The organism is Acidovorax sp. BLS4 (assembly GCF_032929295.1).
Taxonomy (GTDB): Bacteria; Pseudomonadota; Gammaproteobacteria; order Burkholderiales; family Burkholderiaceae_C; genus Paracidovorax.
On the sequence record NZ_CP136797.1, the window covers coordinates 1,062,201 to 1,177,543 of the forward strand.

At 68.0% G+C, this 115,343-nt stretch carries 92 protein-coding genes, 2 tRNA genes, 1 pseudogene and 1 riboswitch (2 of these 96 cut by a window edge); of the genes and pseudogenes, 38 read left to right on the plus strand and 57 right to left on the minus strand.

Translation table 11 applies throughout. From position 1 onward, the window contains the following. From mreC to mrdA, 3 genes are all read left to right on the plus strand, one after another. A protein-coding gene (gene mreC / locus R1Z03_RS04975; RefSeq protein ID WP_272565891.1) for a rod shape-determining protein MreC crosses the window boundary here: on the plus strand, positions 1–713 show its 3' portion. The gene continues 205 nt to the left of window position 1, outside the view; 713 of the gene's 918 nt are visible here — the last part of the coding sequence; its start codon lies off the left edge, out of view; it ends in the stop codon at positions 711–713. A gap of 64 nt (positions 714–777) precedes the next feature. After that, a complete protein-coding gene (mreD, locus tag R1Z03_RS04980) occupies positions 778–1,296 on the plus strand; it encodes a rod shape-determining protein MreD (protein WP_272565890.1) in 519 nt (172 codons plus the stop codon). A gap of 46 nt (positions 1,297–1,342) precedes the next feature. After that, positions 1,343–3,283: a penicillin-binding protein 2 gene (mrdA, locus tag R1Z03_RS04985; protein WP_317357376.1), complete on the plus strand. Its 1,941-nt coding sequence runs from the start codon at positions 1,343–1,345 to the stop codon at positions 3,281–3,283. Positions 3,284–3,298: 15 nt separating this feature from the next. Here mrdA and R1Z03_RS04990 read toward each other — a convergent pair whose 3' ends face one another. From R1Z03_RS04990 to R1Z03_RS05010, 5 genes are all read right to left on the minus strand, one after another. Beyond that, positions 3,299–4,213, minus strand: coding sequence for a DMT family transporter (locus tag R1Z03_RS04990; RefSeq protein WP_272565887.1), 915 nt, complete (start codon positions 4,211–4,213; stop codon positions 3,299–3,301). Between the two features lie 88 nt (positions 4,214–4,301). After that, positions 4,302–5,045: an amino acid ABC transporter ATP-binding protein gene (locus R1Z03_RS04995; protein WP_272565886.1), complete on the minus strand. Its 744-nt coding sequence runs from the start codon at positions 5,043–5,045 to the stop codon at positions 4,302–4,304. Further along, entirely contained in the window at positions 5,042–5,824 is a 783-nt protein-coding gene (locus R1Z03_RS05000; protein ID WP_317357379.1) for an amino acid ABC transporter permease, read from the minus strand. Before R1Z03_RS05000 ends, R1Z03_RS04995 begins: the two co-directional genes overlap by 4 nt. 33 nt (positions 5,825–5,857) lie before the next feature. Continuing rightward, positions 5,858–6,622: an ABC transporter substrate-binding protein gene (locus tag R1Z03_RS05005; RefSeq protein ID WP_272565884.1), complete on the minus strand. Its 765-nt coding sequence runs from the start codon at positions 6,620–6,622 to the stop codon at positions 5,858–5,860. A 202-nt stretch (positions 6,623–6,824) separates the two neighbouring features. Then, positions 6,825–7,583, minus strand: a complete 759-nt coding sequence (locus tag R1Z03_RS05010; protein WP_284394620.1) for a TSUP family transporter — start codon at positions 7,581–7,583, stop codon at positions 6,825–6,827. Between the two features lie 414 nt (positions 7,584–7,997). On the opposite strand from R1Z03_RS05010, the gene R1Z03_RS05015 reads away from it, so the two are divergent. Next, positions 7,998–8,936: a hypothetical protein gene (locus R1Z03_RS05015; RefSeq protein WP_317357383.1), complete on the plus strand. Its 939-nt coding sequence runs from the start codon at positions 7,998–8,000 to the stop codon at positions 8,934–8,936. A 20-nt stretch (positions 8,937–8,956) separates the two neighbouring features. Here the strand turns inward: R1Z03_RS05015 and R1Z03_RS05020 are convergent, their stop codons facing one another. Further along, the gene (locus R1Z03_RS05020; protein WP_317357386.1) at positions 8,957–10,669 is read right to left on the minus strand and encodes a GMC family oxidoreductase N-terminal domain-containing protein; all 1,713 of its coding nucleotides are present in this window, start codon (positions 10,667–10,669) and stop codon (positions 8,957–8,959) included. Positions 10,670–10,926: 257 nt separating this feature from the next. Here R1Z03_RS05020 and R1Z03_RS05025 point away from each other — a divergent pair, with 257 nt between their 5' ends. Genes R1Z03_RS05025 through R1Z03_RS05040 form a run of 4 tightly spaced genes read left to right on the plus strand, consistent with a single transcriptional unit; the run spans position 10,927 to position 14,588 of the window. Next, positions 10,927–12,057 (plus strand): ABC transporter permease, encoded by a 1,131-nt coding sequence (locus R1Z03_RS05025; protein ID WP_284410588.1) that lies wholly within the window; start codon positions 10,927–10,929, stop codon positions 12,055–12,057. Between the two features lie 4 nt (positions 12,058–12,061). After that, positions 12,062–12,919, plus strand: coding sequence for an ABC transporter ATP-binding protein (locus R1Z03_RS05030; RefSeq protein WP_272549709.1), 858 nt, complete (start codon positions 12,062–12,064; stop codon positions 12,917–12,919). Beyond that, positions 12,919–13,899, plus strand: coding sequence for an MlaD family protein (locus R1Z03_RS05035; protein WP_284407833.1), 981 nt, complete (start codon positions 12,919–12,921; stop codon positions 13,897–13,899). The genes R1Z03_RS05030 and R1Z03_RS05035 overlap by 1 nt, the downstream gene beginning before the upstream one ends. Positions 13,900–13,925: 26 nt before the next feature. Then, positions 13,926–14,588 (plus strand): ABC-type transport auxiliary lipoprotein family protein, encoded by a 663-nt coding sequence (locus R1Z03_RS05040; protein WP_317357391.1) that lies wholly within the window; start codon positions 13,926–13,928, stop codon positions 14,586–14,588. A gap of 51 nt (positions 14,589–14,639) precedes the next feature. Here the strand turns inward: R1Z03_RS05040 and R1Z03_RS05045 are convergent, their stop codons facing one another. The 3 genes from R1Z03_RS05045 to R1Z03_RS05055 form a co-directional block, all read right to left on the minus strand. Beyond that, positions 14,640–17,042 carry a TonB-dependent siderophore receptor gene (locus R1Z03_RS05045; protein ID WP_317357393.1) on the minus strand — a complete coding sequence of 801 codons (2,403 nt, stop codon included), beginning with the start codon at positions 17,040–17,042 and terminating at the stop codon, positions 14,640–14,642. 209 nt (positions 17,043–17,251) lie between these two features. Beyond that, the gene (locus tag R1Z03_RS05050) at positions 17,252–18,244 is read right to left on the minus strand and encodes a FecR domain-containing protein (RefSeq protein WP_317357395.1); all 993 of its coding nucleotides are present in this window, start codon (positions 18,242–18,244) and stop codon (positions 17,252–17,254) included. Beyond that, on the minus strand, positions 18,231–18,782 hold the full coding sequence (locus R1Z03_RS05055) for an RNA polymerase sigma factor (RefSeq protein WP_284427605.1): 552 nt from the start codon (positions 18,780–18,782) through the stop codon (positions 18,231–18,233). The genes R1Z03_RS05050 and R1Z03_RS05055 overlap by 14 nt, the downstream gene beginning before the upstream one ends. A 184-nt stretch (positions 18,783–18,966) precedes the next feature. Here R1Z03_RS05055 and R1Z03_RS05060 point away from each other — a divergent pair, with 184 nt between their 5' ends. The 3 genes from R1Z03_RS05060 to R1Z03_RS05070 all read left to right on the plus strand — a co-directional run bounded on the left by R1Z03_RS05060 (position 18,967) and on the right by R1Z03_RS05070 (position 20,697). Beyond that, a complete protein-coding gene (locus R1Z03_RS05060) occupies positions 18,967–19,590 on the plus strand; it encodes a phosphoadenosine phosphosulfate reductase family protein (protein ID WP_272565862.1) in 624 nt (207 codons plus the stop codon). A gap of 209 nt (positions 19,591–19,799) precedes the next feature. After that, the gene (locus R1Z03_RS05065; RefSeq protein ID WP_272565861.1) at positions 19,800–20,018 is read left to right on the plus strand and encodes a CsbD family protein; all 219 of its coding nucleotides are present in this window, start codon (positions 19,800–19,802) and stop codon (positions 20,016–20,018) included. 100 nt (positions 20,019–20,118) lie between these two features. Next, the gene (locus tag R1Z03_RS05070; RefSeq protein ID WP_317357400.1) at positions 20,119–20,697 is read left to right on the plus strand and encodes a hypothetical protein; all 579 of its coding nucleotides are present in this window, start codon (positions 20,119–20,121) and stop codon (positions 20,695–20,697) included. Positions 20,698–20,813: 116 nt separating this feature from the next. Here the strand turns inward: R1Z03_RS05070 and R1Z03_RS05075 are convergent, their stop codons facing one another. Then, the gene (locus tag R1Z03_RS05075; RefSeq protein WP_317357402.1) at positions 20,814–24,182 is read right to left on the minus strand and encodes a PAS domain S-box protein; all 3,369 of its coding nucleotides are present in this window, start codon (positions 24,180–24,182) and stop codon (positions 20,814–20,816) included. A 147-nt stretch (positions 24,183–24,329) separates the two neighbouring features. Between R1Z03_RS05075 and R1Z03_RS05080 the strand changes: the two genes are divergently transcribed. Next, positions 24,330–24,866: a hemerythrin domain-containing protein gene (locus R1Z03_RS05080; RefSeq protein WP_317357404.1), complete on the plus strand. Its 537-nt coding sequence runs from the start codon at positions 24,330–24,332 to the stop codon at positions 24,864–24,866. 23 nt (positions 24,867–24,889) lie between these two features. Here R1Z03_RS05080 and R1Z03_RS05085 read toward each other — a convergent pair whose 3' ends face one another. The 6 genes from R1Z03_RS05085 to R1Z03_RS05110 form a co-directional block, all read right to left on the minus strand. Continuing rightward, a complete protein-coding gene (locus R1Z03_RS05085) occupies positions 24,890–25,204 on the minus strand; it encodes a hypothetical protein (protein ID WP_317357406.1) in 315 nt (104 codons plus the stop codon). Further along, on the minus strand, positions 25,201–26,616 hold the full coding sequence (creD, locus tag R1Z03_RS05090; protein WP_317357409.1) for a cell envelope integrity protein CreD: 1,416 nt from the start codon (positions 26,614–26,616) through the stop codon (positions 25,201–25,203). The genes R1Z03_RS05085 and creD overlap by 4 nt, the downstream gene beginning before the upstream one ends. 124 nt (positions 26,617–26,740) lie before the next feature. Next, positions 26,741–28,204 carry a two-component system sensor histidine kinase CreC gene (gene creC, locus R1Z03_RS05095; protein ID WP_317357411.1) on the minus strand — a complete coding sequence of 488 codons (1,464 nt, stop codon included), beginning with the start codon at positions 28,202–28,204 and terminating at the stop codon, positions 26,741–26,743. Positions 28,205–28,254: 50 nt separating this feature from the next. Then, complete coding sequence (locus R1Z03_RS05100) at positions 28,255–28,956, minus strand: response regulator (protein WP_317357414.1); 702 nt, start codon at positions 28,954–28,956, stop codon at positions 28,255–28,257. A gap of 9 nt (positions 28,957–28,965) precedes the next feature. Beyond that, positions 28,966–29,601: a MarC family protein gene (locus R1Z03_RS05105; RefSeq protein ID WP_272565846.1), complete on the minus strand. Its 636-nt coding sequence runs from the start codon at positions 29,599–29,601 to the stop codon at positions 28,966–28,968. Continuing rightward, positions 29,601–30,347 (minus strand): SDR family oxidoreductase, encoded by a 747-nt coding sequence (locus R1Z03_RS05110; RefSeq protein WP_317357418.1) that lies wholly within the window; start codon positions 30,345–30,347, stop codon positions 29,601–29,603. Before R1Z03_RS05110 ends, R1Z03_RS05105 begins: the two co-directional genes overlap by 1 nt. Positions 30,348–30,504: 157 nt before the next feature. On the opposite strand from R1Z03_RS05110, the gene R1Z03_RS05115 reads away from it, so the two are divergent. The 5 genes from R1Z03_RS05115 to R1Z03_RS05135 all read left to right on the plus strand — a co-directional run bounded on the left by R1Z03_RS05115 (position 30,505) and on the right by R1Z03_RS05135 (position 34,490). Continuing rightward, on the plus strand, positions 30,505–31,194 hold the full coding sequence (locus tag R1Z03_RS05115; RefSeq protein ID WP_272565844.1) for a dienelactone hydrolase family protein: 690 nt from the start codon (positions 30,505–30,507) through the stop codon (positions 31,192–31,194). Positions 31,195–31,422: 228 nt separating this feature from the next. After that, complete coding sequence (locus R1Z03_RS05120) at positions 31,423–32,424, plus strand: acyl-CoA dehydrogenase (RefSeq protein ID WP_317357420.1); 1,002 nt, start codon at positions 31,423–31,425, stop codon at positions 32,422–32,424. Continuing rightward, positions 32,412–33,170, plus strand: a complete 759-nt coding sequence (locus R1Z03_RS05125; protein WP_272565842.1) for a PIG-L deacetylase family protein — start codon at positions 32,412–32,414, stop codon at positions 33,168–33,170. The genes R1Z03_RS05120 and R1Z03_RS05125 overlap by 13 nt, the downstream gene beginning before the upstream one ends. 1 nt (position 33,171) lies before the next feature. After that, positions 33,172–33,816: a methyltransferase domain-containing protein gene (locus R1Z03_RS05130; RefSeq protein WP_317357422.1), complete on the plus strand. Its 645-nt coding sequence runs from the start codon at positions 33,172–33,174 to the stop codon at positions 33,814–33,816. Further along, positions 33,813–34,490 carry a glycosyltransferase family A protein gene (locus tag R1Z03_RS05135; protein WP_317357424.1) on the plus strand — a complete coding sequence of 226 codons (678 nt, stop codon included), beginning with the start codon at positions 33,813–33,815 and terminating at the stop codon, positions 34,488–34,490. The genes R1Z03_RS05130 and R1Z03_RS05135 overlap by 4 nt, the downstream gene beginning before the upstream one ends. 141 nt (positions 34,491–34,631) lie before the next feature. Here the strand turns inward: R1Z03_RS05135 and R1Z03_RS05140 are convergent, their stop codons facing one another. The 10 genes from R1Z03_RS05140 to hemB all read right to left on the minus strand — a co-directional run bounded on the left by R1Z03_RS05140 (position 34,632) and on the right by hemB (position 46,678). Next, complete coding sequence (locus R1Z03_RS05140) at positions 34,632–36,272, minus strand: S-layer protein (RefSeq protein WP_317357425.1); 1,641 nt, start codon at positions 36,270–36,272, stop codon at positions 34,632–34,634. 173 nt (positions 36,273–36,445) lie between these two features. Continuing rightward, positions 36,446–38,014, minus strand: a complete 1,569-nt coding sequence (locus tag R1Z03_RS05145) for a DHA2 family efflux MFS transporter permease subunit (RefSeq protein ID WP_317357427.1) — start codon at positions 38,012–38,014, stop codon at positions 36,446–36,448. Between the two features lie 102 nt (positions 38,015–38,116). Beyond that, complete coding sequence (locus R1Z03_RS05150; protein WP_317357429.1) at positions 38,117–39,418, minus strand: efflux RND transporter periplasmic adaptor subunit; 1,302 nt, start codon at positions 39,416–39,418, stop codon at positions 38,117–38,119. 60 nt (positions 39,419–39,478) lie between these two features. Next, positions 39,479–41,071 (minus strand): efflux transporter outer membrane subunit, encoded by a 1,593-nt coding sequence (locus R1Z03_RS05155; RefSeq protein WP_317357431.1) that lies wholly within the window; start codon positions 41,069–41,071, stop codon positions 39,479–39,481. Positions 41,072–41,084: 13 nt separating this feature from the next. Further along, positions 41,085–41,615, minus strand: a complete 531-nt coding sequence (locus R1Z03_RS05160) for a MarR family winged helix-turn-helix transcriptional regulator (RefSeq protein WP_284430264.1) — start codon at positions 41,613–41,615, stop codon at positions 41,085–41,087. Positions 41,616–41,682: 67 nt separating this feature from the next. Continuing rightward, positions 41,683–42,486, minus strand: a complete 804-nt coding sequence (locus R1Z03_RS05165) for an ABC transporter permease (RefSeq protein WP_284430263.1) — start codon at positions 42,484–42,486, stop codon at positions 41,683–41,685. A 1-nt stretch (position 42,487) separates the two neighbouring features. After that, on the minus strand, positions 42,488–43,324 hold the full coding sequence (locus R1Z03_RS05170) for an ABC transporter permease (protein ID WP_317357436.1): 837 nt from the start codon (positions 43,322–43,324) through the stop codon (positions 42,488–42,490). Continuing rightward, positions 43,321–44,316: an ATP-binding cassette domain-containing protein gene (locus tag R1Z03_RS05175; RefSeq protein WP_317357438.1), complete on the minus strand. Its 996-nt coding sequence runs from the start codon at positions 44,314–44,316 to the stop codon at positions 43,321–43,323. The genes R1Z03_RS05170 and R1Z03_RS05175 overlap by 4 nt, the downstream gene beginning before the upstream one ends. Positions 44,317–44,422: 106 nt before the next feature. Next, a complete protein-coding gene (locus R1Z03_RS05180; protein WP_317357440.1) occupies positions 44,423–45,601 on the minus strand; it encodes a magnesium transporter CorA family protein in 1,179 nt (392 codons plus the stop codon). A gap of 69 nt (positions 45,602–45,670) precedes the next feature. Next, on the minus strand, positions 45,671–46,678 hold the full coding sequence (gene hemB / locus R1Z03_RS05185; protein ID WP_284394575.1) for a porphobilinogen synthase: 1,008 nt from the start codon (positions 46,676–46,678) through the stop codon (positions 45,671–45,673). 127 nt (positions 46,679–46,805) lie between these two features. On the opposite strand from hemB, the gene R1Z03_RS05190 reads away from it, so the two are divergent. The 9 genes and pseudogenes from R1Z03_RS05190 to R1Z03_RS05230 all read left to right on the plus strand — a co-directional run. Next, on the plus strand, positions 46,806–47,234 hold the full coding sequence (locus tag R1Z03_RS05190) for a CopD family protein (protein WP_317357443.1): 429 nt from the start codon (positions 46,806–46,808) through the stop codon (positions 47,232–47,234). A 23-nt stretch (positions 47,235–47,257) separates the two neighbouring features. After that, positions 47,258–48,394 (plus strand): VanZ family protein, encoded by a 1,137-nt coding sequence (locus R1Z03_RS05195; RefSeq protein WP_317357444.1) that lies wholly within the window; start codon positions 47,258–47,260, stop codon positions 48,392–48,394. Between the two features lie 9 nt (positions 48,395–48,403). Further along, positions 48,404–48,763 (plus strand): ferredoxin, encoded by a 360-nt coding sequence (locus R1Z03_RS05200; protein WP_284406699.1) that lies wholly within the window; start codon positions 48,404–48,406, stop codon positions 48,761–48,763. A gap of 87 nt (positions 48,764–48,850) precedes the next feature. Further along, positions 48,851–49,492, plus strand: a complete 642-nt coding sequence (locus tag R1Z03_RS05205) for an alpha/beta fold hydrolase (protein ID WP_317357447.1) — start codon at positions 48,851–48,853, stop codon at positions 49,490–49,492. A gap of 101 nt (positions 49,493–49,593) precedes the next feature. Then, the gene (locus R1Z03_RS05210) at positions 49,594–50,763 is read left to right on the plus strand and encodes a D-alanyl-D-alanine carboxypeptidase family protein (protein WP_317357449.1); all 1,170 of its coding nucleotides are present in this window, start codon (positions 49,594–49,596) and stop codon (positions 50,761–50,763) included. A 135-nt stretch (positions 50,764–50,898) separates the two neighbouring features. Further along, positions 50,899–51,276, plus strand: a complete 378-nt coding sequence (gene rpsL, locus R1Z03_RS05215) for a 30S ribosomal protein S12 (protein ID WP_010104110.1) — start codon at positions 50,899–50,901, stop codon at positions 51,274–51,276. A gap of 170 nt (positions 51,277–51,446) precedes the next feature. Then, positions 51,447–51,920, plus strand: a complete 474-nt coding sequence (gene rpsG / locus R1Z03_RS05220; protein ID WP_056668881.1) for a 30S ribosomal protein S7 — start codon at positions 51,447–51,449, stop codon at positions 51,918–51,920. Positions 51,921–52,071: 151 nt separating this feature from the next. Next, positions 52,072–54,174: an elongation factor G gene (gene fusA, locus R1Z03_RS05225; protein WP_272565827.1), complete on the plus strand. Its 2,103-nt coding sequence runs from the start codon at positions 52,072–52,074 to the stop codon at positions 54,172–54,174. 220 nt (positions 54,175–54,394) lie between these two features. After that, positions 54,395–54,466: pseudogene (locus tag R1Z03_RS05230) on the plus strand (elongation factor Tu); the annotation flags it as partial. Between the two features lie 74 nt (positions 54,467–54,540). On the opposite strand, the gene R1Z03_RS05235 reads toward R1Z03_RS05230, so the two are convergent. From R1Z03_RS05235 to R1Z03_RS05255, 5 genes are all read right to left on the minus strand, one after another. Then, the gene (locus R1Z03_RS05235; RefSeq protein WP_317357456.1) at positions 54,541–54,720 is read right to left on the minus strand and encodes a hypothetical protein; all 180 of its coding nucleotides are present in this window, start codon (positions 54,718–54,720) and stop codon (positions 54,541–54,543) included. A 283-nt stretch (positions 54,721–55,003) separates the two neighbouring features. After that, a complete protein-coding gene (locus R1Z03_RS05240; RefSeq protein ID WP_284428751.1) occupies positions 55,004–55,450 on the minus strand; it encodes a hypothetical protein in 447 nt (148 codons plus the stop codon). Positions 55,451–56,247: 797 nt separating this feature from the next. After that, the gene (locus R1Z03_RS05245) at positions 56,248–56,667 is read right to left on the minus strand and encodes an RNA-binding S4 domain-containing protein (protein WP_317357458.1); all 420 of its coding nucleotides are present in this window, start codon (positions 56,665–56,667) and stop codon (positions 56,248–56,250) included. Next, the gene (locus R1Z03_RS05250) at positions 56,664–58,124 is read right to left on the minus strand and encodes a sensor histidine kinase (RefSeq protein WP_317357460.1); all 1,461 of its coding nucleotides are present in this window, start codon (positions 58,122–58,124) and stop codon (positions 56,664–56,666) included. Before R1Z03_RS05250 ends, R1Z03_RS05245 begins: the two co-directional genes overlap by 4 nt. Continuing rightward, the gene (locus R1Z03_RS05255; RefSeq protein ID WP_272563980.1) at positions 58,121–58,804 is read right to left on the minus strand and encodes a response regulator transcription factor; all 684 of its coding nucleotides are present in this window, start codon (positions 58,802–58,804) and stop codon (positions 58,121–58,123) included. Before R1Z03_RS05255 ends, R1Z03_RS05250 begins: the two co-directional genes overlap by 4 nt. 130 nt (positions 58,805–58,934) lie before the next feature. Between R1Z03_RS05255 and R1Z03_RS05260 the strand changes: the two genes are divergently transcribed. From R1Z03_RS05260 to R1Z03_RS05270, 3 genes are all read left to right on the plus strand, one after another. Continuing rightward, positions 58,935–59,894: a tripartite tricarboxylate transporter substrate binding protein gene (locus R1Z03_RS05260; RefSeq protein ID WP_272563979.1), complete on the plus strand. Its 960-nt coding sequence runs from the start codon at positions 58,935–58,937 to the stop codon at positions 59,892–59,894. 134 nt (positions 59,895–60,028) lie between these two features. Continuing rightward, positions 60,029–60,595: a tripartite tricarboxylate transporter TctB family protein gene (locus tag R1Z03_RS05265; protein ID WP_317357465.1), complete on the plus strand. Its 567-nt coding sequence runs from the start codon at positions 60,029–60,031 to the stop codon at positions 60,593–60,595. Further along, the gene (locus tag R1Z03_RS05270; protein ID WP_284403549.1) at positions 60,595–62,106 is read left to right on the plus strand and encodes a tripartite tricarboxylate transporter permease; all 1,512 of its coding nucleotides are present in this window, start codon (positions 60,595–60,597) and stop codon (positions 62,104–62,106) included. Before R1Z03_RS05265 ends, R1Z03_RS05270 begins: the two co-directional genes overlap by 1 nt. Here the strand turns inward: R1Z03_RS05270 and R1Z03_RS05275 are convergent. The 3 genes from R1Z03_RS05275 to R1Z03_RS05285 all read right to left on the minus strand — a co-directional run bounded on the left by R1Z03_RS05275 (position 62,096) and on the right by R1Z03_RS05285 (position 65,871). Then, on the minus strand, positions 62,096–63,286 hold the full coding sequence (locus tag R1Z03_RS05275; RefSeq protein WP_372588236.1) for a PepSY-associated TM helix domain-containing protein: 1,191 nt from the start codon (positions 63,284–63,286) through the stop codon (positions 62,096–62,098). The genes R1Z03_RS05270 and R1Z03_RS05275 overlap by 11 nt on opposite strands. A 34-nt stretch (positions 63,287–63,320) precedes the next feature. After that, complete coding sequence (locus tag R1Z03_RS05280) at positions 63,321–65,531, minus strand: TonB-dependent receptor (RefSeq protein WP_317357468.1); 2,211 nt, start codon at positions 65,529–65,531, stop codon at positions 63,321–63,323. 118 nt (positions 65,532–65,649) lie between these two features. Beyond that, positions 65,650–65,871: a hypothetical protein gene (locus R1Z03_RS05285; RefSeq protein WP_284428745.1), complete on the minus strand. Its 222-nt coding sequence runs from the start codon at positions 65,869–65,871 to the stop codon at positions 65,650–65,652. A gap of 306 nt (positions 65,872–66,177) precedes the next feature. Between R1Z03_RS05285 and R1Z03_RS05290 the strand changes: the two genes are divergently transcribed. Continuing rightward, entirely contained in the window at positions 66,178–68,313 is a 2,136-nt protein-coding gene (locus tag R1Z03_RS05290) for a D-(-)-3-hydroxybutyrate oligomer hydrolase (RefSeq protein ID WP_317357470.1), read from the plus strand. A gap of 130 nt (positions 68,314–68,443) precedes the next feature. Here the strand turns inward: R1Z03_RS05290 and cysC are convergent, their stop codons facing one another. Continuing rightward, the gene (cysC, locus tag R1Z03_RS05295) at positions 68,444–69,016 is read right to left on the minus strand and encodes an adenylyl-sulfate kinase (protein WP_284428743.1); all 573 of its coding nucleotides are present in this window, start codon (positions 69,014–69,016) and stop codon (positions 68,444–68,446) included. A 26-nt stretch (positions 69,017–69,042) separates the two neighbouring features. Then, on the minus strand, positions 69,043–70,125 hold the full coding sequence (gene hemH / locus R1Z03_RS05300; protein ID WP_284409273.1) for a ferrochelatase: 1,083 nt from the start codon (positions 70,123–70,125) through the stop codon (positions 69,043–69,045). Between the two features lie 72 nt (positions 70,126–70,197). On the opposite strand from hemH, the gene R1Z03_RS05305 reads away from it, so the two are divergent. After that, the gene (locus R1Z03_RS05305) at positions 70,198–70,890 is read left to right on the plus strand and encodes an HAD-IA family hydrolase (protein WP_317357474.1); all 693 of its coding nucleotides are present in this window, start codon (positions 70,198–70,200) and stop codon (positions 70,888–70,890) included. A gap of 277 nt (positions 70,891–71,167) precedes the next feature. Here the strand turns inward: R1Z03_RS05305 and R1Z03_RS05310 are convergent, their stop codons facing one another. Beyond that, positions 71,168–72,112 (minus strand): hypothetical protein, encoded by a 945-nt coding sequence (locus tag R1Z03_RS05310; RefSeq protein WP_317357476.1) that lies wholly within the window; start codon positions 72,110–72,112, stop codon positions 71,168–71,170. A gap of 178 nt (positions 72,113–72,290) precedes the next feature. On the opposite strand from R1Z03_RS05310, the gene R1Z03_RS05315 reads away from it, so the two are divergent. After that, a complete protein-coding gene (locus R1Z03_RS05315; RefSeq protein WP_317357478.1) occupies positions 72,291–73,730 on the plus strand; it encodes a hypothetical protein in 1,440 nt (479 codons plus the stop codon). 5 nt (positions 73,731–73,735) lie between these two features. Here R1Z03_RS05315 and R1Z03_RS05320 read toward each other — a convergent pair whose 3' ends face one another. Further along, positions 73,736–74,545 (minus strand): alpha/beta hydrolase, encoded by an 810-nt coding sequence (locus tag R1Z03_RS05320; protein WP_317357480.1) that lies wholly within the window; start codon positions 74,543–74,545, stop codon positions 73,736–73,738. Beyond that, positions 74,545–75,855 (minus strand): O-acetylhomoserine aminocarboxypropyltransferase, encoded by a 1,311-nt coding sequence (locus R1Z03_RS05325; protein ID WP_317357482.1) that lies wholly within the window; start codon positions 75,853–75,855, stop codon positions 74,545–74,547. The genes R1Z03_RS05320 and R1Z03_RS05325 overlap by 1 nt, the downstream gene beginning before the upstream one ends. A 98-nt stretch (positions 75,856–75,953) precedes the next feature. Between R1Z03_RS05325 and R1Z03_RS05330 the strand changes: the two genes are divergently transcribed. Together R1Z03_RS05330 and aroC are read left to right on the plus strand one after the other, a co-directional pair. Next, positions 75,954–76,409 carry a CBS domain-containing protein gene (locus R1Z03_RS05330; RefSeq protein ID WP_272563967.1) on the plus strand — a complete coding sequence of 152 codons (456 nt, stop codon included), beginning with the start codon at positions 75,954–75,956 and terminating at the stop codon, positions 76,407–76,409. A 130-nt stretch (positions 76,410–76,539) separates the two neighbouring features. Further along, on the plus strand, positions 76,540–77,637 hold the full coding sequence (aroC, locus tag R1Z03_RS05335) for a chorismate synthase (RefSeq protein WP_317357484.1): 1,098 nt from the start codon (positions 76,540–76,542) through the stop codon (positions 77,635–77,637). 27 nt (positions 77,638–77,664) lie between these two features. On the opposite strand, the gene R1Z03_RS05340 is transcribed toward aroC, so the two are convergent. The 4 genes from R1Z03_RS05340 to R1Z03_RS05355 form a co-directional block, all read right to left on the minus strand. Then, complete coding sequence (locus tag R1Z03_RS05340) at positions 77,665–80,028, minus strand: hypothetical protein (RefSeq protein ID WP_317357486.1); 2,364 nt, start codon at positions 80,026–80,028, stop codon at positions 77,665–77,667. A gap of 212 nt (positions 80,029–80,240) precedes the next feature. Then, complete coding sequence (gene nrdR, locus R1Z03_RS05345) at positions 80,241–80,690, minus strand: transcriptional regulator NrdR (RefSeq protein WP_272563964.1); 450 nt, start codon at positions 80,688–80,690, stop codon at positions 80,241–80,243. Between the two features lie 122 nt (positions 80,691–80,812). Next, positions 80,813–82,057 carry a serine hydroxymethyltransferase gene (gene glyA / locus R1Z03_RS05350; RefSeq protein ID WP_284428734.1) on the minus strand — a complete coding sequence of 415 codons (1,245 nt, stop codon included), beginning with the start codon at positions 82,055–82,057 and terminating at the stop codon, positions 80,813–80,815. A gap of 34 nt (positions 82,058–82,091) precedes the next feature. Then, a riboswitch (ZMP/ZTP riboswitch) is annotated at positions 82,092–82,241 on the minus strand. Positions 82,242–82,311: 70 nt separating this feature from the next. Then, positions 82,312–83,181: a lytic transglycosylase domain-containing protein gene (locus R1Z03_RS05355; RefSeq protein ID WP_284401787.1), complete on the minus strand. Its 870-nt coding sequence runs from the start codon at positions 83,179–83,181 to the stop codon at positions 82,312–82,314. A 716-nt stretch (positions 83,182–83,897) separates the two neighbouring features. Here R1Z03_RS05355 and R1Z03_RS05360 point away from each other — a divergent pair. After that, positions 83,898–87,650: a DUF748 domain-containing protein gene (locus R1Z03_RS05360; RefSeq protein WP_317357493.1), complete on the plus strand. Its 3,753-nt coding sequence runs from the start codon at positions 83,898–83,900 to the stop codon at positions 87,648–87,650. A 263-nt stretch (positions 87,651–87,913) separates the two neighbouring features. Then, entirely contained in the window at positions 87,914–90,649 is a 2,736-nt protein-coding gene (locus tag R1Z03_RS05365) for a DUF349 domain-containing protein (protein WP_317357495.1), read from the plus strand. 222 nt (positions 90,650–90,871) lie between these two features. Here the strand turns inward: R1Z03_RS05365 and R1Z03_RS05370 are convergent. After that, a tRNA-Leu gene (locus R1Z03_RS05370) sits at positions 90,872–90,956 on the minus strand. A 165-nt stretch (positions 90,957–91,121) separates the two neighbouring features. Beyond that, positions 91,122–91,206: transfer RNA gene (locus R1Z03_RS05375), tRNA-Leu, on the minus strand. 19 nt (positions 91,207–91,225) lie between these two features. Between R1Z03_RS05375 and rnr the strand changes: the two genes are divergently transcribed. Further along, positions 91,226–93,523, plus strand: a complete 2,298-nt coding sequence (rnr, locus tag R1Z03_RS05380) for a ribonuclease R (RefSeq protein WP_317357497.1) — start codon at positions 91,226–91,228, stop codon at positions 93,521–93,523. A gap of 48 nt (positions 93,524–93,571) precedes the next feature. Then, entirely contained in the window at positions 93,572–94,327 is a 756-nt protein-coding gene (locus R1Z03_RS05385; RefSeq protein ID WP_317357499.1) for an SDR family oxidoreductase, read from the plus strand. A 50-nt stretch (positions 94,328–94,377) separates the two neighbouring features. Here R1Z03_RS05385 and R1Z03_RS05390 read toward each other — a convergent pair whose 3' ends face one another. The 12 genes from R1Z03_RS05390 to R1Z03_RS05445 all read right to left on the minus strand — a co-directional run. Continuing rightward, positions 94,378–94,596: a hypothetical protein gene (locus R1Z03_RS05390; protein WP_317357501.1), complete on the minus strand. Its 219-nt coding sequence runs from the start codon at positions 94,594–94,596 to the stop codon at positions 94,378–94,380. Positions 94,597–94,721: 125 nt separating this feature from the next. Continuing rightward, positions 94,722–96,173 (minus strand): glycogen synthase GlgA, encoded by a 1,452-nt coding sequence (gene glgA, locus R1Z03_RS05395; RefSeq protein ID WP_317357503.1) that lies wholly within the window; start codon positions 96,171–96,173, stop codon positions 94,722–94,724. Continuing rightward, positions 96,170–101,149, minus strand: a complete 4,980-nt coding sequence (locus R1Z03_RS05400) for a malto-oligosyltrehalose synthase (protein ID WP_317357505.1) — start codon at positions 101,147–101,149, stop codon at positions 96,170–96,172. Before R1Z03_RS05400 ends, glgA begins: the two co-directional genes overlap by 4 nt. Further along, complete coding sequence (treZ, locus tag R1Z03_RS05405) at positions 101,146–103,023, minus strand: malto-oligosyltrehalose trehalohydrolase (RefSeq protein ID WP_317357507.1); 1,878 nt, start codon at positions 103,021–103,023, stop codon at positions 101,146–101,148. The genes R1Z03_RS05400 and treZ overlap by 4 nt, the downstream gene beginning before the upstream one ends. Beyond that, complete coding sequence (gene glgX, locus R1Z03_RS05410) at positions 102,960–105,125, minus strand: glycogen debranching protein GlgX (RefSeq protein ID WP_317357509.1); 2,166 nt, start codon at positions 105,123–105,125, stop codon at positions 102,960–102,962. The genes treZ and glgX overlap by 64 nt, the downstream gene beginning before the upstream one ends. Beyond that, positions 105,122–106,426, minus strand: a complete 1,305-nt coding sequence (gene glgC / locus R1Z03_RS05415) for a glucose-1-phosphate adenylyltransferase (protein WP_284428724.1) — start codon at positions 106,424–106,426, stop codon at positions 105,122–105,124. The genes glgX and glgC overlap by 4 nt, the downstream gene beginning before the upstream one ends. A 539-nt stretch (positions 106,427–106,965) precedes the next feature. Further along, positions 106,966–107,499, minus strand: a complete 534-nt coding sequence (locus R1Z03_RS05420; RefSeq protein ID WP_317357513.1) for a MarR family transcriptional regulator — start codon at positions 107,497–107,499, stop codon at positions 106,966–106,968. 305 nt (positions 107,500–107,804) lie between these two features. After that, entirely contained in the window at positions 107,805–108,191 is a 387-nt protein-coding gene (locus tag R1Z03_RS05425; protein WP_317357516.1) for a response regulator, read from the minus strand. Positions 108,192–108,263: 72 nt separating this feature from the next. Next, on the minus strand, positions 108,264–110,486 hold the full coding sequence (locus R1Z03_RS05430; RefSeq protein WP_317357519.1) for an ATP-binding protein: 2,223 nt from the start codon (positions 110,484–110,486) through the stop codon (positions 108,264–108,266). Next, complete coding sequence (locus tag R1Z03_RS05435; protein WP_317357522.1) at positions 110,483–111,106, minus strand: biliverdin-producing heme oxygenase; 624 nt, start codon at positions 111,104–111,106, stop codon at positions 110,483–110,485. Before R1Z03_RS05435 ends, R1Z03_RS05430 begins: the two co-directional genes overlap by 4 nt. A gap of 257 nt (positions 111,107–111,363) precedes the next feature. After that, entirely contained in the window at positions 111,364–114,036 is a 2,673-nt protein-coding gene (locus R1Z03_RS05440) for an ATP-binding protein (RefSeq protein ID WP_317357525.1), read from the minus strand. 8 nt (positions 114,037–114,044) lie between these two features. Next, on the minus strand, positions 114,045–115,343 hold the 3' portion of the coding sequence (locus R1Z03_RS05445) for a response regulator (RefSeq protein WP_284429556.1). The gene runs 681 nt beyond the window's last position; only the last 1,299 of its 1,980 coding nucleotides appear in the window; its start codon lies beyond the right edge, outside the window; its stop codon occupies positions 114,045–114,047.

Sequence of the window (115,343 nt, forward strand, 5' to 3'; positions counted from 1 at the left end):
CCGCCAAGGGGGCGGGCTACTTCCAGTCGCTGCAGGTGGCCCAGGCCGATGCCGACACGGCCCGCCGCAACATGGCGCAGATGTCCGAGCGCGCCAACCAGGCCGAGCAGCTCTTGCAGGAGAACGCACGGCTGCGCAAGCTGCTGGAGTTGCGCGAGCGCCTGACGACGCCGTCGCAGGCCGCGCAGGTGATCTACGACGCCGCCGATCCCTACACCCGCCGCGTGATGATCGACCAGGGCCAGGTGGCGGGTGTCGAACTCGGCTCGCCGGTGATGGACGAGTCCGGCATGCTGGGCCAGGTCACCCGCGTGCACCCGTTCCTGAGCGAGGTGACGCTGCTCATCGACCGCGACCAGGCCATTCCCGTGATGAACCTGCGCACCGGCGCGCGCAGCGTGGCCTATGGCGATCCGGTCATCGCCCACGGCGGCGGGATGGAGCTGCGCTTCATGCCCGGCAATGCCGACGTGCAGGAAAACGACCTCCTCACCACCAGCGGCGTGGACGGCCTGTACCCGCCGGGGCTGCCCGTGGCGCGCGTGGTGCGCGTGGAGCGGCGCGCCGACTCGGCCTTCGCCCGCATCTACTGCGCGCCGCTGGCGCAGGTGAACGGCGCGCGCCACGTGCTGGTGCTCAAGCCGCTCACGGCCGACCTGCCGCAGCGCCCCGCGCCTGCGCCCGCCGCGCCGGTGCGCAAGGGGCGCCGATGATCCGCGCTGCCCTGCGCCCCCGCGGGCCTGCCGTGGCCGCCGCATCCCGCCCCGGGAGGTCCGCATGATCATGCCCCGCGGGCAGCAACTGCTGCTGCCGGTCCGCCCCCTGTTCATCGTCGGCAGCCTGCTGGTGGCGCTGGCGTTCAACATGCTGCCGCTCGGGCGCGTGGTGTGGACGCCCGACCTCGTGATGGTGCTGCTCGTGTTCTGGGGCGTGCACCAGCCCCAGCGCGTGGGCATGGGCGTGGCCTTTGCCATGGGGCTGTGCATGGACGTGTACCAGACCGCGCTGCTCGGCCAGCATGCCCTGGCCTATTGCGCCCTGATGTACGGCGCCCTGTACATGCACCGCCGCCTGCTGTGGTTCAGCGTGCCGTCGCAGGCGCTGCAGGTGTTTCCGCTGTTCATCGCGGCCCATGCGATCGAGTTGCTGATCCGCATCGTGTCGGGCGGCATCCTGCCCGGCTTCGAAGGCCTGGTGGCGCCGTGCCTGGAGGCCTTGCTGTGGCCGCTCGCCAGCTGGATACTGCTGGCGCCGCAGCGCCGTCCGCCCGACCGCGACGAGAACCGCCCGCTGTGAGCGCGAATCGCCGCCAGCCCCCTGATCTGACCGTTTCTTTGCCGACATGACCGAACTGCGCAACACCGAAGCCGATGCGTCGCGTTTCCGCACCCGCGTGTTCGTGGTGGCGCTGGTCGTGTTGATGGCGCTGTGCCTGGTGGTCGCGCGGCTGGTGTACCTGCAGGTGGTGCGCCACGACGACCTCGCCGAGCAGGCCGAGAGCAACCGCACGGCCGTGGTGCCCATCGTGCCCAACCGCGGCCTCATCCTGGACCGCAACGGCGTGGTGCTGGCCACCAACTATTCGGCCTACACGCTGGAGATCACGCCCTCCAAGGTCGAGTCGCTGGACGACACCATCGATGCCCTGGCCAAGGTGCTGGACATCCACCCGCGCGACCGGCGCCGGTTCAAGCGGCTCATGGACGAGTCGCGCAACTTCGAATCGCTGCCCATCCGCACGCGCCTGTCCGATGAGGAAGTGGCGCGCTTCACGGCGCAGCGCTACCGATTTCCCGGCGTGGACATCAAGGCCCGGCTGTTTCGCAACTACCCCATGGGCGAGGTGGCCAGCCACGCGATCGGCTACATCGGCCGCATCAACCAGCGCGAGAAGGAGCGCATCGACGACTCCGAAGACGCGGCCAACTACCGCGGCACCGACCACATCGGCAAGCTGGGCGTGGAGCAGGGCTTCGAGAGCACCCTGCACGGCCAGACCGGCGTGGAGCGCATGGAGACCTCCGCCGGCGGCCACGCCGTGCGCCGGCTGGCCAGCCACCCGGCCACGCCCGGCAACACGGTGATGCTGTCCATCGACATCAAGCTGCAGAAGATGATCGAGGACATGTTCGGCGAGCGGCGCGGCGCGCTGGTGGCCATCGACCCGCGCAACGGCGAGGTCGTGGCGCTGGTGAGCAAGCCCACGTTCGATCCGAACCTGTTCGTGGAGGGCATCGACAGCGAGAACTGGCAAGCGCTCAACGAGTCGATCGACAAGCCGCTGCTCAACCGCGCGCTGCGCGGCACCTACCCGCCGGGCTCCACCTACAAGCCCTTCATGGCGCTGGGAGCGCTGCAGCTGAACAAGCGCTCGCCCACGCAGGTGTACAACGACCCGGGCTTCTACACCTACGGCGGCCACACCTTCCGCAGCCACGAGGGCGGGCTGGGCGGCGTGGACATGCACCGCGCCATCCAGTTCTCCAGCAACACGTATTTCTATTCGCTGGCCGTGGACATGGGCGTGGACACCATCCACGACTTCATGAAGCCGCTCGGCTTCGGGCAGGCCACGGGCATCGACATCAACGGCGAGGTGCGCGGCGTGCTGCCCAGCACCGAGTGGAAGCGCAACACCTACCGGCGCCCCGAGATGCGCCGCTGGTACTCGGGCGAGACGGTGTCGCTGGGCATCGGGCAGGGATACAACAACTTCACCATGCTGCAGCTGGCGCTGGCGGAGGCCACGCTGGCCAACGGCGGCACGCGCTATCGGCCCCACCTCATCAAGGCCATCAAGGACACGGTGACGGGCCAGATCACCGAGGTGCAGCAGCCCCCGGGGCAGGACCTGGGCTTTTCGCCGAAGAACGTGGAGATCGTGCGCAATGCGCTCGTCGCGGTGAACAAGGGCGGCACCGGCACGCGCGTGTTCGCGGGCGCGCCCTACACCTCTGCCGGCAAGACCGGCACGGCGCAGGCGGTGAGCCTGGGGCAGAACGTCAAGTACAACGCCAAGGCGCTGGAGGACCACCAGCGCGACCACTCGCTGTTCGCCGCCTTCGCCCCGGCCGAAAACCCGCGCCTGGCGCTGGCCGTGATCGTGGAGAACGCCGGCTTCGGCGCCGCGCATGCCGCGCCCATCGCGCGGCGCGTGTTCGACTACTGGCTGCAGGGCGACTACCCCAACGAGCAGGACATGGCCGCGGTGCGCAAGGGCCAGGCGGCAGCCCCCATCGGCACGCCGCTGCGCGCGGCCGACGTGCCGCTCATCGAGCCCTGACGTCGCCCGGCGCGGTCAGTTCCCGGGCTGCGCGCCGCCGGCACCCGCAGTGCGCCGCGGTGCGGGCTGCCACTGGCTGAAGATCAGCGCCGCCACGATCAGCGCCGCACCGGCCACCCCGGCGATGCCCAGGCGTTCGTCGATCAGCACCCAGGCGGTGAGCGCGGCGAACACCGGCTCCAGCCCGAACACGATGGCGCTGCGCATCGCATCCACGCGCTGCTGGCCCCAGGCCTGCAGCGTCACCACCACCACGCTGGCCAGCAGGCCGAGGTACACCAGGGCGATCCACGACGGCACCGAGAGCGTGGCCAGCGACGCCCACGTGCTGCCCAGCCCCCCGTGGCGCACGGCGATCAGCACGCTGGAGGCCGCCAGCATCATGGTGGCCTGCGCCGCGGCCATGCGCGTGGCGCGCACGGGTTCGGCGGCCGTGCGGCGCGCGCACTCTTCCAGCGCCAGGATGTACAGGGCATAGAACAGCGTGCTGGCGAAGGTCAGCGTATCGCCCAGGTTCCAGGGGTCGTTCTCATGGAACATCAGCGCCATGCCGGCCAGGGCCATCACGCAGGCGGCCCACAGGCGCCAGCCGTAGCGCCGCCCCAGCACGGCCATGGCCAGCAGCGGCACCACGAGCACGTTCAGCCCCGTCACGAAGGCATTGCGGTTGCTGGTGGTGCGCGCCAGCCCTTCGATCTGCAGCCAGAACGCCAGGAACAGCAGCAGGCCGAGCGCGAGGCCCCAGCGCGCCTCGGCGCGGCGCATGCCGCGCCACAGCGGGCCGAGCACCAGCAGCGCGATGGCAAAGCGCAGCCAGATGAGCTGCAGCGCATCGAGGTGCGCCGACAGCAGCTTCATCGCGGGGAAGGTCGTGCCCCACACCAGGGTCACGGCCAGCAGGGCCAGCAGGCCCAGGCGTTCAGGTTTCATGGAGACAAGGCGCCCGCGCACCCGATGAGCGCGCGGGCCGGAAAAAGCCAGTGGCCCGGCGGGAAGGGGAGGCGTGCGCCTCCCCGGTTCACGCACCCATGCGGCCGATGAAGGCGCGGATGCGGTCGCTGGCGGGGTTGCCGAAGAACTCGGCTGGCGGCGCGTCGTGCGCGATGCGGCCCTGGTCGAAGAACATCACGCGGTCGGCCACCTCGCGCGCAAAGCCCATCTCGTGCGTGACCACGATCATGGTCATGCCGCCACGGGCCAGTTCGCGCATGACGTCCAGCACCTCCTGCACCATCTCGGGGTCGAGGGCGGAGGTGGGTTCGTCGAACAGCATCACCTTGGGCGCCATGGCCAGCGCGCGGGCGATCGCCACGCGCTGCTGCTGCCCGCCCGACAGCTGCCACGGGTACTTGTGCGCATGGTCCTGCATGCCCACGCGCTTGAGCAGCGCCATGGCCTGTTCGTTGGCCTTGGCGCGCGGGGTGCGGTGGATGCGGCGGGGCGCCAGCGTCACGTTGTCCAGCACGCTCATGTGGCCGAACAGGTTGAACTGCTGGAACACCATGCCGACCTCGCTGCGCTGCTTTTGCAGCGTGCGCTGGTCGTCCGTCACCTCGGTGCCGCCGATGGTGATGCGGCCGCTGTCGTGGGGCTCCAGCCGGTTGATGGCCCGCAGCAGCGTGCTCTTGCCCGAGCCCGAGGCGCCGATGATGACCGTCACCTCGCCGGTGTTGAAGGTGGTGGACACCTCCTTGAGCACCTGGTGCGCGCCGAACGACTTGCACACGCAGTCGGCGACGATGTAGGGCGTGGCCTGGCTCATTGCGCCCGTCCTTCCACGTCGAAGCGGTATTCGACGGCGTTGGAGATCTGCGTGACCAGCGTGGTCAGCAGCAGGTAGGCGATGGCCACGGTGGAGAGCGTCGCGATGGGCTGGAAGGTCGCCGACTGGATGCGGTTGCCCACGTTGGTCAGCTCCACCACGCCGATGGCGTAGGCCAGCGACGAGTCCTTGAGCAGCGCCACGAAGTTGCTCACCAGCGGGGGCAGCGAGATCTTGAAGGCCTGCGGAAACACCACGTCGAAGAACACGTGCAGGCGCGACAGGCCCAGGGCCCGCGCCGCCTCGGTCTGCCCGCGCGGCACGGCCAGCAGTCCGGCGCGCACCGCCTCGGCGTTGTAGGCACCCACGTTCAGGCCCAGCGCCACCACGGCGGCGGCGAAGTCGGGCAGGTTCAGCCCCGGCACCAGCACCGGCAGCGCGAAGTACACGAAGAGGATCTGCACCAGCAGCGGCGTGCCGCGGATGACCCAGATGTAGAACCCGGCGACCCAGCGCAGCGCGATCCAGCGCGAGGTGCGGGCCAGCGCGGCGCTGGTGCCCAGCACCAGGCCCACGCTGCCGCTCACCAGGGTGAGCCACAGCGTGGTGCGCGCGCCGTCGGAGAACGCCTGGGCGTTCGGTCCGATCGGGTCAGGCAGGAAGGAAAGCAGCTGGCCCAGCAGGGCCAGCGCCAACACCATCAGCAGCAGGGCGGAGACCAGCGTCGCATTGCTGCGGTGCTGGCGCGTCCAGTGCTGTGGCCACAGAGCATTGAGCATGGAAGGAAGGCGGTCCGAAGCCGGCGCCGCGGCTTATGGCGCGCAGCGGACGTCTTCGTTGAAGTACTTCTGGGACACGGCGGCGTAGCTGCCATCGGCCAGCACTTCGGCAAAGGCCTTGTTCCATGCGTCGGCCAGGCCGGTGTTGCCCTTGGAGACGGCGGGTGCGATCTTCTCGATGAAGAGCATGTCGCCCAGCTTCAGGCCCGCCTTGGGGTTCTTGGCGACCACTTCCTTGGCCACGAACTTGTCGGTCACCCAGGCATCGACGCGCTTGGAGGTGAGCGCGCTGCGGGCGTCCACGTCGGTGGGGAAGTTCTTCATTTCCTTGATGCCGGCAACCTTCTGCACGTTCTCCAGGTAGCTGGTGCCGGTCTGCACGGCGACGATCTTGCCGGTGAGGTCCTTGGCGGTGCGGATCTTGGGGTCGGTGGCGATGATCATGCCGCCCGAGCAGTAGTGGGGCGTGGCGAAGGTGACGGCCTTGGCGCGCTCTTCGGTCACGCCGTGCGAGGCGATGACGGCATCCCAGCGGTCCTGCGCCAGGCCGGTCAGCAGGGCATCGAAGCCCAGCGTCTTCCATTCGACCTTCAGGCCCATCTTCTTGGCGACCAGGTTGGCCACTTCGATCTCGAAGCCGGTGAGCTGGGTGCCCTGGAAATAGTTGAAGGGCGCGAACTGGCCTTCGGTGGCGATGATGATCTTGCCGTCCTTCTTGACGGCCTCCAGCGTGCGGGCCTGCACGGAAAAAGCGGCACACATTGCCACTACGGTGGCGATCGTCTTGAACATCTTCATCTCTGTTGTTCCTGCGCAGGGTGGTTTCAGGTACAAAAAATCCGGCTTGGCGGTTAGCGAAGCCGGAGCCAGCGGCCAGTGGGCCGCCCGCGGGACGGGCAGTCACGGGATTGCCACATTATAAAAGGCGTGCATGAGGCCATGCACACCCGCAAACCCTGAGCCGGAGCGCAAAAAAACGGGCCCGCTTGGGCTTTTTTTCTCAGCGCAGGAAGGCGTCGTAGCCCGTCTTGAGAATGAGCGCGCTGACCACCACGATGAAGATGCCGCGCACGAAGCCCGTGCCGTGCTTGAGCGCCATGTGCGTGCCGATGACGCTGCCCACCACGTTGGCCACCGCCAGTGGCACCGCGAAGTGCCACCACACGTGCCCCTTGGCCGCGAACAGGATGATGGCCGCCACGTTGGTGGCCAGGTTCAGCAGCTTGGCCGACACCGAGGCGTTCAGGAAGTCGTAGCCCAGCAGCCGCACGAACAGGAAGACGAAGAAGCTGCCCGTGCCCGGCCCGAAGAAGCCGTCGTAGAAACCCACCACCAGCCCGATGGCGCAGGCCAGGCGTGTCTCGATCCGGCCCTCGAAGCGCGGGGTGTGGTGGCGCCCCAGGTCCTTGCGGGCCAGCGTGTACAGCAGCACGGCCAGCAGGATCAGCGGCAGCAGCTTGCGCAGCGAATCCGCCGAGATCACCGTCACCGTCCAGGCGCCGGCAAACGCCCCGATGAAGCCCGCCGCGGCGGCCGGCAGCATCGCCTGCCAGCGCATCTGCACGCGGCGGCTGTACTGCCAGGTGGCGATGCCCGTGCCCCAGATGGAGGCGCTTTTGTTGGTGCCCAGCAGCGTGGCGGGCGGTGCGTTGGGAAACGTGGCGAACAGGGCGGGCACGAGGATGAGGCCGCCGCCCCCGACGATAGCGTCCACGAAGCCGGCCAGCAGCGACGCCAGAGAAACAATGATCCATTCCATCCCCCGATTGTCGGGGCTGCCGCAGGGCGGAACGGGGACGAAGGGGCGATTCGTGCGTGCCGGCGCGCAGCGAACCGGCCAAGGGAACGGGCAAAGAAAAAGCGCCGGGGTCGCCGGCGCTTTGTAAAAAAGGCATCTTATAGGGGGATGCTCGGAATGGTTTGTTCGACTTCGAGATGTCTCCTCGGTCCCCTCGTTCGACGCGACGGGCGCGTTTTCGAGTGGTTGAACTGTAACGAGTGCACCCTGCTGGTGCATTGGTGGTTTCCCGCACCCCGTTCTGGGGCAGCGTGGCGAAGCTCCTGCGGGATGGGCGAAGCACGGGCGCGGCAGCCGTTGGTTTTTACGGGGCATTGATGCGCGTTTTGATTCAATCGGCGGGCGTTTCGCTTCCCTCTCCAAGGCCTGTTCGCCATGACCGATCTTTCGCTTCGCCGCACCCTCTCCGCGCCGGCGGCCCTGGCCGCCCATTGCCCGGCCGCCCCCGCGCGGCCGGCATTGCCTGCCGCCGCGCCTGCGCTGCGCCGAACCGCTTCCGCCCCAGCCGGCCTGCGGGCCCGCGGTGCATCGCCGGCCCCGCAGCCGGGTGCGAGCCTGTCGCCCCGTGCCGCGCTGTTGCCCCGGGCCGCCTCGGCACCGGCGGCGCTGGGCGCCAGGAGGGTGGAAACGGACCGGCCCGCCGGCCCGGCGGTGGAGCGGATCGGCGCCCCGGAAGATGCTGCCGCCGTACCCACTGAAGCCGCCGCGCCACGGCCGTCCGGATCGCCCTGGAGCGCGGTGCGCACCGCGTCGGCCTGGAGCGCCCCGGTGGTGGATGCCGCCGCGGCGGCGCTGTCCCTGGCGTCGGCCCGGCTGGCCGCCGTGCCCCGCGCCGCGCAGGCCACGGCGGCGGTCAGCGGCAGCCTGTGGGCGGGCGCTGCAATGGTGGGCGAGGTCGGCAACGTGCCGTACCGCGCCTGGACCACCGGGGCGAACGCCTTCGCCGTGGTGGCGGGCGGGCTGAGCGCCGCCGCCCCCTTCACGCTGGGGCCGATGCAGCGCGCGATCGCCTACGGCTCCGCCGGTGCCTGGGCCGCGAGCGGCGCGGCGATGGCGCTCGGCGCCGTGGGCACGGGGGCCACCCATGCGGCCACGGGGCTGCTGCAGGGCGTGAGCGGCATCGCCAACCTGGCCGCGGCCGGCTTGAGCGCGGCGGCCGTCCAGGCGTCGGGCCGCGATGCCGGGCAGGCCGTGCGGCTGCAGACGGCGTCTTCCGCCCTGTGGCTCGCGGGCTCGGCCGCGGCGGTGGGGGCGGTCTGGGCGAAGACGGCGCAGCCGCACCGCGAGCCGCAGGCCGATCCCGAGCGCGGCTGAGCGCGTCCCCGCAAGGCGGATCAGCGCGTTGCGGCGGCCACCGCTTCTGCCCCGGGCGCCTCGGCCCGCGCCGCCTGCCGGATCCATTCGGCGGCCTTCTCGGCCAGCATCAGCGTGGGCGAGTTGGTGTTGCCGCTGGTGATGGTGGGCATGGCGCCCGCATCCACCACGCGCAGGCCGTCGATGCCGCGCACGCGCAACTGCGAATCCAGCACCGCCATCGGGTCGCCGTCGCGGCCCATGCGCGTCGTGCCCACGGGGTGGAAGATGGTGGTGGCGATGTCGCCGGCCAGCCGCGCCAGGTCCTCGTCGGTCTCGAACTGCACGCCGGGCTTCCATTCCTCGGGCCGGTAGGGCGCCAGCGCCGGCTGGGCGACGATGCGGCGCGTCACGCGCAGGCTGTCGGCGGCGACCTGGCGGTCCTCGGGCGTGCTCAGGTAGTTGGGCGCGATGGCCGGCGCGGTGCGGAAGTCGGGGCCCTTGATGTGCACGGTGCCCCGGCTGGTGGGGTTCAGGTTGCACACGCTGGCGGTGAAGGCGGGAAAGGCGTGCAGCGGTTCGCCGAAGGCCTCCAGCGACAGCGGCTGCACGTGGTATTCGAGGTTGGGGTGGGCCTGGTCGGGCGAGCTGCGCGTGAAGGCGCCCAGCTGCGACGGCGCCATGCTCATGGGCCCGCTGCGCTTGAAGGCGTATTCGAGCCCGATCTTCGCCTTGCCCAGCCAGCTGCCGGCCAGCATGTTGAGCGTGGGCACGCCGTTCACCTTGAACACCGCGCGGATCTGCAGGTGGTCCTGCAGGTTGGCGCCCACGCCGGGCAGGTCGTGCACCACGTCGATGCCGTGCTGGCGCAGCAGCGCCGCCGGGCCGATGCCCGACAGCTGCAGCAGCTGCGGCGAGTTGACCGCGCCCGCGCTCAGCACCACCTCGCGCGTGGCGTGGGCAGTGACCATCTCCTCGCCGGTCCACACCTGCACGCCGGTGCAGCGGCGCGAGCCGTCGGGCTGCGTGTCGATCAGCAGCCGGGTGGCCTGTGCGGCGGTCCACATCTCGAAGTTGGGCCGCCCGTAGCAGGTGGGGCGCAGGAAGGCCTTGGCGGTGTTCCAACGCCATCCGGCCTTCTGGTTGACCTCGAAGTAGCCCACGCCTTCGTTGTCGCCGCCGTTGAAATCGTCGGTGGCCGGAATGCCGGCCTGCTGCGCCGCCTGGGCGAAGGCGTCCAGCACGTCCCAGCGCAGGCGCTGCTTTTCCACGCGCCACTCGCCGGTGCTGCCGGTGGTCTTGCTGCCGTGCAGGCGCTTGAAGGCCTCGGTCGCGGACGCGGGCTGGTCCAGGCGCCAGTGGTCCTCGTGGCGGCGGAAATAGGGCAGGGCGTGTTCCCAGCGCCAGGCGTCGTCGCCCGTGATCTCGGCCCACTGGTCGTAGTCGCGCGCCTGGCCGCGCATGTAGATCATGCCGTTGATGCTGCTGCAGCCGCCCAGCGTCTTGCCGCGCGGGTAGCGCAGGCTGCGGCCGTTCAGGCCCGCGTCGGGCTCGGTGTGGTACAGCCAGTCGGTGCGCGGGTTGCCGATGCAGTACAGGTAGCCGACCGGGATGTGGATCCAGTGGTAGTCGTCCTTGCGGCCGGCCTCGATGAGGAGCACGCGGTGGCGGCCGCCGGCGCTCAGGCGGTTGCACAGCAGGGCGCCGGCCGTGCCGCCGCCGATGATGATGTAGTCGAAAGTGGTGTCGCTCATGGAGGCTGTTGGACGTTGAACACGTTCCCGGGGCATTGCGGCAGTGCCGGTCCATTGTGCGTAGCGCCGTGCCGCTGTCGATAGGGAAACAGCCAATTGCTATTATTTTTGTAGCTATATGCCCTAGAAGATATTGTGCTGGAGGGCATTTTGATCATAATTCACGCGGCCCGTGCCCTGCGCAGGGACGCGTTCTGCGCTGACGCGCCCGGGCCCATCCGCTCCGCTACCATGCACAGCTTCTCCCGCCCCCCTCCATGACCGAAGACGACAGCCAGCCCCGCATCACCCGAGACGACACGCCCGACGGCCCCTGTGCGGTGTTGCACGGCCGCTGGGGTGCGGCGGAACTGGGCACGCGCCGCCACTGGCGCGCCCTGTCGGCCCAGCTGTCCGAAACGCGGGGCGGCCCGGCCATCGGCTGGGACCTGCGCAGCCTGCAATGGCTGGACCACGTGGGCGCGCAGCTGCTGTGGAACCACTGGGGCCGCGACTGGCCCGAGCGGCTGGCGCTCGACGACAGCCAGCGCGACATGCTCGAGCGCGTGGCCGAATTCAGCACCACCCGCCCGCCCGACACACCCTGGCGGCTGGCCGAGCAGGTGGACCGGCTCGGCGTGCAGGTGCTGCACGCCCTGTCCCACATGCGCCACCTGCTCGAACTGGTGGGGCAGCTCTTCATCGACATCTTCCGGGCCGCCCGCTCGCCGCGCCGCGCGCCCTGGCGCGACATGTCGGGCCACCTGTACCGCATGGGCGCCACGGCGATGCCCATCACGGCCATCGTGGGCTTTCTCATCGGCGTGGTGCTGGCCTACCTGATGTCGCTGCAGCTGCGGCAGTTCGGCGCCGAGTCGTTCATCGTCAACATCCTGGGCATTTCATTGATCCGCGAGCTGGGGCCCATGCTCGCGGCCATCCTCGTGGCAGGGCGCTCGGGCTCGGCCATCACGGCGCAGATCGGCGTGATGCGCGTCACCGAGGAACTCGACGCCATGCGCGTCATGGGCATTCCGCACGGCTTTCGCCTCGTCATGCCGCGCGCCGTGGCGCTGGCCGTGGCCATGCCGCTGATCGCCGTGTGGACCACGCTGTGCGCGCTGGCTGGCGGCATGCTCGCGGCCGACCTCGCGCTGGGCGTGTCGCCCGCCTACTTCGTGCAGGCGCTGCCCAACGCGGTGAGCTTTCCCAACCTGGTGATGGCGGTGGCCAAGTCGGTGGTGTTCGGCGTGTCCATCGCGCTCATCGGCTGCCACTGGGGCCTGCGCGTCAAGCCCAACACGCAGAGCCTGGGCGAGGGCACGACGGCTTCGGTGGTGAGCTCCATCACCATGGTGATCATCGTGGACGCGCTGTTCGCCATCGCGTTCAAGAATCTCGGGATCTGACGCCATGGACGACACCTCGCTCATCCCCGCCCCCGCCGCGCACACCGCGCCGCAGGCCCCGCCCGCCGACGCGCCGCCGGTGGTCGAGATCAAGGGGCTGTCCACCGTGTTCGGCAAGGGCAAGGAGGCCTTCGCCGTGCACGAGAACCTCGACCTCACCGTGCGCCGCGGCGAAATGCTGGCCCTGGTGGGCGGCTCGGGCACGGGCAAGACCGTGCTGCTGCGCCAGATGCTGGGCCTCACGCGGCCTGCCAAGGGCGAGGTGACGGTGCTGGGCCGCCCCGCCGCCGAGATGGGCCGCGCCGGCGCCGCCAGCCGCGTGGGCATGCTGTTCCAGCAAGGCGCGCTGTTTTCCGCCTTCAACGTGCTCGACAACGTGGCTTTCGCGCTGCGCGAGCAGGGCACGCTGCCGGGCGATCTGGTCTGCGATGCGGCCATGGTCAAGCTGCAGATGGTGGGGCTGAAGCCCGAGCACGCCACGCGCATGCCGGCCGACCTGTCGGGCGGCATGATCAAGCGCGTGGCCCTGGCGCGCGCGCTCATCATGGATCCGCCCCTGCTGCTGCTGGACGAGCCCACCGCGGGCCTGGACCCCAACAGCTCCGACGATTTCTGCGAACTGCTGCGCGAGCTGCGCGCCGCCCTGGGCCTGACCGTGGTGATGGTCACGCACGACCTGGACACGCTGTTCGCGCTCAGCACGCGCGTGGCTGTGCTGGCCGAAAAGAAGGTCATCGTCTCCGGCCCCCCGCAGGAGGTCGTGCACTTCGACCACCCGTTCATTCAACATTTCTTTCTCGGCGAACGCGGCCGGCGCGCCATGGCGCCCGCACCGGCTTCGCCCTCGACCAAGGACGCCTGATGGAAAACAAGTCCCACGCCCTCGCTGCGGGCATCTTCGTGGTCGTCGTGGCGGCCCTGCTGGCGGGCCTGGGCCTGTGGCTCACCCGCGACAACACCAGCTACCAGCTCTACGAGCTGTCCAGCAAGCAGAGCGTGGGCGGGCTGCAGCCGCAGGCCGCCGTGCGCTACAAGGGCGTGGCGGTGGGCAAGGTGGTGCGCATCGGCTTCGACCCCGACGTGGCCGGCAACGTGCTGATCCGCATCGCCGTGAGCGACCAGGCGCCCATCACCCCGGCCACCTTCGCCGTGCTGGGCTACCAGGGCGTGACGGGCCTGGCCCACGTGCTGCTGGACGATGGCCAGCAGGCCGAGCCGCCGCTGCCCAAGGGATCGAGCGGCCTGCCGCGCCTGCCCCTCAAGACCTCGCCGTTCGGCCAACTGGCCGAGCAGGGGCCCGCCATCCTCTCGCAGGTGGAAGAGGCCACGGGCCGCATCAACGACCTGCTGAGCGACGACAACCAAAAGCGCATCGCCACCGCCATCGACAACCTGGGCCAGGCCGCCGGCAACGCCAGCGCGCTGATGAAGCGCCTGGACACCACCGTGGTGCAGCGGCTCGACCCCGCGCTGGCCGCCGTGCCCGGCGTGGCCAGCGATGCGCGCGAGACGCTGCAGGCGCTGCGCCAGGCCGGCAGCAGCGCCTCCGCCGCGGCCAACGAAGTGGGCGCCGCCGTCAAGCAGCTGAGCGCCGAGGGTGGCCCCATCGACCAGATCGCCGAGGGCTCCAAGTCGCTGGCCACCGCCGCCGACCGCTTCGGCCGCGTCACGCTGCCGCGCCTGAACCACGCCGCCGACGAGACCTCGCGCGCCGTGCGCCGCCTGGGCCGCACCGCCAGCACCATCAGCGACAACCCGCAGTCGCTCATCTACGGATCGGGCACCGCCGCCGGCGGGCCGGGCGAGCCCGGCTTCGAGGCGCCTGCTGCCGCCAAACCTTGAGAGGGCTTGCCATGGATACTATTAAAATGATAGCTAAACGCCGGCGTTTTCATTGTGCTGGAGCCGTTTTTGGCCTGGCATTCGCCGCCCTGCTGGCCGGCTGCTCGGCGCTGCCCGCACCGCCCGTGCGCGCCGAGGTCTACGACTTCGGCCCCGGCCTGATGGAGGCCGCGCCCTCGGACCGCCGCGCGCCGCTGCCGCCCCTGGCCCTGGCCGACGTGACCACCACCGGCCCCGTCGAGGGCAGCACCGCCGTGCTGTACCGCCTGGCCTACGACGACGCGCGCCGCCTGCGCCCCTACAACCAGGCGCGCTGGAGCCAGCCGCCCGCGCAGCTGGTGCAAAAGGCCGTGCGCGACCAGCTGGGCCTGCGCCGCGCCGTGCTGACAGGCGACGAAGGCGCCGCGCAGATCCTGGAGGGCGGCGCCCTGCCGGCCATTCTGCGCCTGGAGATCGAGGAGTTCAGCCACGTGTTCAGCGCCCCGGCCACCAGCGTGGGACTGGTGCGGCTGCGCGTATCCATCGCCGAGTCCACGCCGGCCGGCGAGAAGCTGCTGGCCCAGCGCGTGTTCCTGGTCCAGCGCCCCGCCGCCACGGCCGATGCGCCCGGCGGCACCCGCGCCCTGGCCGACGCCACGGCCCAGGCCGCGCAGGACATCGGGCAATGGCTGGAGCAGATGGGGCGCTGACCCGTCTCGTTTCGGCCTGCTACCGGCGCTGCGCCCGCGGCGCCCGCCCGGTCAGAAGCTATGCCGCAGCGTCAGCGTCGCATTGCGCGGTGCACCCGGCAGGTTCAGATTGGGGCTGCTGCCGTGGGCCGAGACGATGTAGTTGCGGTCGAACAGGTTGCGCAGGTTCAGCTGCACCGTGGTCGCCTTGCCGATGCGGTACTGCGCCATCGCGTCCACCACCACGTACGACGGCAAGGTCACCGTGTTGCCCGGGTTGGCGAAGCGGTCACCCACGTAGTTGATGCCGCCGCCCACGCTCCAGTTGTCGCCCAGGCGCTGCGTGAGCCACGCCGAGAACGCGTTGCGCGGCGTGATCGTGGCGCGTTTGCCCTGCACCGCCTGGCCGGCGTCGGTGGCCGTGGAGCGGGTGATGCGCGTGTCCAGCAGCGCGTAGCTCAGCGTGGCCTGCAGGCCCGCCGCCAGTTCGCCCGCCAGCGACAGCTCCAGCCCGCGCGTGCGCTGCGTGCCGATGGGGATCAGCCGGGTGGGCTGTGCCGGGTCGGTGGTCTTGATGTCGGTGCGCTCCAGCTGGAACAGGGAGGCCGTGGCCGTGGCGCGGCCGTCCAGCAGGTCGAGCTTGGCACCCACTTCGTAGTTGGTCGTCTGCTCGGGCTGGATGGCCGTGTTGGTGGCAGACAGCGCGAACATCTCGGCCGAGGGCTGGTAGGAACGGCTCACCGACACGTAGTACGACTGTGCCGCCGTGGGCTGCCACACCAGGCCCGCGCGCGGGCTCCAGGTGGTGTCCGTGCGCTCGAAGTCGCTCTGGCCCGCCAGGCGGTTGTCGGTTTCCTGGCCGAAGCGGTCGTAGCGCAGGCCGGCCAGCACCTTCCACTCGGGCGACAGCGTGATCTGGTCCTGCACGTAGAACGCGCGTGTCAGGTAGCGGTTCAGCGCGCTGGCCGACACGGCCCCGCCGCCGTTGAGCGGCGCCACCGGCAGCACCGGGTTCCACAGGTTCACGTTGCCCAGTGTGCCGCCGGTGAACGAGACCGCATCCTTGTTCTGCTGGCCCAGCTCCAGGCCGTAAAGCACCTCGTGCGCGACGCTGCCGGTGCGCAGGTTCTGGATCAGCTCGGTCTGGTTGAACACGCCGCGCTCGCGCCGGTCCACGCCCGAGCGCGTGAGCGCCACGGTGCCCGCGGCCTCGTTCGTGGTGCCCGCGGGCAGGGTGTTCTGGCGGTCCAGGTCGTAGTGGTAGTAGCGCAGGGCGTTGCGCACGCGCAGCGTATCGGAAAAGCGGTGGCTGAACGTGGCGGTGAACGAGCTGACCGTGGACTCGGACGTGTCCGCATCGCGCGCGTTGGCCGAGCCGAAATAGGTGCCCGCGGGCACGTTGACCGGGCGGCCCTGGTAGGCCGGGATGCCGAAGTCGGTCACGCGCTTGTCGTGCAGGTAGTCGGCCTGCAGCATGAGCGAAGTGGCGCCGTCGGGCTTCCACAGCACCGAAGGGGCGATGGCCTGGCGCTCCAGGAACTGCTGGCTGCGGTAGCTGTTGGCGTCCTCGGCCGCGCCGGTGACGCGCCAGGACCAGTCGCTGCCCGCGGGCGCGCGGCCCACGTCGAACTCGGCGCGCTTGTCGGCCCAGCTGCCCACGCTCAGGGCGATGTCGGACACGTCCGTGCCGGGCTTTTTCGTCACGCGGTTGACCAAGCCGCCGGACGAGCCGCGCCCGTACAGCACGGCGGCGGGGCCCTTCACCACCTCCACCCGCTCGATGTTGGACAGGTCGCGGAAATACAGCGCGTCGTCGCGAAAGCCGTCCACGAACTGGTCGCCGATGCTGGTGAAGCCGCGGATGCTGACCTGGTCGCGCTGGCCGTCGCCATGCGACAGGCCCACGCCCGCCACGTTGCGCAGGGTGTCCTGCATCGAGGTCGCGCCCTGGTCGCGGATCACCTGCTGCGGCACCACGTCGATGGTCTGCGGCACGTCGCGCAGCGGGGCCTCGGTCTTGGTGCCGCTGGCGGACGAAGCGGCGTTGTAGGCCGTGTCCTCGCCACGCGCCGCCTGCACGCGCACCTCGCTCATCGTGGCGCCGGCCGCCGCACCCGCGGCCCCCGGGGTGCCACCGGCGGGGGCGGTGCCCGCGCGTTCCACCGTGAAGGTGCGGGCATCCTGCGTGCGCACCACCAGCCCGGTGCCGGCGACCAGGCGCTGCAGCGCATCGCGCACCTCCAGCGTGCCCCGCACCGCCGGCGCCTGCTGGCCCTGGGCGATGTCGGTGACGAACACGATCTGCACGCCGCTCTGGCGCGCCAGGGCGTTCAATGACTGCGCCAGGGGCTGGGCGGGCAGGTCCACCGCGACGGGCTGGGCCTGGGCGGCGGCGGTGGCGGCGATGCACAGCGCGGCGGCCAGCGCGGCCCAGCGGGCGCGGTGTGGCGGGCGGCGGTGTTGGGGGATCGGCATGGAGGCTCCTGGAAAGAAATCGGTCAAGACACAAAAAAAGGGACGGCGGGCGGGCAGGGCGCGCCCGTCCCCCTGTGAGCCGATGCGGCGGGCGGGTTTGTACACATCGCCGATCCAAATCAATGAATGGCCAGCGGCGGCCCTTCGGCCGGAGACCGGGCACTGGGCATCGAAACGGGCACCACCGCAATCAATGCGCCGGCATCCTGCTATGGTTTTTGATGTGCCGTGCGCAGACCGATCACCACGCTGCCGTCCGCATGGCGGTCCACCCGCACCGGGGCCAGACGCGGCAGCAGGTCGATCAGCTGGTCGATGCGGTCCAGGTCGAACTCCCCCGAGATGCGCAGCGCCGCGGCGTGCCCGTCGGCCAGCGTGATGGGCGTGCGGCGGTGGCGCTGCATCTCGGCCACGGCGTCGGCCAGCGGCGTGGCGTCCAGCCGCAGCCGGCCGGCTTGCCACGCGGCGACGCGGGCGGTGTCCGCTTCCACCGGGGCGGGCCAGGCCGTGCCCGGCCGGGTGTGCAGCGCCTGGCCCGCGTGCAGCACCACCGGCGCCGTGCCCGTCCCGGCGTGCACGCGCACGCTGCCCTGCTGCACGGTGATGTCGGCGCTGGCATCGGCCGCGTCTCCGGCCGCAGCCGTCCCGTCGCGGCGGATGTTGAAGACGGTGCCGATGTCCTCCACCGCCACCGCGCCCGCCTGCACGGTGAACGGGCGCTGCAGCCAGGGCGCCCAGGCGTGCCAGGGCGCGTGGGCGACTTCGAAGGCGGCCTCGCCGTGCGCCAGCGACAGGCGGCGCGAGCGCAGGTGCAGGGCCACCTCCACCCGGGTGCCGCTGTTCAGGCGCACCGTGCTGCCGTCGGGCAGCGGCCGGGCCTGCCGCTCGCCCACGGCGGTGGCCAGCGATTCGCGGTGCAGCACCGGATCGGCCCACAGCACCCCCGCCAGCGCGGCCACTGCCAATGCCGTGGCCGCGCCCGCCGCGCGGGCTTTCGCGGGACGCCGGCGTCGCTCGCGGCGCAGGGCCGCCGCCTGCTCGATGTCTTCGGGCGTGGGCAGGTGCTGGCGCAGCAGGTCGGCGAACGGCGCCAGGGCGTCGTCGATGGGCAAGTGGGCTCGGCGGCCCGCGCCGCGCACGGAAGGGTTGCCGGCGCCGGCTGCACGGGCGGCCGGCGCCGCAGCGGATTCAGCGGGCGGCATGGCCGGTGCCCTCGATCAGCACCGGCTCCACGTCGCGCAGGGCGCGCGCCAGGTGCCGGGCCACCATCCCGCGCGAGACACCCATGCGCCGGGCGGCCTCGTCCTGCGGCATGCCGTAGAGCTTGGTGAGGATGAACGCCTCGCGGCTGGCCTGCGGCAACTGCTCGATGGCGGCCAGCAGCGCCCGCTGGCGCTGGTGGGCGGCCAGCGCCAGTTCGGGTGGCGACAGCGGCGCGGCCGAAGGGACGGGGGCGTCCGCCTCGGGGTGCTCGTGCGCCGTCTCGCGGCGCCGGGCCTGGGCGCGGTAGCGGTCGATGGCCAGGTCCCGCGCCACGCAGCGCAGGAACGCGAGCGGATTGGCGATCTCGCCGGGCACCGGACGCTCGAGCAGCCGCACGCACAGGTCGTTCACGATCTCGCGCGGAAAGCACTCGTCCCCGAAGCGGTGCCGCAGCGATCCCACCAGGTCTTCGTAGTGCTTCACCAGGGCGGCCAGCAGGGGCTCGGGCGGCGGGGGAAGCGAGGCGGGGTGCGGCATGGAACGCCGATTATAAAAAGAGAATGGGAATGATTCTTATTGTTGTATTTTTGCCGTACTGCGGCGCTCCGGTGCCCCGCCGGGCGGCAGGGGCGCGTGGCCGGCCGGCTGCGGCCCTGCGGAGCAAAAGGCACAATCGCCCGTCCCACCGGGCCGCTCGCGCCCGGTCCCGTTGGAGCATGGAATGAGCAGCATCGACCTCGCAAGAATCAACGCCGAACTCGGCAAGGACGCCCAGGGCCTCGTGGACTGGGCCGTGGGCCTGGGCCGGCCCACCATCGTCACCACCAATTTCCGGCCGTTCGAGGCCGTCATCCTGCACATGGTCACGCGGGCCCGGCCCGACGTGCCGGTGGTGTGGATGGACAACGGCTACAACACCGAGGCCACTTACCAGTTCGCCGACGAGGTGACCCGGCAGCTCGGCCTGAACCTGTCGATCTACCTGCCACGCCGATCGCGCGCCCACCGCGAGGCCGTCGAAGGCCCGGTCCCCGCGCTCGACGATCCGCGGCATGCCGCTTTCACCGAAGAGGTCAAGCTCGAGCCCTTCGCCCGCGCGCTGCGCGAGACCGCGCCGCAGGTGTGGTTCACCGCGCTGCGCGCCACCGACACGGCCGTGCGCGCGCAGATGGACCCGGTGAGCATCAACCCCGACGGCCTGCTCAAGGTCGCACCGCTGCTGCATTGGTCGTCCAAGGACCTGTACGAATACCTCGTGGCCCACCAACTGCCCAACAACTTCGACTACGTGGACCCGACGAAGGGCGAGGACAACCGCGAATGCGGGCTGCATCTGGCGCACTGAGCGCATGGGCTCATAGCCGAAAGGGGCGTGCACTGCACGCCCCTTTTTTTTGTCCTTATCAACCGTAGGCCTGGGCTGACGCGTGCTGCCCCCGGATGACTACGCCTGCCCCGAGGGGGCACTTTTACAGTTCGTCCATCGCATCCAGCCAGGGTTCCAAACCGTCTCGGAGTGGAGGGCTGAAGCGAATAACCAAGAGGACTTGTGCCATGAATGAAGACACCGTCAAGGGAAACTGGAAGCAATTCACCGGCAAGATCAAGGAGCAATGGGGCAAGCTGACGGACGACGATCTTGACGTGGCAGCCGGCAAGCGCGACCAGTTCCTGGGCAAGCTGCAAGAGCGCCAGGGTCTGGCCAAGGATGCCGCCGAGAAGGAACTGAAGTCCTGGCAAGACCGCCACCCCGAATTCCGTTTCGACAAGTAAATCCCGGGCCTTTCCCACTTTTAAAAACCAGCGGTGTTCGCCGTGCTGCCACAAGGCAAATCGACAACCGCACCCCCCTACAGACATTGAGGAGAAAAATATGAAACACGCACGCAATCTTCTGGCCATCGTGGCCGCCGGCCTTCTCGCAACCAGCGGCATGGCCATGACCAAGGAAGAGCACAGCGCCGCCAGGGACCGCATCTCTGCCGACTACAAGATGAACAAGCAGAAGTGCGACAGCATGACGGCCAACGCCAAGGACGTCTGCATGAAGGAAGCCAAGGGTGCCGAGAAGGTCGCCAAGGCCGAACTGGAAGCCCAGTACAAGCCCAGCGACAAGGCCACCTACAAGGTGAACGAAGCCCGCGCTGACGCCGCCTACGACGTCGCCAAGGAAAAGTGCGATGACCAGCAAGGCAATGCCAAGGACGTCTGCGTGAAGGATGCCAAGGCCGCCCACGTGAAGGCCAAGGAAGACGCCAAGGTGGCTCGCGCCCAGGCCAAGCCTTCGGACAACATGGCCAAGAAGGACGCCAAGGTCGCCGAAGTGAAGAAGGACGCCGCTGAAGAAAAGCGCGAAGCCGAGTACAAGGCTGCCAAGGAGCGTTGCGATGCCATGAACGGTGACGTCAAGGACAAGTGCGTTGCCGATCTGAAGCGCGTCTACAACCAGTAAAACAGGTTATGGCCACCCCCGCGTTCGGATGAACGGCTGGGGTGCCAAAAGCAAAAAAAGGCTTCGCACTGCGAAGCCTTTTTGCGTTGCGGCGGCCTCAATGGGGGGCTGTTCGCTCAGAGCCACCGCATGAAACGCGCCCGTCCGGCCGCCTTGGCCTGGTAGAGCCCCTGGTCCGCGTCGCGCACCAATTGCTTTTCTGTCATTTCCGCCGTGGGCTGAAGGGCCGCCACGCCGATGCTCAAGGTGACGTGCGGGCCCAGGGGCGAAGCGCCATGGGGGAGGGCGGCATGGTCGAACGCCTGCAGCACCCGTTGGGCCACGACCTGCGCTTCCTCGCCCGTGGTGCCCGGCAGGAGCACCACGAACTCTTCACCCCCGTAGCGCATCGGCTTTTCATGGGCCCGGAACAACGCCCCCTGCAGCACGGTGGCGAACTGGCGCAGGCAGTCGTCGCCGGCCTGGTGCCCGTGCATGTCGTTGTAGTGCTTGAAGTGGTCGATATCGATCATCAGCAGGGCCACGGATGCGTCCTGCCGGCGCGCCCGGCCCCACTCGGCGCTCAATGCCTCGTCGAACAGGCGGCGGTTGCCCAGTCCCGTGAGGGCATCCGTATAGGACAGCTCCGCCAGCGTGGCGTTCAGGCGCTGCAGTTGCAGCTCCGAGTGCTTTCGCTCGGTGATGTCCTGGAAGGCCCCGCTCAACTGAACGATCCGGCCGTCCTGGTAGGTCGGCTCGCCCTGCGCGCGCACCCAGAGGTGTCGTCCCTTGTGCGAGATCAATTCCAGCTCCAGGTCCCACGGCGTGCCGTCTTCCATGCACCGCTGCACGGCCGCGCTGATGAGGGGGCGCGACGCTTCGGTGTAGTAGTTCAGCGCCTGCGACAGGTCCGGCGTGGTTTGCGGCTCCAGGTCGTGGATGCGGTAGACCTCGTCCGTCCAGGCCGCCTCGCCCGTGGCCGGATTCAGCGTCCAGCCTCCCACGCGTGCCATGGCCCCCGACTGCCGCAGCAGCAGGGCCGCGCGCGCCAGCGCCTCTTCGTCAAGCTTGCGCTGGGTGATGTCCATGAACGTGCCGATGACCTTGGAGGGCGCGCCCGTGGCGCTGCGCCGGATGACCTTGCCGCGGGAGAACAGCCAGATCCAGGGCCCCTGCGGGCCCTGCACCCTGAACTCGTTCTCGTAGGTTTCCGTCATTCCGCCGAGATGCCGGCGGAACGCGGCCACGTTCGGCTCCTGGTCGAGAGGGTGCAGAACGGCGGTCCATTCGGGCACGGTCTTGGTCACCTCGTTGGGGCCGAAGCCCAGCATGGCCGATCCGCGGGCGTCCACCTGCAGCGTCATGGCCTCGATGTTCAGTTCCCACAGGCCCAGCTGGGCCCCTTCGAGGGCCCGCTCCAGCCGCGCGGCGCTGATCGCTAGCCTGTTGGCGTAATCCTTGTGGACGGTGATGTCCGTCACCGTGAGGTGGAACCCGACTGCGGGCGCCTTTGGGCGGTCCGGCTCCAACGGCTGGACATCGGGGATGTAGCTGGCGGACATGACCCGGGTTTCGCCGGCGGCGTTGGCGACCTCGGCCTCGAACTGCACCGGTTCGCCTTTCAGCACGCGGCGGGTGTAGGGCCAGGCCTTGGCGAAATGCGCCGAATCCAGGATTTCATCCATGGGGCGGCCCACGATCTGCGCGGGGTCCTTGCCGAACCATGCGGCATAGGCCTTGTTGGCGAACTGGTAGCGCAAATCCGCGCCCACGTGCGCGATGAGTGCGGGCACGCTGTCGGCCATCAGTTGCAACTGGGCCTCGCTTCGACGCAGTTGCTGCTCGGCCGCGACGCGCTCGCTGATGTCGTGCATGAAGGCTGTCACGATGCGGGACGATTCCAGCTGCACCTGGCTGAGGGTGATCTCCATCGGAAACTCGTGCTGGTCGCGGTGCCATCCCGGAAGAAGCTGCCTGCGGGCCCTGGCGCGCTCGTTGGCCATGATCGCCGCCAGGCTGCGCGTTCGCATCGCCGGGGCGAGGATGGTCTCGGCCATCGGGCGCCCCAGCACCTCGGCCCGGCGCCAGCCGAACATCGCCTGGGCTGCGCGGTTCCACTCCAGGATCTGGCCGTCCTCATCGGCCACGATGAAGGCGTCCTCCGTGTCTTCCAGGATGCTGCGCATGCGGCGCTCGCTGTCGCGCAGGCGCTCTTCCATGGACCGCTGCTCCGTGACGTCCTGGATCTGGGCCACGAAATGCAGGGGCTGGTCGAATTCGTCCCGCACCAGCGAGACCGCCAGATGGGCCCACACCGTCTCGCCGTCCTTGCGCAGGTAGCGCTTGCCCAACTGGTAGTTCTGCGTTTCCCTGCGGACCAGGCGGTCGATGTGGTCGCGGTGGGACATGAGATCGTCCGGGTGGGTGAGCCGCCGGAAATCCATGTGCAGCAATTCGTCCCGCGAGTAGCCCAGCATGCCGCACAGCGCGTCGTTGACCTCGATCCAGTGGCCCGTGGTGGCGACCAGGGCCATTCCGTGGGTGGCGGCGCTGAAGGCGCCCGAAAAGCGCTGGGCCGCGATCGTGGCGGCACGGGTGGCGGCGCGCAGTGCCGTCACGTCGTGCATCAGGCACACCGCGCCCATCTTGGTGCCGTCCGCGTAGAACAAAGGCGAAGCGTTGCACAGCACCGACCGCGGCGGCTGGCCCTTGGCCTTGATGACCAGCTCGAACCCGCGCACGGTCTCGCCCCGCCAGGCGGCCAGCAGCGGGATGTCCCCGGTCGCCAGCAGCCGTGTGCCAGAGGCCTCGAACAGGTCGAAATGCTCGGCCCACTCGCTCGGCGGCAGGGACCGGGGGTCGGTGCCGTGCCAGGCCCGGGCCACGTGGTTGAACTCGCCCAGCAGTCCATCGGAGCCGCAGGAGACGACCGCATCGGGCATGGCCTCCAGCAGTCGGCCCAGCGTGCCCGCCTGGATCTGGGCCTCCCGGCGGCCCTGGCGGGCCTCCAGTTGGCTGACCACCTGCCTGGACAGGCGTTGCAACGCCTCCCGCTGCGTTCCGGACAGGCGCCGCGGCACCCGGTCGATCACGCACAGCGTGCCGTAGACATGCCCTGTGCTGCCGACCAGCGGAGCCCCTGCATAGAAGCGGATGCCCGGCTCGCCGAGCACCATCGGGTTGCTGGAAAAACGCGGGTCCTCCAGCGCGTCGGGGACCTCCAGGATCTGCGTGGATGCCAGCGCATGGCTGCAGAACGCGATCTCGCGCGATGTCTGCGGTGTGCCCAGGCCGCAGCTGGCCTTGAACCACTGGCGCGTTTCGTCGATCAGCGAGATGAGCGCGATGGGCGCATCGCAGCACTGGCTGGCCAGCCACGCCAGATCGTCGAAGACCGGCTCCGGCGCTGAATCCAGCACCCCCAGCATCTGGAGCGCGGCGAGGCGCTCGTTTTCGTTCAACGGCCTCGCGGCGGCGGCATTACCCGGGGTGGACGGCTGAGTCATCGAATAATTATCAGAGGTCCGGCCCTTTCCGGCAGAGGTGGCCCCTGGCGGCGGCATGGCGCCGATCGCCGGCGCCCTGACCTGCATCAAAACCCACCCCCGCCGCGCCTCTTAAGCTGGCCTTCCACTGGACTGCAAGGACTGGAAATGGCTGCACTGCAATGGTCCGAGGGCCTCGCCCTCGACCTTCCCCTCATGGACGAAACCCACCAGGAGTTCGTGGAACTGCTGGCCGCCGTGGAGGCCGCGCCGGACGCGCAACTGCTGGGCGCCTGGCACGCGCTGGTATCGCACACCGCCAACCACTTCGCCCGCGAGGACGCCTGGATGGCCGCCACCCGCTTCGCCTCGGGCAACTGCCACAGCCTGCAGCACAAGGTCGTGCTGCAGGTGCTGCGCGAGGGCACGGCGCAGGCCGAAGCGGGCGAGCCGGCCGTGCTGCGCCGCATGGCGTCGGAGCTGGCCCTGTGGTTTCCGCAACACACGCAGACCATGGATGCGGCGCTCGCCCTGCACCTGCGCCGCGTGGGCTTCGATCCCGCGACCGGCACCGTGCATGCGCCGGGCGCGCTTCCGGCGCAGGCCATTCACGGCTGCGGCGGCGCCTGCTCTGGCGACGGTGGGGCCCCGCAGGCAGAAAAGGCTGCGGCACCCCGCCCGGCGCGCGAAGCGGTCGCGGTCTGAGGCCTGGCAGCCCCTGCTGCGGGCTACTGGCGCCCGCGGGGCAGCAGCAGGGCGGCCATCTGCCAGGAGAGCGTGCGCATGGCCCGGCGCCAGGCCGGGGACGCGGCATCCGCAGCCCGTGGCCAGTAGGCCGCCTTCAGGATGCCCTGCTTGGCCTGGCGCAAGGCTTCGCGGTCCCGCGCCGCCAGGGCGCACAGCAGGCGGTCGTGGTAGCGCTGCAGGCGCTGCGCCTGCGCCATCGACAGGCCCTGCTGGCCGTGCTCCGGCTGCGCTGGCGCGGCCAGGTGCGTGTCCCAGGGGCTGGCCCGGTGGGCCGGCCCGGGCGACGGCGCGCTCATGCGGCCTCCGGGCGAGGGGTGGGAACCGGGCGTTGCGCGGTCAGGCCGTACCAGTTGACCCGTCGCGTGAGCACCATCACGGCGGCCAGCACCAGGAACAGCGCGATGGCACCCACGGCCAGCGCGGTCTGCTCCAACTGCAGCAGCAGGTAGAGCAGGCCGTAGAGCAGCGCGATGCCGGCCCCGAACGGCAGGCCGAGCCACAGGCTGCCGAGCATGTGGCTGGCGTAGTAGGCCAGCAGCAGCACGCACGCGCTGGCCGCGATGGCATACGAAACGCCGAAGGGCAGGTGCTCCGACAGGCTCACCAGCAGCAGGAAGAAGCTGCACAGGGCGCTGCCCACCAGCAGGTACTGCACCGGGTGCACCCGCAGCCGCTTCATCAGCTCGAACAGGCCCACCGCCACGAAGGTGAGCGCGATGAACAGCACGCCGTACTTGGTGGCGCGGTCGCTCAGCGAATAGGGATTGACCGGGTCCACGAAGGCCACGGTGAAGCTGTCGGCGCAGCCGCGGCCGTCGGCGGGCGCGGGTTCGTAGGCGCGGTCCGCGGTGGGGGCCGCCTCGCACGCGGGGCGGCCGGCGGCCACGTCCTGCTGGGCCGTGCTGGCCAGCGAAGACAGGCGCCACAGCGCGGAAAAGCCTTTGTCCCCCACGGTGCGCTCCGACGGCAGGAAGCGGCCGGCGAACGAGGGGTGGGGCCAGCTGCCGTCCATCTGCACCTGGGTCTGGCTGCCCAGCGGCACGATGGCCACGCTCTCGGTGCCCACGAGTTCCAGGTCCATCTCGGCCTTGAACGGGCCGGTATCGCCGCCTGGCCGCTGCACCAGCGCTTCGGGCAGCGGGGCATGCAGGCCTCGGGGGTAGGCGGGGTGGAAGGTGCCGGGCTTCAGGGCCAGCGCCTGGCCGCCGATGGTGAGCTGGGCCGCGCGGATGCCCCGCGCATCGCCCACCGCCATCATCAGCAGGGGTGCGCCGCATTGCATGCGCGAGCCCTGCACGGTGGTGTCCGGCCGCAGGCTCGCAAGCGACGACCACTCGGCGGCGACATGCGCCTTCAGGGCGTAGGTGTTGACCTTGTGCACACCGCGCGAGCGCTCCTGCATGGCGGTGCCGGCGCGCAATTGCAGGGTGTCCGGCATGGCGGTGAGCACGAACTCGCGCCGTTTCTCGACCGTGGTGCGCTCGCTTCCGGTGCCGGTCACGGCATCCCAGCTTTCCACGCAGGCGCTGTGGATCAGCGGCCCCAGCAGGGTTTGCGAACCCGCCAGGCTGCGCGCCACGCCATCGGCGGTGAGGGTGCGGTAGCGCTGGCGGTCGCGCACCACGTCTTCGATGAGGCCCAGGCCGAACAGCAGGAGCAGGGTGATGGCCGCGAGCGCGGCCAGTTTGGTGAACAGGGGGTGTTTCAAGGAGGCTCTCCGCCAGTGGATGTGGAGGGCAGTGTGGTGAGCGGGCGTGAGGCGGAAATGAAGTTTGTGAGCGCACGGTGAAGTGCACCAGCGCGCTGCCGGCCCGGTGGCCGGTGCGCCGCCGTCAGGCGGCCGGAAAGGTGAGTTCGACCCGCAGCCCGGGCTGGGTGTTGCGCACTGCCATCGTTCCCCCGTGCAGCGCCATGATCCGGCGCACGATGGCCAGGCCCAGCCCCGAGCCGCTGCGCTCTCCACCCGGCCGCGCGGTGGTGAAAAAGCGCTCGCCCAGCCGCGGCAGCGCATAGTCCGGCACGCCGGGGCCCGCGTCCTGCACGGCCACCACCGGGCCCTGCAATTCCACGCGCACCGCGCTGCCGGCGGGCGCGAAGTCGATGGCGTTGTCGATCAGGTTGGTGATCGCCAGCGTCACCAGCTCGGCCTCCCACGGGCCGCCGGCGCCGTCGCCCGTGAGCACCAGGTCGATGGTGCGCTGGCTGGCGCGGGCCTGGGCCTGGCGCACGGCCAGGGCCGCGCAGTCCTGCAGCGAGACGGCCGCCGCGCCCTCGGCCCGCTGGCGCTGCTCGAGCTGGCTCAGCGCCAGCAGCCGGTCCACCAGGCGCTGCAGGCGCTCGCTTTGCTCGACCACCTGCGTGGCGAACTGGGCGCGGTCGGCCGGTGGCAGGTCCTCCTGCAGCAGTTCACCCGCGCCGCGGATGGCGGCCACGGGGCTTTTGAGTTCATGCGTGAGGGCGCGCACGTAGCCTTCGATGTAGTCGTGCCCTTCCAGCCGCACGCGCATGCGGTCCATGGCGCGGGCCAGGTCGCCCAGCTCGCCCGGCACCCGCGGCACGGCCAGGGGCTGCGTGGGGTTCAGGCCCCCGTCGGCCGGGCCCTGCACGCTCAGGGCGTAGTCGCGCAGGCGGCGCACGTGCCACACGGTCCACACGGTGACGGCCACGCCCACCAGCGCCGACAGGGCCAGCAGCAGCAGGCCGCCGCGCAGCACCTTGCGCTCGGCCCGGTCGATGAAGCGCTGTACCGAGCGCGTGGGCTTGGCCACGGTGAGCACGCCGCCGATGGCGCGGCCGGACGGCCCGTTCACCAGGATGGGGGCGGCCACGTACATCACGCCGCTGGTGTCGTCGCCCTGCACCTCGCGCGTGGCGCGGGCGCCGTACTCGCCCCGCAGCGTGCGCGCCACGTCGCGCCAGCCCGAGTAGTCCTCGCCCACGGCACTGCGCTCGGAGTCGAATAGCACGCGCCCGGCGGCATCGGTCACATAGATGCGGAAATCGAGCGTCTGCTTGGTCAGCCCCCAGATCGCGGCATCGACCGGGCGGCTGGCGTACTGGCGCACGTGCTGCGCGAAGCGGCTCTCGGGCGTGCCGGGCGCGGTGGCGCCCAGGCGGCCGGCGGCCAGGTCGTCGCTCGCCAGCTCGGCCAGGATGTTGGCGGTGTCCACCATCATGTCTTCCATCACCTCGCGCACGCTGGGCTTGATCTCGGCGGTGAACACGCGCAGCACGAAGAAGGCCGCGATGCCGTTGATCAGGAAGAAGGCGAACAGCAGCCGGATGCCCAGGCGCATGGGTCAGGCCCTCGCCAGGGTGGGCTGCACGGAGCGGTGCCAGCGGGCGCTCATGGCTCCAGGCAGTAGCCCATGCCCCGGTGCGTGCTGATGTACTCGCGCGCCGGGTCCGCTTCGCGCAGCTTGGCGCGCAGCGTCTTGATGTGGGTGTCCACCGTGCGGTCGGTGCTTTCGCTGTCGTCGCCCCAGGCGCCGGCGAGCAGGGCCTCGCGCGACTGGATGCGGCCGGCGCCGCGCAGCAGGCAGGCCAGCAGGCGGTATTCGCGCCGCGTGAGCGGCAGCGGCCGGCCGTGCAGGCTCACGCGCTGGCCGGCGGCATCGTCGTGGAACGGGCTGGGCGCCGCCGATGCCGCCGCCACCGGTGCAGGGGCCGCCGCGCGGCGCAGCAGCGCCTTCACGCGGGCCGCCAGCTCGCGTGGGCTGAAGGGCTTGGGCAGGTAGTCGTCGGCGCCCAGCTCCAGGCCCAGCACGCGGTCGAGTTCTTCGCCGTGGGCGCTCAGCATGAGCACCGGCGTGGCCTGGTGCGCCGGGTCGCGGCGCAGGTCGCGCAGCAGATCGAGGCCGTTGCCGTCGGGCAGGCCCACGTCCAGCACCAGCAGGTCGAAGGGCCGGGCGCGCAGCTGTTCGCGCGCGTCCCGCAGCAGCAGGCTGTGCACGATGGACAGCCCCTCGCGTTCGAGCGCATAGGCCACCGTGCGCGCGATGGCGGGGTCGTCCTCCAGCAGCAGCAACCGGGCGTGGGTGGTGGACATGCCGTGCCTTCAGCGCGCGACCAGCACGGGGAACAGCTTGCCCAGCCCTTCGGCCATCACCTCCACCGCCAGCGCCGCGAGGATCAGGCCCATGAGCCGGGTCATCACGTTGATGCCGGTCTTGCCCAGCACGCGCGCGATGGGGTCGGCCAGCGCGAAGCACAGCGCCGTGGCGCCGGCGATGACCACGCCGTAGCCCACCAGCGCCAGGTGCTGCCAGAAGGTCTGCGCCCGGTCGGCATAGATCACCACGGTGGACATGCTGGCCGGCCCGGTGAGCAGCGGGATGGTGAGCGGCACCACGGCGATGCTGTCGCCCTGGGCGGCCTTCTCGGCGCCTTCCTCCAGTTCGTGGGTGTGGGGCTTGGCCTCGGCCGGCTGGGCGTTGAGCATGTTCATCGCGCTGATGAGCAGCAGCATGCCGCCGCCCACCTGGAAGCTCTGCAGCGAGATGTTGAAGAACTCCAGGATCTGCAGCCCGAGCAGCGCGCAGGCCGCGATTACGCAGAACGCGCTGAAGGCCGCCACCTGGATGGTGCGCCGGCGCTGGCGCTGCGAAAACCCGTCGGTGTAGTGGATGAAGAACGGCACGATGGCCAGCGGGTTCACGATGGCCAGCAGCGTGATGAGCGGTTTCAGGTCCATCAGCGGCCTCCGGAGACGTCGAGCAGTGACAGGGTGGTGTAGCTGGCCGCCTCCGACATCAGCCAGACGATGGCCTCGGCCACCTCCTCGGCCGTGCCGCCCCGCCCCATGGGCACCTGGTGCGCCAGATCGCGCACGCGGTCGGGCAGGCCGCCGCTGGCGTGGATGTCGGTGTCGATGAGGCCGGGCCGCACCGCATTCACGCGGACGCCCTCGGCCGCCACCTCGCGGGCCAGGCCGAGCGTGAGCACGTCGATGGCGCCCTTGGAGGCGGCGTAGTCCACGTACTGCCCGGCCGCGCCCAGGCGCGCCGCGGCGCTGGACACGTTGACGATGCTGCCGCCCGCGCCGCCGTGCTTCGTGCTCATGCGCCGCACGGCCTCGCGTGCGCAGAGAAAGCTGCCCACCACGTTGATGTCGAACATGCGGCGCAGGCGCTCGGCGCTCATCTGGTCCACGCGCGCGGGCACGTCGACCACGCCCGCGTTGTTCACCAGGGCGCCGAGCGCGCCGAAGCGGGCATCGACCGCCTCGAACAGGGCGACGACCTCGCCTTCCTTCGCCACGTCGGCCTGCACGGCGATGGCCTGGCCGCCCGCCTCGCGGATGGCCTGCACCACGGCGTCGGCCGCCTGCGCATCGCGGGCGTAGTTCACCGCCACCGCCCAGCCCTGGCGCGCGGCCAGGCGTGCGGTCGCTGCGCCGATGCCCCGGCTACCACCGGTCACAAGTACCACTTTGTTCAATTGCCGTCTCCTGCAAGAATGCACCGTTGGCGAAAGGTCCCGCATTACAGCATCCGCCGGCCCGGGCCACCACCGGGCCGGCGCGTCTTTTCACCGCTCCGCTTTCTTTCAACCACCCTCTCTCACCCATCCCTTCCGACAAAGGAGCCGCATCATCATGGGCAATTTCGTGGACATCGCATCGGCTGACGGTTTCAAGGTGCCCGCCTGGGTCGCGCAGCCCGAGGGCCAGGCGCGCGGCGCCGTGGTCGTGCTGCAGGAGATCTTCGGCGTGAACTCGCACATCCGCGCCGTGGCCGACCGGCTGGCCGCGCGCGGCTACCTGGCCGTGGCGCCCGCCACCTTCGCCCGGGTGCAGCCCGGGGTCGAGCTGGGCTACAGCGCGCAGGACATGCAGGACGGCATCGCGCTCAAGTCGCGCGTCGAGGCGCTTCCCGGCGCGGGCGTGCTACCCGACATCCAGGCCGCCATCGACCACGCGGCGCAGGCCGGCGGCGGCAAGGTGGGCATCGTGGGGTTCTGCTGGGGCGGCCTGCTCACCTGGCGCGCGGCGTGCGAGCTGCAGGGCCTGTCGGCCGCCGTCTGCTACTACGGCGGCGGCATGACCACCACCGAGGAAAGCGCGCGCACCCCGAAGGTTCCGGTGCTGGCGCACTTCGGCGACCGCGACCACTTCATCGCGCTCGACAGCGTGCAGGCCTTCGGCCGGGCCCACCCGGAAGTGGAGGTGCACGTGTACGACGCCGACCACGGCTTCAACTGCGACCAGCGCGGCTCCTACGACGAGGCCTCGGCCACCCTGGCGCGCGAACGCACGCTGGCGTTCTTCGCCAAGCACGTGGGCTGAGCGGAGCCCCCGGGGCCGCCTGACCGGCCGCGGGCCCGGAGGCGGCCCACCCGCGTCCTACAACAGCAGCGGTCCGCCGACCGGCGCCCCACAACGGCAGGGGCCGCCGACCGGCGTCCCACAGCGGCAGGGGGCCGAGGCTGACACGGCCGCCGGGGGCCTCCCCCTAGCGTCGGAAGGATGCGCCGCGATCTCCTTCCCCCCACCGATTTCCCTCTGGGCACCCCAGTGCGCCACGCACTGGACCGGGTCCAGGCGTTCTATGCCGACCCGCAGGCCCGTGCCACCACCGCCGATCGTTTTCGCTGGCTCGCCAAGGTGACCGGCGAGGACGCCGCCATCGGCAAGCTGTTCGAATCCCATCTGGACGCGGTCGGCATCGCGAGGGAGATTCTGGGCGATGGCGCCGCCGCCGCGCTGGTCCGTGCGGTCGATCCGTCGCAGGGCCTGTGGGGCGTGTGGGCCGCGGGCGGGCCGGCCGGCGCCGAACTGCAGCTGGCCGCGGGCCCCGACGGCGGGCTGGTGGTCTCCGGCCGCAAGTGCTGGTGCTCGGGCGCCTCGGGCGTCAGTGCCGCCCTGGCCACGGCCCGCGATGCGGACGGGCAGGTTCAACTCATTGCCGTGTCCATGCACCATCCCAGGGTCACCGTCACCCGCGAGGGCTGGGACGCCGTGGGCATGGCCGATACCGCCAGCGTCGACGTGCTGTTCGACACGGTGCCGGCATGGCCCGTGGGGGCGCCCGGTGCCTACCTGGACCGGCCGGGCTTCTGGCACGGCGCGGCCGGCATCGCCGCCTGCTGGCACGGTGCCGCTGCCGCCGTGGCACAGCGCCTGCGCGAGCGGGTGCAGCAGCGCGGCGCGGCGGCGGACGACCTGCTGGCCGCCCACCTGGGCGCGGTGGATTGCGCGCTGTCCGCGTCCGCCCTGGCACTGCGCCATGCCGCCGCCGCCATCGATGCGCACCGGGCGGGCGGGCCGCCGTTCGGCCGCCGCGAGGCCCTGCAGGTGCGCGGCACCGTGGAAGCGGCCGCGTCCACCACGATCGACCACGTGGGGCGCGCCCTGGGGGCAGGCCCTTTGTGCCGCGACGCTGACCATGCCCAGCGCGTGGCGGATCTTGCGGTCTTCCTGCGCCAGAGCCATGCCGAATGGGACCTGGCGGTGCTCGGCCGCCTGGCGGCCCAGGCGAACGAAACCCTTCCTGGAGACAATGCATGGACGCTGTGATCGCCTCCCACAAGCCCGCCGCCCGGCGCCTGCGGGCCGTGCCCGCGCGCACGCCGGTGCCGGCAGCGCCGCAGCCGCGGTTGCTGCCGGCCACCCCCGAATCCCTGGTGGCGCCCTTCAGCCGGGTGGTGGTCGTCGCGCCGCACCCCGACGACGAGGTGCTGGTGCTCGGCGGCACGGTGGCGCAACTGGCGCGCCGTGGCCACGAGGTGCTGGTCTACGCGGTTACCGATGGGGAGGCGAGCCACCCTGGTTCGCACGCCTGGCCCGCCGAGCGCCTGCGGCAGGTCCGGCCGCAGGAGTCGGCCGACGCCCTGGCGCAACTGGGCATCGCGGCGACCGTGGTGCGCCTGGGCCTGCCCGATGGCGGCCTGGCGGCCGAGGAGCTTGCGCTCGCGGCGCACCTGCAACTGGCGCCGGGTGACACGGTCTTCGTGCCGTGGCGCCACGACGGCCACCCCGACCACGAGGCCTGCGCCCGCGCCGCCCTGGCGGCGGCCCGCACGGTGGGGGCCTGCTGCATCGAATACCCCGTCTGGGCCCTGGTGCCTGAACACGCGGCCCACGCGCGGCTGCGCCATCGCACGCTGCGGCGCATCGCCGTGGCCGACGACCTGGTGCAGGCCAAGGCCCGCGCCGTGCGCGCCTTCCAGAGCCAGATCCAGCCGGACGGCGGCGTGGCGCCGGTGCTGCCGCCTTCGGCGCTGCAGGCCTGGAGCGGCCGCTTCGAGTGGGCGATGGCCTGACATGGGCGCGCCCCTGGCCGATACCGCGCACTTCGATCAACTGCACGCGCGCAGCGCCGACCCGTGGGGCGTGCACACGCGCTGGTACGAGCGCCGCAAGCGCGACCTGCTGCTGGCCGCGCTCCCCCGTCCCCGGTACGCCCAGGGCTTCGAGCCCGGCTGCTCGGTGGGCGGCAACACGGTGGCGCTGGCCGCGCGCTGCGACCGGCTCATCGCATCCGATGCCAGCGCGGCGGCGCTGGAGCGCGCCGCCGCCACGCTGAGCGGCGCCGGCCATGTGGCGCTGCGGCACTGGCGTTTTCCGCAGCACTGGCCCGAGGCCCCCAGCGACCTCATCGTGGTGGCGGAACTGGCCTATTACCTGCCGCCGGCCGACTTCGCCCGTTTCCTCGCGCAGGTGCCCGGGCATCTGCAGCGCGGCGGCCACCTGGCAATGTGCCACTGGCGCGCGCCGGTGGCCGATGCGCCGGCCCATGGCGACGGCGTCCACGCGCAGGCGCGGGACACCCTGGCGCTTGACCACGTGGGCGGCTGGTGCGACGAAGACATGCGCATCGACGTGTGGCAGAACGGGAGCGGCACCTCGGTGGCGGAAGCGGGCGGCGCGCAGGAGCGGCTGGCCCGTGCGGCGGAGGGCGCCCCATGATCGGCGTGTGCATTCCGGCGCACGACGAAGCCGCCCTCATCGGCGCCTGCCTGGATTCGGTGTGCGCGGCGGCCGCGCACGTGCAGGAACCCGTGCGCATCGTGGTCGTGGCCGATGCCTGCCGGGACGCCACGGCGGCCCTGGCGCGCACGTGGGGCTGCGACGTGGTGGAGATCGGCGCGCGCTGCGTCGGCGCGGCGCGGGCGGTGGGCATGGACCACCTGGTCGGGCTCGGCGCCCGCTGGCTGTGCTGCACCGATGCCGACAGCCGCGTGCCGCCGCAGTGGATCACGGCGCAGCTGGCCTGCGCGAGCGATGCCGTGTGCGGCACGATTGGCGTGGAGGACTGGCACGAGCACCCCCTGCACGTGGCGCAGGCCTTCGCATCGCACTACCAGGACCGCAACGGCCACCGGCACATCCACGGCGCCAACCTCGGCGTCTCGTCCGCGGCCTACCGGCGCGCGGGCGGTTTCGCGCCGCTCGTGGCGCACGAGGACGTGCGGCTGGTCGAGGCCCTGCTCGCCCAGCAGGCGACGGTGGCGTGGGTGCGCGACCCGCGGGTGATCACCAGCGCACGCTGCATCGCCCGCGCGCCGGAAGGGTTCGCGGCGTGGCTGCAGGCGCGCTGGCACACGGGGGGCGGGGTGCCGGCCGGCGCCGCCCTGACGTGAGGCGGGCCGCCGCCGGCGCCCGCGCGGTGATTGAGCCAAAAAGGGCTCCAGCGCATATGTTTCTAGGGCATTGTGCTATTAAATAAATAGCAATCTGCCCCGGCCATCCACAGGCGCCAGGCGCCCCGCCGCGCCCGGCCTTCAGCGCACCGACACGAAGATCGGGTTGGAATAGAACCAGAGGTTGCCGTAGTTGCGGTCGTTGATCTGGTCGTGGCGCTGGGCCGGGTCGGACGTGGTCACCGCCTGGTCCGCCAGCGGCTCGCCGTTCGCGGTGAGGCCGGCCACGTTCTCGCCCAGGTTCGTGCCGCGCAGGCGCAGGTACTGGTTCTTGACGATGGTGAGCGGAATCTCCATGGTGTAGTAGCCCTCGCCGTCCTGCGTCCAGTCGGCGGCCGTGAACCGGCGCAGCACGCGGGTGGTCGGATTGGTGGCCTGCTGGTAGGCGGCCGAGCCGGGCTGCGCGCGCTCGCCCACGTCGCCCGCGATGAGATCGATGTGGTCCACCTTGGGCGTCATGTTGCCTAGGTTGCCGCTGGCCACCGGGCGCTGGTAGTTGTTGACCGGCGGGCTCTTGAAGCGGATGCGCACCGTCACGCTCTCGCCGGCCGAAGCCTTGATCTCCTGGCCCATGGTGCCCTTGCCGCTCAGGGCGTACACGTTGAAGTCCAGCGCGTTGATGAGGTCGCCGAAGACGCCGAAGCTGCGGCCCGCGCGCAGGCTGTCGACCAGGCCGCCGATGCCCCCCTCCGCCTTGCCGGCCTGCCAGACGTGGTTCTTGGCGTATTCGCCAGGGTAGTAGCCGCTGCTGTTGTTGTTCGAGTCGATCTCGAAGTGCGAGTCGGAGTCGGCGATGTTCCAGATGCGGCGGCCCTCGCCCAGCAGCGCGTCCCACACGCCGCCGAGTTTCGCCACGATGGCGTCGGTGCCGCCGTAGGTGCGGTTGGCTTGGTTGGCGTCGATGTAGGCCGAGGTGTAGCCGCCGCGGTCGGGTTCGAGCTGGTTGCCCACCATGCCTTCGATGGCGAACACGATCCTGGGCGCCAGGTCGTTCATCTGGCGCAGATCGGCGATCGAATACTTGCCGGGGTTGCGCGAAGGGTGGTTGATCAGGGCGTAGCTGGTGTCGGGGTACTTCGCCTTCAGCCAGGCGATGGCCTTGAGCGCGTCGTCGGCCGTCTGGTTGAAGCGCTGCGGGTACTGGGCCTTCCAGCGGGCCACGTCCGCCGCGTCGAAGAGCGATTCGGCGCCCGTGGTGAACAGGTACTGGAACTCCTTGGCCCCGCTGGTGGAGGGCTTCAGGCTGCCGCTGGCCCCCTCGAAGAGGCCCACGCCGATGTGGTCGTGCGTGGGCATGTCCCACTCGAACCCCGAGAAGATCAGCTTGCCGGCGTAGTTGCCGGAGGCCTGCAGCGCCTGGATGCGCGGGATCTCATAGGCCTCCATGCCATAGGCGAAGGCCTTGGGCGCGGGCAGCAGGTTGGCCGCGTTGTCGTACTTGGACGAGCGCAGGTGGTTGGTCACCGCCATCCAGTCCAGGCGGTAGGTGGTGAAGGCCTTGCCGAGCAGGAAGTCGAGCGTCTGCGTCGTGCGCGAATCGTCCGATTGCACTGTGTGGGTGTGCAGGTCGCCGGTGGTCCAGCGGCCCTGTTCGGCGGCGGGCGTGCCGTCGCCGGAGCCGCCGCAGCCCGCCAGCAGGAGGGAGGGAAGGGCCAGGGCGATGGCCAGGGGCATCCGCGCACGGCGGAAGGTGTCGGGGGCAGGGGCAGAGGGGCGGGTCATGGGTGATCTGGATTTTTTGACGCAGGGGCCGCCGGCCGGCGCATGCCGGTGCAGCCTCGCGTTTGTAGAAATCCCGGATGAACCCGTGATGACATCGCCTGCGCAGGCGGCTTTTTGCCCGCGCGAATGCCCCGGAGTGAGGCCGTGGCGCAACAGTCGCCCCGGCCCCGGCCTCAGTGCGCTCCGGCCGCGGCGTCCGCGCTGCCGGCGCTGGGGCGCACCGGGTGGGCCAGCCAGACCAGCGGAATCAGCAGCAGGAACAGCACGGCCGACGCATAGAAGATGTCGTTGGCGGCCAGCATGAAGGCCTGCTGGTTCACCATGCGCTCCACCTGCGCCAGCGCCTGCTCGGGCGTGAGGCCGCCCGCCTGCAGCCCCTGCAGCGTCTGCGTGACGGCCACGCCGCCCTGCTGCAGCCCTTCGGTGAGCTGCGCGTGGTGCAGCGTGGCGCGCCGCTCCCACAGCGTGGTCGAGACCGAGGTTCCGATGGCCCCGGCCGTGATGCGCATGAAGTTCGACAGCCCCGAGGCCGACGGAATGCGCGCGGGTGCGATCTCCGACAGCGTGATCGTCACCAGCGGGATGAAGAAGAACGCCATGGCGATGCCCTGGATGATCGTGGGCACCATGATCGTGGTCAGGTCGGCCTGGGTGTTGAACCGCGAGCGCATCCACAGCACCAGCGCGAACACCAGGAACGCGAAGGTGGCGAAGCGCCGCGGGTCCACCTTGGCGATGTTCTTGCCCACCACGGGCGAGAGCACCAGCGCCAGCAGCCCCACCGGCGCCAGCACCTCGCCGGCCTGCGTGGCGGTGTAGCCCATGTACTGCTGCAGCCACAGCGGCAGCAGCACCACGTTGCCGAAGAACAGGCCGTAGCCCACCGAGGTGGCCAGCGCGCCGGCCCAGAAGTTGCGGATGCGGAACAGCGTGAGGTCCACCACCGGGTGCGGCTCCCCGCGCTCCCAGATCATGAAGGCGGCGAAACCCACCACCGCCACCACGCCGCACGCCACCACCCAGGGCGAGGCGAACCAGTCGTGCTCCTTGCCGATGTCCAGCATCACCTGCATGGCCGCGACCCAGATCACCAGCAGCGCCAGGCCGATGGAGTCGATGGGCAGCGCCCGCCGCTCGGATTCGCGCTTGTGGAAGATGCTCCAGGTGACCAGCACGGCCATGATGCCCACCGGCACGTTGATGTAGAAGATCCACGGCCAGCTCATGTTGTCGGTGATCCAGCCGCCCAGGAGCGGCCCCATCACCGGCGCGACGAGCGTGGTCATCGACCACATCGCCATCGCCAGCCCGGCCAGCGCCTTGGGGTAGCTGGACAGCAGCAGCGACTGCGACAGCGGAATCATCGGCCCGGCCACGAAGCCCTGCAGCGCGCGGAAGGCGATCAGCGTGGCCATGTTGGGTGCGATGCCGCACAGCAGCGAGGCGAGGACGAACAGCGTCACGCTGCCCACGAACAGGCGCACCTGCCCGAAGCGCTGCGACAGCCAGCCCGTCAGCGGCACCGCGATGGCATTGGCCACCGCGAAGCTGGTGATGACCCAGGTGCCTTGCGTGGGGCTCACGCCCAGGTCGCCCGCGATGGCGGGCAGGGACACGTTGGCGATGGACGTGTCCAGCACGTTCATGAACGTCGCGGCCGAGAGGGCCAGCGTGCCCCACATGCGCGCGCTGCCTTCGAGGGGCGGCGGCGCCTGGGGCGCAGGGGTGTTGGGGGAAGACATGGGTCAGCGTGTTGTGGGAGTGGTTCTACGGCTGGCCCGCTGCGGCGGTGCGCAGCGGGTCTGTCTTGGAAGGGCGAGGCGCCGCCGGGGCGGCCCGCAGGGTCAGTGCGACGCGGTCGTGGCCGGCGCCATGGCGACCTGCGACGTGCCCTTGGCCGGCGCGGCGGCCAGCGTGGGCTTGTAGCCCGGGCCGGCGTTGGCCGCGATGATGCGGGCCACGTCGGCGCCGGCGCCCTTGTCCAGGTCGTCGTACACCGCGGTCTGCGCCACGGCCTGGGTGCGCGGCGCGTCGGCCAGCAGGTGGCCGCTGCGGTCCTGCGTGTCCACCTTCACGTCCATGGACAGCCCCACGCGCAGCGGGTGGGTGCGCAATTGCTCGGCATCGATCGCGATGCGCACCGGTACGCGCTGCACCACCTTGATCCAGTTGCCGGTGGCGTTCTGCGCGGGCAGCAGCGCGAAGGCCGAGCCCGTGCCCACGCCCATGCCGGCGATGGTGCCGGTGTATTCCACCTTCTTGCCGTACAGGTCGGCCGTGAGCTTGGCGGGCTGGCCCAGGCGCAGGTTGCGCAGCTGGTTTTCCTTGAAGTTCGCATCCACCCACACCTGGTTGAGCGGCACCACGGTCATGAGCGGCGTGCCGGCGGCCACGCGCTGGCCCAGCTGCACGGTGCGGCGCGCCACGTAGCCGTCCACGGGGGCGGGCAGGTCGGTGCGGCGGGCGGCCAGGTAGGCCTCGCGCACCTTGCCGGCGGCGGCCAGCACGTTGGGGTTCTGGTCCACCGAGATGCCCTGGGTGAGCGACTGGTTGCTGGCGAGCTGCTCGCGCGCCGACACCACGCCGGCCTCGGCCGCGGCCAGCGCCGTGCGGGCCGCATCGAGCTGGCTCTGCGCGTGGTTCAACTCTTCCTTGGACACGGCGCCATTGCCCGACAGGGCCTGGCGGCGGCGCAGGTCGTCGGTGGCGCGGGCGATGTCGGAGCGGGCCTTGGCCACGTCCGCCTGGCGCAGGCTGATCTGCGCGTTGAGCGAGCCGTTGTTGGCATAGAGCGTGCGCGCCTGGCGCACCGCCTGGGCCAGGCCCGCCTCGGCCTGCTCCAGTGCCACGCTGGCATCCGCGGGGTCGAGCTTGACCAGCGCGGCGCCGGCCTTCACGAAGTCGGTGTCGTCGGCCAGGATGGACATCACGGTGCCGCCCGTCTGCGGCGTGATCTGGATGACATTGCCCTGCACGTAGGCGTTGTCGGTGTCTTCGTAGTGGCTGGCCACCAGCCAGTCGTAGACGCCCCAGGCGCCGCCCGCCACCACCACGAGGGCGGCAAGCGAGATCAGGGCCTTGCGGCGGCGGGCCTTGGCGGCGCCGGGGTCTGCGGGCGCGGTGGCGGGGGTTTGCGGTGCGTTCATGGAAAGGGCTCCTCGCGGTCGGGAAGGTGTTCGGTTCGGTAAAAAGGGGTGGCGGGCGGCTTAGTGCGCGGCGGTGGCGGCGGCAGGGGCCGCCGTGGCCACGGCACCCGCGGCGCCGGGCGTGGTGGCGGCGTAGCCACCGCCCAGGGCGCGGATCAGCGCGACCTGGGTGTTCAGGCGGCGGGCCTCCAGGTCCACGGCCTGGCGGCGCTGCAGCAGCACGGCCGTCTCGGCGGTGAGCACGTTCAGGTAGTTGCCCAGGCCCGCCTGGTAGCGCTGGCGGGCGATGTCGTAGGCGGCCTCGGCGGCCTCTTGCGCGTGGCGCTGCTCGGCCTGCTGGCGGTCGATGGAGCGGGCCGAGGCGAGCTGGTCGGCCGCGTCATGCACGGCATCCAGCAGCGCGGCGTTGTAGCTCTCGACCGCCGCATCCACGTCGGCGGCCTTGCCGCGCAGGTTGGCGCGCAGGCGGCCCGAGTCGAAGATCGGCAGGCGGATCGCCGGGCCGATGCCCCACTCCTTGCTGCCGGCCTCGGCGAAGCGGTCCAGCCCGATCGACGACAGGCCCAGGAAGGCCGTCAGGTTCACGTTCGGATAGAACTGCGCCTTGGCCACGGCCACGTCCTGGGTGGCGGCCTCCACGCGCCAGCGCGCGGCGGCCACGTCGGGCCGCCGGCCCAGCAGGTCGGCCGGCAGCGTGCTCGGAATTGCTATCGAATGGATAGCATCCAGGGCAGGAAAATCTATGGCGTTCGCGGCATTTGGCTGACCCACCAGCGCGCCCAGGGCATTGCGGGTGAGGGCGATCTGCTCCTGGATCGCCTCGATCTGCTGGCGCGCCTCGGGCAGGCCGCCTTCGCTCTGGCGCCGCTCCAACTGGGTGTCCAGGCCCGCATCCACGCGGTCGCGCACCAGGCGCAGCGTTTCGTTGCGCTGGGCCAGCGTGCGTTCGGCTACGCCCAATTGGGCCTTCAGGCGCGCCAGCTGGAAATAGCTGCGCGCCACGTTGCTGGCCAGCAGCAGGCGCGCGGCCTGGGCATCAGCCTGTGCGGCATTGGCGCTGCCCAGGGCGGATTCGAGCGCGGCGCGGTTCTTGCCGAAGAAGTCGATCTCCCAGCTGCCCGACAGGCGCGCCGTGCCGCTGTTGAGTACGCTGCCGGCCAGCGGCGGCGGGTAGGGGCCGTTGGCGCTGTAGAGCTGCCGGTTCACGTCCAGGCTGCCGTTGAGTTGCGGGCCGTCGGCCGCGCGGGCGGTCTCGATGAAGGCCTGGGCGCGGGCGATGCGCGCCTCGGTGAGCTTCAGGTTGGGGTTGGTGGCCAGGGCGCGGTCGATGAGCGCATCGAGCTGGCCGTCGCCGAAGCCCAGCCACCAGTCCGTGGGCAGCGTGGCTTCGGCGAAGGACTTCTGCGCCACCGCGCCGGCACCGGCGGCCGGCGCCGCGAGGCCGAGCGAGGCGGCGTCGCGCATCTGCGCATGGGGCGCGATGCCGGACATGTCGGCGCAGGCCGTGAGGCCCGGCAGGGCCGCCAGCGCGATGGCCAGCGTGGCGAAATATTGCAGCGCGCCGCGCAGCGGGCTGGGGGTGTCGGGCGCCGCGGCGTCGCGGGCCGAGGCCGCATCGGCTGCGGCGGGCGTGGAGGGAAAAGTGGCGTTCATGGTGGACTGACTCTCAGGATGGGCGGGGCGCAGCGGTGTCGGCCGCCGCCCCCAGCGTCTGCAGGTTGCCGTGGATGCGCTTGAGGAAATCCTGCAACTGGTGGTACTCGGCCGGCTGGAAACCCTGGGCGCACACCTGCTGCAGCTCCGTCAGGATCGCGGGGATCTGCGCGGCCGCCGCATGCCCTTCGGGCGTGAGTTCGATGTGCACGACCCGGCGGTCTTCCACCGAGCGCGTGCGGGAGCACAGGCCCTTGGCCTCCAGCCGGTCGAGCAGGCGGGTCATGCCGCCGGCGTCGAGCTGGCACAGCCGCGCCAGGCCCGCGACCGTGTTCTCGTGGTTCAGGTACAGGCGCAGCAGCGGCTTCCATTGCGCATCGGTCAGGCCCAGGGGCTCCATGCGGCGCTCGATCTCGCTGGCGACGATGCACACGATGCGGCGCATCTGGTAGCCGATGCTTTCTTCCACCAGAAACGGAATGCCCGCCACGGTGAGCGGGGCGGGCGGCAGGCGGCTGGCATCGGTTTTTTGGGCGTCGATCATGGCCTGAACAATAATTGACTAGACAAACAATGTCAAGTCTCTATTTGCCAGGTCGGGTTCGAGGGGGTCAGCTGCCGGTGGAGGCGTAGTGCCGCAGGCCCAGGCGCCAGGCCCCGAAGGCGGCGGCCAGGAACGCGAAGCCGGCGGCGGGCGACACCCAGCCCATCCAGGCCGGCGCGCCCAGCGGGTCGGGGTGCGACAGGATCGCCAGGCCCGGGTAATACGCCACGCAGGCCAGCGGCACGGCGAAGGTCAGCAGCCGGCGGAACCACTGCGCATAAAGCGCCAGCGGGTACTGCGCCGCCTGCACGCCGCCGTAGGTGAGCACATTGGCGATCTCCAGGCTCTCCACGGTCCAGAACGCCAGGGTGCCCTGCAGCACCAGGATGCCCAGGAAGAGGGCCACGCCCCCGGCCACCGCCCATGCCGCCAGCGCGAGGGTGGCCGGCGTCCAGTCGATCGGCGCCTGCGCCGTGGCGAACGCCACCACCATCAGCCCCTGCAGCAGCCGCCCCAGCCGGCTCAGGCGCAGGTCGTGGCCCATGAGCTGCAGCGCGAGCGGCCGCGGGCGCAGCAGCAGCCGGTCGAACGCGCCCGTGCGCAGGAACTCGGTGCCCAGCACGTCGAAGCCGCGCCCCAGCGCGTCCGCCACCGCGAACATGCAGTTCACCAGGCCGTAGAACAGCGCCACCTCGCCCAGGCTCCAGCCCTGCACGCTGCCGAAGCGGTGGAACAGCGCCCACACCGCGACCACCTCGATGCCCGTGGCGAGGAACTGCCCGAGGGTCATCAGCATGGCGGAGGCGGGGTAGCGCGCCTGCGCATGCAGCGAGGCGCCGGCCAGGCGGATGAAGAGCGCGAACGATCCCATCTCAGCCGCCCTGGATTTCGAGGTGGCGCAGCGTGCGCCGCATCGCCAGGCGGCCCAGCGCCACCAGCACGGCGATCCAGAAGGCCTGCAGGGCCAGCCCGCCCACGGCCTGCCAGCCGGCCCAGTGCCCGGAATGGATGCGCGACGGAATGTCCAGCAGCCCCGCCAGCGGCTGCGCGATCAGCGCCCACTGCCACGCATCGGGCAGCAGGGGCAGCGGCAGCAGGTTGCCCGACAGCACCACCACCGCCGGCACGGCCAGCGCGTTGATGCCGCGCTCGTTGAGCGCCGCCGTGGCCGCCACGTTCAGCAGCATCACCAGCGCGGTGGACAGCAGCACCGCCAGGCCGGCCGAGAGCACGAACGCCAGCCCCGCCGCCGCGCTGGCGGGCGGCTGCCAGGCCCATTCGCGCCAGCCCAGCAGCGGCAGCACCCCGGCGGCGAAGGTCGCCATCAGCGCCACGCGCGGCAGCACCCGCGCGGCGATCCAGCCGGCGCTGCGCGCGAACCACAGGCCGTAGGCGTCCACCGGCCGCAGCCGGTCGTACGCCACGGCGCCCGTGCGCACGGCCTGCGCCACCTCCGGGTCGCCCGACCACGGCAGCAGCGCCAGCAGCCCCTGGGCCAGCCAGGTGTAGGTGATGGCCTGCTGCAGCGGCATGGGCACGCCCGAGGCGCCGGCGCCGCCGTAGAACGCGGCCAGCACCATCGCCTTGATACCGCCCCACCAGCACTGGGTGCCGAAGCCGGCGAGCGCCGCCGTGCGGTACTGCAGCATCTGCAGGAAGCGCGAGACGAACGCGGCGGTGTAGGGCCGCAGCGCCAGCGGCGGCCTCATGCCTCGGCCGCGCCGTGCAGCGCGTAGAAGCGGGCGATGACCTCCTCGATCGCCAGGCCCTCCAGACGGATGTCCTGCACGGCGTGCGCGGCCACCAGCTGCGCGATGAGCGCGGGCGCCGTGGTGACGGCCGGATCGAACCCCAGCACCAGCGTGCGGCCCTCGCGCGCATGAACCGACACGCCGGGCTGCGGCGCCAGCACGGGCGCGTCGTGCCCGAAATCGACCACCAGGCGCCGCTCGGCCATCACCTGGGCGCGCAGGGCCTCGACCGGGCTGTCGGCCAGCACGCGGCCATGGCCGATCACGATCACGCGCTCGGCCAGCGCCTCGATGTCGTGCATGTCGTGGGTGGTGAGCAGCACGGTGGTGCCGCGCTCGCGGTTGGCGCGGCGCACGAAGTCCCGCACCGCGAGCTTGGACGGCGCATCCAGGCCGATGGTCGGCTCGTCGAGGAACAGGATGTCGGGCTCGTGCAGCAGCGCCGCCGCGATCTCGGCGCGCATGCGCTGGCCCAGCGAGAGCTGGCGCACGGGTTGGGCCAGCACGCCTTCCAGCGACAGCAGCGCGACCAGCTCGTCGCGTGCGCGGCGGTAGCGATGCTCGTCCACGCGGTAGATGTCGCGCAGAAGGTCGAACCCCTCGCCCACCGGCAGGTCCCACCACAGCTGGGTGCGCTGGCCGAACACCACGCCGATGCGGGCGACGTGGCGCTCGCGGTCATCGCTGGGGTGGCGGCCGTCGATCTCCACGCGCCCGCCGTCGGGCCGCAGGATGCCGGACAGGATCTTGATGGTGGTCGATTTGCCCGCGCCGTTCGGCCCGATGAAGCCCAGCAGCTCGCCGCGCTCCAGCGTGAACGACACCCCCGACAGCGCCGCCACCGTGCGCGTGCGCCGGTGCAGCAGCCCGCGCAGCGCGCCGCCCAGGCCCGGCGCGCGCTCGGCGATGCGGTAGGTCTTGAAGAGCTGATCGACGAGGATGTGGGCCATGGGAACGGGGGCGCCGCTGCGGGCGGGCCGCAAGGGCGTGGGCGGGAGCGATGTGCGAAGGGGCGCCGATTCTATCGGCGTGCAGGGCGCGGCGCCCCGTGCCCGCTCAGTGGTGGCCCGTGCGGGCGAGGTAACGCTTGCGCCAGAACAGCGCGATCAGCGCCACCGCGATCACCGTCATCGAGCCCATCGCCCACCAGAAGCCGTCCTGCTTGTGCACCAGCGGAATGAACTCGAAGTTCATGCCGAAGATACCCGCGATGAGGTTCAGCGGCAGGAACACGGCGGTGAGCGCCGTGAGCGTGCGCATGATGTCGTTGGTGCGGTTGCTCTGCACGCTGAAATGCATCTGCACCGCCGTCTCGGTGCTCTGCTCCAGCCGGCGCACGTGGTGCACCACGCGCTCGATGTGCTCCAGCACGTCGCGGCTGCGCACCTTGAGCAGGTCCAGCTCGCGCTGCAGCGCCGGGGTTTCGGGCTCGGGCCAGGTCTCCACCGCATCGATCCAGTCCTGCACGGCGGTGTTCTGGTCTTCGCAGATTTCGTCGAGCTGGTGCAGCGCCAGCCGGGCCTCCAGCAGTGCGCTCCAGTTGGCAAAGCGCGCGCGGGGCTTGAGCAGCTCGGCCTGCCAGTGGTCGAGCTGCCGGCTCAGTTCCCGGCGCAAATCCAGGTAGCCGTCCACGATCAGGTTGACCACGCGCATCATCAGATCGGCGGGCGAGGTCGGCAGGCGCGCCACGGGCGAGGAGCCCGGCGGCCGGTGGTCGCGCGGCGCATCGCCCCGGGCCTCCCCCCGCGCGGTGGCCAGCAGCCGCGCCGCATAGGCATCGCGCACCGCGCAGTCGGCCGGGTGCACCGACAGCAGCACCTGGTCGAACACGGCGAATCCCACCGGGCTGGTGTCGATGCGGCGCAGCACCGGCGGGCCCGTCATGCGCCCCGGCGCGGCAGGGGGGGCGGCCTGCGGGCTTGCCGCGGTGGCCGCTCCGGCTGCGCTGGCCGGTGCCGCGCCCGGACCTGCGGCCGCCAGGCGGCGGAACACCAGCAGGTCGTACTGCGAGGTGTAGTCGTAGTGCGATGGCAGCTGGGCGTTCAGCAGGTCGGACACGTGCAGGTCCACCAGTTGCAGGCCGGTGGTGGCTTGCAGCGCGGCCTGCAGCAGGCCCAGTTGTTCGCCGAAGGCCGCACGGGTGCACGAGATCCAGTAAAAGCCGGTGGCCGGGGGCTGGGAGGGCAGGGCGGCCAGCTCGGTGGCGTTGCCCTGGTGGATGTGAAAGATGCGCATGGGGGCCTGGGGCAGGGCGGGGAAGACGCCGGCGCCGGCCCTGCGGGCAGGCGGCCGGGGTGCGGTCGCTTACTTTTGCAGCAGCCGCGCCGCGTCACGGGCGAAATACGTCAGCACGCCGTCGGCGCCGGCGCGCTTGAAGGCCAGCAGGCTTTCCATCATCACCGCGTCGTGGTCGAGCCAGCCGTTGGCGGCCGCGGCCTTGAGCATGGCGTACTCGCCGCTCACCTGGTAGGCGAAGGTGGGCACGCGGAATTCGTCCTTCACGCGGCGCACCACGTCCAGGTACGGCATGCCGGGCTTGACCATCACCATGTCGGCGCCTTCGGCGATATCGAGGGCGACCTCGCGCAGCGCCTCGTCGGTGTTGCCCGGGTCCATCTGGTACACGTTCTTGTCGGCCTTGCCCAGGGCGCCGCGCGTGCCCACGGCATCGCGGAACGGGCCGTAGAAGGCACTCGCGTACTTGGCGCTGTAGGCCATGATGCGCGTGTGGATGTGGCCCTGCACTTCGAGCGCCTCGCGGATCGCACCGATGCGCCCGTCCATCATGTCGCTGGGCGCCACGATGTCCACGCCCGCCTCGGCATGCGTGAGCGCCTGGCCGGTGAGGATCTCCACCGTTTCGTCGTTGATGATGTAGCCGGTGGCATCGAGCACGCCGTCCTGGCCGTGGCTCGTGTAGGGGTCCAGCGCCACGTCGGTCATCACGCCCAGCGCGGGGAATTCCTTCTTGAGCGCCCGCACCACGCGGGGAATCAGGCCCTCGGGATTGAGCGCCTCCTTGCCGTCCGGCGCCTTGAGCGCGGGGTCGATGGCCGGAAACAGCGCCAGCACCGGAATGCCCAGTTTCACGCAATCCTCGGCCACCGGCAGCAGGAGGTCCAGGCTCAGGCGCTCCACGCCCGGCATCGACGCGATGGCCTCGCTGCGGCCCTGGCCTTCGTGCACGAACACGGGGTAGATCAGATCGTGCGGCGTGACGGCATGCTCGCGCACGAGGTTGCGGGTGAAGGCATCGCGGCGCAGGCGGCGCGGGCGGTTCTGGGGGAAGGGGGTGGGGCTGGACAGATGCATCCCGAAATTGTGCGCCACATTGCGCCGGGGCGGTCTCCGCCAGGCCCTTCGACGTGACGCCGGCCGCCGTGGTTTTTGCGCGTCGGACTCCGCCGGACGGCCCGGCACGGCACGTACACTGCCCCCCATGCTCTGGGTCAAAGCCTTTCACATCGTCTTCGTGGCCAGTTGGTTCGCCGGCCTGTTCTACCTGCCTCGGATCTTCGTCAACCTGGCCATGGTGGCACCGGGCTCGGCCGCCGAGCGAGACCGGCTCCTGCTCATGGCGCGCAAGCTGCTTCGTTTCACCACCATCCTGGCCGTGCCGGCCATCGCGCTGGGGCTGTGGCTTTACCTGGGGTACGGCATCGGCCGCGGGCCGGGCAACGGCTGGATGCACGCCAAGCTCCTGGTCGTAGTGCTCGCCTTGGGCTATCACCATGCCTGCGGCGTCCTGCTGCGCAAGCTGGCCAGCGGCCAGAGCCGGCGCAGCCACCGCTGGTTCCGCTGGTTCAACGAGGTGCCGGTGCTGCTGCTGGTGGCCGCGGTGGTGCTGGTCGTCGTCAAACCCTTCTGACGCGCCGGCCGCGCGCTCCCGCCGTGCACAAGACCTCCGCCTGGCCCCTGGCGCTGATCTACGCGGCCCTCGTGGTCTTCGCCAGCCTGTTCCCCTTCGACGGCTGGCGCGAGCAGGGCATCTCGCCGTGGGTGTTCCTTACCGCCCGCATCCCCCCGCCGTACTGGACGTGGTTCGACGTCAACATCAACATCGCCGGCTATGCGCCGTTCGGCTTCCTGCTGGCGCTGGCCCTGCTGCGCACCGGCTGGCCGCGCTCTGCGGTGCCCGTGGCCGCGTTGGCGGGCGCGCTGCTCTCGATGCTGATGGAGTTCCTGCAGATCTACCTGCCGCGGCGCGTGCCCTCCAACATGGACCTGGTGCTGAACGCGCTGGGCACACTGGGCGGCGCGCTGCTGGCGGCACTGCTGGAGCGGCTGGGCGCGCTGGCCCGCTGGAGCCGGCTGCGGGCGCGGTGGTTCGTCGCCGACGCCAGCGGGGCGCTGGCCTTGCTCGCGCTGTGGCCGGTGGCACTGCTGTTTCCCGCCGCCGTGCCGTTCGGGCTGGGACAGATGTGGGAGCGCCTTGAGATCGCGCTGGAAGACCTGCTGGCCGACACCCCGTTCCTGGACTGGCTGCCGCTGCGCGAAACGCCCCTGGAGGCCCTGTCACCCAGTGCCGAACTGCTGGCCGTGATGCTGGGCCTGCTCGTGCCCTGCCTGCTGGGCTACTGCGTGATCCGCCACATCGGCCGCCGTGTGGCGTTCTCGCTGGCCACGGTGGTGGCGGGCGTGTCGGTGACCGCGCTGTCCTCCGCGCTCAGCTACGGCCCGGCCCATGCCTGGGAGTGGCTCGGCACCCCGGCCCGCGTGGGCGTGTGGGCCGGCATGGCCGTCGCGCTGATGCTGGCCGGCCTGCCCCGCCGGGCCAGCGCCGCCATGCTGCTATTGCTGCTGATGCTGCACCTGAACATCCTCAACCAGGCGCCCACCAGCGCCTATTTCGCCGACACCCTGCAGGCCTGGGAGCAGGGCCGCTTCATCCGCTTCTACGGCCTGGGCCAATGGCTGGGCTGGCTCTGGCCCTACGCCACCCTGGTCTATGTGGTGCAGCGCGTGGCCCGGCGCGACCGGGACCCGGCCGAGGGCCACGCGGATACCCCTGTTCGCATCGGCTCCTAAAATGCCCGGATGACCGACACCCCCACGCCGCCAGCCGCGCAGCCTGGCTACTACGCCCGCCACATCTTCTTTTGCCTGAACGACCGCACCAACGGCGAGGACAGCTGCGCCCACCACGGTGCGCAGGCCGCGTTCGACCGCTGCAAGTCCCAGGTCAAGGCGGCCGGCCTGTCCGGCCCCGGCAAGGTGCGGGTGAACAAGGCCGGCTGCCTGGACCGCTGCGCGGGCGGCCCCGTCGCCGTGGTCTATCCCGAGGGTACCTGGTACACCTTCGTGGATGGCAGCGACATCGACGAAATCGTGGAATCGCACCTGAAGAACGGCCAGGTCGTCGAGCGCCTGCTCACGCCGCCGGAACTCGGGCGCTGATTCGCACGCCGATCGGTTTTTAAGTGTTTTTGGCTGTCTGCCCTAGATTTTATTGTCCTGACAGCTATTAATTTGATAGCAAATCACGTGAATGCCCAGACTGAACGCCTGACCCTCGCCGGCGCTGCCGGTGCCATCGAAGCGGCACGCGATGCGGCCCAGGCGCCGGACGGCGCGCCCTCGCGCGGCGTGGCGGTGATCGCCCACCCGCACCCCCTGTTCGGCGGAACCATGGACAACAAGGTGGTGCAGACCCTGGCGCGCGCCTTCGTGCACAGCGGCTGGACCGCCGTGCGCTTCAATTTCCGCGGCGTGGGCGCCAGCGCCGGCACGCATGACGCGGGCCAGGGCGAGCTGGAAGACTTCCTGGAGGTGGTGCGCCAGGCGGCGCCCGAGGGGCCGTTGGCCCTGGCGGGCTTCTCGTTCGGCGCCTTCGTCACCAGCCATGCGCTGGAGCGCCTGTGGAGCGAGCGCAGCATCGAGCGGGTGGTGCTGGTCGGCACTGCCGCCAGCCGCTTCACTGTGGCGCCCGTGCCGGCCGAGGCGCATGCGCGCACGCTGGTCGTGCACGGCGAGCAGGACGACACCGTGCCGCTGTCGGCCGTCATGGACTGGGCGCGGCCGCAGATACTCCCCGTCACAGTCGTGCCCGGCGGCGGTCATTTCTTTCACGGACAATTGCCGCTCCTGAAAAACCTGGTGTCCCGCCACCTGCTGGCGGGGAACTGACCGCCCTCCAGACGCTCCCTACCGGGCACCGCACGGCGCGCCATCCTCCGCCGCCGTTTTTGACCGTTTGGTTTGTTTCCTTGCCCCGAATGCCTGTTTCCATGAAGCCCTTCCTCTCCACGCTGCGTTCCTTCGTTCTTGTCGCCGTGCTGGCGCCTGCCGCCCTCTGGGCGCAGGGCCAGGCCCCCCAGCCCCCGGAGATCGCTGCGCGCAACTACCTGTTGCTCGACGTGACCGCCGGCCAGGTGCTCGCCGCCAAGGACATCGACACGCCGGTGGAGCAGGCATCGCTCACCAAGCTCATGACGGGCTACCTGGTCTTCGACGCGCTGCGCGCCAAGAAGATCACGCTGGAGCAGAAGCTGCCCGTGAGCGTGCTGGCGTGGAAGATGCCCGGCTCGCGCATGTTCATCGATCCCAAGATGCAGGTGCCGGTGGAAGACCTCATCAAGGGGATGATCGTGCAGTCGGGCAACGACGCCACCATGGCCCTGGCCGAAGGCGTGGGCGGCACGGCCGAGAACTTCGTCAAGCTCATGAACGATCAGGCCAAGGCCCTGGGCATGAAGAACACGGCCTACAAGAACCCCGAAGGCCTGACCGAGCCGGGCCACACGACCACCGCGCGCGACCTGGGCGTGCTGGCCACCCGCCTGATGCAGGAGTTCCCCGAGTACATGCATTACTACGCGACCAAGCACTATGCGTACCCGGGCACGCCACCCTCCAATGGCACCAACCGCAATTCGCTGCTGTTCCGCGATCCCACGGTGGACGGCCTCAAGACCGGCCACACTGCCGCTGCCGGCTACTGTCTGGTGGCCACGTCCAAGCGCGACTTTCCGAACGTCGGCCAGCGCCGTCTGCTGTCCATCGTGCTGGGTGCCTCCAGCGAGAACGCTCGGGCGAACGAGAGCCAGAAGCTCCTGAACTGGGGCTACACGGCCTTCGACGCCGTCAAGCTGTTCGACGCCGGCCAGCCCGCCGCCACGCCGGCCGTCTGGAAGGGCAAGCAGAACACCATCCAGATCGGCCGCCCGGACGCCATCGTCGTCACCGTGCCGTCGGGCAGCGCCGGCAAGGTCACGACCCAGATCGTGCGCACCGACCCGCTGGTGGCACCATTCACCAAGGGCCAGTCGATCGGCACCCTGAAGGTGTCGCTGGGTGAGCAGCCCATCGCCGAAGTGCCGCTGGTGGCGCTGGAGACGGTGGAGCAGGCCGGCATCTTCGGCCGCGCCTGGGATGCGATCCGCCTGTGGATCAAGTGACACGGCGGCGGCCGGCTGGCCGCCCCGCGATTGCTCCATCAGCACCAACCTGCTACATTAGAAGGCTTTTCGGAATTTCCGAAGGGATTCACGTTTTCGTTTTTCACGAAGCATTTCACGTTTAGGGACGTATTCATGCCAACCATCAATCAACTGGTCCGTCAGGGTCGCGAGGTCGAAAAGATCAAGTCGAAGAGCCCCGCGATGGAAAACTCTCCTCAGCGCCGCGGCGTGTGCACCCGTGTGTACACCACGACGCCAAAGAAGCCTAACTCCGCTCTGCGGAAGGTCGCCAAGGTTCGCCTGACCAACGGCTTCGAAGTCATTTCCTACATCGGCGGCGAAGGCCACAACCTGCAGGAACACAGCGTCGTGCTGGTTCGCGGCGGTCGTGTCAAGGACTTGCCCGGTGTGCGTTACCACATCGTGCGTGGCTCGCTCGACTTGCAAGGCGTGAAAGACCGCAAGCAAGCGCGCTCCAAGTACGGTGCCAAGAAGCCCAAGGCCAAGTAAGCCCTGCGCTTTTTTGCAAAAGATATCCGGTGCTGTTTCCCGCGTGGCGCGGTGATCCAGCGTAGTGACCCCAAGCGCAACTGTCTTGCGTGGGTCGAGTAAGTGGGAGTCCTGAATGGCTCTCGCGGTGTCTGAAAAGATGCCAACTGAAGCAAACATGAGGTGAAAAAATGCCACGTCGTCGCGAAGTCCCCAAACGTGAAATCCTGCCGGATCCCAAGTTCGGCAATGTAGAGCTGTCCAAATTCATGAACGTGATCATGGAAGGCGGCAAAAAGGCAGTGGCAGAGCGCATCATTTACGGCGCTCTGGAACTGATCGAGAAGAAGCACCCTGACAAGGACCCTCTGGAAGCGTTCACCGTTGCCATCAACAACGTGAAGCCCATGGTCGAAGTGAAGTCCCGCCGCGTGGGCGGTGCCAACTACCAGGTGCCTGTGGAAGTGCGCCCCGTGCGCCGTCTGGCACTGTCGATGCGCTGGATCAAGGAAGCCGCCCGCAAGCGTGGCGAAAAGTCGATGGCGCAACGCCTGGCCAACGAACTGCTGGAAGCCACGGAAGGCCGTGGCGGCGCGATGAAGCGCCGTGACGAAGTGCACCGCATGGCCGAAGCCAACAAGGCATTCAGCCACTTCCGCTTCTAAGCCTCCAGGCTTTCTCCGGTGCAAACGTAAGGCCGCTGGCATTTTCTGCCTGCGGCCTTATCTTGATTCAGGTCGCCGGCAAATTGTGGTGCTGCGTCGCAAAAGCGGGTGGCCCATCACAACGAACACAACGTTCAACCAAGGATTTACCATGGCTCGCAAGACCCCCATCGAGCGCTACCGCAATATCGGTATCTCGGCCCACATCGACGCTGGCAAGACCACGACGACCGAGCGGATTCTTTTCTACACCGGTGTGAATCACAAGATCGGTGAAGTGCATGACGGCGCAGCCACCATGGACTGGATGGAGCAGGAGCAAGAGCGCGGCATCACGATCACGTCGGCTGCCACCACCTGCTTCTGGAGCGGCATGGACCGTTCGTTCCCTGAGCACCGCATCAACATCATCGACACCCCCGGCCACGTGGACTTCACGATCGAAGTGGAGCGTTCCATGCGCGTGCTGGACGGCGCCTGCATGGTGTATTGCGCCGTGGGCGGCGTGCAGCCGCAGTCGGAAACCGTGTGGCGCCAGGCGAACAAGTACAAGGTGCCCCGCCTCGCGTTCGTGAACAAGATGGACCGTACCGGTGCCAACTTCTTCAAGGTCGTCGAGCAGATGAAGCTGCGCCTGAAGGCCAACCCCGTGCCGATCGTGATCCCGATCGGTGCCGAAGAAAACTTCACGGGCGTGGTCGACCTGCGCAAGATGAAGGCCATCATCTGGGACGAAGCCTCGCAAGGCATGAAGTTCACCTTCGAAGAGATCCCCGCCGATCTGCTGGAAACGGCCAAGGAATGGCGCGAGAAGATGGTCGAGGCGGCTGCTGAAGCCTCCGAAGACCTGATGAACAAGTACCTGGAAGAAGGTGATCTTTCCGAAGAGGAAATCACCCTCGGCCTGCGCACGCGCGCCATCGCCTGCGAAATTCAGCCCATGCTGTGCGGTACGGCCTTCAAGAACAAGGGTGTGCAGCGCATGCTGGACGCCGTGATCGAACTGATGCCTTCTCCGGTGGACATTCCTCCCGTGGGCGGCACCGACGACGACGAGCAACCGACGAGCCGCAAGGCCGACGACTCGGAAAAGTTCTCTGCCCTGGCGTTCAAGCTGATGACCGACCCATTCGTGGGCCAGTTGACGTTCGTGCGTGTGTATTCCGGCGTTCTGTCCAAGGGCGACACGGTGTACAACCCCGTGCGCGGCAAGAAGGAGCGCATCGGCCGTATCGTGCAGATGCACGCCAACAACCGCGAAGAAGTCGATGAGATCCGCGCTGGCGACATCGCCGCCTGCGTGGGCCTGAAAGACGTGACGACCGGTGAAACCCTGTGCGATCCCTCGGCCATCGTGACGCTGGAGCGCATGGTGTTCCCCGAGCCCGTGATCCGTCAGGCCGTGGAGCCGAAGTCGAAGGCCGACCAGGAAAAGATGGGTATCGCGCTGGGTCGTCTGGCTGCCGAAGATCCTTCGTTCCGCGTCAGCACCGACGAAGAATCCGGCCAGACCATCATCGGCGGCATGGGCGAGCTCCACCTGGAAATCATCGTGGACCGCATGAAGCGCGAATTCGGCGTGGAAGCCAACGTGGGCAAGCCCCAGGTGGCCTACCGGGAAACCATCCGCAAGACGGTGGAAGAGGCCGAAGGCAAGTTCGTTCGCCAGTCCGGTGGTAAGGGCCAGTACGGCCACGTCGTGCTCAAGATCGAGCCGAACGAAGCCGGCAAGGGCATCGAGTTCGTCGACGCCATCAAGGGCGGTGTGGTTCCTCGCGAATTCATCCCCGCGGTGGAGAAGGGCATCAACGAAGCCGTCACGCAAGGCGTGCTGGCCGGCTACCCGGTGGTGGACGTCAAGGTCACGCTGCACTTCGGTTCGTACCACGATGTGGACTCGAACGAACTCGCGTTCAAGATGGCCGCCATCTTCGGTTTCAAGGAAGGTTGCCGCAAGGCCAACCCCGTGATTCTCGAGCCCATGATGGCCGTGGAAGTCGAAACGCCGGAAGACTACGCCGGTACGGTGATGGGCGACTTGTCGTCCCGCCGTGGCATGGTGCAGGGCATGGACGATATGGTCGGCGGCGGCAAGGCCATCAAGGCGGAAGTGCCCCTGTCGGAAATGTTCGGCTACTCGACCTCGCTGCGCTCCGCAACGCAAGGCCGTGCCACCTACTCGATGGAATTCAAGCACTACAGCGAAGCCCCTCGCAACGTGTCGGAAGCCATCATGGCTGCACGCGCCAAGTAATTGGCAAAGGGAGGGGCGGCTTTGGCGGCCCCTTTCGGTTGGTTTGATGGAATTGGTTGCCAGCGACTATCGAGTAGGCGCTGGCAGCTATGGAAAAAATAGCAGCAAGATCCTTGCAATCTGCGACCCGGTGCCGTCCTGTTGCCCTGTGCGGGACGACTCAGCAATCGGGTGCAGACGTTAAACCCTGACACAGGCATTGCTCTTTGGAGATTCAAAAATGGCAAAAGGTAAGTTCGAACGTACCAAGCCCCACGTGAACGTGGGCACCATCGGTCACGTGGACCATGGCACTCAACGCCATGGTCAAAACCAACAAGCCTTGGGATCAATCGCTTCACGGCGCTTGACTTGAAAGACGGTTACTCAGTCGCTCCGGGGGGCGGTTTCCTGTTCCAACTCCTCCAGAACCTGGATCGCTCCGCGGATGCGCATCAAGGTATGGCTGAGTTCAGATGGCCGTGCTTCCAATTGCCGGAGTTGCTGTTCGCCCGCAGAAAGCTCGCTCTTGAGCTGTGCAAGCCGTGCTGTCAGTTGTTCGCGCATCGAAATGGAGTGGAGAGTGGTTGAAGCCTTGCATTGTGGAGTTGCTTTCTCCAACCACAAAAAAAGACAGGGTGAGTGCACCCGGCGCGCGCGCGCTGAGCACAAACGCCTTCACCGCGAGTGGACACGGCGTTGGCCTGAGACCCCGTCACCTGGCCAGGCGAAACGATGATAGTTCGAGGGGCCCGATACACCCTGTGAGATGCGGTAAGTGAGGCCAGCGCATGTCAACTCCACCGATTGACCGCTGGCTTTCCAAAAGTTTTCAGCGACCGAAAATTCATCAGGTGGCAGATGTCAGGTATAGCGAGGCCGCGTCCGTTGCCAAGGCATTGAGCATCCCATCCGCGCCAATGCGAAAGTGCGCGCCGGTGGTGTTTGCAATCGCGGCATAGGCGGCAAAACAATGGGCCGGAAGTGTCATCATGCCGATCGCATCGCCCGACAGAATTTCGAACGCAGGCGGCGGCACTGCTGCATCCAGGGTGAATCCGATCATCAGCATGGTGCCGTGCACACCAACTTTTCCCCCGGTGATCTCGATGCAGCCCGCTGCATTCTGTACCGTGTAGCCGTTGGCCGAGTAAGCGGCTTGGCCGGACAAGGCCACGATTCGGATGCCACGGGCTTTGACCACGTTGTACTCCGCCCAGTCGGTGGAGAGGTTCAAGGGAGTGAACTGTTGCATGAGGCCGCGATGTTTCGCGCTCCTTGCCGGATAGTTGTCCATGGTATGGAGTGGGGTTGCTGCAATGGCTGGAGCCTCTTGGCCCGGCTTCATTCAGTGGAATAAAAAAAGAGGTTCAACGCGCCTGCGTTTTGCTCGGATGGTGGGGGCAGCAGTTCACCTTTCATGGCTTGGCTGGATGAACCCATGCTTCGATTGGCTGCCGACTTCGTTCGTCTTCCGAAGAATGGTCAATGGGCATCGCTGTTTCCTTAGGTCTCTCTGGTGAACAAACAAATGCACTTGAAACGCCTTCTGTGCATTCAAGGTTGCGCTTTCACCACGAAACAGTGCGTAGGAGAAACCTGAGTCGAAAGTCAGGCATGCATGGCTTTGTGAAACCATCTGCTTCTTTTGTGACAATTCGATAAATCTGGAGCGCTCTGCTCATTCCTGGCGGCAAATCAGCGCAGTTGACAAAAGTCGTGTCGACGGTGCATTGATTTGCGAGGCTATGAAGCCAGGATTAGCATATTTCTCAAATTCCGACAGGCGAAACGATAGACTTGCTTTTTTTATGCATGAGCGCGTTATGATTCATCCCGTCGGCACCTCCAGCCGACACCTCCCTTTCTTGCTCTTTAGCAAGTTTTGCCCGCCTCGTGCGGGCGTTCTTTTTTGTGCTGTCAGCGGAGAGTAAGGGTCGTGCTCAAAATGGATTCCACCGGACGGGGCATCGCCTCCCCTAAGGAATTCGGGCTGTGACCAGGCCGCAATGCCTGCCCGACTTTGCCCGCCCCTGTGCGGGCATTTCTTTTGGCGCAGTAGGTTTCCTCGGCATGGCGCCGCGAAGCCATCGGTCAATCGTCGGCCGACGCGCTCCAGCGGCTGCCCCAATCACGCGCCTGATCGATGCTGCGGCGATCCCGCTTGGTCGGCCGGCCTTCGTGCAGGCTGGCGGCGGGTTCGGGCGCCAGGCGGCGCTGCTCCGCGGCGTTTTCACGGGCGGCGATGCTTTCCACCGTTTCTTCATAAAGCAGTTGTGCCACGGGCGCGGGGCCACGCATACCGCTCAGTGCGCGCACCCGCACGGTCCGATGCGTGGGGCCCTGGCGCAGGTCGACGGTATCACCGGCCCGCAGTTCTCGGGCTGCCTTGGCCGCCTGGCCATTGACGGTCACGCGGCCTTTGCCGATCTCTTCCACGGCCAGCGAGCGGGTTTTATAGAAGCGGGCACACCACAGCCATTTGTCCAGGCGCATTGATTCGGGAGCGTTCATGCGGCCATTTTCTTCCGATCGGCGGGCGGCGGATTGTCGGCCGATGCCAACGGAAGGCGCACCACCGCATCCAGCCCGACAACCCGTGCGCCGTCCATCCGGTTGGACAGTTCGATCTGTCCGTCCAGCGCCTGCACGATCTCCTGGCAGATGGCCAGTCCCAGGCCGGAGCCGGTGCGCACGTCGCCGGCCGAGAACGGCTGGAACAGGCGCTGCGCCAACTCGGCATCGATGCCCGGGCCGCTGTCGGCCACGGTCAGCGCCACGTGGCGCCCGTCCGTGCGCAGTTCGACCGACAACATGCCGGACACCGGTGTATGTCGGATCGCGTTGTGCAGCAGATTGCGGGTGAGTTCGCGCAGCATCCATTCGTGCGCCTGCACGGGGGCGGGGTCGGTGTGGATGCCGAAGTCCAGGTCGCGCTGGGCGATGAGGGGCGACAGTTCCAGGGCGATCGCCCGCAGCTCGTCATCCAGCCGGGTGACGGGTGGGGCGCTTTGCTGGCGCAGTTGCTCGACCTTGGCCAGCGCGAGCATCTGGTTGGCCAACTGGGTGGCGCGCTCGACGGTGTCGCTGATCTCATGCAGCGCCTGCTCCGGGGGCGCGTCGCCACGCAGCGCGGACTGCACCTGGGTCTTGAGCACGGCCAGCGGCGTGCGCAACTGGTGCGAGGCATCGCGCACGAAGCGTTTCTGGTGCGCCAGCAGGTACGACAACCGCAGCATGACGTGGTTGGTGGCGTCGATGAGCGGCTGCAGTTCGCGCGGCGCGGATGGCGCGGAGATGGGGCGCAGGTCGTCCTCGGGCCGGTTCTGCAGCCGCGCGCTGAGCTGCCGCACAGGGTGCGTGGCCTGTTGCACCACCAGCACCACGATGACGCCGATGGCCACCACCAGCAGTGCCTGCCGCGCCAGCGTGGTCCACAGGATCTGCAGGGCCAGGGTCTGGCGCAACTCCAGCGTTTCCGCCACCTGGATCACGGCCATGCCGCGGCCCTGGGGCGTGGCGACGGGCTGCAGCAGCACGGCCACGCGCACGGGGCGGCCGCGGAACTGGTCGTCGTAGAAGTCCACCAGCGCGGCATAGGGCGGGCGGGCAGGAATGCTGCCGTGCCAGAACGGCAACTCGGCAAACCCCGATACGAGGCCGCCATGCAGGTTGGACACACGGTAGAACATGCGACTCTGGTTGTCTGCCTCGAAAGCCTCCAGCGCAGAGTACGGAACGATGGCACGCAGCTGGGCCCCGTCGTCGTAGCCGGTCACGTCGATCTGCTCGCTGATGCTCTTGGCCGAGGCGAGCAGCGTGCGGTCATAGGCGGTGTGCAGCGAGGCCAGTGTCTGCCGGTACAGGCTGTGGGTGTTGTAGGCGATGAACAGCGAGGCGGGCACCAGGATGCCCACCAGCAGTTGCCGGCGCAGCGATCGCGTGCGGGGGCGCGCGTCGGCGCGCTTCATGCATCGGCCTTGAGCAGGTAGCCCAGCCCCCGCAGGGTCATGAGCGTGAGGCCGGTGCCCACCAGCTTCTTGCGCAGGCGGTAGACGACGACCTCAATGGCCTCGTACTGCACGTCGAGCTGTCCGGGAAAGACCAGTTCGTACAGGCGCTCCTTGGTCACCGCATGGCCGGGCTGGGCGAGCAGGGCGTGCATGAGGGCCAGTTCGCGCGGGGTGAACTCCATGACCTCGTTGCCCAGGTAGATGGCGCCGCTATCTTTTTCATAGCGCACTGCCGCGATGTTGATTGTGCTGGAGGCCGATTTGGCCTCAGGTGCCTCGCCGGTCCGGCGCACCAGCGCGCGCAGCCGTGCCTCCAGTTCGTCCAGGTCGAAGGGCTTGGGCAGGTAGTCGTCGGCGCCGGCGTTCAGGCCCAGCACGCGGTCTCCCACGGTGCCGCGTGCGGTGAGCAGCAGCACCGGGGTGCGCAGCCCCTTGGCACGCGCCTGCTGCAGCACCTGCAGGCCGTCGAGGCCGGGCAGGGTGAGGTCCAGCACGACGGCATCCGGGGCACGCGCGGTCCATTGCGCGAGGGCGGCGCGGCCGTCGCCAAGGGCCGTGACCTCCATGCCGCGGCGGGTCAGGGAGCGTTGCAGCGTGGCCTGCATGGCCGGGTCGTCTTCCACGAGAAGCAGTTGCATGCGCGGCACCTTAGCACCGCTCGCAGCGGCGCCGAAGATGGGTGTTTACCCTGAGCGCGCGGACAGCCGTTTGACAGGAACGGCGCGCATCATCAGCCCGTTCGTACAACTATGAATCCAGGAGACAACGATGCGCCGTGACACCTTCCTCAAATCCCTGGCGGCCCTGGCCGCGGCCGGCGCGCTGCCGCTGTCGGCCCGCGCTGCCACCGCCGTCAAGATGATGCTGCCGGCCAACCCCGGCGGCGGCTGGGACACCACGGGCCGTGCCCTGGGCCGCGCGCTGCAGGACGCCGGCGTGGCCTCGTCCGTCACCTACGACAACAAGGGCGGCGCGGCCGGCGCCATCGGCCTGGCGCAGTTCGTCAACTCCAGCAAGGGCGATCCGAACGCGCTGATGGTGATGGGCTCGGTGATGGTGGGCGGGATCATCACGGGCAAGCCGCCCGTGAACCTGTCGCAGGCCACGCCGATCGCTCGGCTGACCAGCGAATACAACGTGTTCGTGCTGCCGGCCAGCTCGCCCTTCAAGACCATGGGTGACGTGATCGCCCAGCTCAAGAAGGACCCTGGCAGCGTGAAGTGGGGCGGCGGCTCGCGCGGCTCCACCGAACACATCGCCGCGGCGATGATCGCCCGCGAAGCCGGTGTGGACCCGGCCAAGATCAACTACGTGGCGTTCCGCGGAGGCGGCGAGGCGATCGCGGCCATCCTGGGCGGCAACGTGACCATCGGCGGTGGCGGCTACAGCGAGATGGCCGAGTACATCAACACCAAGAAGATGGTGCCGGTGGCGGTGACCTCGGGCCAGCGCCTGAAGGGCTCTTCGGTGCCCACGCTCAAGGAGCAGGGCATCAACGTGGAGATCGGCAACTGGCGCGGCGTGTATGCCGCCCCGGGCATCTCGGCCGAGCAGCGCAAGGGCCTGGTGGACATGGTGGCCAAGGCGCTCAAGAGCAAGAGCTGGGCCGAGTCGCTGGAGAAGAACGACTGGACGCCCGCATGGCTGGCCGGCGATGAGTTCGGCGCGTTCGTCGATGCCGAGTTCGCCAGCCTGCGCGCCACGATGGTCAAGGCCGGCATGGTCTGACCCCCGGTGTTGCCCACGCGGTGCGGCGCCCGGCCCGGGTGGCGCACCGCCGTGACCTGCGCGGCCGCCGAACCCCAGCGCTGAAATCAATGCACCCCGTGCCGGTGGCCCCGGGGGATGACGAGGACACAAGCATGTCGGAGCCTATCGCTTCTTCCCCCCCTTCCCTGGCCGAGCCCGACCCCGGGCCCAGCACGGTGCCCGGCACGCGCATGCAGGCGGCCGTGGGCGCCGCCGTGGTGCTGATCGCGGGCGGCCTGGCCTTCGGCGCCGTGAGCATTCCCTCGAACGCGGGCTACGGCGGCGTGGGTCCGAGCTTCCTGCCCTGGCTGGTGGCCGGCGTGCTGGCCTTGTGCGGCGCGGTGCTGCTGTGGGAGGCGCTGTCGGGCGGCTTTCGCTCCATGGACGAACCTGGCGGCGCCGCGCACGCCAACAAGGTGGCGTTCGTCTGGGTGTCGGCCGGATTGCTGCTGAATGCGGCGCTGATCGCCACGGTGGGCTTCATCCTGAGCTGCACGCTGTGCTACGTGCTGGCGGTGCAGGGGCTTCGCCGGGCGGCCGGTCAGCCGTCGGCCGGTGCGGCGCGCACCTGGGCGATGGATGTGCTGACCGGCGCGCTGATCTCGGCGCCGGTCTATTGGGCTTTCACGCAATTCCTGGCGATCAACCTGCCGGGCCTCACGCAAACAGGGTGGCTGTGATGGAAATCTTCGACGCATTGCTGGCGGGCTTCGCCACCGCGGCCACTCCGGCCAATCTCCTGTGGGCCCTGGTGGGCTGCGCGCTGGGCACCGCCGTGGGTGTGCTGCCCGGCATCGGCCCCGCCGTCGCGGTGGCCATGCTGCTGCCCATCACGGCCAAGGTCGAGGTCACGGCCTCGATGATCTTCTTCGCCGGCATCTACTACGGCGCGATGTATGGCGGATCGACCACCTCCATCCTGCTGAACACGCCCGGGGAGACGGCGAGCATGGTCACGGCCATGGAGGGCAACAAGATGGCCAAGAGCGGGCGCGCGGGTGCGGCGCTGGCCACGGCGGCCATCGGCTCGTTCGTCGCCGGCACCATCGCCACCGTGGTGGTGACGCTGTTCGCCCCCTACGTGGCCGACTTCGCCGTTCGCCTGGGGCCGCCGGAATATTTCATGCTGATGGTGCTGGCCTTCACCACCGTGAGCGCGGTGCTGGGCAAGAGCACGGTGCGTGGCCTCACGGCGTTGTTCGTGGGCCTGGCCGCCGGCCTGGTCGGCATGGACCAGATCTCCGGTGCGGCGCGCTACACGGCCGGCCAGCCCGAACTGCTGGACGGCATCGACATCGTGCTGGTGGCCGTGGGCCTGTTCGCCGTGGCCGAGGTGCTGTATGCCGCCATGTACGAAGGCCGGGTGGTGGACACGCAAAACCGCATGGGGCGAGTGCACATGACGGCGCGCGACTGGAAGCGCTCCATTCCCGCCTGGCTGCGCGGCACGCTGATCGGCACGCCGTTCGGCTGCATTCCCGCCGGCGGCACGGAGATCCCGACCTTCCTGAGCTACGCCACCGAGAAGAAGCTGGCCAAGGGCGATGACAAGGCCGAGTTCGGCAAGGAAGGCGCCATCGAAGGCGTGGCGGGCCCCGAGGCCGCGAACAATGCCACGGTGACGGCGGCGATGATCCCGCTGCTCACGCTGGGCATCCCGACCTCCAACACGACGGCCGTGCTGCTGGGCGCGTTCCAGAACTACGGCATCAACCCCGGCCCGCAGCTGTTCACCACGTCGGCCACGCTGGTGTGGGCGCTGATCGCCTCGCTGTACATCGGCAACGTGATGCTGCTGGTGCTGAACCTGCCCATGGTGGGCCTGTGGGTCAAGCTGCTCAAGATTCCGAAGCCCCAGCTGTATGCGGGCATCCTGATCTTTGCCACGGTGGGGGCCTACGGCATGCGCCAGAGCGCGTTCGACCTGTTCCTGCTGTATGGCATCGGCGTGCTGGGCGTGCTGATGCGCCGGTTCGATTTCCCCACCGCACCGGTCGTCGTGGGCATGATCCTCGGGCCCCTGGCCGAAGCGCAGATGCGCAATGCGATCTCGATCGGCGAGGGCAGCTGGTCGATCTTCGTCACGCGGCCCATGTCGCTCACGCTGATGGTCATCGTGGTGGCGGTGCTGGTCGTGCCCCGCCTGATGCGCGGGTGGGCCGCGCGGCGCCTGGCCCTGGCTACCGCTTGATCGGTGCGCGTGCCGTCGTCAGTGGGGAGGCCAGGGCGGCTTCTCCGCTGGCGGTTTTTCCGGGGGAAGTGGTCGCCGGGCTGGCGGCCCTGCGGCCCAGCCAGAGGTAGAGCCCGCTGCCCAGCACGATGATGGTGGCGATGTCCAGCAGCGCCCAGAGGATCTTCATCGGCATGCCGCCGTAGTCGCCGAAGTGCAGCGGCTGCGACACCAACAGGGCCACGAGGTACCAGGGCAGTTTGGGCGCGGCAGTCACCTCCGCCGTCTTGGCATCCACCAGCACCGGCTGCAGCAGCCGCGACGTGAGCGGCTCGTTGCCGCGCAGGAAGAACGTGTGGTGGTGCGGGCTGGAAAACGACGTGCCCGGAAAAGCGATGAACGACAGCTTGGTGCCCGGTGCGCGGGCCAGGGCCGCGTCCAGCGATTTCTGCACCGAGGCGCGCTCGGCCACGGGCGTGATCGGCTGGCCGTTGTAGGGCGCCAGCAGCGCGCTCAGTTCGTCGTACTGCCAGTATTTGACGAGCAGATCGGCCCAGGTGTTGATCATGCCGGTGCCGCCCACCACGAAGGCCCACACCAGCGTGACGATGCCCAGCAGGTTGTGCAGGTCGAGCCACTTCACGCGCGTCGAGCGTTCGCGCCGCACCTCGCCGAAGCGCAGCTTGCGCATGAAGGGTGCATACAGCACCACGCCCGTGACGATGGCCACCAGCAGCAGCAAACCCATGAAGCCCAGGAACAGCTTGCCCGCCAGGCCCGCGAACAGGTCCACGTGCAGCTTGAACATCACGTACATGAACCCCTCGTCGAAGCGCGGCTGCGCCAGCAGGGCGCCGGTGCGCGCATCCACCGCCGCCGAGCGGAAATCCTCGGTGGGGGCGGGCGTGGGCGTGAGGGTGGCGAACCACAGGTCGGTGCTGTCCTCGGGCTGCGAGGCGAACTGCACCACCCGGTCCGGGTGCTGTGCACGTGCCACGTCCAGCACACGGTCCAGGCTGACGTGCGGCGTGCCGGCGGGCATGGGCGGGGCTTCCACCTCGGTGCCCAGCAGGTGCCCGATCTCGTGGTGGAAGATCAGCGGCAGGCCTGTGAGGCACAGCAGCAGCATGAACACGGTGCAGACCAGGCTGCTCCACTTGTGCAGCCAGGTCCAGGTCTTGAGGGAGCGTGCAGTCAGCATGGTCGGGGCAATGGATGGGTGCGTCGCGGCGCGATCAGAAATCCACGCTGGCGCTCAGCGTGAACGTGCGGGGCGCGGCCACCACGAGGTAGCCGGAGCCCGGGTAGCCGCCGGCGGAGGCCCAGTAGTTGCGGTCGGTGGCGTTGTCCACGCGGGCGCGCAGGGTGACCAGGCGGCCGCTCCACTCGGTGGCGTAGCGCACGCCCAGATCCAGGCGCGTCCAGGCGGGCACGCGCAGGGTGTTGGCGTCGTTGGCATAGGTGGCGCCGGTGCGCACCACGCGCGCGTCCAGGGCCAGGCCCTGCGCGCCAGGCACGTCCCATTCCGCGCCCAGGTTCGCCTGCAGGCGCGGCACGCCGATCACGCGGTTGCCATTGAGCGCGGCATTGCCGGTCTCGCGCTGCTTGGCATCCAGCCACGTCATGCCGCCGAGCACGCGCAGGCCGCGCGTGGCCTCGCCATACACGTTGAGCTCCACGCCCTGGTGACGGTCCTTGCCGGACGAGGCGAACACGTTGGCCGCGTTGACGATGGCGCGCGGCTTGGTCGTGCTGAACAGCGCCAGCGAGCCGCCGATCCGGCCAGCGTCGTACTTGAGGCCGATCTCCTTTTGCTTGGCGACGTAGGGCGACAGCTGCTCGCCGCGGTTGACCACCGGCGTGCCGTTGGCCGTGGCGGGCGCGGTTTCGCCCTTGCTCAGGCTCTCGACATAGTTGGCGTACAGCGACAGCTGCTTGCTGGCCTTGAACACGGCGCTCGCCAGGGGGCTGGTGCGGCTTTGCTCGTAGCGGTTGGTCAGGGCGGAGGTGCCGTAGGCATAGTCGGCCACGTCGAGCTTCTGGTGGCGCAGGCCCAGCGTGACGAGGACGGTGTCCTGCACGAAGGACATCGTGTCGCCCACCGCGAAGCTGGTCATGCGGGTGCGGCCGGTCAGGTTGGGGCTGGCGAGCGTGCCGCCATAGCCCGCATTCGCGCTGAAGGCGGGCTGTGCGTAGGGCGTATAGGCATAGAGGCTGCCCGGGCGGGTGTTCAAAAAGTCGAATGCGTAGGCGTTGTCTTTCTCGGCATCGAAGTACGAAGCCGAGGCCACCCACTCATGGCCCACGCTGCCCGTGCGGGCCTTGCCGCGCACGCCCAGCTCGCCCGTGTTCACCCGGTCCTTGCGGGTGTTGTCGAAGCGGTAGGTGCTGCCTTCGCCGGTGGTCGAGTTGCTCACGCTGAGGTTGGCCAGCGAGTTGGACTCTTCGCTGCGGCGCAGGCCCCAGGCGCCCCACGCGGTCACATCGGGGCTGATGTCCACTTCGCCCCGGAAGGTGCCGAACAGGTCGCGCTCGTTGGAGTACGTCCAGGGCTGCGAGAAGTTGGCCGAGGCGTCCGGCGCGGCGGGAATGAAGTTGGCGTTCGCGCCGTTGAGGGTGACGTTGGTGCGCGTTCCTTTGAGCTTGTTGTCCTGCCAGCCGATGTCGCCCGACAGGCGCACGTCGCGGCTGTGCCAGTCCAGGCCCACGGAGACCAGGCCCAGCTGGCTCTTTTCATGGTCCACGGCGGTGTCGCCGTCGCGGTAGGCTGCATTCAGGCGGATGCCGGTGCTGTTGTCGGGGCCGAAGCGGCGCGCGATGTCGGTGGACACCTGGCCGTACCCGCCCGAGCCCGTGCCCACGGTCACGCGCGACAGCGGCTCGTTGGGCGCTCGCTTGGGCAGCAGGTTGATCGCGCCGCCGATGCCGCCGCCGTTGGGTGCCGCGCCGTTCAGGAACGCCGAGGCGCCGCGCAGCAGCTCCACGCGCTCGAAGAGTTCGGTCGCGATGTACTGGCGCGGCAGCAGGCTGTACAGGCCGTTGTAGGCCACGTCGTCCGAATCCAGCAGAAAGCCGCGGATGAAATACGTTTCCTGGAAGTTGCCGAAGCCGCGCGCCAGCCGCACGCCGGCATCGTTTTGCAGCACCTCGCCCACGCTGCGCGCCTGCCGGTCCTGGATCAGTTCGTTGGTGTAGCTGGTGATGCTGAAAGGCGTCTCCATCGCATCGCGCGTGCCCAGGATGCCGGCCCGCCCGCCGCGGGCGACCTGGCCGCCGGGGTAGGCGGGCGACAGGCCCTGCGCCGATGCGTCCGCGCTGGCGCCCACCGTCACCGTGGGCAGGGTGGGGGCATCCGCCGAGGTGGCCGTGGCCTGGGCATTGGCCTGGAGCCCGAACGTGGCGAGGGCCAGTGCGACGGCCAGGGCGATGGGGGTGTGCTGGTTCATGGGCATGGGAGGGGCAAGGTCAGGAAGGGCGTGAATGAATGAATGAAAGGGGCGGCGCGGCGTGGACAAGTCCGTCCAGGAGCCAAGTGCATCGGGCCAGGGAAAATCGGGACCGGGCTCAAGCCGGGGGCGGACGGCGGCGAAGGCCGAACCAGGCCATGGCGGCCACCGGCACCCCCAGCGCCACCCAGGACCAGACGTCTCCCCAGCCATCGCTGACCAGGGCGCTCAGCAGCCCGGTGGCGGTGAGCACCCCCAGCGCGATGGGCCAGCCCCACAGCGGAAAGAAGCCGCCAGGGGTCGGGCGGAGGTCGGACGGTGGTTCGATCGGTGGTGGCATGGGCGCAATCGGGAGGGGCGGTGGCGACGGCAGGGGCCGCCACGCAGGGCCAGCGAGGCGCAGCGAGCGCCCCGGGGAGAGGCTCTCCCCGGGGCTCCCCACCAGGGCGCTGTTTTTCAAGGCGGCATGTTAAATGATATTGCGAATGGTTCGCATTGTTTTTGGGTGAGATTCCTCACCGTGGCATGATCCGCACTTGAAAACATTGCAACGCCTTGTGGATGCCGCCATTGGCAACGCCCCGCACCGCCATTGCATACTCTCCACGACAATTTCATTCCGTTTCCCCGCTGCAGGAGATTTCCGATGCGACCGCTTATTCCCCGCGCCATTGCCCTCGCTGCCCTGACCGCCGCCCTCCTGGTCGCCTGCGGTGGCGGCGGCGGCAACACCGTGGACTTCGATTTCAACGTGCGCCCGTCCTACCTGGCCAGCCTGCGCCAGGCGACCTACGACGGCGTGGACGACGATCTGCTGACCGCCGGCCTGGGCCGCACCGGCCTGGCGGACCCCGATGCCCCCGGCTACGAAGGCGCCCAGCCCACGGCGGCAGAGTTGCGCCGCAACGCCATCTATACCAATTACCGCGCGCTGCTGGACATGACGGCCGCTGGCGGCTACGGCACGCTTTACGGACCCAACGTGGATGCGCAGGGCCGCGTGACGGCGGGCGAGGGCAAGATCGCGGGCACCGAAATCATCGCCTACTACGACGATGGCTCGGGCCGGCAGAACGTCACGCTGATGGTGCAGGTGCCCGACACCTTCAACCCCGCCAGGCCCTGCATCATCACCGCGACGGCATCGGGCTCGCGCGGCATCTACGGCGGTATGTCCACCGGCGAGTGGGGCCTCAAGCGCGGCTGCGCCGTGGCCTACACCGACAAGGGCACGGGCGCGGCCCCGCATGACCTGCAGGCCGACACCGTGCCGCTGATCGACGGCACCCGCACCTCGGCCACCTCGGCCGGCACCAGCGCCGCGTTCAACGCCGGGCTGTCGGCCGCCGACCTGGCCGCGTTCAACACCGCCACGCCCAACCGCTTCGCGTTCAAGCATGCCCACTCGGGGCAGAACCCCGAGAAGGACTGGGGCCTGGCCACGCTGCGCGCGGTGGAGATGGGCTTTTACGTCATCAACGAACGCTTCGGCGATCTGTCGCCGGGTGGGCAGCGGCTGCGCACCTTCAAGCCGTCCAACACGATCGTCATCGCCTCCAGCCTCTCCAATGGCGGCGCCGCCGCCATCGCCGCGGCCGAGCAGGACACGCAGGGCCTGATCGGCGGCGTGGCCGTGTCGGAGCCCGCGGTGGAACTGCCGGCCAACCCCGGCGTCACCGTGCGCCGCGGCACCACCGACGTGGCCGTGAACAGCCGCACCCTCATCGACTACACCACCTACGCGCAGCTGTACCAGGCCTGCGCCGCGCTGGCACCCTCCATCAGCGACAGCCCGTACGCCAGCACGTTCGCGGTGGGCTTCGCCAGCCCGTCGCTGCCGATCGCCTCCAACCGCTGCGAGGCGCTGCGCGCGCAGGGGCTCATCACCGGCGGCAGCACCGTGGCCCTGGCCGAACAGGCGCTGGCCCGGCTGCGGGCTTACGGCTGGGAGGCGGAATCGGTGGCGCAGTACCCGTCCCTCGCCGGCTTCGAGGTCGTGCCCGCCGTGGCGGTCACCTTCGCCAATGCGCTCTCGCGTTCGAGCGTGAAGGACAACCTGTGCGGCTACAGCTTCGCGGCGACCACGGCACAGGGCGCGGTGACGCCGCTGGCGCCCGCCGCGCTGGCCGACATGTTCGCCACCGGCAACGGCGTGCCGCCCTCTGCGGGCGTGCAGCTCGTCAACAACCGCAGCCTGGGCGGCGCCACGCGCGACGTGCTGTCGCAGAGCGCCACCGGCGCGCGCGACTGGAACCTGAGCGGCGCGCTGTGCCTGCGCAACCTCGTGACGGGCACCGACGACGCGGCGCAGCGGCTGCAGGCCGGCGTGGACGAAACCCGCCGCAGCGGCAACCTGCGCGGCAAGCCCGCCATCATCGTGCACGGCCGCTCGGACGCCCTGCTGCCGGTCAACCACACCTCCCGCCCCTATGCGGCCCTGAACCGCCGGGTGGAAGGCGCCTCCAGCCGCCTGCGCTACATCGAGGTGACGAACGCACAGCATTTCGACAGCTTCATCGGCCTGACCGGCGTGCTGCCGGGCTACGACACGCGCTACATCCCGCTGCACGTGTACCTGAACCGTGCGCTCGACGCCATGTACGACCACCTCGCCAACGGCACCGCCTTGCCCGCCAGCCAGGTGGTGCGCACGGTGCCACGCGGCGGCCAGCCGGGCAGCGCGCCCGCGATCACGGCGGCCAACGTGCCGCCCATCGCCGCCACGCCGGTGAACGGCAATGCCATCACCGTGACCAGCGGCGCGATCAGCGTGCCGGAGTGAGCGGGGCGGCACTGCGGCCCGTGGCGGGTGGCCCGTGTTGCATGCGGCCACAGGTTTGCTATTGAATCAATAGCATGATGCCGGCGATTTGATTGTGCTGCAGGCCTGTCGGGCTGTGTTGCCGGGCCCTTCAGCGCTCGGCGGATCGCGCCGGCCCCTGCGCGGTGGGGGGCGGGCCATGCGTGGCCCACAGCGCCTCGACGCAGGCCTGTACCGACGCCCCCGCCGTATCGATCTCGAAGTCCGCATCCCGGGGCTCGTCGTAGGCCCCGCCCACGCCGGTGAACCCCGGCAACTGGCCGGCCCGGGCCCGCGCATACAGGCCCTTGGGATCCCGGGCCTCGCACACGGCCAGGGGCGTGCGGACCCACACCAGGCGGCAGCGGTCCTCGCCCACGATCTGGCGCATCCGCTGGCGGTCGCTCTCCTGGGGCGAGATCAGGGCGGCGACCACCCACAGTCCGGCCTCGTTGAACAGGCGCGCCACCTCGGCCGTGCGGCGGATGTTCTCGCTGCGGTCGGCGGCGCTGAACCCGAGCGAGGCGTTCAGGCCGCCGCGCAGCACATCGCCGTCCAGCACCGTGCAGGCGATGCCGCGGGCCTGGAGCCGGCTGGCGAAAGCCTGCGCCAGCGTCGTCTTGCCCGCGCCCGACAGGCCGGTGAACCACAGCGTGCGGGTGGCGGAAGGGGCGGAAATCTGCATGGCGGGCCGTCCGTGCTCGGCGTGCCTCAGTGCCGGTCCCAGCCCTGCAGGTGCTGCTGGGCGATCTGGCTGAGGCCGGTGATCCAGGCGTTGTCGTCGTTCATGCAGGGGATGTAGCGGAACGCCTGGCCGCCCGCGTGCAGGAATGCCTCGCGCGCTTCCTGGTTGATTTCCTCCAGGGTTTCCAGGCAGTCGCAGGGAAAACCCGGGCACATCACGTCCACGCTGCGCGTGCCGGACTGGGCCATCTGGATCAGCGTGGGCTCGGTGTAGGGCTCCAGCCAGCGGGCCTTGCCGAACCGCGACTGGAAGGTCACCCGGTACTGCTCGGGCGAGAGGCCCAGGGCCTGCGCCACCAGCGTGGCGGTGGTCAGGCATTCCTGCTGATAGGGGTCGCCCAGCTGCACGTTGCGCGCGGGAATGCCGTGAAAGCTCATCACCAGTTGCTCGGCCCGGCCACCCTCGCGCTTCCAGTGCGCGCGCACGCTCTGCGCCAGGGCCTGGATGTAGCCCGGGTGCGCGTGGTAGCTGTTCACGAAGCGAAACTCCAGCAGCCGCCGCTGCCTGCGCGTCCAGGCCTGCACGTCGTCCACCACGCTGGCCGTGGTGGTGGACGAATACTGCGGATACAGCGGCAGCACCAGCACGCGCTCGACGCCTTCGGCCTGCAGGGCATCGAGCTGCGAGGCGATCGACGGCTGCCCATAGCGCATCGCATGGCGCACGCGCACGCCCAGGCCCGCCTCGCCCAGCCAGCCGCGCAGCAGCGTGGCCTGCTTGGCCGTCCACACGGCCAGCGGGGAGCCTTCCGGCATCCACACGCTCGCGTACTTGGCGGCGGATTTGGCGGGGCGGATGCGCAGGATGATCCCGTACAGGATGGGCAGCCAGGCCACGCGGGGAATCTCGACCACGCGCGGATCGCCCAGGAACTGCGCCAGGTAGCGGCGCAGCGCCGGCGCGGTGGGCGCCTCGGGGGTGCCCAGGTTGCACAGCAGCACGGCGGCGCGGGACAGGCCGGCGGCGGATTGCGCGGCGGCAGGGGGGAGGGGGGGCAGGGCGCCGGACAGGGGGGCCGGCGACGAGGGCGCGGAGGTGGGGGAGGGCATGCCCGCATTGTGGCAAAGGCCACGCACCCTTTCGGCGGGCCGCGCACGAAACCCCTGCGCTATCCTCCCCGCATGCTCGACACCCAACGCATCCGTGCCGTCACCCTCGACCTGGACGACACGCTCTGGCCCATCTGGCCCACCATCGCCCGCGCACAGGCCGTCCTGTGCGCCTGGTTGCAGGACCGGGCGCCCGCCACCGCCGCGCTCCTGAGCGACCCCGAAGCCGCCGCCGTGCTGCGCAGCCAGGTCGTGCAGGCGCATCCGCAGCTGTCCCACGACCTGAGCGCCCTGCGCCGCGAGAGCATCCGCGCCGCGCTGCGGCAGGTAGGCGACGACACCGCGCTGACCGACGGCGCCTTCGATGCCTTCTTCGCGGAGCGCCAGCGCGTGCAGCTGTACGACGACGCCATCGCGGCGCTGGAATTCCTGGCCGTGCGCTATCCCCTGGCGGCCCTGTCCAACGGCAATGCCAACCTGGACCTGATCGGCATCGGCGCCTATTTCCAGGCCCGCATCAGCGCACGCGAGTTCGGCATCGCCAAGCCCGATCCGCGCATCTTCCATGCGGCCGCCGAGGCCCTGGGCGTGCCGGCCGCCAGCGTGCTGCACGTGGGCGACGATGCCACGCTGGACGCGCACGGTGCCCTGGGCGCGGGCATGCAGGCGGTGTGGATCAACCGCGCCGAGGCGGCCTGGCCGCACGACGGCGAGCCGCACGCCACGGTGCCCGATCTCACCGAACTGTGCCGGCTGCTGGCGTGACGGCCGCGCGCTCGGCCTTGGGCGCATGAACGCCCGGGGCCCTGGCGGCAAGGGTGTGGATCCGCCGCTAACCGACCAACCAGGCACCGATGCGAGGCTGCGCATAGGAGTGGCGTGTAGGCCCGATGGCTTTTCCGTGCTGACATCCGCACGGGGGATGATTGCTGAAGTGCTATTAAATCAATAGCGGCAAGGGCAATGAGTACTAGGGCATGGAGCGCTTTTCAATCGAAATGGCAGTGCGCAGCATGAAAGCGCCTGTGCGGCGGGCGGAACACTACGCCTGCTCCAAACGGGCGAGGTACGCCGCGACCCGATCATCATGATCGTCGGTGGCCCCGCCACCGAACCAGAAGGCCCGGGCGGCGCTGAGGGGCTGGCGGACGGGCTCGAGCGCGCGGGCGACCGTTCGAAACGGCCGCAACGCATCGGTTTCGTCGGGCGCGCCCCAGATCGGGCGATCGCCGGCCGTGATCGAGAGAAGGTGGGGGGATCGCTCGATCGCGATGTCGGGGTCGCGGGCCAGCGCAGCCAGGGCGGGTTCGATCCGGTCCCAGTATTCGCGGCCGATGAACGTTCGCCAGCCCACATCGGCAATACCGGCTTCTTCCCCCGCCTTCCACCGATGCGGTGAACCTTCCCTGCGAAGCGCGGGCTCCACCATGTCGGCGTCGGTGCTGAACGCGGCCCGATGGCGCTCCGGATCGGCGCTCAACAGGAACCTGAGGCTGCTTTTGTGGGGTGGGAGAAATCGTCCCATGCCCATCGTGCCGCTGATGGTGGGCAGTTCCATCAAGGTCGCGCTGACTTCCTGCGCGAAGCCGTGCCAATGGGGCGAGTCTTGCGGTATCGCGGTCTCCAGAAAGAAACGGTCGCTGCGCTGCTCGATGCCGAAGAACGGCAAGCCGGGGTGCGGGAAGTCGGCGAGCGCGTGGCCGTAGCGGCGCAGGCCCTCGCCATACGGGGTTCCGCCGTCCCGGGCGAGATAGGCGCGGCCGTCGTTCAGGATGCGCGGCGTCGCCGGGCGGATCTTGCCCTTGTAGCCGGGAAAGTGGTACGAGGTTTCGTTCGCCGACGTGCCGAAGCGCGCTTCGAACTGGGCGTAGAGCTTGCGAAGGTGCGGGGCGATGGTCGGGGCGTGGATCGTGCCCTCCACGATCGCGATCGACCGGAACGCGGGCACGGCCACCGGTTCGTTTTCCCACATCAGAAACTCACGCATCGGTTGCCTCCCTCCCCATTTTTCCGTACCGGGGGTGTTGTTCGGAATGGCGGAATCTATCGCAGATCTTTCGGCGGGTGTTACGCCATCCCACACAACGCAAGCCCGCGGAGTGAAACCCAGCGACCAGCCATGCAGAATGTCCGGCAAGGGTTTTCAATCAACGGAGGGGTTTGGCATGCATCGACTCGATACGGGGCGTATTTTTCAACGACCGACACACGACGTCTGGCTGGCGAGTTGCCTGGTGGCATTCGGGTTGACGGCCTGTGGCGGCGGCTCGGGATCCACCACGGTCACTCTGTCCGATGCCCTGAAGGTCGACACCACGTACGGCGAAGCCGGGGTGGCCACCTTCCCGCTCGGCACGCCGTCCTTCGCCAGCCTGGGCGTGCAGCCGGATGGCAGGCTGCTGATTGCGGGCAGCAGGGTCGCGGTCCCCGCAGCCCCTTCGGGTTTCGGATCGCTGCCCGCCACGCAGACCTTTGTCGTCCGGATGGGCGCCGACGGACATGTCGACAGGGGCTTCGGCCAAAACGGCGAAGCACGGTTTTCCGTCAAGGGATACGAGTCGCTCGGCGATGTTCGACTCCAGGCCGACGGCAGAATCCTGGTGGCGGTTCAGGCGCACGAGCCGTGTTTCTCACCCTCCTACCAGACCCGGTGCCTGACGGCGTCCGGGGAGCCCGGCACATGGCACCACACCGTGGTCGGCCTCACCGCGAACGGGGCGGTCGACAGCACGTTCGGCACCCAGGGCGTTGCGGAGGGATTCGTCTCCACCAATCTCAACACCCTCGCGCTGGCGATCCAGCCCGATCAGAAACCCGTTCTGCTGACGTCCAACGACCGCCCCATCGTGCAAGTGTTCGGCCGCTCTTTGCGCCGCCTGTCTGCGGACGGAATCCCCGATGCCGCGTTCAATCAACCGACGGCATCGCAGCCGCCTGCGCCCTGCGAGGCCAGCGGCGCGGCGGTGCTGGCGCTGCGCAACGGCAGCATCGTCACCGCAGGCCAACTGGGTGGCCGGATCTACGCAGACCCCCGATCCGACCCCGGGCTTTGCGTCGCGGTGCACGCGGGCGGGACGCAGGCGCAGACGTCCGGTGGCTGGACGTCCTTCGGGGCGGAGTTGAAGGAATACCAACTCGCGCCCCATCCCGATGGCGGATTTGTCGTCGCCGCCAGAACCTGCGCGGGCAGCGACTGCCAGCTCAGCGTCGCCAAGTTCAGTGCCAATGGCGCGCTCGACACGTCCTTTGGCGACCAAGGCATCGAGCGCGTGGTGCTTCCTGCCAACTATCGCCTCAAGTCCTTCTTCGTCCAGAGCGACGAAAGCATGAAGGCCTTCGGCGCCATCGAGGAAGGCGCGGCAGCGGGCACCACTGCACGCCGGTTCCGTGCGGTGTGGACGAGCCTGACGGGCAACGGTGCACTGGCCAACAATGACACCAACGTGGCGACTTCCATTCAGGACCCGCCGACCAGTGCAGAGCCGCGCGAGGTGCTCCAGGACGGCGCGGGGCGCTGGCTCGTGATCAGCTCGGAGGAAGACAGTGCGCGCAACCTGGTGCTGAGGGTCGTGCGCACGGTGGGCACGTCCACGGGCCGTTCGTAAAACCGCTAGGCCGCCAGGAAGTCCCGGATCGCGAACAACGTGGCGTCCGGCGCCTCCGTCATCTGGTGGTGGCCGACCGGCAGGCTCGCCACCTGCACCGCCTTGCCGGCCGCGCGCGCCGCCGCGATCAGGCCCTGCGCCGCCTTCGGGTTCGTCATCTGATCCTGCGCGCCCAGGGCGAACAGCACCGGACAGGTGATCCGCGCGATGGCCGCCTCGCCGCCCGCATAGCGGTCGCAGGCCAGAAAGCCGCGGTGGAACACGTTCACGGCCGGATTGCTGCGCAGCACGCGGCGGCCCAGGGCCATGCCCGCGCCGTAGGCCCAGAAGCCCGCGCCCGAGGGCGAGGCCAGCGTGCTGCGCGAGAACACGTTCACCATGCGCAGCGCCTTCTCGGGCGTGTTCAGGGCCGACTCGATGAGGGCGGGGGACACCTTCATCGGGTAGGCGGTGCCCACCAGCACCAGGTGCGTGATGCGGTCCTGCAGGCGGGCGGCGGCCTCCAGCGCGATCAGCGATCCCCAGCTGTGCCCCACCAGCGCGGCGCGGGCCACGCCGGCCGCATCCAGGAGCGCGGCGATGAAGCCGGCCGCCTGCTCGACGCTTTCGGGCGCATCGCCCCCGCTGCGGCAGTGGCCCGGCAGGTCCACCGCCAGCACGTTCCAGCCGTGGTTGGCGAAATAGCGGCTTTGCAGCGCCCACACGCTGTGGTCGTTGAGCACGCCGTGGATGAAGACGACGGTCGGCTTGGCCGCGTCGAACGCCTTGCCGCCGGTGTAGCAATAGGTGCCGTGGCCGTTGACGGTGATGCGCATCACGCACCTGCCTTTTCTGCGGCTTTCAGCGCGCGCTGCAGGTCGTCGATGAGGTCGTCCGCGTCTTCCAGGCCGATCGACAGGCGGATCGTGCCCTGCGAGATGCCGGCCTGGGCGAGCGCCTCGTCGCTCATGCGAAAGTGCGTGGTGCTGGCCGGGTGGATCACCAGGCTGCGGCAGTCGCCCACGTTGGCCAGGTGGCTGAAGACCTTCAGCGTCTCGATGAACTTCTTGCCCTGCGCGCGGTTGCCCTTCAGGTCGAAGCTGAACACTGATCCCGCGCCGCGCGGCAGCAGCTTTTGCGCCAGCGCGTGGCTGGGGTGCGAATCGAGCATCGGGTGCCCCACGCGCGAGATGAAGGGGTGGCTGGCCAGGAACTCCACCACCTTCTGCGTATTGCGCATGTGGCGCTCCATGCGCAGCGGCAGCGTCTCGATGCCCTGCAGGATCAGCCAGGCCGTGTGCGGGCTCATGCACGCGCCGAAGTCGCGCAGGCCTTCGCGCCGTGCGCGCAGCAGGAAGGCGCCCACGGTGCTTTCCTCGGTGAACACCATGTTGTGAAAGCCGTCGTAGGGCTGCGTCAGTTCGGCGAAGCGCCCCGCGGTGCGCGGGCCCTCCCAGTCGAAGCTGCCGCCGTCCACCACGATCCCGCCGATCACGGTCCCGTGGCCCGACAGGAACTTGGTGGCCGAGTGGTACACCAGGTCCGCACCGTGCTCGAAGGGCCGCATGAGCCACGGCGAGGTGAGGGTGGAGTCCACCAGCAGCGGCACGCCGGCCTCGTGCGCGATGGCGCTCACCGTGGGAATGTCCAGCACGTCCAGGCCTGGGTTGCCCACGGTCTCGCCGAAGAACAGGCGGGTGTTGGGCCGCGCCGCGGCGCGCCAGCCGTCGATGTCGCCCGGGGCGACGAAGGTGGTCTCGATGCCGAAGCGTGCCAGCGTGTAGTGCAGCAGGTTCTGCGATCCGCCATACAGCGCGGTGCTGGCCACGATGTGGCCGCCCGCGCCCATCAGCGTGCAGATCGCCAGGTGCAGCGCGGCCTGGCCGCTGGCCACCGCGATGGCGCCCACGCCGCCTTCCAGGGCGGCCACGCGCTGCTCCAGCACGGCGTTGGTGGGGTTGCTGATGCGGCTGTACACGTGGCCCGGACGTTCCAGGTTGAACAGCGCGGCCGCGTGGTCGCTCGACTCGAACACGAACGACGTCGTGAGGTGGATGGGAACGGCGCGCGCCCCGGTGGCCGGGTCGGGCGAGGCGCCCGCGTGCAGCGCCAGTGTGTCGAAGCCAGGGTCTGAGTAACCGGGCATCCGTGTCTCCTCTGTAGGGGGGTAAGCGCCGCATTGTGGGCTATATTGCGCAGGATTCAGCCAGCAGCGCCCTGGCGCGCACCACGGAGACCTCCCCCATGAAAGTCAGCGACATCCTTCGCGTCAAAGGCAACACCCTCTACACCGTCAACGCCGACGAGCCGCTGTCCCAGGCCGCTGAAATCATGTCCGAAAAGGACATCGGCTCGCTCGTGGTCATGGACCTGGGTGACCTGGTGGGCATGCTCACCTTCCGCGAAGTGATCCAGGCCGTGGTGAAGAACGGCGGTTCGGTCGGCACCCTGCTCGTGCGCACGGCCATGGACGACGCCCCGCTCACCTGCACGCTCGAGACCGACATGGACGAGGTGCGCCGCATGATGCTCAATCGCCATGCCCGCTACATGCCGGTGATGGACAAGAAGATGCTCATGGGCGTGATCAGCTTCTACGACGTCGCCAAGGCCGTCGTGGATGCCCAGAACTTCGAGAACAAGATGCTCAAGGCCTACATCCGCGACTGGCCCGAGGAAGACGCCCGCCCGGCGGTCTGATCGCTCCCTTCAAGCCCAACCGGCCCCATGCCGGGGTATCAATTGCCTGGGTTGCTATGTTTTTGATAGCATTCGGCGCGAGGTGGGATGGACCGGGCCGGGCCGCAAGGCTCGGTGATAATCGCGCCCCATGAGCGGCAACACACTCGGCACCCTATTCGCAGTCACCAACTTCGGTGAATCCCACGGCCCGGCCATCGGCTGCGTGATCGACGGCTGCCCCCCCGGCATGCCGTTGTCCGAGGCGGACATCCAGGCCGACCTGGACCGCCGCCGCCCCGGCACCAGCCGCCACGTCACCCAGCGCAATGAGGCCGATGCGGTCGAGATCCTCTCCGGCGTGTACGAAGGCAAGACCACCGGCACGCCCATCGCCCTGCTGATCCGCAACACCGACCAGCGCAGCAAGGATTACTCCAACATCGCCGAGAGCTTTCGCCCTGGCCACGCCGACTACACCTACTGGCACAAGTTCGGCATCCGCGACCCGCGCGGTGGCGGGCGTTCGTCGGCGCGGCTCACCGCCCCCACGGTGGCGGCCGGCGCGGTCGCCAAGAAGTGGCTGTCCGAGAAATACGGCGTGCGGTTTCGCGCCTGCATGACGCAGGTCGGCGAGCTGGCCATTCCGTTCGAAAGCTGGGACCACGTGCCCCAGAACCCGTTCTTCGCGCCGGTCGCCGACGTGTCCGCGTACGAGGACTACATGGACGCGCTGCGCAAGTCGGGCGATTCGTGCGGCGCGCGCATCCGCGTGCAGGCCACGGGCGTGCCGGTCGGCCTGGGCGAGCCGCTGTACGACAAGCTGGATGCCGACATCGCCCACGCCATGATGGGGCTCAATGCCGTCAAGGGCGTGGAGATCGGCGCGGGCTTTGCCAGCGTGGCGCAGCGCGGCACCACGCACGGCGATTCGCTCACGCCCCGGGGCTTTGCCAGCAACAACGCCGGCGGTGTGCTCGGCGGCATCAGCACGGGGCAGGACATCGAGGTGTCGCTGGCCATCAAGCCCACCAGTTCCATCATCAGCCCGCGCGAATCCATCGACGTGCACGGCCAGAGCACCGAGGTCATCACCAAGGGCCGGCACGACCCCTGCGTGGGCATCCGCGCCGCACCCATCGCCGAGGCCCTGCTGGCGCTGGTCGTGATGGACCATGCCCTGCGCCACCGCGGGCAGTGCGGCGACGTCGAGCCACCCGTGCCGCCGATCCAGGCATCGTTTCTCTGAGCCCGGGGCCCTCGGGCCGCCCGCGCCTCAGCGCGCGGCCGAGGCAGGCACGGGGGGCGCCACAGGCACCGACGCCGCCGGTGCACCGGGGGTTGCCGTGGCCGGTGCACTGCCCGTGGTGGCAACGGGGGCGGCGACAGGGACCGGTGCCGGCGCATGCTCCAGCCGGTACCAGCGCCAGGCGGCCACCGCCAGCACGGCGACGACCAGCAATCCCCCCGCCGCCAGCCACACCGGCCGGCGCGATTCGGCGAACGGATCGTCCAGCAACCGGCGTGCGTTGGCGGGCACGTGCGCCGTCTGCGACAGCGAGCCCCCCAGCCGCGTGTTGATGCGCATGCGGCCATTGATGGCCCAGCCGCTCGCGTCCAGGATCGGCCCCAGGCTGCGCTGGCGCAGCTTGAGCCACGCGATCAGCATGCTCGGCCCGGAAATGGCCAGCACGATGCCGACGAGCGCCAGCGGAATCCACACCCCCAGGTCCACGAACTTGCCGAAGATGCCCACCAGCACCGCGCTGATGCTGCCCAACGCCACACCGATCGCCGCCACCGTGCCCACGTCGGTGCGGCGCCCGGGCTCCACCACGGTGGAGGCGGCGGACGTGGTGCCGCCAGCCTTGAGCGGCGTGTTGGCCAATTGCCCGGCCGTGGCGCCCAGGGACTTTTCCACCCGCGCATCGCTGGCCGAGGCCCGCTTAGCCACCTGCTCCTCGATCATCCGCAGGAATTTCTTGTAGGGCGAGAAGAACGCCTGCGCGATGCTGGTCGGGTTCTCGATGAGCTTGGTGATGGTGGCGTCCCAGTCCTGGCCCTGCCGGTCGTAGAAGACGCCGTTGCGCCCCACGAACAGAAAGTCCACGTCGCCCGCCGTGAACGCCGCCACGATGGTCATCTTCTGTCCCTTGCGCGTGCAGTCGCAGTAGGCCAGGTAGGTCTTGGCCAGCCCGGCGAGCTTGGCGTGCTTGCCCGCATCCGCCACCTGCACGGTCAGGTCGCAGCTGCGTGCGTCCAGGTACAGCGTGCCGGCCTGGAAGATCGCGCCTTCGCGCTGGTAGAACGCCGAGAACGAGACGAAGTTGTTCAGCAGCAAGAGCAGGTCGCGCCGAAAGCGCAGCAGCTTCTCGAGGTCCAGCATCTGCGTGTTGTGCGCCTTCTCGGCCTCGTCCTGCTCGATCAGGGCCATCACGCGCTCGCGCACGCCGCTCTCGTGCAACTGGCGGATGGCATCGTCCTTGAGCGCATCCAGCCGGGTGGCCGGCTTGTCGGCCAGCCATTGCTGGCAGGGGGCCAGGGCCTTCTGCACCTGCTCCCATTCTTTTTCGGCCAGCGCCTCGGCGGGGCGGCCGAGCAGCGGCTCCACCGCTTGCTCCCGGAAGGTCTGCAGGGCCTGTGCCCAGGCGGGATTGGTGCCGCGCGCCAGGGGCAGGGCGCCATGGGGCGTGATGGGCGCCAGGGGCAGGGCGGCCACCGCGGGGGACGATGCATCCAGATCGACCCCCGCCATCGCGGCGTATTCCTCCTGTGTGGGGTTGAGTGCCGCCGCCGCGCGCGGATCGTAGGCAGCGAGCCGGGACCGCGCGAAGAAATCGTCGATCTTGTGCCGCACCGCGTTCATCGCCTGCGTGGCGGCGAGCGTGCGATCGCCGAGCGCCAGTCCGGCGGTGCGGTCATTGGCCTGGGCCGACCAGCCGTGCCATTTCGCCACCTCGGCAAAGAAGGCCTCGGCATGCGCGCGGTCCACCCCGTTCAGGGCCTCCTGGGCGACGCCTTTCACGGGTTTCTGCTCGATGGGCACGCTGCCGTGCGTGGCGATGATCTGCTCGATGGCCTCCCGCGCCGGGGTGTCGTCCTGCGCCGTGTCCGGCGTGATCGCGCCATCGCCGTTGAAGCGCATGGCGCTCAGCTGTTCGCTGCGTTCCAGCACCTGGGCCAGCGTGATGGTGGTGGCCTCGGGCTGGTCGGCCAGCGCGAGGATTCGCCGCGCCTGCGCCACCAGCGCGGCACCCTCGTCCGTGGTGGCGTCGATGGCCTCCAGATCCAGTGCATCGGCCGGCCGGGCCAGCAGGTCGGGGTCGCCCAGCCGGGCACAGGCCCAGGCGCAGGCCGCCAGCAGTTCTGGCGGGCGGATGCGCCCGTCCTTGTCGGTGTCGATCAGGTCCAGCGTGCGTGGGTCGAACTCGATGCCGCGCGTGGGGCAGGCCAGGGCCACCCAGAGTTTCTGGTCCAGCTCGGCCAGGTGGGCGATGTCGGCGCCGGTGCGGATGGTGACCTGGTCCACGCCACCGGCGCGAAAGAATTGCCAGGTGTGGCGGTAGGCAGGCCCGCTGAGGGTCTGGGCAGCGGATGCGGGCGAAGTGAAATGGTTGGAAATCGGCGGCTGGGATTCCATGGAGCGAGGGCGGCGGACGCGGGTCGTAGCGAGGACGCCGGGCACGCAGACCGCTCCGGCGGACGAAGCGGCCCAGTTTAGAACGCAGAGGCGGCCACGTGTCCGCCTGCCTTGTCAGACAGCGCGCCGTTTTTGGTTTGCTATTAAATCGATAGCTACCGCCGCATGGTAGTCATGCGGTGAGGGGCCGAAAGACCCCAGGCCATCGATTCCTACTTGCGCACTTCGTCCACGAGCGCGCGGAAGTCGTCGATGTCCTCGAAGCTGCGGTACACGCTGGCAAAGCGGATGTAGGCCACTTTGTCCAGCTTCTTGAGCTCGCGCATCACCCACTCGCCGATCTGGCTGGAAGGCACTTCGCGCTGCCCCAGGTTGAGCAGCGTTTCCTCGATGCGCTCGATGGCGCTGTCGATCTGCACCGTGCTGACCGGGCGCTTGCGCAGCGCCAGGTTGAACGAGGCCAGCAGTTTGGCCCGCTCGTATTCGATGCGCCGGCCGTCCTTCTTCACGATGGACGGAAAGTTCACTTCCGGCCGCTCGTAGGTGGTGAAGCGCTTGTCGCACGCGCCGCACTGGCGGCGGCGGCGCACGAAATCCCCGTCCTCGGCCACCCGCGTTTCCACCACCTGCGTTTCGGGGTGGCTGCAGAAAGGGCACTTCATCGGAAGGCCCTCCCATCATGCCGGCGGAGAAGGGCCGCCGAGCGGGCCGAGGCTGGCGCCAGCGCCCGTTCTGCCCCGGTTGGGCCAGGGCAGGCGGCGCTGAGCGGAGAGCGGGGCATGGATCAGCCGTAGACGGGAAAGCGCGAGGTCAGCGCGTGCACCTTGGCCCGCACCGCAGCCAGGTTGGCCTCGTCGCGCGGGTTGTCCAGCACATCGGCCAGGAGATTGGCAGTGAGGCGCGTTTCCTCTTCCTTGAAGCCCCGCGTCGTGATGGCCGGCGTGCCCACGCGGATGCCGCTGGTCACCATCGGCTTCTCAGGGTCGTTGGGGATCGAGTTCTTGTTGATGGTGATGTGGGCGTTGCCCAGGGCGGCTTCGGCTTCCTTGCCGGTGATGCCCTTGGCGCGCAGGTCCACCAGCATCACGTGGCTCTCGGTGCGGCCGCTCACGATGCGCAGGCCGCGCTCGATCAGCGTCTCGGCGAACACCTTGGCGTTCTTGGCGACCTGTTCCTGGTAGGCCTTGAAGCCCGGCTCCAGCGCTTCCTTGAAAGCCACGGCCTTGGCGGCGATCACGTGTTCCAGCGGGCCGCCCTGCAGGCCGGGGAAGATGGCGCTGTTGATGGCCTTCTCGTGCTCGGACTTCATCAGGATGATGCCGCCGCGCGGGCCGCGCAGGCTCTTGTGCGTGGTGGAGGTGACCACGTCGGCATGGGGCACGGGGTTGGGGTACTGGCCCGCGACCACGAGGCCGGCGTAGTGGGCGATGTCCACCCAGAAGATCGCGCCGATTTCCTTGGCGATCTTTGCGAAGCGCTCGAAGTCGATGCGCAGAGAATAGGCCGATGCGCCGGCGATGATCAGCTTGGGCTTGTGTTCACGGGCCTTGGCTTCGAGCGCGTCGTAGTCAATCTCTTCCTTGTCGTTGAGGCCGTACGAGACGATGTTGAACCACTTGCCGCTCATGTTCAGCGGCATGCCGTGCGTCAGGTGGCCGCCTTCGGCCAGGCTCATGCCGAGGATGGTGTCGCCGGGCTTGAGGAAGGCCAGCAGCACGGCCTGGTTGGCCTGCGAGCCGGAGTTGGGCTGCACGTTGGCGGCTTCGGCACCGAAGAGCTTCTTCACGCGGTCGATGGCCAGTTGCTCGACCACGTCTACGTTCTCGCAGCCGCCGTAGTAGCGCTTGCCGGGATACCCTTCGGCGTACTTATTGGTGAGCTGCGAGCCCTGGGCGGCCATGACGGCGGGGGATGCGTAGTTTTCGCTGGCGATCAGCTCGATGTGCTGTTCCTGGCGAACGTTTTCGGCCTGGATGGCGGCCCAGATTTCAGGGTCGGCCTGGCTGACGAGGATATTGCGTTGGTACATGTTGGCAGTCCTATGAACTGGTGTCCCTTGAAACAAGGGCTGCCCAGGCGAACGGCGGAACACAGCAGGCCTTTCAGCCCGTGCGGCACGCTCCCCAGTGGTTCACAGGGGGTGAACCCCTGTCGGTTTCCACGTCAGCGGCGGCAGTGGAGTGCCGCGCCTATCGCCAGTTGCGTACCCCGCGAGTGTAGCTGACCGCACCGGGCCTGGCGCCCGAGGATGTGAATCGATGCCCCAAGTCGGGCACCGTCGGTTCAAAGGTCGGAGAGAAGCGCCACCTTGTCGGCGCTGGCCTTGGGGGCTTCCGCTTCGGCGGCCGCCTTGGCGGGAACGGTCTGTGCCGGCGCTTGCGTGGAGAGCATCGGCGGGGCAGCCGGCGTGGCGGGAGCCGGCGGTTGCAAGGGCACCGAGCGGCCGCTGGCTACCTGGCGCAGGCGGAAGTGCTCGGCCAGCACCTTGGCGGCGTACCCGCCATCGTCGGGCAGATTGGCCGCGCCGACGTAGTAGCGCAAGCCGCCTTCGAGGGACCCGGCGCGGGTGATGCATTCCTGCAGCACCTTCACGCCCACGCGCAGGTTGCTCACCGGATCGAAGGCCGCGAAGTGGCCACCGAAATTCTGGTACTTGTCGGTGTGCACGTTCGTCATGACCTGCATCAGGCCCTGGGCGCCCACCGCGCTCTGGGCGAAGGGGTTGAAGCTCGATTCCACGGCCATGATCGACAGGATCAATGTGGGGTCCAGCTTGGTCTTGCCGCCGATTTCATAGGCTTCGGCCACCAGCACTGCCAAAGGCTCCGGCGCCACACGGTACTTCTTGCTGAGCCAGTAGGTGACGGCTGCCTGCTCCTTGGGCAGTTCCTTCGGATTGCTCGCCGTGGCGCGCTCGCTGGCTTCCGGCTCGATGGGCGTGCCCATGACCGCGACCTGGCGGGCTTGCAGCCAGCCCATCAGCTTTTCTTCTCCGGTCTGGCGCAGGTCGGGACGCGCGGTCAAAGTGATGACGGCAAAAGCGACAGCCAGGCCAAGGAGGGCGAAGCTGCTGTGGGTGATTTCAAGAAAACCGTCGATCACATCGGATGCGAACGTTCGCACTCCGGCGACCACTGTTCCTAACGCTGTCATGTAGCTTTTCCTTTCTGAGTCGAGGCCTGAGCAAGGTGGCCCACAAGGGGCCAGGCCGTGCCAGGCATCTCGCCTGGATTGGTACGCCATCAGGTTCGCATTGCCTCCGGAGAGCGTTCAATGACCGAACTGACTTAGCCGGGATCGGCAGCGGATGGAAGATCGTCAACCCCGTTTTTCAGGGCTCGCGGATTCTAGGAGGGCTCTTAATACAGAGTCAATACTAACAAAACCGATCGTTAGATCAATTCGATCTTAAAAATCTGGTAGGAAACACAGGTTTATAGGGTGCATCGGCACTCTTGCATGAGGCATCGTTACCGCTTCTGCAGCCCCACTGTGATGAATGCAATCGAGGCATGGAGGGCGATTGAAAATCCAGCTTGTGGTGGCCCGCCAACTTGGCTAAAGTGGCCTTGCCTGAGTGATTCAGGCATCGCCGGACGAAGCGGAGCCGCCCTCCAGACGCATGCAGTGCACTGAAGGTGACTGGTCAAACTTCCAAGGCAGACCCCGGAGGCAATACCTTGCCTCCTGCCCCGTGGACGTTCAAGCTCCAGGGTGCAAATGATGGCAAAAGACCGTTGTGTCAGCCGTCAAGCCCGGTGCGGATCGACAGATCCCACCGGGCTTTCTTTTTTGCGACTGGTTACATGTTGACCCGGCCGATTTCTGCTCGAATCCCATGATCTGTGCAATGAAAACCGGACTCTGACGTGCCCCTGCAAGCGCTTTCGATCATCAAAAACCCGTGGGTGCGCCGCGTGGCGTGGACGTTGCTGGCTTGGCTGGGATTCTGGGCGCTGGCCTGGGCCGTGGTTCCGACCGTGCTGCGCTACGTGCTGCACACCAAGGTGTCCGAGCAATTGGGGCGAGAACTGTCTGTCGGGAAGATCGATTTCAAGCCATGGACCCTGGAGCTGGAACTGCGGGATCTGAGGATGGCTGCAGACACTTCGGAAAAGGAGCCCCAGTTAGAAATTCAGCGCCTCTATATAGATGCAGAACTGCAGTCCCTTTGGCATCTGGCGCCGGTGATCGACGCGCTGCAGATCGATGGACCCACATTGCGTCTGTCGCGCACGTCGGCTGGGCAGACCGACTTCGATGACCTGCTGAAAAAGTTCTCGACACCATCCTCGGCGACGGCCGCGCCCCATGCGCAGCCCCAGCGGTTTTCGTTCTACAACATCGTGGTGAGGGACGGTGCCGTGGATTTCGGCGATGCGCCACAAAAACGGGTCCACACCGTGCGTGGATTTTCCCTGAGCGTGCCGTTTCTGAGCAATCTGCCCGCGGACCGCACCGTGAAGGTCGCGCCCCATCTCGCCTTTCAACTGAACGGCACGGCGTTCACGACCGGGGCCCAGAGCACGCCATTTCTGGACAGCCGGGACACCGAAGCCACGCTGCAATTCAAGGGGTTGGATCTGCAGCCGTTCCTGGCCTACCTTCCTCCCGCCATGCCGGTACGCATCGAGCAAGGCACGCTGGACGCCGATCTGCGGCTGACGTTCCAGAAACAGTCCGAACCTGCTCTTTCGGTGAGCGGCGTGGTGCAGGTCCATGGTGCACGCGTGAGCGATCGACAGGGTGGCCCACTGCTGTCGTTCGACATGGTCACCGCCCAGGTGGCGGCGCTGCAGCCTTTCCAGCGGAAGGTGCATGTGGCTTCGCTGGAGTGGCGCGGGCCGCATGCGACGGTGCGGCGTGACCGGGAAGGGCGCATGGCCTTGCTGGGCGGTGCGGCGCAAGACCAGAATGCCACGAAGGCGGGGACCAATGCGGCTCATGATGCACCGTGGGATGTGGTGGTGGATCGGGTGGCCATCAATGGGGGGCAGGTGGACTGGCTGGACGATGGGACAGCAGTGCCCGCCCGCATCTCGGCCCGCGACCTGCGGGTGCGCGCGACCCGGCTGGCCTTGCCACTCACCCGACCAGTGCAGTTCACTGCGGATGCGCGGCTGTCGTCCGAAGCGGGGAGCGACGCCGCGACCTTGTCGCTTCAAGGGGAGGTGCTGGCGCAATCGGGCCGCGTGGCCGTGTCCGCCCGGGGCTGGCCGTTGTCCATGGCCCGGCCATACTTGGCCAACCTCGTCCAGCCCCAACTGGACGGAACGCTGGATTCCGATGGGGGCATCGCCTGGAACGGCTCCGCGTGGGCGGCAAAGATCGCGAAGCTGTCGGTGGACCGCGCCGAATGGGCCTGTGCTCCGGCTGGTCGGGACTGCCCAGCGGGGACCGCCACGGTCTCGGGCCTGCGCAACAACGCGGCCTGGGCTGAAATCGGCCGCATCGAGGTCGAGGATGCGTTGATCCGGATGCCGCAGCGCACCGTTGCCATCGCGCGGGTGGCGACATCGCAGCCCAAAGTGCGCCTGGAGCGTACTGGGGACGGGCGCTGGATGGTGGAGCGCTGGCTGACGACGGTGCCCGACACCGCAGGGAAAGGCCGTGTGCCAGTCACCGCCGCAACGCGCACGGATGCAGCCCCCGGCTGGAGCGTGCAACTGGCCGAAGTGTCGGTGGACGGTGGAGCGCTGGCGTTCAACGATGCGGCCAAGGCACAGCCTGTGGCGGTAATGCTCGACACCTTCCAGATGCGTGCCAAGGGCTTGGCATGGCCTGTGAATGCCGGCGCACCTCCAGTGTCGTTGTCGCTATCGGCACGCCTTGGGGCCGGGCGGACAGATCCCGGCAACCTGGCCTATGAAGGAACGGTGCAGATGACGCCCCTGTTGGCACAGGGCAAGGTGCAGGCGTCCCGCCTGCCACTGCATCCCTTCAAGCCGTATGTGGACAACCCGTTGGCGGTCGATGTCGTGCGTGCCCTCGGCAGCTTCAATGGCGAGGTGCGTTATGCCGCGCAAACCGACGGCCCGGACGTCGGCGTGCGGGGCAATGCCGCACTGGACGAGGTGCGGGTGAGGGCCCTGGCCGTTCGCCCAGCCGCGAATGGACCGGCCGACGGGGCTGCACCCATCCGTGGGGAAGAACTGCTGAACTGGAAGTCGCTGGCCCTGCAGGGGGTGGATTTCACCCTGGCGCCCGGAAAGCCAACCGCGCTCGACGTCAAGGAAACGGCGTTGAGCGACTTTTTTGCCCGCATCATCGTTCAGCCGAATGGGCGCATCAATCTGCAGGACCTTGCTCAGCCTGCCCAGGGGCCACCCGGTGGATCGGCAACAGCGGAGGCTTCCCCCGACATCACCCCAGCGGCTGGCTCGACGCCGCCCCAGGCCACCAAGCCGGCAATGGCGCCGGTCATGCGTTTCGGCCCCGTGGTGCTCACTGGCGGTTCGGTGCGTTTTACCGATTCGTTCGTTCGGCCCAACTATTCAGCGGACCTGAGCGAATTGAATGGTCGCCTGGGGGCTTTTGCGTCCGCGCCCTCCGCCGAGGGCGGTGAGCCCGCCATGGCCGAACTTCAACTGCGCGGACGGGCGCAGGGCTCGGCCTTGCTCGACATCACGGGGCGCCTGAATCCGCTGGCCAAGCCCTTGGCACTGGACATCCAAGGCCGGATGCGCGATCTGGAACTGCCGCCGCTTTCGCCCTACAGCATCAAGTACGCGGGCCATGGCATCGAGCGGGGCAAGCTGAGCATGGACGTCAACTATCGTGTTCTGCCAGATGGTCAATTGACGGCCAGCAACAAGCTCGTGCTGAATCAATTGCGTTTTGGCGAGCCGGTGGAGGGCGCTCCGGCCAGTTTGCCCGTGCGCCTGGCCGTTGCCTTGCTGGCTGACCGAAATGGTGTGATCGACGTGGAACTGCCGATCAATGGCTCGCTGAACGACCCCCAGTTCCGCCTGGGGCCGGTGATTTTTCGCGCGGTGGGCAACTTGGTGATGAAGGCGATCACTTCGCCGTTTTCATTGCTGGCCGGATGGATGGGGGGCAGTTCTGAGCTGGATCGCGTCAACTTCGCCCCGGGCAGCGCGGCCCTGGACGATGAAGCCCGAAAGACGCTCGACAAGATCGGGCAGGCACTCTCGGACCGACCGGGACTGAACATGACCGTCGCCGGGCACGCTCAGCGAGAAGCCGAACAAGAGGGCTGGAAACGGGCCGCGCTGCAGTCCCGGGTGGCGGCACAAGCGCGCCGCATGGCTGCGCGGGGCGATCAAGCGCCCTCGGAACCCCAGGCGCCTGCGCCGGGATCTCCGCAGTACGCTGACTCGCTCAAGGAGGTGTATCGCCGCACCGACATGGCCAAGCCCCGCAATCTGGTCGGCATGGCGAAGGATTTGTCCGTGCCAGAAATGGAAGCCTTGTTATTGGCGGACATGGCGATTCCCGATGAGGCGATGAGAGAACTGGCACAGGCACGGGCAGTGGCGGTCCGTGACTACCTGGCGGGGCGGCAAGTCGCGCTGGGGCGATTGTTCGTCGGCGCACCGAAAATTGATTCGGAGAGTGTGAACGGGGCGCCCCACGCAGAACTTACTTTGTCCACTCGCTGACAGAGCGCATCCGGTGGAAACAAGCTTTTTCATCCATCCATGGCCGTGGGCTACATTGCCGTATTGCAGTCGCAGCGCTGCACCCCATATTCAGCGCTCCAGTGTCTGAACCATGGCCCCGTGTGCCCGCTGAGTCCGAATAAAAACGCCCCATGTAGGGGACTTGCTAAAACCGGGCGAAAATAGCGCCCTTGTCGGCGGCGTCATCTGCGCTGCCTGTAGGCGCTGGCTCCCTCGGCCACGGCCTTTTACCCCCTGAATCCATGTTTCCCTTTTCTTCTCGCAACAAAATGTCTGACGCACCCGAAGTGAACCCGGCCCCGGCCAAGCACACCGAGCCGCATCCCTTGGATGCGCTGACGGGCGGCGCGTTTTCCGCCGCGACCTCGGGAGAGAGGGCATCGCGCATTCGCGAATGGCTGCAGACCCAGCCGTCGGCGGAGCAGTTGCAGGAGGTGTTCAAGGAACTGAGTGGGCGCGACAAGGGCGCGGCCCGTGCTGTTCGCGAGCGCCTCGATGAAATCCGGCGTGCCAAGGGCCAGGAGGCGATCGCTGCCGAGTGGGCCGAAAAGGCGCAGGGCTTGCTGGCTGCTGCCAAGCTGAACATTGCCGACGCGCTGGCTTGGCAGCGCGACGCGGCCAAGGCGGGAGCCCCTTTGTCGCGGGAACCTTTGGCATCGCTCAAGGTGCAATTGGCAGAGCGCATGAAGGTCATCGAAGATCTGCAGCACCGTGTGCAGGTGCAGCGCGAGGCCGCAGTGTTGCTGGCCCAGCGCATCGAGGTGCTGTCCACCAAGCCCTGGCGTGATGCCCAGGCCGCATTGGAGGCGCTGCGCACCGACGTGGGCCGTTGGCAGCAACAGGCGCAGGAACTGACGGACGACCCATCCTGGGCCAGCGTGGAAGCGCGCTTCCCGCCGTTGCTGGATGCTTCGCGCACTCAGTTGCTCGTGGTGTGGGATGCATTCCAGCCGGCGGTCGCGCAGGCGGTTGCTGCGTCGGAAGATCCTGCGGCAGCGTTGCCCCCGGTGCCCGTGTGGGCGGATGAGCTTCGGGTGGCGCGTGGCCAACCATCGGAAGCCGCAGCCGCAGCCGCGGCACAGCCGGCCGTGCGGCCTCCCGCACGCTCCAAGGTGGATCCTGAAGTGCGAGACAAGGCGGTGCAGTCCGTTCGCGACGCATTGGGCAAACTGGAGCGTGAGACAGCGGAAGGCCACGGCAAAGCCAGCGCAGGCGCTGCAGCCGCGCTGCGCAGCGTGCTGAAAACCCATGGCAAGCACATCGATGCGGCACTGGAGCAGCAGGTGCACACCGCTTTGGTTGCGGCGGGTGAACTCGAAGGCTGGCAGCGCTGGAGCGCGGACCAGGTCCGGGAAGATCTGGTGGCCCGTGCGGAAGGGTTGCTGCAACGTCCCGAAGGCCAGGCTTTGGGCGGTCGCAAGATGCAGGAAACGCTGCGCCAGTTGCGCGAGCAGTGGAAACAGGCCGACCAAGGGGGGCCGGCCAACCATGCGCTGTGGAAAAAATTCGACGAGGCTTGTAATGCCGCCCACAAGGTGGTCGAGGCGTGGCTGGAAAAGGTGCGTGCCGATGCGGCTGAGCACAAAGCCCAGCGTGTGGCCTTGCTGGACGAGGTGAAGGCTTGGACGGCGGCCCAGGCAACGGCCGGGCAGCCCGACTGGAAAGCGGTCAACCGTGCGCTCCACCAGTTCGGCGATCGTTGGCGCGATGGCGGTCATGTCAGCGAAAAGGTGTTTGCTGAACTGCAGCCCCAATGGAAAGAAGCCATGGCCGCCGCCGCCGCGCCGCTCGAAACCGCGCAGAAGGACAGCCTGGCACGTCGGCATGCGCTGATCGATGAGGCAACCGCATTGGGGGCTGCGCCGACACTGCGGGTCGACGCGGTGAAGGCACTGCAGCAGCGCTGGCAGGCCGAAGCGCAGTCCGTGCCACTGGACCGCAAGCACGAACAGAAATTGTGGGATGCCTTCCGCAAGCCCATTGACGAAGCGTTCAATCGCAAATCCGCTGATCGCGACAAGATGGCTGGCGAGATCAGCGCCCGGGACCGCGTCGTTTTGGAAGCCTCCAAGGCGCTGGAGGAAGCGAATGCCAGCGGCGATGCGCAAAAGATCCGTGGCGCAATGGTCGCTCTGGAGGCTGCGCTGCGTGGACAGGCATTGGCCAATGAAGCGGCAGCATCCGCTGCGCAGAACAGGCCAGCTGCCGCGTCGGACAACGTGACTTCCGCACCCGCAGAAGGGGCCGCGGCTTCGGAAGGGGAGGGCGCCGATACAGATCAGGCTCCGCCGCCTGCCGCGGCGCCGAAGCCTACGCCACGTCCCGTGGTGGCTGTGCGTGGCGACGATCGCCCGGGTATGAAAAAAGATGCGCCTGCACTGCCGGGCCGTCCAGCACGGCCGGGAGACCGCAAAGACGGACGAGGTCCGCGCGATGCCTCCGGCCCGGGCCGGGGTGGCGATGCGCGGGGCGACCGGTTCGGGGATCGGGGTGATCGGTTTGGGGACCGTTCGGAAGCCCGCGGTCCTCGCCTGGGCGACAGTGCTTTCCGTGCCCAGCGCGAGGCACTCGAACATGCGCAACTCACACTGCGCAAACTGGCTGCGCAAGCGCATGGCGAGGCACTCACCCAGTTGATTGCCGCTTGGCAAAAACGTGACGCAGCCCAGTTGCCCAGCGTGCAGGAACTGGGAGTACAAGCGTCCGTCCGCTCTGCATGGACCCAGGCGGTTTCTGCCGCGCCCCAAGGGGATGCATCGGAGGCTTTGCTGAGGCTGGAAATGGCGGCCGAAGTGCCGACCCCTGCGGAGCAGTTGCAGGCCCGCCGTGCACTCCAACTCCAGTTGCTCACGCGCCGAAACGATCCCACGCCCGTCCAGACGTGGGGCCAGGATGTGGCCCGGGTGCTTGCAAGTGCAACCGACGAAACCAGCGCCCGCAGGTTGCAGAACGCGTTGAAGACCCTGCTGCGTAAATAAACGCGAATTCAGCAAGGCCGTTTGGCCCAACCGGCCTTGCTGTTCTACCAACCCGCCAATGGAGAACTGCGGGTTGGTGGTTGGCAGAAGGCTCCAGCCTTCGGTCGCGTAGCCACGCCGATGGCGGAGCGGCTCATCACGGAATGAGCCGAGCCATGACATCAGGTTCATGGCGCATCGGGCAAAAAAAAGCCGCTGTTTTCACAGCGGCTTTTTTGAATTTGGTGCCCAGGAGAGGACTCGAACCTCCACGATGTTACTCGCTAGTACCTGAAACTAGTGCGTCTACCAATTCCGCCACCTGGGCATTTCAGGAAAGACTCGAATTATAGAGTCTTTTTTGAAGGCTCTGGCTGAGTTGCAAAATTTATTGTTGCGACCATGCCATGCGCCGGGAATGCGGACAATAAAAAAAGCCGCTTCAAAAGAAGCGGCTTTTTTGGCCGACAACCCTGCAGGTTGTCGTTAAACTTGGTGCCCAGGAGAGGACTCGAACCTCCACGATGTTACTCGCTAGTACCTGAAACTAGTGCGTCTACCAATTCCGCCACCTGGGCATTTCAGGAAAGACTCAGATTGTATATCAAAAAAACGACCCCTGGCGCACCTGCTGCGCGCAATGAAGACGAGATTGAAGGCAGTGTGCAGGGGCATCGCGACGGGCATGGATTTGTGCAGCGAGACGATGGCGAATCCGATATCTATATTCCCCCCAACGAGATGCGTGCCGTGCTCCATAAGGATCGCGTGCGTGTCCGGATCGTTCGCCAGGATCGCCGGGGCCGTCCGGAAGGGCGCGTGGTTGAAATCGTCGAGCGGCCCGACCAGCCCATCATCGGGCGATTGCTTCAAGAGAGCGGTGTCTGGCTCGTGGCCCCGGAAGACAAGCGCTATGGCCAGGATGTTTTGATCCCCAAAGGGGCCACCGGAACGGCAAAACCAGGGCAGGTGGTCGTGGTTCAACTGACCGAGCCGCCAGCCCTGTTCGGGCAGCCGGTTGGCCGAATCACCGAGGTTCTGGGCGAGGTGGACGATCCAGGCATGGAGATCGAGATCGCGGTGCGCAAATACGGCGTGCCGCACGAATTTTCGGCCGATGCTTTGGCGCAGGCCAAGGCACTGCCCGATAAGGTCCGCGCGCAGGACAAGCGCAGCCGGGTGGACCTGACGGACGTGCCGCTGGTCACCATCGATGGCGAAGACGCGCGCGATTTCGACGATGCCGTGTACTGCGAGCCAGCCAAGGTTGGCCGCGCCAAGGGGTGGCGACTGCTGGTGGCGATCGCGGATGTGAGCCATTACGTGGAGACTGGCAGTGCGATCGATATCGACGCTTATGACCGGGCGACGAGCGTCTATTTCCCACGGCGCGTGATTCCCATGCTGCCCGAGAAACTGTCCAACGGTCTGTGCTCGCTGAATCCCGAGGTGGAGCGCCTTTGCATGGTGTGCGACATGCTCATCACGGCCAAGGGCGACGTGCATGCATACCAGTTCTACCCCGCGGTGATGTTCAGCCACGCCCGCTTCACCTACAACGAGGTGGCCGCCATCCTGGCCAACACCCGTGGACCGGAGGCGACGAAGCGCAAGCCCCGCGTCAAAGACCTGCTCAATCTGCACGATGTCTACAGGGCCCTGTTGGCTGCGCGGCATGTGCGCGGTGCCGTGGATTTCGAAACGACCGAGACGCAGATCATTTGCGATGACAACGGCCGCATCGAGAAGATCGTGCCACGCACCCGCAATGACGCGCACCGCCTCATCGAAGAAGCCATGTTGGCTGCCAATGTCTGCAGCGCCGATTTCATCGCGCAAGGTGGGCAGCCTGGCTTGTTCCGAGTGCATGAAGGGCCGACGCCTGAAAAGCAGGAGATCCTGCGCAATTACCTCAAGGCCATGGGGGTGGGCATGTCCATTGGCGACGATCCGAAGCCTGGCGACTTCCAGGCCATTGCCGACGCCACCAAGGACCGCCCCGACGCTCAGCAGATCCATACGATGTTGCTGCGATCGATGCAGCAAGCCATCTATACGCCGATCAACAGCGGCCATTTCGGGCTTGCATTCGAGGCCTATACCCACTTCACCAGCCCGATACGCCGTTACCCCGATCTGCTGGTTCATCGGGTGATCAAGGCCATCCTCGGTAAAACAAAATACCGGCTGCCGGCATTGCCCACGCCTGGCGAAGCCCATGCCAAGCTGGCCAAGCGCCTGGCTGCGCGCGTCGCTGCGCCCACCATGCAGCCGCGAAAGGAGGCTCCGGCAAGCACCCGGGAAACGCAGGCCTGGGAAGCGGCAGGGCTGCACTGCAGCGCCAATGAGCGCCGGGCGGACGAGGCCAGCAGGGATGTCGAGGCTTGGCTCAAATGCAAGTACATGCGTGAGCACCTGGGCGAGGAGTACAGCGGCGTGGTCAGCGCAGCCACCAGCTTCGGCATCTTCGTGACGTTGGACGCCATGTATGTCGAAGGCCTCGTGCATATCACTGAGCTGGGTGGCGAGTATTTCAAGTTCGACGAGGCCCGCCAGGAATTGCGCGGCGAACGCACTGGAATACGCTATGCGATCGGCTCGCGCGTAAGGGTGCAGGTGAGCCGGGTGGATCTCGATGGCCGCAAGATCGATTTTCGACTCATGCGTGAAGGTGAAGACCTTGCGCCCCCTCGGCCGACAAAAGGCAAGGCAACCGCGGGCGCCGGCTCCTCCGACAGCCGGGCTGCGAACACTGCGAGCGGCTCGAACAGAAAATCCTCCAGCAAATCGGCTACCCGGGTGTCGACTGACGAGCGTTCCTCGCGCAAGCAGTCGCCCAAGGCCGCCGGAAAGCGTGCGGGACCTCCCGCCAAGGGCCGCAAATCCCGCAGATGAGCGTTACCACGCCGCTACGTTGAACAATAATCCCATGAGGAATGGTTGATGAGTGATTCATCCAGAGTGGCCATCGTGACCGGCGCCGGATCAGGCATTGGCAAAGCCGCTGCGTTGGCCTTGTTGAAGGACGGATGGCGTGTGGTTCTCGCAGGACGCCGGGAATCGCTGTTGCATGCCGTGATTGCCGAAGCCGGTGCAGCGGGGCGATCCTTGGCGGTTCCCACGGACGTTGCGGATCCCATTGCCGTTCGGGCCTTGTTCGACCGAGCAGTGGAGGCTTTCGGGCGAGTGGATTTGCTGTTCAATAACGCTGGCGTCGGCGCGCCTGCTGTGCCCATTGACGAGTTGCCGCTGGAGCAGTGGCACAAGGTGGTCGGCACTAATCTCAATGGCATGTTCTATTGCCTGCAGCAAGCCTTTCGTGTGATGAAGGCGCAGCAACCGTCAGGCGGTCGCATCATCAATAACGGTTCCATCTCTGCACACGTTCCACGGCCCCATTCGATTGCCTACACAGCCACGAAGCACGCAGTCTCTGGACTCACCAAAACCGCGTCGTTGGACGGCCGGAAATACGATATTGCAGTGGGTCAGATCGATGTAGGCAATGCGGGGACGGAGCTTGCCCAGCGCATGACGCAAGGGGTACAGCAGGCAAACGGGCAGATAGCGGCTGAACCGTTGATGGACGTGGACATCGTCGGCCAGTCAGTGCTCTACATGGCCAATTTGCCGCTGGAGGCCAATGTGATGTTCCACACGGTAATGGCCACCAAGATGCCATTTGCCGGGCGAGGCTGAAGCCTTCCTATCGAGAGGGTTGGGGCCGCGAGTTCCGGCCTCTCCTCCCTTTAAGCCGCCGAAGGCGAAAGATTACCGATGGTGAAGTCGGAGCAGCGAAGTGGCGAGTTGTTCATCGATGACGCAGCTGCTCCTGCCCGTTCTGTACCCAGGGAAATGGTGTTTTGCCCCACTGGAGGCTGGATCGCATCGGTGGAGGAGAAAGCCACATTCTGCTCAGGTCTGCGCTCTTGGTATGTGGACAGGAAGGGCCAGGATTTACGGGTCATTTCTATCTCCTAGAGAAGTGCAGGCGCCGGATTGAGGATGCTTGTTGCCAAGCATTTGGCAAGTATTTCCGCGGCCTCTTTCGCTTTTTGTAGGACAGAACAGAACGATGGTCTCGGCATTGCGCTCAGGACTCAAGCAATTCACCGTACAGGTCGGAATAGGCTTTGGCCGATGCGTCCCAGCCGAAGGTTTGCCGCATTCCGGCGCGTTGAAGCGACTCCCAGGTGACGGGTGATTGCCATGCCGCGATGGCCCGCTGTACCGCTTCGTCAAACATTTCCTGGGTTGCTAGCTGCATGATGAATCCGGTGCCTCCCGACGGGGATGAATCCGCATCCACGACGGAGTCCGCCAGTCCACCCGTATGCGTGACGATGGGTGGGGTTCCGTAGATCTGGCTGTACATCTGGTTCAGTCCGCATGGCTCAAACCGAGAAGGCATGAGGAAGCAGTCCGCGCCGGCCTCGATTTGATGGGCCAGCGATTCGTCAAAGCCCAGGGTGACGCTGATGTGCTCCGGATAGCGGGCTGCCATTTGAGTGAAGCGAGCCTGGATCGCTGTATCGCCATTGCCCAGCACGACAAGTTGTGCACCTTGCTTTACCAGACGCTCCGCGCCTTCTACTACCAGATCGACGCCCTTTTGCTGGGTGAGTCGTCCGACCAAGCCGAACAGCATGCGGTTTTCCGCAGCATCCAGCCCACAGCGTTGGCGCAACGCTATTTTGTTCAGCGCCTTGCCCGATGGGCTTTCCAGGCTGTAAGGCGCAGCGATGAGAGGATCGCTTGCTGGGTTCCATATGTTTGTGTCGACGCCATTGAGAATGCCGTACAACACATTGGAACGCTCCCGCAAGACCCCATCCAGACCAAATCCAAGCTCAGGGCCCTGGATTTCGCGTGCGTACGTGGGGCTGACGGTGGTGATGGCGTCGGCAAAGTTCAAGCCTGCTTTGAGCATCGACATTCCACCCCAGAACTCGACACCCGCGATGCCCCGGTGCTCCGGCGGGATCTCCAGGGCATCGCAGGCGTGCATTGGAAAGACGCCTTGAAATGCCAGGTTGTGCACGGTGATGACGCTGCGTGCCACTGGGGCGCCGTCGCGCACAGCGCGCGCTTGCGCCAGATAGAACGGGGCCAGTCCGGTGGGCCAATCGTTGGCATGCACGATGTCGGCCTGCCATCCGCAGGGCGTTGCCTGTGTGCCCATCATTGCCGCGACCTGGCTGAGCAGGCCGAAGCGCAGCGCATTGTCATCGTGATCCGTGCCGGAGGGTGCGCCGTAGGGCGTGCCCGCGCGTGCATAGAGTTGGGGGCAAGAAAGCAGGTAAAGGATGAAACCGTCTTCCTGGCGCAGTTGGAGCAACTGCGCTGCAGGCCAGGCACCCCGTGGCGCAATGGCAGACAAACCCACGATCTGGCCGGTGATGGCCATATCGCCGTAGGCCGGCATGAGCAAGGCAACATCGTGCCCCATGGCTGCCAATGCACGGGGCAGGGCGGCACTGACATCGCCCAGCCCACCGGTTTTGACCAGTGGGGCGCATTCAGGCGTGACAAAGAGGACTTTCATTCGACGTCCTCGGGCACCAACACCACGAATGGCAAGGTACCACCCTCTGGTCGCAGCTCGCCCATCACGATGTCCAGCTCCAGGCCTCCATCTTTGTCTGCTGTCAGTGCCGCTCCCGTCATCCAGTTCTTCCACCTCAGAATTTTGTCCAGGGCAGGGTGTACCGCGGCAACCGTGACGCGGGTGCCGCGCCAACCCATCGCGGTCAGCCCGTACAGCAACCGCGAGCAGACAACCACAATGGCTTTGCCTTCCCGAATGCGGGCAAACGCGACGGCATGTTCGGCGCTCTGGCCTTCCACGGTCAGAGGAAGGTAGGTGGCGTTCAGGAACAGTTCCGGCATTTTCTGCCGCAGCTGAAGCAGCCGCCATGTGACCAGCTGCTTGACCAGCGGTGCCGGGGATGCGCCGAGCATCTCCTGCCAGGCCTGGACCGAGGGATAGCCAAAAGCGTAGTGCGAGCGTACCGTTTGCAGGGAACGTTCCAGTTCGGTGAAATCGACGGGCCTGCGGTTGTCAGGGTCGACGAGGCTGAAGTTCCATTGCTCGCAGCCTTGGTAGATGTCGGGCACGCCCGGGACAGTCAGCTTCAGCGCGAGCTGGCACAGGCTGTTGCGAAATCCGTAGGGGGCGACGGACTGGACGAATTTCTCCAGTTCTCGCACGAAGCGATCCGTGGACAGCACGCCGTCGATATATCGGTCAACGGCCGCCTCATAGGCCTCGTTGGGAAATAGCCAGTTGGTCGCCTGCTTGGCTTCGCGCATGGCTTTCACCATGTACTGCTTGGCGCGGTCCCGCAAGCCGATCCGCTCATTCACATCGGCGCCTTCTGCCGGCCAGATGCCGACCAGGGCCTGATAGAGTGCCCAGAGATCATGAGGGCTGGGAACCACCGTGCCATCGATCTCGGTCGTGAAACGGGTTCCGAGTTCGCGCAGCTGAATGGCCGTGTCTTCCCACAGGGCCGGAATCTCGGACAGCACATTCAGGCGCGCGCGCAGATCTTCCGAACGTTTGCTGTCATGCGTGGACGTCGCCAGCAGCCCGTGCGGTAACCGCCGCGACCGTTGCAGATTGGCCTGATGGAATGCGGCACCGGACAATCCGAAACGCCGCGGCTCCGAGCCGACATCGTTCAGCGACACCAGGCGCACATAGCGGTAGAACGCGGTGTCCTCCACGGACTTGGCCATCACCGGCGCCGTGAACTGTTGCCAACGGCGCAGGAACGCGCCCCGCAACTCGGGCAGGTGCTGGCCTTCCGTGCCGACAAAAACGCCTTGCAGGTATGCCAGCACGCCCCCTTCGGCCGTGCCCATGCGGCGACGTGCCGCCGCAATGGCCCATTCGATGTGCTGCCGATCCGTGTCGGACAGTCCCGAGCCATCAGGCGCGATGTAGGTGCGGTAGACGGGGAAGACGGCCGCCACCTCCGTCAGCGCGATGCGCAACTGGTTGCGCGTGAAATCGCAGGTCTTGCGATCGGTGCGGCTGATGCGGTAGAGCGTGTCGGCCAGCCACCCCAGGTCACTGAACAGCGAGGTTTCGATGATGTGCTTCTTGCACTCGTGCACCGCCTCTTCGAATTCCTTGCGATCGCCGGTGAAGGCGGAATACGCATCGTCGAAAGCCGCTTGAGAGGCCGGCTCGACGAAAAGACCGTTGACCAGGCTGCTGAACCGGTATCCGGTGGCTCCGTGCACAGGCCAATCCTGCGGCAGGGGCTCATGGTCGGCAAGAATCTTCTCCACGATGAGGTATAGCGCACGGGGCTCCCGTCCCGCAGCGTGTGCCAGCGACGCATAGCGCTTTTGCAGTCGGTCGAAGTACTGGGCAGGATCGGCCAATCCATCCGGATGGTCGATGCGCAATCCGGAGATCTTTCCCTCGGCCAGCCAGCGGAAGATGCAGGTGTGGGTCGCTTCGAAAACGGCTGGGTCTTCCATGCGAACGGCGGCCAGGGAGTTGACGTCGAAGAATCGGCGGTAGTTGATGTCGTCCCCTGCCACACGCCAGTCTGCCAGGCGGTAAGCCTGATCGCGCAGCAATTGGTCCAGCGCGTTGAAGCTTTCTGGGCTGTCCTTCTGGCCGTTCCACTGTGTCAGAAGCGCTTCGATCCATTGGCGCACCCAGGGGTGCTCGCCGGCCAGCTCCGCAAGCCGCCGCTGGTGCAGCGGCGCATCCCGTTGGCGCATGGCGCGTTCGTTCTCGTCACTGGTATTGCGCGAGGGCAGGTTGCCGAATGCGTCCACCAACGATTGCATCTGCGCCAGACTGTCGCCATCGCGTTCGCCGCCGGAAACAGGGGCCGGCACGGCTGCAAAAATGCGTGCGTAATGCTGTGGGTCGATGGGAAGTTCGTGGTCCCAATAGCGGATGCTGAACCGCCCGCCTTGAGGGTCGAATGCCACCTGGAGTTCGCCGGATTCGAGAACGCGCCCGTAATGACCACCCAGCATGGGCAGAAGCACCCGCCCGTGCATTTCTGGTGCGGTCGGCTCCCATTCGATGTCGAAGGTGGCTGCATGGGCGGAGGCCCGACCATGCTCGAGCACGTCCTGCCACCAGGGGTTGTTGGAGTCCAGCACCCCCATGTGGTTGGGCACGATGTCGAGCACCTGGCTGAGTCCGTGCGCTTGCAGCGCCTCGCACAAGGCGGTGTGCGTCGCCTCCGATCCGACCTCGGGATTCAGACGTGTCGGGTCCACCACGTTGTAACCGTGCGTGCTGCCCGGCGCGGCCTTCAGATACGGCGAGCTGTAGAGATGGCTGATCCCCAATGCATGGAAATAGGGGACGGCCCGGGTGACCTGCTCGAAGGTATTGCCTTCGTGGAACTGCACCCGGTACGTCGCCAAGGGAATATCCGCGGTATCTAGCGCTGGCAACGCCTCGCTGAAGGGCAGGGCCGCGCCGCCGCGCTCGGCGCGCATGGCGGCCGCAATGGCCGAAAAGCAGGGATGGGTCGCCAGCTTTTCCAGCGGTACGATCAGGCGGCGGCGCCAGTTGGGCTGCATGGCCTCGGTGGAGCCTGGTACATTGACCTGCTCCAACTGGCCTGTCACATCTTCCAGTTGCACTGCTGCCAGCCAGCAGGGTGTTCTGGCGAGATAGCGATGCACTGCGGCCACGAAGTCCGCGTTGGCTTCGGGCACCGATTGCGGGTCCGCAGTGGCACCGCTCGGAAGCAGCCCTTCCTCGTTGAGCGCGATGAGCAACCTCACGCGGTCCTGGGCGCGCTCCATCAAGGCGCGGGCATGCGCGTCTGGTGCGGACAGCCAGCCCAGGCGCGACTGCACCTCGATATCTTCGGCCGCCCAGTACCCGCGCAGTGTGGGCAAATCATGCGTGCTGACCACCGCCAGGGCCTGGTGAGGCCAATGGGCCGGCGTGCGAAACGCGCCGCCGTCGGCGCGTTCGAAAATCAATGGCCGATAGGACAGCAGCGTTCTGTGCGCCATCGCCTCCCGCATCTGCGGCGCGACATTGCCCAGGTCTTCGCCGATCACCAGGCATTGGTGGCGATGGCTTTCGATGGACATGATGGCCAGCAAGGCGTCCAGAGGGTAGTAAACGTAAGCGCCGCCGTCGGCACTGGTCCAGAACAGGCGCATGAGCGCCATGACATGGTCCATCCGCAAGGCGCCGGCCGGGCGCATCACGCTGGCCAGCAATCGGCGCATGGGCAGGAAATGCGCCGCCGCCAGCGCACAGGGATTCATCGGAGGAAGGCCCCAATCCTGTCCCTGGTGGTTGAGCGGGTCCGGCGGAGCGCCCACGTTCATGCCACGTGCGTACAGGCCCTGGCCGGTCCAGGTTTCCGAGCCCCCGTCGTTCGCTCCGACCGCCAAGTCGCAATACAGGCCCAGCGGCATCAGCGACCGGGCCCGCTGGCTTACCCGGTCTAGTTGGGCGTGGGCCAGCCACTGCAGCCAGAAGCGGTATTGCACCTGATCCGCATGGTCCTGTGCAAAGGCTTTCACCTCAGCACCCTGGGGGTCGCGCATCGCTTCCGGCCATGCAGGCCAACCCCAAATACTGGGATCCACAGCGTGCAGATGGCACTGGATGGCCTCGTACAGTGCGTGTTGCCCGAGGGTGTCGGCTTGGCCCTGCATGAACTCGCGGAAAACCGTCGCACGCGGTGAATCGGTGTTCCATTCGTTGCGCCGGAACTCGTCCCACAACAGTCCCAGCACTTCCTGCTTGGCGGCCGCAACTTCGGCATAGCGCACTTCGCTCGAAGCCCGCAGCGCACCCAGCCGCTGCTGGAAAGCGGCGTCCGAGAACAGCGTCTGCGCGGCTGGGCTGTGCACGAATTCAGGTACCGCCGCCACATCGATGAAGAGCGTATTCAACGCCAACCGGCTGGAAGGGCTATAGGGGCTTGCAGCCTCTGGCTGGTCCGCCCGCAAGGCATGTAAAGGGCTCAATCCGACGAAAGCCGCGCCTTGTCCGGCAGCAATGGACACGAGGTCTGCCAGATCGGTGAAATCGCCGATGCCCCAGTTTCGCTCTGAGCGCAGGGCGTACAACTGGGCGCTCAAGCCCCACCAGCGCTCGCCTTGCCGCAGGGGTTCAGGGGACCAGCAATGTTCGGGCGCCACGATGACCAGCCGTTCGGCCGATGCCCCTGGGGAATGGAGGGCGTAGTAGCCCACCGCCAGCGAAGCGGGAATTTCGGCGACGGTGCCTACGCCCTCGCACACCAGCATGCGTTCTGCCGTCTCTGCGGTGAACAGGCGCCAGGGCCCTTCGTTGAGAAGCGGTACGGTGGCTGCGCCGCCCTCCGATACCAGCACGGGGGAGGGCACGGCGCTGGTATCCGCGTGGCTTCCCATGGCGGCCAGGGCCCGCTCGATGACGGAGACGGGCACGTCGCGGTGCTCACCCCAGAAGCTGGTGTAGTTCAGTGCAATGCCAGCCAAGTGGGCGCGATGGCGCAGTGCTTCGCCGGGGGTAGGGTCCGTCATGCGTTGGGCTCCAGAAAACACCAACGGGCGGACCAAGGTGCCCATTGGGTCGTGTCATTGCTCCAGCGGTGTGAAAACCGCGGGATTCCCTGCGAGCCGTCAGATGCCGGCGCCTCGACGGGCATGTCGCTCAGGTTGATGTCCATCTGCCATTGCGCGCCGTCGTCGTAATGCCACCGCACCCTCAGGCCGCGGGCGCCCACCATCTTGGCCGTGTGGCCTCGTGGTACCAAGCGGTGCTGGCGCGGATTGAGCCACTGTCTGCGCGCTGCAAGCGCTTCGCGCAACAGCGCCTGCCGCGCCTGGCCTTGCGGGTTGTCGGCTTGCTGCCAGTCGAGACGGCTGTGGGCGAAGGTGACCGCATCGCAAGGATCGGGAAGCGTCCCGCCTGGCGGGACTTCATGGCCGAATTCGCGCAAGCGGCCCTGGCGCACGGCATCGCGCAGTTCCCCTTCCCAATCGGCAAAGTAGAGAAACGGTGTCTGGGCGCCGAATTCATCGCCCATGAAGATCAGCGGCGTCGCCGGACCCAGCAAAGTCAGCAGCATGGCCAATTCGGCAGCGGGCGCTGGAACCAATTGCGCCAGCCTTTCCCCGAACGCGCGGTTGCCGACCTGATCGTGGTTGCCGAAGAACTGGACCATGGTGGAAAGGGGCTCGGGCGCCGCAGCCGCCACCTGTTTCCTGCGGCCCTGTCCGTCGCGGTCGCTGTGGGCAAAGACGTAGCCGCTCGTCAACGCGCGCGCCAACAGGGCCACCGGCTCATTGCCATAGTCCCCGTAATAGCCCTGTGTTTCGCCAGTCAGCAGCACATGCAGCGCGTGGTGGAAATCGTCGTTCCATTGCGCGTCATAGCGGGAGGGCTTGGGGCTGGGTGCCAGATGCTCCGGCTGGTTCTTCTCGTTTTCAAGGACGAGGTGCACATGCCGGCCCGGGCAAGCAGTTCGCACGCGCTGAGACAGTTCGGCGAGAAAGCCGGGTTCGCTGTCGTCGATGATGGCGTGCACCGCGTCCAGGCGGAGGCCATCGAACCGGAACTCATCGATCCAGTACATCGCGTTGTGAATGAAGAATTCACGCACGGGCCCGCTCTGGGCGCCGTCGAAGTTGATGGCGGCACCCCAAGGGCTGGTGTGCTTTTCAGAAAAGAACTGCGGTGCGTAGAGGCCGAGATAGTTTCCATCCGGGCCGAAGTGGTTGTACACCACGTCGAGTATCACCATGAGGCCCAGCGCATGCGCTCCGTCGATGAAACGCTTGAGATCGTCGGGGGTTCCGTAGTCAGGGTGCGGAGCGAAGGGCAGCACGCCGTCATACCCCCAGCCGAACTGGCCCCCGAAGCATGCCAGGGGCATCAATTCCACAGTGGTGATGCCCAGGTCTTTCAGCCGTGGCAACTGCTGCAACGCGGCTTGCAGGGTGCCTTCGGGCGTGAACGTGCCCACATGCAGTTCATACAGGACCACCTCGCTCCACGGCCGCCCTTGCCAGTCCACCTGCCAGTCGAAGTCCTTGGCATCGGTGATCTCGCTGGCGCCATGCGGGCCGTGGGGATTGCTGCGCGAAGCCGGGTCTGGCATCAGGGGGCCACCGTCCACCTGCCACTGATAGCGGGTGGCGCGAGAGGCTGTTTGCAACTCCACGTGCCACCAGCCATTCGGGCGGGACTGCGCCGGGAGCGGCACCATGGGCAATGCTGGCGCCGTGCCATGGTGCAAAACCACTTCGCGGGCGTTTGGCGCCCACAGGCTGAATCCGGCGCCGCCGTCGGCTGTGAGCCGGGCGCCAAACGGCATGTCATGCCGGTACTTCATGACAGGTCGGCGCGTGAGGGTGTTGTCAGAACGGCCATGGAATGCGGCTGCAGCGTCCACTGCCCACCTGCAGGGATGTCTGCCGCGTCGGCTGGTGGCACGGCTGCTGTGCGGGTGTCCACTCGCACGGTCCACACGCGGCCATGCTCGTCCTGAGGCAGGGTGAAGACCGCATCCGCAGGGGTCGCATTGAACAGCAACATGACCGACTCGCTGTCGCCGTGGCCCTCCATCAGCGCTGCTACGCAGCGCACCTGGGGGTCTTCCCATTCCTCCTGGGTCATTGCCAAGCCCCAGACGCTGTGCCAGTTGAGTGCCACGCAGGCAGGGTGTCCAGTGGTGCCGGCTGGGTGCACGGCGGGACGCAACACGGGCAATGCATGCCGTAGCGCCAGCAGGGACCGGGTGAACCCCATCAGCTCCGCCTCGCTCGTGGCCTGATTCCAGTCGTACCAGGACAGTGAGCTGTCCTGGCAGTAGCCGTTGTTGTTGCCGTGCTGGGTCCGGGCCATTTCGTCGCCGCCCAGCAGCAGGGGCGTGCCGTGCGAGACGAAGAGGGTGGCGATGAAGTTGCGCATCTGGCGCTCGCGCAGCACCTGGACCGCAGGGTCGTCCGAAGGACCTTCGGCGCCGCAATTCCAGCTGCGGTTGTGGTTTTCACCGTCTCGGTTGTCTTCCTTGTTCGCGTCGTTGTGCTTCTCGTTGTAGCTCACCAGATCGGCCAGGCTGAAGCCGTCATGCACGGTCACAATGTTCACGCTGTCCACCGGCGGGCGCTTGCGCGCGGCGAGCATGTCCGCGCTGCCACACAGGCAGGCGGCGAATGACGGCAGGCTGCTATCGGCGTTGCGCCAGTAGTCGCGCACCGCGTCGCGGTAGCGACCGTTCCATTCCATCCATCCCACCGGGAATCCGCCGACCTGGTAGCCGTCGGGGCCGAGGTCCCACGGCTCTGCGATGAGCTTGACGTTCGACAGCACCGGATCTTGCGCAACGGCAGCGAAAAAAGCCGCACGGTGCGTGAAGGCGCCCGAAGGGTCACGGCCCAGTGCACAGGCCAGATCGAAGCGGAAACCGTCCACGTGCATTTCCGTCACCCAGTAGCGCAGGCTGTCCAGCACCAGGCGCAACGCGGCCGGGCTGCTCGTATCCACCGTGTTGCCAGTGCCGGTGTAGTCCACGTAGTAGCGGGCATCTTCCGGAGACAGCCGGTAATAGGCTGCGTTGTCGATGCCCTTGAAACTGATCGTGGGCCCCAGGTGATTGCCTTCTCCCGTGTGGTTGTAGACCACGTCCAAAATCACCTCCAGCCCTGCGGCGTGCAACGCCTTCACCATGGCCTTGAATTCATCGACTCCACCGTCTGCCTTGGAAGCGCTATAGCGTGGCTCTGGCGCGAAGAACGCAACAGTGTTGTAGCCCCAGTAGTTGGTGAGGTCGTTGTCCACCAGCCGCTTGTCGTCCAGAAATGCTTGCACGGGCAAAAGCTCAACGCTGGTGATTCCTAGATCGCGCAGATGGGCAATCGCGGCGTCGCTGGCCAGGCCGGCATACGTGCCTCGCAGAGGCTCGGGAACGCCGGGCATGGTCTGAGTGAAGCCCTTCACATGCACTTCGTAGAAAACCGTGTCTTTGGCGGGTACACGGGGCGGAGCGTCGTCGCCCCAGTCGAAGCGCGATTTGACGACACGGCATTTGGGCGCCACAGCACCGTTGTCCACCGTACTGGGCTGAAGGTCTTCTTCTTCCTGGTCCAGTTCGTAGCCGAACTGTTCCGCATGACCGAGAACTGGCCGATCAAGAGCCAGCGCGTAGGGGTCCAGCAACAGTTTCGCAGGGTTGAAGCGATGCCCGTTGCCGGGCTCGTAGGGGCCATGCACCCGCAACCCGTACCTCTGGCCGACCTTCAGCCCCTTCACCAGTCCGTGCCACGTGTCCCGGCTCAGGCAGGGAAGCGTGATGCGCGCTGTTTCCTGATCGTCGTCCGAAAACAGGCAAATCTCCACTTTCTCCGCCGACGGCGCATAGACGGCGAAGTTCACGCCGTGCCGGCTCGCTGTGGCGCCCTGCGGCCAGTGGCGGCCTGGCTCGACGGTGTACCGGACTTTCTTGTGTCGGGATGCGACGGGAGCGGAAGGCGTATTCATCAGTTCGGGTTTCATGCGGCTACTTTGCGGTCGCTTTCGGTGGTGATGGGGGCCGGTGGCCGGGCACGGCCGATGCTGGGGGTGTTGGTGCCGGAATCCTGCTGCGCGGTGAAGAACTTCCGGGGGACCACGACGATCCCGCTTTCGGTGACATGAAAGCGCTTGCGGTCTTCTTCCAGATTGAAGCCAATGCGCTCATGGGCGGGCACGTCGTTGTCCTGGTCGATGATGGCCCGCCGGATCTGGGCGCCGCGGCCGATGCGAGTGCGCTCCATCACGATGCAATGCTCCAGCCGTGCATCGCGCTCGACGACAACCGAGCGACGCAGCATGGCATGGTCGAGGGAGGCGCCGTCCACGATGCTGCCCGAACCCACCACCGAGCGGTGGATCACACCATTTTCGATCTGGGCGGATTCCGCCTGGTCGGGGCTGGCGTAGATCGGCCACTGGCGGTTGGTCATGCGAAAGCGCGGCGTCGCGCCCAGCGTATCGAAGTGGGCATCGAAGTACGAATCAATGGTGCCGACGTCGCGCCAGTAGCCATGCTCTTCGTAAGGCTCGGTCCCGGGGATGGTGTTGGTGTCGAAGTCATAGGCCATCAGGCGGTGCGACTCCAGCATGGTCGGCAGGATGTGCTTGCCGAAATCGCTGTGGCCTGTCTCGTGCGCTTTCTTGAGTGCGTCGAGCAGCACGTCCGCATTGAAGAGATAGTTGCCCATGGAAGCCAGGGCATGGGTCGAACTGCCGGGCATGGGGTGCGTGGATTTCGGCTTTTCGACGAACTGCGTGATGCGGTGGCTCTCGTCTGTTTCCACGATGCCGAACTGGTCGCACTGCGACAGTTTGACCGGCAATGTGGCCACACTGACATCGGCGTTGTTGGCTACGTGGAAGTCGATCATCTGGCGCACGTCCATGCGGTAGATGTGATCTGCTCCGAACACCGCGACGATGTCGGGCCGGAAGCTCTCGATCAGGTGGATGTTCTGATAGACCGAATCGGCCGTGCCTTGAAACCACTCGGGACCATTGCGCATCTGGGGCGGCACCACCGTCACGAAATGCTCTGGAATGAAGCGGGCCATGGTCCACGACTGGCGGATGTGCTCGATGAGCGACTGCGACTTGTACTGCACAAGCAGGTAGATGGAAAAGATCTCCGAATTCACCAGGTTGGACAGGACGAAGTCCACGATGCGGTGCTTGCCGTTGAACGGCACGGCGGGCTTGCAGCGCTCTGCTGTTAGTGGGTGAAGGCGGGAGCCTTCACCGCCGGCCATGACGATGGCGAGGACATTTTTGGTGCGTGACATGGTGGGAACTCCCAGATGGATCAGACGTGGAAAGGTGAGGTGGAGACAATCAGGTTGGGCTGCGGCGACCGACATCGGAACGCGGGGGCGCCTGGCAGTTCGATGACTGCAAGCGCCTGCGCCCTGCGGATCGATCCGGGCCATCCTCCTCTTGCATCCCTTTTCACGCGCGACGAAACCTGGCTCGAAGCTTTGCCTGGAAGGCAGAGGGCTCCGGAGGCCGGGTCATGGAGAGAGTCGGGGTGCATGCAGGTGGTCCTGGACGCATCTTCTGTTGCGATGCAACAAGAGGTTGCAGGAAGTTCCTACCTGCCCGTGTAGGCACTTGCCTACGTGATTGGGGGCTTGCCAGAGCGCGCAGCGCTGGTGCCGGTGCGGTTAAGCACAGGCATTACGCCCGCTGCAGCGGGCAGTGGCGCTGGCGCCACGTGTCGCACCAGCGTTCACGCGCCGGGGCTGCCGGCACGCAGAGCCCGACCTTGCGTGAGGCTGCTTTGCGCTGGCTGTGGTCGTCTGGATATTTGCTATCTAATTGATAGCTACATGCCGTTGATATTATTGCGCTGGTGGCCGATGGGGGCCCGCGGTGCTTGTCGCTGGACGGTCCGGGCCTGCTCTTCATTGGCTGACAATGCGCCGGGGCTGACGCGCTGGAGCAACTCCAGCAGCAGCGCCCATTCGGCCGGCGAGTAGAGCTGGCGCAGGCCCGCTTCCATCTCCAGAGAAGTGGCATGCGCCTGCCGGGCAATGGACAGGCCCTCGGCCGTAAGGCGAATGGCCTGAGCCCGGCGATCGGTGGGGTTGCGCTCGCGCACCAGCAGGCCCCGGCTTTGCAGCCGGCTGACCACCAGGGTGAGGTTGGGGGCGCTCAGGTTCAGCGCCTGGGCGAGTTGCCGTTGGGACAATCCTTCGCCCGGCAAGAGCAGCATCAACAAGGAAAATTCGACGGTGCGCAATTGCATGGGCTCGCCGATCGCCTGGAAAAAAGCGCGGTTGGCCGCTACCCGTGCCTGCGCCAGAGCATAGCCGAGCAGGTGTTGGACGGTGGAGGGATCGACGGGAGATTCATGCATGGAGGGTTTCCGGGCGGTCGAGTGTAAGAGTCCTCGCAATCCCTGCCAGTCCGGCACAAGACACCTGAACGGATTGCTCTGACACTCGGGGCGGCCCCGACCTCGTGGGCCCAAGCCGCTGTTTTATGGGTAAAGGCGAAGTGCTTGGCGACGGCTGGAGCCCCTGAAGCCCGTACATTCCCCGACATTCACGTGCACTCGCCATGGAGCGAGGCATTATCGCCACGCGCATGCCGGCCGATGGGTGGTTGGCTTGGCGCAGCATGGCCGCGTGTGCCCGGGTGGAAGGGGCCGTCAGCTATCCGTCAGCGCTCGGCGTCGCCTTGCTGGTCCAGCTCGGCCGAGCAGGCTGCGATCAGGGCGTCGAACGCATCGAAGGCCAGCGGTTTGGCCAATACGTGATCGAAACCGACCAACTGCGCCCGGTCCGAAACGCCCAACCCCGTGATGGCGATCGCGATGCTGGGCCTGCCTGCCGCTGCCGCGCGCAATTTCGGAACGAGTTGGGTGCCCAGCATGTCGGGCAGTTGCTGGTCTACGAGGAACAGCGAGGCGGGGCGTTGCGCCATGTGCTGCAGCGCTTCGTTGCCACTGTGGGCGACGCGCACCGTGTAGCCCTGCAGGTCGAGCAGATCGCTCAGCAGTTCAGAGGCATCGCGGTTGTCGTCAATGATGAGAATGTCTGCAGGCATGCGGAGGGCTTCGCTGACGGTACAGTGTTTTTCTTAAAGACCATCAAACAATCAAGCCCAATAGTCTTCTTCTTAGGGCTCTATTGTGCCCGTCCTCTGCACGGGCAAGCGGACCGAGAAGACAACATGGGGTGCGCGGTATTCGTATCCAATGCTGCCCCCGTGTCCCTGGACGATCTGGTGGGCGATGTACAGCCCCAGCCCCATCCCCGACCGATTGCGCGCGTTGCCGACCGAAGAGGCCTTGAACGGACTGAAAAGATTGCGGGCAATGTCTTCCGGGATGGGGGCGGCGACATTGCGTACAGCGATCTCGTGCCATTCATCGGTGGCGGTCGCATGCACCTCGATGGGATGCCCGCTCTGGCCATGGTGCCGCGCGTTGCCAATCAGGTTGACGACCACCTGGGCGATGCGATCGGCATCGACACGGGCTTTCAGCGCAGCGGGGATGGTGCCCACGATCTCGGTGCCGGGGTGTGCCGTGCGGGCCTCATCGATGAGGTCGTTCAGCAGGGCGACCAGATCCACGTCCGTGCGCTGCAGATCCAGTCCCAGGCCGCTCTGCAGGCGCGACATGTCCATCACCTGACTCACCAGCCGCTGCATGCGGCTGCTGGAGGACTGGATGCGCTGACCGATCCTGCCGGCCCGCCCGCCGTCGGTGCCGCCCTGTTCGAGCACGCGCGCGGCCATGCTGATGGAGTGCAGGGGGTCTCGCAGATCGTGGCCCAGGACGGCCATCAGCTGGTTGCGCGTGCGATTGATCTCGGCGGTGCGCGCGTTCTGCACGCGCACGAGTTCGTCCATCAACTGCCGGGCGGCATCCAGTTCCAGCGTGCTCCAATGCTCGGCGGTGGACCGGACGGTTTCCTTCCACAGATCGAACGAGCCGCGCGGGGTGAGCCGCGGGCCCAGGGGGCCGTGGCGGATGTCCTTGTCCGGCTTGCCGCCCCAGTGGATGGTCTCGATCTGCTCCTTGCGAAGAAAGATCAACCAGCCGTTGCGGTCCCGGTCGAAAGGGATGCCCAGCACGCCGCACCAGGGCGACGTCGCGGCGGCCAGTTCGGGCGCGAGCTGCGGCAGCGACTGGGTCTGGAACAGGCGCTGCCGGTCCTGGCCCGGCTCGGCGGCCAGCCATTGCACGATGGCGCTGCCCGCCGCTTCCGATACTTCGCCGAACACGGTCAGCTTCGCCCCATGAGCCACCAGCGCCGCATCGGCCTGCAAGATGGCGGCCATCTCGGCTGTGTGCTGGGTCAGGGCGGTGAATTCGTCGTCCGCGTGCAGCAGCTCTTCGATGAGGTGGGTGCGGGCCCCGGCCAGCTGCTGCAGGCGGTCCGCCTGGGAGCGGGAAAGCGTGCTCTGGATGTTGGCAGACAGCACCTGGGCGATCACGTCGCAGGCCATGCGCACGCTGTAGGGCACCTGGCGAGGACCCATGTGATGGCAGGCGATCAGGCCCCACAGCTGTTCGTTGATCACGATGGACACGCTCATCGACGCACCCACGCCCATGTTGGACAGGTATTCGATGTGGATTGGCGACACGCTGCGCAGAATGCTGCCGCTCAGGTCCAGCGGGGGCGCACCGGCCTCCTGCAGCAGGGGCACCGCGGCCGAGCGGACGTCAGCGATCAGCCGCAGGGTGTTGGCCACGTAAAGCCTGCGTGCCTGCGCTGGAATGTCGCTGGCCGGATAGCGCCGGCCCAGGTAGGGGTCGAGCGTATCGACACACGATTCGGCGGCCACTTCGCCGCTGCTGTCATGGCGAAAGCGATAGGCCATCACCCGGTCGAAGCCGGTCAGGGCCCGCAGTTCTTCGGTGGCCAGCTGCAGCAGCTCATCGATGGCCCGGGGCCGGCGCAGCTTTTCCATCGCGCGGTGGGCCTGCACGGCAAAGCCTGCCAGCTCGCTGTGGGTCTGGTGGCGCAGCTCGAATTCGGCCACCAGCATCGCGCTGCCGACATGCAGCACCACGTCGAACTGGCGGTCTTCGACCTGCCACTCGCTGGGCATGGGCACATCCCGCTCGCCCCGCAGCGCCTGCAAGCCGTCCTGAAGGAGCCCTGCAATCAGCGGGCACACCGTGCCCGGGCTTTCGGGCAGAGGCTCGCCCACGGTCACGCCGCACTGCAGAAGGGCCTGCACGTTGGCGCTGACATAGCGGACCACGCCTTCGCGGTCCACAGCAATCAGGGTGCCATGGCTCTGGATGCTGCCGGGCACGTGGATGGGCTCGCGGTCGCAGTTGTCCAGCGTGGTGGTGGTGCCGGGTGTGAATGACTGGATCATGCGAGCACCCCCTGGCCCTGCAACTGGTGCCGCAGGCCATCGAAGCCGGCACGTGCGCCGGCGCAGGCCGCCTGGACATCGAAACGGCTCTGAACGTGGGTGTCGAGCAGCCTGGTGAATTGTTTCCAGCGCAAACCCGTGCCGGCACCCAGGCCGTGCAAATAGCGCAGCGGATGCGGCGCCAGCCGGGGCGCCAGGCGCTGGTACAGGAACTGGCCTCCCAATTGCGAGCCCTCCACCACATAGGCCAGGCCCCAGCAGACCGCCGCATGGCCGGGTGCCCCGAAAGCGGAAAACGCCTGCGCAGCCATCTGCTGCGTGCAGCCGCTGGCGTCACCGAAGCCGTCTTCGGCTTGCGCTGGCTCGCCGCGCATCGCCACCCAGTCCGCGTGCAGGGCGTGCAGGCGAGCGGGGCGTGCAAAGTCGAAACCGGGCACCAGCGACTCCAGCGCCGCCAGGTGCGGCTGGAGGGCCGTGAGCCAGGCGCTCAGGGCCAGGGTATGGTGGCGGTAGTCTTCCAGGCTGGCATCGGCCCTGCCGATTGGCAGGCTGGCATCCAGCTGCGCATGCGATTCCTTCGTGGTTTGTCGCAGCGCCGAAAGGCAGTCGGTCTCCGGCACCGGAGTGCAGGACGGGAGGGGAGATCGCTGTGACACGGAAGAAGGGTGGGGGATCGGGGTGGCCAGAAAAGACTGGAGCAAGATTTTAGGGGCTGGGCCTGCCCATGGCGCCAGGCAGGTTACCCGCCTGTTTTGTGCCTGCAACACGCGCGCTCGCAGCGGGCGAGGTCCGTCCGGCCCGAAGCCGCCGCTGCGTTGGCAGCGATGGCGAAACCCGTGCCTGCCGGCGGCAGTGAGATGGTTCAAAGCGAGGGACCTCAGGGCGGGGCGATGAGCCCTTGCACGCGGCGTGCAAGCGCATCCAGCGTAAAGGGCTTGGTGAGCACCTGCATGCCCCGCTCCAGGTGGCCGTTGCCCACGGCCGCATTTTCGGCATAGCCGGTGATGAACAGGATTTTCAGGTCCGGCCGGTAGATCCGGCCGCTATCGGCCATCTGCCGCCCGTTCATTCCACCGGGCAGGCCCACGTCGGTGATCAGCAGGTCGAGGTGGGTGCTGGACTGAAGTACCAGCAGCCCCGATGCCCCGTCCTGTGCCTCGATGGTGTCGTAGCCCATCTCCTGCAGCACCTCCACCACCAGCGACCGAACGCTCGGCTCGTCGTCCACCACCAGCACGGTGCCCGACCCCTGGCCTCCTGCGATCGACGGCGCCGAGGGCAGGTCGATGTCCTGCGCCGGCGCCTCGTGCCGCGGCAGGTAGATGCACATGGTCGTGCCCATGCCGGGCTCGGAGTAGGCGCGCACCTGGCCACCCGACTGCCGCGCGAATCCATAGACCATCGACAGCCCCAGCCCCGTGCCCATGCCGATCGGCTTGGTGGTGAAGAACGGCTCGAACACGCGGTGGATGATTTCGGGCGACATGCCGGTGCCGGTATCGGTCACGCACAGCGACACGTACTGGCCCGGGGGCAGGTCGCGGTCCAGGGAGGCACGCTCGTCCATCCACTTGTTGGCCGTCTCGATCGTGAGCCGGCCGCCGCCGGGCATGGCGTCGCGAGAGTTGATGCACAGGTTGAGCAGGGCGCTTTCCAGTTGGTGGGGGTCCACGTGCGTGGTCCACAGGCCGACGGCGCCCACCACCTCCAGCTCGTTTTCGGGCCCGATGGTGCGCCGGATCAGCTCTTCCATGCCCTTCACGAGCCGGTTCACGTCGGTTGGCTTGGGGTCCAGCGTCTGCCGGCGCGAGAAGGCCAGCATGCGGTGGGTGAGCGAGGCCGCCCGCTTGGCGGCGCCCTGGCCCACGCTCACATAGCGCTCCAGGTCGTCGTAGCGGCCCTGGCCCACGCGGCGGTGCAGCAGTTCCAGGCTGCCTGTGATCGTGGCCAGCAGGTTGTTGAAGTCGTGCGCGAGCCCGCCCGTGAGCTGCCCCACGGCCTCCATCTTCTGTGACTGGCGCAGCGCCTCCTGCGCGGCTTCGCGCTCGCGCGATTCGGTGGTGAGTCGCGCGAGCGCGTTCTCGACCTCCTGGGTGCGCTCGACCACGCGCGCTTCCAGGTGGCTGTTCAGCGCGCGAAGCTCCTGTTCGGCCACCACCTTTTCCGTCACGTCGTAGCCCTCGGCGAAAACGCCGGTGACCTCGCCCTGGCCGTCGGTGGTGGGTTGGTAGATGAAGTCCAGGTAGCGCTCGGCCAGCGGCATGCCGGGCTTTTGCTGGATGAGGACCTTGAGGCCCTGGGCCAGGTACGGCTGCCCGGTGCGGTAGACCTCGTCCAGCAGTTCGTACAGCCCCTGGCCTTCCAGCTCGGGCAGGCCTTCGCGCACTGTCTTGCCTTCCACGCTGCGGTGCCCGATCAACTGCACGTAGGAGTCGTTGACGAACTCGAACACATGCTCCGGGCCGCGCAGTACGCACATGAAACCGGGCGCCTTCTGGAACAGGCTGCGCAGTCGGTCGCGCTCCGCCGTGCTTTCCTCCAGCACCCCGGCACTGGCCAGGCGCGAGGCGATCTGGCCGGCCAGCAACTGAACGAACGCCATGGCCTCGCCGTCGTGCATGGGCCGGTGCGGATTGGCCCCGCACACCATGAATCCCGCCGACCGGGCGCCGCCTTGTGCCGGCAGCGCCACGACGAACGCCGCCCGCGCCGGCGTGTCCCAATCGCCGGTGGGCACGTCGTTCACCGCGTCCAGCGGCACGGCGAAGGCCGCGTCGCCGGCTTGCAGTCGGTGGACCTGCCAGGGTTCCCGGGAGTTCATCGCCAGCACAGTGGGCGCCAGCCGATGGCCCTGGTCGATGCCTGCATTGCAGCTCAGGCGGGCCACACCTGAGGGTTCGTACAGATAGACGAGTGAAAACGGCAAGTCCCGCTGGGCCTGGCCCATCCGCTCGCAGGCGGTGTCGAGCACGGCCCGGCGGCTGTTGACGGCCGACAGCGCCGCGCCCAGTTCGCGCAGCAGGCGCAGGCGCCGCTCGTTGAGCACGCGGCCCGTGTCTTCCGACACTGCGCAGAACAGGCCGTGGACCTGCCCGTCGTCGCCGTGCAGCGGGCTGTACGAAAACGTGTGGTACGTTTCCTCCAGGTAGCCCGCGCGGTCCAGCAGCAGCATCAGCGAGTCGTCCCAGGTGGACTCGGCCCGTTCGTACACGGCGTGCATGCGGCCTTTCACCTGGTCCCAGATCTCGGCCCAGACCTCGGCGGTGGGGCGCGCGAGCGCGTACGGGTGCTTGGCCCCCAGCGTGGGGCGATAGGCATCGTTGTAGAAAAAAGCGATGTCTGGTCCCCAGCCAAGCCACATCTCGAAGCGCGAGGTGAGCAGGATGCGAAGCGCGACCTTCAGCGGCTCGGGCCAGAATGCCGGCGAGCCGAGCGGGGTGGCTTCCCAGTCGTGGGCGCGCATGAGCTGTGCCATCTCGCTGTCCCCGATGAAGATGTGCGCGAAGCGGTCGCTGTCAGCGGTGATGGCAGTGGCAGGGGAGGGGGTCATGCAAAAAATCAGCGTGAATCGGCCAGTCGGTTGATGGTGGCCATCAGGGCGTGGGGCTGCAAGGGCTTGCCCAGGTGCGCGTCGAATCCTGCCTCCAGAGCCCGTTGCGCGTCCTGCGCGCGGGAGAAGGCGGTCAGCGCGATGGCGATCGGCTGGGCCTTGCCCTCGGGCAGGGGCAGGGAGCGCAGGCTGCGGACCAGGTCGTAGCCGTCGCGCCCGGGCAGGCCGATGTCGCAGACCAGCACGTCGGGCCAGCGCTCGGCCAGTGCCTGCATGGCCGCGTCATGGTCGCCGGCTTCGCGCAGGCGCGCACCGCCGTCGGTGAGCACCACGGTGAGCATTTCGCGTGCATCGGGGTGGTCTTCCACGATGAGGATGTCCAGGCCCGCCAGGGGTCGGTCGTTCATCGGCGGTTCGGCTGGGGCATCGTCGCCAAGGGGCGCGGCGCGGGCCGTGTCGCCCCCTTTGTGGTCCACCGGCAGCATCACCTGCATGGTGGTGCCCTGGTCGAGCCCGGCACTCACGGCCGTGGCGCGGCCGCCGTGCAGTTCGGCCAGCTGCTTGACGATGGACAGTCCCAGGCCCAGGCCGCCGTGGCGTCGGTTGTCGGGCGAGTCGCTCTGCGTGAACCGGTCGAACAGGTGATCGATGAATTCGCTGGCGATGCCGCGCCCGTAGTCCCGCACGGACAGGGTGAGCTGGCCCTTCTCGCGCCGCAGCGCCACGTCGATGCGCGCGCCGTCGTTGGAGAATTTGATGGCATTGGTCAGCAGGTTCCAGAAGATCTGCTGAAAGCGTGTCGGGTCCAGCCAGGCGGGGGCATTCGCGTCCTGCACGGCCAGCGCCACGTCCAGGCGCTTTTCGGCGATCGAGGCCTGCAGCGCGTCGATGGAGGAGCGCACCGATTCGACGGGGTCGATCCATTCCCGCTCCAGGTGCAGCTTGCCGCTGTTGATGCGCGACACGTCGAGGATGTCCGAGATGATGCGCGCCTGCGCCTTCACGTTGCGGTGGATGGAGTCCAGGCCCTTGAGCAGCTCGGGCGTGCCGCCGCGGCGCTTGAGGATGTGCACCCATCCGGCGATGGCGTTCAGCGGGGTGCGCAGTTCGTGCGACAGCACCGCGATGAAATCGTCCTTGGTGCGGCTCAGCCGCTCGGCAGTGGCGCGGGCCGCCTGCTCGCGTTCCAGCACATCCTGGCGGCGGGAGTCGAGCTCCATGCGCTCGGAGATGTCAGCCGCGATCGCCATGCGCAGGCCGGGCTCCACGTGGGCCGAGATGCTCCACTCCAGGTACACCCAGGCGCC

Bases quoted from the DNA above. Each gene is read 5' to 3' on its own strand.
- mreD (WP_272565890.1), top strand. From the start codon at position 778: ATGATCATGCCCCGCGGGCAGCAACTGCTGCTGCCGGTCCGCCCCCTG.
- mrdA (WP_317357376.1), top strand. From the start codon at position 1,343: ATGACCGAACTGCGCAACACCGAAGCCGATGCGTCGCGTTTCCGCACC.
- R1Z03_RS04990 (WP_272565887.1), bottom strand. From the start codon at position 4,213: ATGAAACCTGAACGCCTGGGCCTGCTGGCCCTGCTGGCCGTGACCCTG.
- R1Z03_RS04995 (WP_272565886.1), bottom strand. From the start codon at position 5,045: ATGAGCCAGGCCACGCCCTACATCGTCGCCGACTGCGTGTGCAAGTCG.
- R1Z03_RS05000 (WP_317357379.1), bottom strand. From the start codon at position 5,824: ATGCTCAATGCTCTGTGGCCACAGCACTGGACGCGCCAGCACCGCAGC.
- R1Z03_RS05005 (WP_272565884.1), bottom strand. From the start codon at position 6,622: ATGAAGATGTTCAAGACGATCGCCACCGTAGTGGCAATGTGTGCCGCT.
- R1Z03_RS05010 (WP_284394620.1), bottom strand. From the start codon at position 7,583: ATGGAATGGATCATTGTTTCTCTGGCGTCGCTGCTGGCCGGCTTCGTG.
- R1Z03_RS05015 (WP_317357383.1), top strand. From the start codon at position 7,998: ATGACCGATCTTTCGCTTCGCCGCACCCTCTCCGCGCCGGCGGCCCTG.
- R1Z03_RS05020 (WP_317357386.1), bottom strand. From the start codon at position 10,669: ATGAGCGACACCACTTTCGACTACATCATCATCGGCGGCGGCACGGCC.
- R1Z03_RS05025 (WP_284410588.1), top strand. From the start codon at position 10,927: ATGACCGAAGACGACAGCCAGCCCCGCATCACCCGAGACGACACGCCC.
- R1Z03_RS05030 (WP_272549709.1), top strand. From the start codon at position 12,062: ATGGACGACACCTCGCTCATCCCCGCCCCCGCCGCGCACACCGCGCCG.
- R1Z03_RS05035 (WP_284407833.1), top strand. From the start codon at position 12,919: ATGGAAAACAAGTCCCACGCCCTCGCTGCGGGCATCTTCGTGGTCGTC.
- R1Z03_RS05040 (WP_317357391.1), top strand. From the start codon at position 13,926: ATGATAGCTAAACGCCGGCGTTTTCATTGTGCTGGAGCCGTTTTTGGC.
- R1Z03_RS05045 (WP_317357393.1), bottom strand. From the start codon at position 17,042: ATGCCGATCCCCCAACACCGCCGCCCGCCACACCGCGCCCGCTGGGCC.
- R1Z03_RS05050 (WP_317357395.1), bottom strand. From the start codon at position 18,244: ATGCCGCCCGCTGAATCCGCTGCGGCGCCGGCCGCCCGTGCAGCCGGC.
- R1Z03_RS05055 (WP_284427605.1), bottom strand. From the start codon at position 18,782: ATGCCGCACCCCGCCTCGCTTCCCCCGCCGCCCGAGCCCCTGCTGGCC.
- R1Z03_RS05060 (WP_272565862.1), top strand. From the start codon at position 18,967: ATGAGCAGCATCGACCTCGCAAGAATCAACGCCGAACTCGGCAAGGAC.
- R1Z03_RS05065 (WP_272565861.1), top strand. From the start codon at position 19,800: ATGAATGAAGACACCGTCAAGGGAAACTGGAAGCAATTCACCGGCAAG.
- R1Z03_RS05070 (WP_317357400.1), top strand. From the start codon at position 20,119: ATGAAACACGCACGCAATCTTCTGGCCATCGTGGCCGCCGGCCTTCTC.
- R1Z03_RS05075 (WP_317357402.1), bottom strand. From the start codon at position 24,182: ATGACTCAGCCGTCCACCCCGGGTAATGCCGCCGCCGCGAGGCCGTTG.
- R1Z03_RS05080 (WP_317357404.1), top strand. From the start codon at position 24,330: ATGGCTGCACTGCAATGGTCCGAGGGCCTCGCCCTCGACCTTCCCCTC.
- R1Z03_RS05085 (WP_317357406.1), bottom strand. From the start codon at position 25,204: ATGAGCGCGCCGTCGCCCGGGCCGGCCCACCGGGCCAGCCCCTGGGAC.
- creC (WP_317357411.1), bottom strand. From the start codon at position 28,204: ATGCGCCTGGGCATCCGGCTGCTGTTCGCCTTCTTCCTGATCAACGGC.
- R1Z03_RS05100 (WP_317357414.1), bottom strand. From the start codon at position 28,956: ATGTCCACCACCCACGCCCGGTTGCTGCTGCTGGAGGACGACCCCGCC.
- R1Z03_RS05105 (WP_272565846.1), bottom strand. From the start codon at position 29,601: ATGGACCTGAAACCGCTCATCACGCTGCTGGCCATCGTGAACCCGCTG.
- R1Z03_RS05115 (WP_272565844.1), top strand. From the start codon at position 30,505: ATGGGCAATTTCGTGGACATCGCATCGGCTGACGGTTTCAAGGTGCCC.
- R1Z03_RS05125 (WP_272565842.1), top strand. From the start codon at position 32,412: ATGGACGCTGTGATCGCCTCCCACAAGCCCGCCGCCCGGCGCCTGCGG.
- R1Z03_RS05130 (WP_317357422.1), top strand. From the start codon at position 33,172: ATGGGCGCGCCCCTGGCCGATACCGCGCACTTCGATCAACTGCACGCG.
- R1Z03_RS05135 (WP_317357424.1), top strand. From the start codon at position 33,813: ATGATCGGCGTGTGCATTCCGGCGCACGACGAAGCCGCCCTCATCGGC.
- R1Z03_RS05140 (WP_317357425.1), bottom strand. From the start codon at position 36,272: ATGACCCGCCCCTCTGCCCCTGCCCCCGACACCTTCCGCCGTGCGCGG.
- R1Z03_RS05145 (WP_317357427.1), bottom strand. From the start codon at position 38,014: ATGTCTTCCCCCAACACCCCTGCGCCCCAGGCGCCGCCGCCCCTCGAA.
- R1Z03_RS05150 (WP_317357429.1), bottom strand. From the start codon at position 39,418: ATGAACGCACCGCAAACCCCCGCCACCGCGCCCGCAGACCCCGGCGCC.
- R1Z03_RS05155 (WP_317357431.1), bottom strand. From the start codon at position 41,071: ATGAACGCCACTTTTCCCTCCACGCCCGCCGCAGCCGATGCGGCCTCG.
- R1Z03_RS05160 (WP_284430264.1), bottom strand. From the start codon at position 41,615: ATGATCGACGCCCAAAAAACCGATGCCAGCCGCCTGCCGCCCGCCCCG.
- R1Z03_RS05165 (WP_284430263.1), bottom strand. From the start codon at position 42,486: ATGGGATCGTTCGCGCTCTTCATCCGCCTGGCCGGCGCCTCGCTGCAT.
- R1Z03_RS05170 (WP_317357436.1), bottom strand. From the start codon at position 43,324: ATGAGGCCGCCGCTGGCGCTGCGGCCCTACACCGCCGCGTTCGTCTCG.
- R1Z03_RS05175 (WP_317357438.1), bottom strand. From the start codon at position 44,316: ATGGCCCACATCCTCGTCGATCAGCTCTTCAAGACCTACCGCATCGCC.
- R1Z03_RS05180 (WP_317357440.1), bottom strand. From the start codon at position 45,601: ATGCGCATCTTTCACATCCACCAGGGCAACGCCACCGAGCTGGCCGCC.
- hemB (WP_284394575.1), bottom strand. From the start codon at position 46,678: ATGCATCTGTCCAGCCCCACCCCCTTCCCCCAGAACCGCCCGCGCCGC.
- R1Z03_RS05190 (WP_317357443.1), top strand. From the start codon at position 46,806: ATGCTCTGGGTCAAAGCCTTTCACATCGTCTTCGTGGCCAGTTGGTTC.
- R1Z03_RS05200 (WP_284406699.1), top strand. From the start codon at position 48,404: ATGACCGACACCCCCACGCCGCCAGCCGCGCAGCCTGGCTACTACGCC.
- R1Z03_RS05210 (WP_317357449.1), top strand. From the start codon at position 49,594: ATGAAGCCCTTCCTCTCCACGCTGCGTTCCTTCGTTCTTGTCGCCGTG.
- rpsL (WP_010104110.1), top strand. From the start codon at position 50,899: ATGCCAACCATCAATCAACTGGTCCGTCAGGGTCGCGAGGTCGAAAAG.
- rpsG (WP_056668881.1), top strand. From the start codon at position 51,447: ATGCCACGTCGTCGCGAAGTCCCCAAACGTGAAATCCTGCCGGATCCC.
- fusA (WP_272565827.1), top strand. From the start codon at position 52,072: ATGGCTCGCAAGACCCCCATCGAGCGCTACCGCAATATCGGTATCTCG.
- R1Z03_RS05235 (WP_317357456.1), bottom strand. From the start codon at position 54,720: ATGCGCGAACAACTGACAGCACGGCTTGCACAGCTCAAGAGCGAGCTT.
- R1Z03_RS05240 (WP_284428751.1), bottom strand. From the start codon at position 55,450: ATGGACAACTATCCGGCAAGGAGCGCGAAACATCGCGGCCTCATGCAA.
- R1Z03_RS05245 (WP_317357458.1), bottom strand. From the start codon at position 56,667: ATGAACGCTCCCGAATCAATGCGCCTGGACAAATGGCTGTGGTGTGCC.
- R1Z03_RS05250 (WP_317357460.1), bottom strand. From the start codon at position 58,124: ATGAAGCGCGCCGACGCGCGCCCCCGCACGCGATCGCTGCGCCGGCAA.
- R1Z03_RS05255 (WP_272563980.1), bottom strand. From the start codon at position 58,804: ATGCAACTGCTTCTCGTGGAAGACGACCCGGCCATGCAGGCCACGCTG.
- R1Z03_RS05260 (WP_272563979.1), top strand. From the start codon at position 58,935: ATGCGCCGTGACACCTTCCTCAAATCCCTGGCGGCCCTGGCCGCGGCC.
- R1Z03_RS05265 (WP_317357465.1), top strand. From the start codon at position 60,029: ATGTCGGAGCCTATCGCTTCTTCCCCCCCTTCCCTGGCCGAGCCCGAC.
- R1Z03_RS05270 (WP_284403549.1), top strand. From the start codon at position 60,595: ATGGAAATCTTCGACGCATTGCTGGCGGGCTTCGCCACCGCGGCCACT.
- R1Z03_RS05275 (WP_372588236.1), bottom strand. From the start codon at position 63,286: ATGCTGACTGCACGCTCCCTCAAGACCTGGACCTGGCTGCACAAGTGG.
- R1Z03_RS05280 (WP_317357468.1), bottom strand. From the start codon at position 65,531: ATGAACCAGCACACCCCCATCGCCCTGGCCGTCGCACTGGCCCTCGCC.
- R1Z03_RS05285 (WP_284428745.1), bottom strand. From the start codon at position 65,871: ATGCCACCACCGATCGAACCACCGTCCGACCTCCGCCCGACCCCTGGC.
- R1Z03_RS05290 (WP_317357470.1), top strand. From the start codon at position 66,178: ATGCGACCGCTTATTCCCCGCGCCATTGCCCTCGCTGCCCTGACCGCC.
- cysC (WP_284428743.1), bottom strand. From the start codon at position 69,016: ATGCAGATTTCCGCCCCTTCCGCCACCCGCACGCTGTGGTTCACCGGC.
- hemH (WP_284409273.1), bottom strand. From the start codon at position 70,125: ATGCCCTCCCCCACCTCCGCGCCCTCGTCGCCGGCCCCCCTGTCCGGC.
- R1Z03_RS05305 (WP_317357474.1), top strand. From the start codon at position 70,198: ATGCTCGACACCCAACGCATCCGTGCCGTCACCCTCGACCTGGACGAC.
- R1Z03_RS05310 (WP_317357476.1), bottom strand. From the start codon at position 72,112: ATGCGTGAGTTTCTGATGTGGGAAAACGAACCGGTGGCCGTGCCCGCG.
- R1Z03_RS05315 (WP_317357478.1), top strand. From the start codon at position 72,291: ATGCATCGACTCGATACGGGGCGTATTTTTCAACGACCGACACACGAC.
- R1Z03_RS05320 (WP_317357480.1), bottom strand. From the start codon at position 74,545: ATGCGCATCACCGTCAACGGCCACGGCACCTATTGCTACACCGGCGGC.
- R1Z03_RS05325 (WP_317357482.1), bottom strand. From the start codon at position 75,855: ATGCCCGGTTACTCAGACCCTGGCTTCGACACACTGGCGCTGCACGCG.
- R1Z03_RS05330 (WP_272563967.1), top strand. From the start codon at position 75,954: ATGAAAGTCAGCGACATCCTTCGCGTCAAAGGCAACACCCTCTACACC.
- aroC (WP_317357484.1), top strand. From the start codon at position 76,540: ATGAGCGGCAACACACTCGGCACCCTATTCGCAGTCACCAACTTCGGT.
- R1Z03_RS05340 (WP_317357486.1), bottom strand. From the start codon at position 80,028: ATGGAATCCCAGCCGCCGATTTCCAACCATTTCACTTCGCCCGCATCC.
- nrdR (WP_272563964.1), bottom strand. From the start codon at position 80,690: ATGAAGTGCCCTTTCTGCAGCCACCCCGAAACGCAGGTGGTGGAAACG.
- glyA (WP_284428734.1), bottom strand. From the start codon at position 82,057: ATGTACCAACGCAATATCCTCGTCAGCCAGGCCGACCCTGAAATCTGG.
- R1Z03_RS05355 (WP_284401787.1), bottom strand. From the start codon at position 83,181: ATGACAGCGTTAGGAACAGTGGTCGCCGGAGTGCGAACGTTCGCATCC.
- R1Z03_RS05365 (WP_317357495.1), top strand. From the start codon at position 87,914: ATGTTTCCCTTTTCTTCTCGCAACAAAATGTCTGACGCACCCGAAGTG.
- R1Z03_RS05385 (WP_317357499.1), top strand. From the start codon at position 93,572: ATGAGTGATTCATCCAGAGTGGCCATCGTGACCGGCGCCGGATCAGGC.
- R1Z03_RS05390 (WP_317357501.1), bottom strand. From the start codon at position 94,596: ATGACCCGTAAATCCTGGCCCTTCCTGTCCACATACCAAGAGCGCAGA.
- glgA (WP_317357503.1), bottom strand. From the start codon at position 96,173: ATGAAAGTCCTCTTTGTCACGCCTGAATGCGCCCCACTGGTCAAAACC.
- R1Z03_RS05400 (WP_317357505.1), bottom strand. From the start codon at position 101,149: ATGACGGACCCTACCCCCGGCGAAGCACTGCGCCATCGCGCCCACTTG.
- glgX (WP_317357509.1), bottom strand. From the start codon at position 105,125: ATGAAACCCGAACTGATGAATACGCCTTCCGCTCCCGTCGCATCCCGA.
- glgC (WP_284428724.1), bottom strand. From the start codon at position 106,426: ATGTCACGCACCAAAAATGTCCTCGCCATCGTCATGGCCGGCGGTGAA.
- R1Z03_RS05420 (WP_317357513.1), bottom strand. From the start codon at position 107,499: ATGCATGAATCTCCCGTCGATCCCTCCACCGTCCAACACCTGCTCGGC.
- R1Z03_RS05425 (WP_317357516.1), bottom strand. From the start codon at position 108,191: ATGCCTGCAGACATTCTCATCATTGACGACAACCGCGATGCCTCTGAA.
- R1Z03_RS05430 (WP_317357519.1), bottom strand. From the start codon at position 110,486: ATGATCCAGTCATTCACACCCGGCACCACCACCACGCTGGACAACTGC.
- R1Z03_RS05440 (WP_317357525.1), bottom strand. From the start codon at position 114,036: ATGACCCCCTCCCCTGCCACTGCCATCACCGCTGACAGCGACCGCTTC.